The sequence below is a fragment of the Pseudomonas sp. YY-1 genome, from assembly GCF_002843095.1.
GTDB classification, from domain to species: Bacteria; Pseudomonadota; Gammaproteobacteria; order Pseudomonadales; family Pseudomonadaceae; genus Aquipseudomonas; species Aquipseudomonas sediminis_A.
On sequence record NZ_PJLX01000007.1, the window covers coordinates 1 to 110,818 of the forward strand.

The 110,818-nt window shown below is 63.1% G+C and carries 112 protein-coding genes, 9 tRNA genes and 2 pseudogenes (1 of these 123 cut by a window edge); 75 read left to right on the top strand and 48 right to left on the bottom strand.

Features of this window, described 5'->3' with window-relative positions; all coding sequences use genetic code 11:
• Positions 1-98 precede the first annotated feature (98 nt).
• Together CXP40_RS11450 and CXP40_RS11455 are read right to left on the bottom strand one after the other, a co-directional pair.
• Positions 99-911 (bottom strand): alpha/beta hydrolase, encoded by an 813-nt coding sequence (locus tag CXP40_RS11450; protein ID WP_106733810.1) that lies wholly within the window; start codon positions 909-911, stop codon positions 99-101.
• Positions 912-1,028: 117 nt separating this feature from the next.
• Positions 1,029-2,090: an AI-2E family transporter gene (locus tag CXP40_RS11455; RefSeq protein WP_106733811.1), complete on the bottom strand. Its 1,062-nt coding sequence runs from the start codon at positions 2,088-2,090 to the stop codon at positions 1,029-1,031.
• A gap of 156 nt (positions 2,091-2,246) precedes the next feature.
• On the opposite strand from CXP40_RS11455, the gene CXP40_RS11460 reads away from it, so the two are divergent.
• Entirely contained in the window at positions 2,247-2,951 is a 705-nt protein-coding gene (locus CXP40_RS11460) for a trans-aconitate 2-methyltransferase (RefSeq protein WP_106733812.1), read from the top strand.
• Between the two features lie 6 nt (positions 2,952-2,957).
• Here the strand turns inward: CXP40_RS11460 and CXP40_RS11465 are convergent, their stop codons facing one another.
• The gene (locus CXP40_RS11465; protein WP_106733813.1) at positions 2,958-3,347 is read right to left on the bottom strand and encodes a GFA family protein; all 390 of its coding nucleotides are present in this window, start codon (positions 3,345-3,347) and stop codon (positions 2,958-2,960) included.
• A 111-nt stretch (positions 3,348-3,458) separates the two neighbouring features.
• Positions 3,459-3,824: a hypothetical protein gene (locus CXP40_RS11470; RefSeq protein ID WP_106733814.1), complete on the bottom strand. Its 366-nt coding sequence runs from the start codon at positions 3,822-3,824 to the stop codon at positions 3,459-3,461.
• Between the two features lie 215 nt (positions 3,825-4,039).
• Here CXP40_RS11470 and CXP40_RS11475 point away from each other — a divergent pair, with 215 nt between their 5' ends.
• A complete protein-coding gene (locus CXP40_RS11475; RefSeq protein WP_106733815.1) occupies positions 4,040-5,740 on the top strand; it encodes an amidase in 1,701 nt (566 codons plus the stop codon).
• A 289-nt stretch (positions 5,741-6,029) separates the two neighbouring features.
• Here the strand turns inward: CXP40_RS11475 and gspD are convergent, their stop codons facing one another.
• Together gspD and CXP40_RS11485 are read right to left on the bottom strand one after the other, a co-directional pair.
• Positions 6,030-7,967, bottom strand: coding sequence for a type II secretion system secretin GspD (gene gspD, locus CXP40_RS11480; protein ID WP_106733816.1), 1,938 nt, complete (start codon positions 7,965-7,967; stop codon positions 6,030-6,032).
• 4 nt (positions 7,968-7,971) lie between these two features.
• Positions 7,972-8,607, bottom strand: a complete 636-nt coding sequence (locus CXP40_RS11485; RefSeq protein ID WP_256579281.1) for a type II secretion system protein N — start codon at positions 8,605-8,607, stop codon at positions 7,972-7,974.
• Between the two features lie 386 nt (positions 8,608-8,993).
• Between CXP40_RS11485 and gspE the strand changes: the two genes are divergently transcribed.
• The 29 genes from gspE (at position 8,994) to CXP40_RS11630 (ending at position 35,864) form a co-directional block, all read left to right on the top strand.
• A complete protein-coding gene (gspE, locus tag CXP40_RS11490) occupies positions 8,994-10,481 on the top strand; it encodes a type II secretion system ATPase GspE (protein ID WP_106733817.1) in 1,488 nt (495 codons plus the stop codon).
• Positions 10,482-11,699, top strand: a complete 1,218-nt coding sequence (gene xcpS / locus CXP40_RS11495) for a GspF family T2SS innner membrane protein variant XcpS (RefSeq protein WP_106733818.1) — start codon at positions 10,482-10,484, stop codon at positions 11,697-11,699.
• A 4-nt stretch (positions 11,700-11,703) separates the two neighbouring features.
• On the top strand, positions 11,704-12,129 hold the full coding sequence (gspG, locus tag CXP40_RS11500) for a type II secretion system major pseudopilin GspG (RefSeq protein WP_099525190.1): 426 nt from the start codon (positions 11,704-11,706) through the stop codon (positions 12,127-12,129).
• 49 nt (positions 12,130-12,178) lie between these two features.
• Positions 12,179-12,730, top strand: coding sequence for a type II secretion system minor pseudopilin GspH (gene gspH, locus CXP40_RS11505; RefSeq protein ID WP_106733819.1), 552 nt, complete (start codon positions 12,179-12,181; stop codon positions 12,728-12,730).
• Positions 12,727-13,113, top strand: coding sequence for a type II secretion system minor pseudopilin GspI (gene gspI, locus CXP40_RS11510; RefSeq protein ID WP_106733820.1), 387 nt, complete (start codon positions 12,727-12,729; stop codon positions 13,111-13,113). The genes gspH and gspI overlap by 4 nt, the downstream gene beginning before the upstream one ends.
• A complete protein-coding gene (gspJ, locus tag CXP40_RS11515; protein ID WP_256579332.1) occupies positions 13,113-13,778 on the top strand; it encodes a type II secretion system minor pseudopilin GspJ in 666 nt (221 codons plus the stop codon). Before gspI ends, gspJ begins: the two co-directional genes overlap by 1 nt.
• The gene (gene gspK, locus CXP40_RS11520) at positions 13,775-14,725 is read left to right on the top strand and encodes a type II secretion system minor pseudopilin GspK (RefSeq protein ID WP_106733822.1); all 951 of its coding nucleotides are present in this window, start codon (positions 13,775-13,777) and stop codon (positions 14,723-14,725) included. The genes gspJ and gspK overlap by 4 nt, the downstream gene beginning before the upstream one ends.
• A 163-nt stretch (positions 14,726-14,888) precedes the next feature.
• Positions 14,889-16,028: a type II secretion system protein GspL gene (gspL, locus tag CXP40_RS11525; RefSeq protein WP_106733823.1), complete on the top strand. Its 1,140-nt coding sequence runs from the start codon at positions 14,889-14,891 to the stop codon at positions 16,026-16,028.
• 5 nt (positions 16,029-16,033) lie between these two features.
• Positions 16,034-16,555, top strand: coding sequence for a type II secretion system protein M (locus tag CXP40_RS11530; RefSeq protein WP_106734017.1), 522 nt, complete (start codon positions 16,034-16,036; stop codon positions 16,553-16,555).
• A 546-nt stretch (positions 16,556-17,101) separates the two neighbouring features.
• Positions 17,102-17,875, top strand: a complete 774-nt coding sequence (locus CXP40_RS11535; RefSeq protein ID WP_106733824.1) for an ABC transporter substrate-binding protein — start codon at positions 17,102-17,104, stop codon at positions 17,873-17,875.
• Positions 17,876-18,051: 176 nt separating this feature from the next.
• Entirely contained in the window at positions 18,052-18,741 is a 690-nt protein-coding gene (locus tag CXP40_RS11540) for an ABC transporter permease (RefSeq protein WP_106733825.1), read from the top strand.
• Positions 18,738-19,436, top strand: coding sequence for an ABC transporter permease (locus tag CXP40_RS11545; RefSeq protein ID WP_106733826.1), 699 nt, complete (start codon positions 18,738-18,740; stop codon positions 19,434-19,436). Before CXP40_RS11540 ends, CXP40_RS11545 begins: the two co-directional genes overlap by 4 nt.
• A gap of 28 nt (positions 19,437-19,464) precedes the next feature.
• Complete coding sequence (locus CXP40_RS11550) at positions 19,465-20,229, top strand: ABC transporter ATP-binding protein (RefSeq protein WP_106733827.1); 765 nt, start codon at positions 19,465-19,467, stop codon at positions 20,227-20,229.
• A gap of 55 nt (positions 20,230-20,284) precedes the next feature.
• Positions 20,285-21,265: a transcriptional regulator ArgR gene (gene argR, locus CXP40_RS11555; RefSeq protein WP_106733828.1), complete on the top strand. Its 981-nt coding sequence runs from the start codon at positions 20,285-20,287 to the stop codon at positions 21,263-21,265.
• Between the two features lie 382 nt (positions 21,266-21,647).
• Positions 21,648-22,868 (top strand): aspartate aminotransferase family protein, encoded by a 1,221-nt coding sequence (locus CXP40_RS11560; protein WP_106733829.1) that lies wholly within the window; start codon positions 21,648-21,650, stop codon positions 22,866-22,868.
• A gap of 162 nt (positions 22,869-23,030) precedes the next feature.
• Positions 23,031-24,047: an arginine/ornithine succinyltransferase subunit alpha gene (gene aruF / locus CXP40_RS11565; RefSeq protein WP_106733830.1), complete on the top strand. Its 1,017-nt coding sequence runs from the start codon at positions 23,031-23,033 to the stop codon at positions 24,045-24,047.
• Positions 24,048-24,125: 78 nt separating this feature from the next.
• Positions 24,126-25,142 carry an arginine N-succinyltransferase gene (gene astA / locus CXP40_RS11570; RefSeq protein WP_106733831.1) on the top strand — a complete coding sequence of 339 codons (1,017 nt, stop codon included), beginning with the start codon at positions 24,126-24,128 and terminating at the stop codon, positions 25,140-25,142.
• Between the two features lie 63 nt (positions 25,143-25,205).
• Complete coding sequence (astD, locus tag CXP40_RS11575) at positions 25,206-26,669, top strand: succinylglutamate-semialdehyde dehydrogenase (RefSeq protein ID WP_106733832.1); 1,464 nt, start codon at positions 25,206-25,208, stop codon at positions 26,667-26,669.
• A complete protein-coding gene (astB, locus tag CXP40_RS11580) occupies positions 26,669-28,015 on the top strand; it encodes an N-succinylarginine dihydrolase (protein WP_106733833.1) in 1,347 nt (448 codons plus the stop codon). Before astD ends, astB begins: the two co-directional genes overlap by 1 nt.
• A 26-nt stretch (positions 28,016-28,041) precedes the next feature.
• Positions 28,042-28,320, top strand: coding sequence for a hypothetical protein (locus CXP40_RS11585; RefSeq protein ID WP_003461883.1), 279 nt, complete (start codon positions 28,042-28,044; stop codon positions 28,318-28,320).
• Positions 28,321-28,337: 17 nt separating this feature from the next.
• Complete coding sequence (gene astE, locus CXP40_RS11590; protein WP_106733834.1) at positions 28,338-29,351, top strand: succinylglutamate desuccinylase; 1,014 nt, start codon at positions 28,338-28,340, stop codon at positions 29,349-29,351.
• A gap of 159 nt (positions 29,352-29,510) precedes the next feature.
• Positions 29,511-30,515, top strand: a complete 1,005-nt coding sequence (ltaE, locus tag CXP40_RS11595; protein ID WP_106733835.1) for a low-specificity L-threonine aldolase — start codon at positions 29,511-29,513, stop codon at positions 30,513-30,515.
• 271 nt (positions 30,516-30,786) lie between these two features.
• Positions 30,787-33,411: an alanine--tRNA ligase gene (gene alaS / locus CXP40_RS11600; protein WP_106733836.1), complete on the top strand. Its 2,625-nt coding sequence runs from the start codon at positions 30,787-30,789 to the stop codon at positions 33,409-33,411.
• A gap of 102 nt (positions 33,412-33,513) precedes the next feature.
• The gene (locus CXP40_RS11605; protein ID WP_099525209.1) at positions 33,514-34,752 is read left to right on the top strand and encodes an aspartate kinase; all 1,239 of its coding nucleotides are present in this window, start codon (positions 33,514-33,516) and stop codon (positions 34,750-34,752) included.
• Positions 34,753-34,943: 191 nt separating this feature from the next.
• A complete protein-coding gene (csrA, locus tag CXP40_RS11610; protein ID WP_003244478.1) occupies positions 34,944-35,129 on the top strand; it encodes a carbon storage regulator CsrA in 186 nt (61 codons plus the stop codon).
• Between the two features lie 61 nt (positions 35,130-35,190).
• Positions 35,191-35,281 (top strand) — tRNA-Ser (locus CXP40_RS11615).
• Between the two features lie 211 nt (positions 35,282-35,492).
• A tRNA-Arg gene (locus CXP40_RS11620) sits at positions 35,493-35,569 on the top strand.
• A gap of 72 nt (positions 35,570-35,641) precedes the next feature.
• A tRNA-Arg gene (locus tag CXP40_RS11625) sits at positions 35,642-35,718 on the top strand.
• A gap of 69 nt (positions 35,719-35,787) precedes the next feature.
• A tRNA-Arg gene (locus CXP40_RS11630) sits at positions 35,788-35,864 on the top strand.
• Between the two features lie 44 nt (positions 35,865-35,908).
• Here CXP40_RS11630 and bamE read toward each other — a convergent pair.
• Positions 35,909-36,403: an outer membrane protein assembly factor BamE gene (bamE, locus tag CXP40_RS23980; RefSeq protein WP_106733837.1), complete on the bottom strand. Its 495-nt coding sequence runs from the start codon at positions 36,401-36,403 to the stop codon at positions 35,909-35,911.
• Between the two features lie 323 nt (positions 36,404-36,726).
• Here bamE and mgtE point away from each other — a divergent pair, with 323 nt between their 5' ends.
• Positions 36,727-38,169 carry a magnesium transporter gene (gene mgtE, locus CXP40_RS11640; RefSeq protein WP_106733838.1) on the top strand — a complete coding sequence of 481 codons (1,443 nt, stop codon included), beginning with the start codon at positions 36,727-36,729 and terminating at the stop codon, positions 38,167-38,169.
• On the opposite strand, the gene CXP40_RS11645 is transcribed toward mgtE, so the two are convergent.
• The 3 genes from CXP40_RS11645 to CXP40_RS11655 are packed head-to-tail and all read right to left on the bottom strand — an operon-like array spanning position 38,170 to position 39,721.
• The gene (locus tag CXP40_RS11645; protein WP_106733839.1) at positions 38,170-38,631 is read right to left on the bottom strand and encodes a nuclear transport factor 2 family protein; all 462 of its coding nucleotides are present in this window, start codon (positions 38,629-38,631) and stop codon (positions 38,170-38,172) included.
• A 26-nt stretch (positions 38,632-38,657) separates the two neighbouring features.
• Positions 38,658-38,987: an Atu4866 domain-containing protein gene (locus CXP40_RS11650; protein WP_106733840.1), complete on the bottom strand. Its 330-nt coding sequence runs from the start codon at positions 38,985-38,987 to the stop codon at positions 38,658-38,660.
• Between the two features lie 11 nt (positions 38,988-38,998).
• Positions 38,999-39,721 carry an SDR family oxidoreductase gene (locus tag CXP40_RS11655; RefSeq protein ID WP_106733841.1) on the bottom strand — a complete coding sequence of 241 codons (723 nt, stop codon included), beginning with the start codon at positions 39,719-39,721 and terminating at the stop codon, positions 38,999-39,001.
• Between the two features lie 175 nt (positions 39,722-39,896).
• Here CXP40_RS11655 and CXP40_RS11660 point away from each other — a divergent pair, with 175 nt between their 5' ends.
• The 4 genes from CXP40_RS11660 to CXP40_RS11675 all read left to right on the top strand — a co-directional run bounded on the left by CXP40_RS11660 (position 39,897) and on the right by CXP40_RS11675 (position 44,201).
• On the top strand, positions 39,897-40,793 hold the full coding sequence (locus CXP40_RS11660; RefSeq protein ID WP_106734018.1) for an AraC family transcriptional regulator: 897 nt from the start codon (positions 39,897-39,899) through the stop codon (positions 40,791-40,793).
• A 201-nt stretch (positions 40,794-40,994) separates the two neighbouring features.
• Positions 40,995-41,252 carry an OadG family protein gene (locus tag CXP40_RS11665; protein WP_166432408.1) on the top strand — a complete coding sequence of 86 codons (258 nt, stop codon included), beginning with the start codon at positions 40,995-40,997 and terminating at the stop codon, positions 41,250-41,252.
• Positions 41,253-41,275: 23 nt separating this feature from the next.
• Positions 41,276-43,054, top strand: coding sequence for a sodium-extruding oxaloacetate decarboxylase subunit alpha (gene oadA / locus CXP40_RS11670; RefSeq protein WP_106733842.1), 1,779 nt, complete (start codon positions 41,276-41,278; stop codon positions 43,052-43,054).
• A 10-nt stretch (positions 43,055-43,064) separates the two neighbouring features.
• Positions 43,065-44,201, top strand: a complete 1,137-nt coding sequence (locus CXP40_RS11675) for a sodium ion-translocating decarboxylase subunit beta (RefSeq protein WP_106733843.1) — start codon at positions 43,065-43,067, stop codon at positions 44,199-44,201.
• 79 nt (positions 44,202-44,280) lie between these two features.
• On the opposite strand, the gene CXP40_RS11680 is transcribed toward CXP40_RS11675, so the two are convergent.
• Positions 44,281-44,607: an Arc family DNA-binding protein gene (locus tag CXP40_RS11680; RefSeq protein WP_003461866.1), complete on the bottom strand. Its 327-nt coding sequence runs from the start codon at positions 44,605-44,607 to the stop codon at positions 44,281-44,283.
• Between the two features lie 382 nt (positions 44,608-44,989).
• Between CXP40_RS11680 and phnC the strand changes: the two genes are divergently transcribed.
• The 14 genes and pseudogenes from phnC to CXP40_RS11750 all read left to right on the top strand — a co-directional run bounded on the left by phnC (position 44,990) and on the right by CXP40_RS11750 (position 56,845).
• Positions 44,990-45,814 carry a phosphonate ABC transporter ATP-binding protein gene (phnC, locus tag CXP40_RS11685; RefSeq protein WP_106733844.1) on the top strand — a complete coding sequence of 275 codons (825 nt, stop codon included), beginning with the start codon at positions 44,990-44,992 and terminating at the stop codon, positions 45,812-45,814.
• A gap of 54 nt (positions 45,815-45,868) precedes the next feature.
• Positions 45,869-46,870 (top strand): phosphonate ABC transporter substrate-binding protein, encoded by a 1,002-nt coding sequence (gene phnD / locus CXP40_RS11690; protein WP_106733845.1) that lies wholly within the window; start codon positions 45,869-45,871, stop codon positions 46,868-46,870.
• A 63-nt stretch (positions 46,871-46,933) separates the two neighbouring features.
• Entirely contained in the window at positions 46,934-47,725 is a 792-nt protein-coding gene (phnE, locus tag CXP40_RS11695) for a phosphonate ABC transporter, permease protein PhnE (RefSeq protein ID WP_106733846.1), read from the top strand.
• Positions 47,726-47,745: 20 nt separating this feature from the next.
• Positions 47,746-48,468 (top strand): phosphonate metabolism transcriptional regulator PhnF, encoded by a 723-nt coding sequence (gene phnF / locus CXP40_RS11700; protein ID WP_106733847.1) that lies wholly within the window; start codon positions 47,746-47,748, stop codon positions 48,466-48,468.
• An 11-nt stretch (positions 48,469-48,479) separates the two neighbouring features.
• Complete coding sequence (gene phnG, locus CXP40_RS11705; protein WP_106733848.1) at positions 48,480-48,929, top strand: phosphonate C-P lyase system protein PhnG; 450 nt, start codon at positions 48,480-48,482, stop codon at positions 48,927-48,929.
• Complete coding sequence (phnH, locus tag CXP40_RS11710) at positions 48,929-49,540, top strand: phosphonate C-P lyase system protein PhnH (RefSeq protein WP_106733849.1); 612 nt, start codon at positions 48,929-48,931, stop codon at positions 49,538-49,540. Before phnG ends, phnH begins: the two co-directional genes overlap by 1 nt.
• Entirely contained in the window at positions 49,540-50,616 is a 1,077-nt protein-coding gene (locus CXP40_RS11715) for a carbon-phosphorus lyase complex subunit PhnI (RefSeq protein WP_106733850.1), read from the top strand. The genes phnH and CXP40_RS11715 overlap by 1 nt, the downstream gene beginning before the upstream one ends.
• Before the next feature lie 3 nt (positions 50,617-50,619).
• A pseudogene (locus CXP40_RS11720) lies at positions 50,620-51,485 on the top strand (alpha-D-ribose 1-methylphosphonate 5-phosphate C-P-lyase PhnJ); the annotation flags it as partial.
• On the top strand, positions 51,482-52,291 hold the full coding sequence (gene phnK / locus CXP40_RS11725; protein ID WP_106733852.1) for a phosphonate C-P lyase system protein PhnK: 810 nt from the start codon (positions 51,482-51,484) through the stop codon (positions 52,289-52,291). The pseudogene CXP40_RS11720 and the gene phnK, both read left to right, overlap by 4 nt.
• A gap of 83 nt (positions 52,292-52,374) precedes the next feature.
• Positions 52,375-53,091, top strand: a complete 717-nt coding sequence (gene phnL / locus CXP40_RS11730; protein WP_099525226.1) for a phosphonate C-P lyase system protein PhnL — start codon at positions 52,375-52,377, stop codon at positions 53,089-53,091.
• The gene (locus tag CXP40_RS11735; protein WP_106733853.1) at positions 53,081-54,226 is read left to right on the top strand and encodes an alpha-D-ribose 1-methylphosphonate 5-triphosphate diphosphatase; all 1,146 of its coding nucleotides are present in this window, start codon (positions 53,081-53,083) and stop codon (positions 54,224-54,226) included. The genes phnL and CXP40_RS11735 overlap by 11 nt, the downstream gene beginning before the upstream one ends.
• Complete coding sequence (gene phnN / locus CXP40_RS11740) at positions 54,226-54,807, top strand: phosphonate metabolism protein/1,5-bisphosphokinase (PRPP-forming) PhnN (protein ID WP_106733854.1); 582 nt, start codon at positions 54,226-54,228, stop codon at positions 54,805-54,807. Before CXP40_RS11735 ends, phnN begins: the two co-directional genes overlap by 1 nt.
• Positions 54,798-55,547 (top strand): phosphonate metabolism protein PhnP, encoded by a 750-nt coding sequence (phnP, locus tag CXP40_RS11745; protein ID WP_106733855.1) that lies wholly within the window; start codon positions 54,798-54,800, stop codon positions 55,545-55,547. The genes phnN and phnP overlap by 10 nt, the downstream gene beginning before the upstream one ends.
• Positions 55,548-55,645: 98 nt before the next feature.
• A complete protein-coding gene (locus CXP40_RS11750) occupies positions 55,646-56,845 on the top strand; it encodes a nitrate/nitrite transporter (protein ID WP_106733856.1) in 1,200 nt (399 codons plus the stop codon).
• 30 nt (positions 56,846-56,875) lie between these two features.
• Here CXP40_RS11750 and CXP40_RS11755 read toward each other — a convergent pair whose 3' ends face one another.
• From CXP40_RS11755 to CXP40_RS11765, 3 genes are all read right to left on the bottom strand, one after another.
• On the bottom strand, positions 56,876-57,493 hold the full coding sequence (locus tag CXP40_RS11755) for an NAD(P)H-dependent oxidoreductase (RefSeq protein WP_099525231.1): 618 nt from the start codon (positions 57,491-57,493) through the stop codon (positions 56,876-56,878).
• Positions 57,486-58,880, bottom strand: coding sequence for a class II fumarate hydratase (locus CXP40_RS11760; RefSeq protein ID WP_106733857.1), 1,395 nt, complete (start codon positions 58,878-58,880; stop codon positions 57,486-57,488). The genes CXP40_RS11755 and CXP40_RS11760 overlap by 8 nt, the downstream gene beginning before the upstream one ends.
• A gap of 106 nt (positions 58,881-58,986) precedes the next feature.
• A complete protein-coding gene (locus tag CXP40_RS11765) occupies positions 58,987-59,997 on the bottom strand; it encodes a DUF2804 domain-containing protein (RefSeq protein WP_106733858.1) in 1,011 nt (336 codons plus the stop codon).
• A 278-nt stretch (positions 59,998-60,275) separates the two neighbouring features.
• Between CXP40_RS11765 and CXP40_RS11770 the strand changes: the two genes are divergently transcribed.
• From CXP40_RS11770 to CXP40_RS11790, 5 genes are all read left to right on the top strand, one after another.
• The gene (locus CXP40_RS11770) at positions 60,276-60,773 is read left to right on the top strand and encodes a DUF2059 domain-containing protein (protein WP_106733859.1); all 498 of its coding nucleotides are present in this window, start codon (positions 60,276-60,278) and stop codon (positions 60,771-60,773) included.
• Between the two features lie 11 nt (positions 60,774-60,784).
• Complete coding sequence (locus CXP40_RS11775) at positions 60,785-61,078, top strand: BolA family transcriptional regulator (protein WP_106734019.1); 294 nt, start codon at positions 60,785-60,787, stop codon at positions 61,076-61,078.
• Between the two features lie 276 nt (positions 61,079-61,354).
• Entirely contained in the window at positions 61,355-62,293 is a 939-nt protein-coding gene (locus CXP40_RS11780; protein ID WP_106733860.1) for a rhodanese-related sulfurtransferase, read from the top strand.
• A 2-nt stretch (positions 62,294-62,295) separates the two neighbouring features.
• Positions 62,296-62,928, top strand: a complete 633-nt coding sequence (locus CXP40_RS11785) for a DsbA family protein (protein ID WP_106733861.1) — start codon at positions 62,296-62,298, stop codon at positions 62,926-62,928.
• Complete coding sequence (locus CXP40_RS11790; RefSeq protein ID WP_106733862.1) at positions 62,921-64,702, top strand: ABC transporter ATP-binding protein; 1,782 nt, start codon at positions 62,921-62,923, stop codon at positions 64,700-64,702. The genes CXP40_RS11785 and CXP40_RS11790 overlap by 8 nt, the downstream gene beginning before the upstream one ends.
• 144 nt (positions 64,703-64,846) lie before the next feature.
• On the opposite strand, the gene CXP40_RS11795 is transcribed toward CXP40_RS11790, so the two are convergent.
• Positions 64,847-65,710 (bottom strand): LysR family transcriptional regulator, encoded by an 864-nt coding sequence (locus CXP40_RS11795; RefSeq protein WP_106733863.1) that lies wholly within the window; start codon positions 65,708-65,710, stop codon positions 64,847-64,849.
• A 94-nt stretch (positions 65,711-65,804) separates the two neighbouring features.
• On the opposite strand from CXP40_RS11795, the gene CXP40_RS11800 reads away from it, so the two are divergent.
• The 9 genes and pseudogenes from CXP40_RS11800 to CXP40_RS24260 all read left to right on the top strand — a co-directional run bounded on the left by CXP40_RS11800 (position 65,805) and on the right by CXP40_RS24260 (position 74,951).
• Complete coding sequence (locus tag CXP40_RS11800; RefSeq protein ID WP_106733864.1) at positions 65,805-66,542, top strand: CTP synthase; 738 nt, start codon at positions 65,805-65,807, stop codon at positions 66,540-66,542.
• A complete protein-coding gene (locus CXP40_RS11805) occupies positions 66,539-66,865 on the top strand; it encodes an antibiotic biosynthesis monooxygenase (protein WP_106733865.1) in 327 nt (108 codons plus the stop codon). The genes CXP40_RS11800 and CXP40_RS11805 overlap by 4 nt, the downstream gene beginning before the upstream one ends.
• A 223-nt stretch (positions 66,866-67,088) precedes the next feature.
• Positions 67,089-68,171, top strand: a complete 1,083-nt coding sequence (gene hppD / locus CXP40_RS11810) for a 4-hydroxyphenylpyruvate dioxygenase (protein ID WP_106733866.1) — start codon at positions 67,089-67,091, stop codon at positions 68,169-68,171.
• A gap of 4 nt (positions 68,172-68,175) precedes the next feature.
• Positions 68,176-69,309: a homogentisate 1,2-dioxygenase gene (locus CXP40_RS11815; RefSeq protein WP_106733867.1), complete on the top strand. Its 1,134-nt coding sequence runs from the start codon at positions 68,176-68,178 to the stop codon at positions 69,307-69,309.
• Positions 69,310-69,412: 103 nt separating this feature from the next.
• On the top strand, positions 69,413-70,399 hold the full coding sequence (locus CXP40_RS11820) for a fumarylacetoacetate hydrolase family protein (RefSeq protein WP_106733868.1): 987 nt from the start codon (positions 69,413-69,415) through the stop codon (positions 70,397-70,399).
• A 96-nt stretch (positions 70,400-70,495) separates the two neighbouring features.
• Positions 70,496-71,146 carry a maleylacetoacetate isomerase gene (gene maiA, locus CXP40_RS11825; protein ID WP_106733869.1) on the top strand — a complete coding sequence of 217 codons (651 nt, stop codon included), beginning with the start codon at positions 70,496-70,498 and terminating at the stop codon, positions 71,144-71,146.
• Positions 71,147-71,236: 90 nt separating this feature from the next.
• Positions 71,237-72,697 carry a sodium-dependent transporter gene (locus CXP40_RS11830; RefSeq protein ID WP_106733870.1) on the top strand — a complete coding sequence of 487 codons (1,461 nt, stop codon included), beginning with the start codon at positions 71,237-71,239 and terminating at the stop codon, positions 72,695-72,697.
• A 1,210-nt stretch (positions 72,698-73,907) separates the two neighbouring features.
• Positions 73,908-74,093: pseudogene (locus tag CXP40_RS24255) on the top strand (HAMP domain-containing protein); the annotation flags it as partial.
• Entirely contained in the window at positions 74,088-74,951 is an 864-nt protein-coding gene (locus CXP40_RS24260; protein WP_371916955.1) for a methyl-accepting chemotaxis protein, read from the top strand. The pseudogene CXP40_RS24255 and the gene CXP40_RS24260, both read left to right, overlap by 6 nt.
• A gap of 185 nt (positions 74,952-75,136) precedes the next feature.
• On the opposite strand, the gene CXP40_RS11840 is transcribed toward CXP40_RS24260, so the two are convergent.
• Positions 75,137-75,553 (bottom strand): VOC family protein, encoded by a 417-nt coding sequence (locus CXP40_RS11840; protein ID WP_106733872.1) that lies wholly within the window; start codon positions 75,551-75,553, stop codon positions 75,137-75,139.
• Between the two features lie 61 nt (positions 75,554-75,614).
• Between CXP40_RS11840 and CXP40_RS11845 the strand changes: the two genes are divergently transcribed.
• Positions 75,615-75,917 (top strand): putative quinol monooxygenase, encoded by a 303-nt coding sequence (locus CXP40_RS11845; protein WP_106733873.1) that lies wholly within the window; start codon positions 75,615-75,617, stop codon positions 75,915-75,917.
• A gap of 49 nt (positions 75,918-75,966) precedes the next feature.
• Here the strand turns inward: CXP40_RS11845 and tsaA are convergent, their stop codons facing one another.
• The 10 genes from tsaA to CXP40_RS11895 form a co-directional block, all read right to left on the bottom strand.
• On the bottom strand, positions 75,967-76,671 hold the full coding sequence (gene tsaA / locus CXP40_RS11850; protein ID WP_106733874.1) for a tRNA (N6-threonylcarbamoyladenosine(37)-N6)-methyltransferase TrmO: 705 nt from the start codon (positions 76,669-76,671) through the stop codon (positions 75,967-75,969).
• A 9-nt stretch (positions 76,672-76,680) separates the two neighbouring features.
• Positions 76,681-76,887: a hypothetical protein gene (locus CXP40_RS11855; protein WP_099525251.1), complete on the bottom strand. Its 207-nt coding sequence runs from the start codon at positions 76,885-76,887 to the stop codon at positions 76,681-76,683.
• A gap of 43 nt (positions 76,888-76,930) precedes the next feature.
• The gene (locus CXP40_RS11860; protein ID WP_106733875.1) at positions 76,931-77,641 is read right to left on the bottom strand and encodes an RNA pseudouridine synthase; all 711 of its coding nucleotides are present in this window, start codon (positions 77,639-77,641) and stop codon (positions 76,931-76,933) included.
• 102 nt (positions 77,642-77,743) lie between these two features.
• A complete protein-coding gene (gene rimO / locus CXP40_RS11865) occupies positions 77,744-79,066 on the bottom strand; it encodes a 30S ribosomal protein S12 methylthiotransferase RimO (protein ID WP_106733876.1) in 1,323 nt (440 codons plus the stop codon).
• Between the two features lie 97 nt (positions 79,067-79,163).
• A complete protein-coding gene (locus CXP40_RS11870; RefSeq protein ID WP_106733877.1) occupies positions 79,164-79,712 on the bottom strand; it encodes a cytochrome b in 549 nt (182 codons plus the stop codon).
• 136 nt (positions 79,713-79,848) lie between these two features.
• Positions 79,849-79,925, bottom strand: a tRNA-Met gene (locus CXP40_RS11875).
• A 114-nt stretch (positions 79,926-80,039) separates the two neighbouring features.
• A tRNA-Met gene (locus tag CXP40_RS11880) sits at positions 80,040-80,116 on the bottom strand.
• A 114-nt stretch (positions 80,117-80,230) separates the two neighbouring features.
• Positions 80,231-80,307: transfer RNA gene (locus tag CXP40_RS11885), tRNA-Met, on the bottom strand.
• A 114-nt stretch (positions 80,308-80,421) separates the two neighbouring features.
• A tRNA-Met gene (locus CXP40_RS11890) sits at positions 80,422-80,498 on the bottom strand.
• A gap of 115 nt (positions 80,499-80,613) precedes the next feature.
• Positions 80,614-80,690 (bottom strand) — tRNA-Met (locus CXP40_RS11895).
• A 136-nt stretch (positions 80,691-80,826) separates the two neighbouring features.
• Between CXP40_RS11895 and dinB the strand changes: the two genes are divergently transcribed.
• Positions 80,827-81,879, top strand: a complete 1,053-nt coding sequence (gene dinB / locus CXP40_RS11900; RefSeq protein WP_106733878.1) for a DNA polymerase IV — start codon at positions 80,827-80,829, stop codon at positions 81,877-81,879.
• 94 nt (positions 81,880-81,973) lie between these two features.
• Here dinB and CXP40_RS11905 read toward each other — a convergent pair whose 3' ends face one another.
• The 4 genes from CXP40_RS11905 to CXP40_RS11920 are packed head-to-tail and all read right to left on the bottom strand — an operon-like array spanning position 81,974 to position 86,591.
• Entirely contained in the window at positions 81,974-82,372 is a 399-nt protein-coding gene (locus tag CXP40_RS11905) for an META domain-containing protein (RefSeq protein WP_099525255.1), read from the bottom strand.
• 4 nt (positions 82,373-82,376) lie between these two features.
• Positions 82,377-82,808: a hypothetical protein gene (locus tag CXP40_RS11910; protein WP_099525256.1), complete on the bottom strand. Its 432-nt coding sequence runs from the start codon at positions 82,806-82,808 to the stop codon at positions 82,377-82,379.
• Positions 82,809-82,835: 27 nt separating this feature from the next.
• Entirely contained in the window at positions 82,836-83,831 is a 996-nt protein-coding gene (locus CXP40_RS11915; protein ID WP_106733879.1) for a 2-hydroxyacid dehydrogenase, read from the bottom strand.
• Between the two features lie 9 nt (positions 83,832-83,840).
• A complete protein-coding gene (locus tag CXP40_RS11920; protein WP_106733880.1) occupies positions 83,841-86,591 on the bottom strand; it encodes a response regulator in 2,751 nt (916 codons plus the stop codon).
• Positions 86,592-86,711: 120 nt separating this feature from the next.
• On the opposite strand from CXP40_RS11920, the gene CXP40_RS11925 reads away from it, so the two are divergent.
• From CXP40_RS11925 to CXP40_RS11960, 7 genes are all read left to right on the top strand, one after another.
• On the top strand, positions 86,712-87,422 hold the full coding sequence (locus CXP40_RS11925) for a response regulator transcription factor (protein ID WP_106733881.1): 711 nt from the start codon (positions 86,712-86,714) through the stop codon (positions 87,420-87,422).
• Positions 87,419-88,756, top strand: coding sequence for a sensor histidine kinase (locus CXP40_RS11930; protein ID WP_106733882.1), 1,338 nt, complete (start codon positions 87,419-87,421; stop codon positions 88,754-88,756). Before CXP40_RS11925 ends, CXP40_RS11930 begins: the two co-directional genes overlap by 4 nt.
• Before the next feature lie 98 nt (positions 88,757-88,854).
• On the top strand, positions 88,855-89,760 hold the full coding sequence (gene cysM / locus CXP40_RS11935; RefSeq protein WP_106733883.1) for a cysteine synthase CysM: 906 nt from the start codon (positions 88,855-88,857) through the stop codon (positions 89,758-89,760).
• Positions 89,760-91,118 (top strand): 23S rRNA (uracil(1939)-C(5))-methyltransferase RlmD, encoded by a 1,359-nt coding sequence (rlmD, locus tag CXP40_RS11940; RefSeq protein ID WP_106733884.1) that lies wholly within the window; start codon positions 89,760-89,762, stop codon positions 91,116-91,118. The genes cysM and rlmD overlap by 1 nt, the downstream gene beginning before the upstream one ends.
• 134 nt (positions 91,119-91,252) lie before the next feature.
• Positions 91,253-93,496, top strand: a complete 2,244-nt coding sequence (gene relA / locus CXP40_RS11945; RefSeq protein ID WP_099525263.1) for a GTP diphosphokinase — start codon at positions 91,253-91,255, stop codon at positions 93,494-93,496.
• Positions 93,497-93,650: 154 nt separating this feature from the next.
• On the top strand, positions 93,651-94,481 hold the full coding sequence (gene mazG / locus CXP40_RS11955) for a nucleoside triphosphate pyrophosphohydrolase (protein ID WP_106733885.1): 831 nt from the start codon (positions 93,651-93,653) through the stop codon (positions 94,479-94,481).
• Between the two features lie 193 nt (positions 94,482-94,674).
• Positions 94,675-95,214, top strand: coding sequence for a DUF2058 domain-containing protein (locus CXP40_RS11960; RefSeq protein WP_106733886.1), 540 nt, complete (start codon positions 94,675-94,677; stop codon positions 95,212-95,214).
• 54 nt (positions 95,215-95,268) lie between these two features.
• On the opposite strand, the gene CXP40_RS11965 is transcribed toward CXP40_RS11960, so the two are convergent.
• Both CXP40_RS11965 and CXP40_RS11970 read right to left on the bottom strand, forming a co-directional pair.
• Positions 95,269-95,541 carry a Rho-binding antiterminator gene (locus tag CXP40_RS11965; protein ID WP_106733887.1) on the bottom strand — a complete coding sequence of 91 codons (273 nt, stop codon included), beginning with the start codon at positions 95,539-95,541 and terminating at the stop codon, positions 95,269-95,271.
• A 241-nt stretch (positions 95,542-95,782) separates the two neighbouring features.
• Complete coding sequence (locus CXP40_RS11970; protein ID WP_106733888.1) at positions 95,783-97,030, bottom strand: OprD family porin; 1,248 nt, start codon at positions 97,028-97,030, stop codon at positions 95,783-95,785.
• A gap of 318 nt (positions 97,031-97,348) precedes the next feature.
• Here CXP40_RS11970 and CXP40_RS11975 point away from each other — a divergent pair, with 318 nt between their 5' ends.
• Both CXP40_RS11975 and CXP40_RS11980 read left to right on the top strand, forming a co-directional pair.
• A complete protein-coding gene (locus CXP40_RS11975) occupies positions 97,349-98,488 on the top strand; it encodes a DUF5610 domain-containing protein (RefSeq protein WP_106733889.1) in 1,140 nt (379 codons plus the stop codon).
• A gap of 48 nt (positions 98,489-98,536) precedes the next feature.
• The gene (locus tag CXP40_RS11980) at positions 98,537-98,773 is read left to right on the top strand and encodes a glutaredoxin family protein (protein WP_106733890.1); all 237 of its coding nucleotides are present in this window, start codon (positions 98,537-98,539) and stop codon (positions 98,771-98,773) included.
• A 195-nt stretch (positions 98,774-98,968) separates the two neighbouring features.
• On the opposite strand, the gene CXP40_RS11985 is transcribed toward CXP40_RS11980, so the two are convergent.
• The 16 genes from CXP40_RS11985 to CXP40_RS12060 all read right to left on the bottom strand — a co-directional run.
• Positions 98,969-99,556: an ankyrin repeat domain-containing protein gene (locus tag CXP40_RS11985; RefSeq protein ID WP_106733891.1), complete on the bottom strand. Its 588-nt coding sequence runs from the start codon at positions 99,554-99,556 to the stop codon at positions 98,969-98,971.
• 262 nt (positions 99,557-99,818) lie between these two features.
• The gene (locus tag CXP40_RS11990; RefSeq protein ID WP_106733892.1) at positions 99,819-100,262 is read right to left on the bottom strand and encodes a replication/maintenance protein RepL; all 444 of its coding nucleotides are present in this window, start codon (positions 100,260-100,262) and stop codon (positions 99,819-99,821) included.
• Positions 100,263-100,573: 311 nt separating this feature from the next.
• Positions 100,574-100,768, bottom strand: a complete 195-nt coding sequence (locus CXP40_RS11995; RefSeq protein WP_106733893.1) for a toxin-antitoxin system protein — start codon at positions 100,766-100,768, stop codon at positions 100,574-100,576.
• Between the two features lie 14 nt (positions 100,769-100,782).
• Complete coding sequence (locus tag CXP40_RS12000) at positions 100,783-103,101, bottom strand: hypothetical protein (protein WP_106733894.1); 2,319 nt, start codon at positions 103,099-103,101, stop codon at positions 100,783-100,785.
• Positions 103,101-105,110 (bottom strand): hypothetical protein, encoded by a 2,010-nt coding sequence (locus CXP40_RS12005; protein WP_157831686.1) that lies wholly within the window; start codon positions 105,108-105,110, stop codon positions 103,101-103,103. The genes CXP40_RS12000 and CXP40_RS12005 overlap by 1 nt, the downstream gene beginning before the upstream one ends.
• Positions 105,111-105,384: 274 nt before the next feature.
• Positions 105,385-105,957, bottom strand: coding sequence for a hypothetical protein (locus CXP40_RS12010; protein ID WP_106733896.1), 573 nt, complete (start codon positions 105,955-105,957; stop codon positions 105,385-105,387).
• A 30-nt stretch (positions 105,958-105,987) separates the two neighbouring features.
• Positions 105,988-106,293: a hypothetical protein gene (locus tag CXP40_RS12015; protein ID WP_106733897.1), complete on the bottom strand. Its 306-nt coding sequence runs from the start codon at positions 106,291-106,293 to the stop codon at positions 105,988-105,990.
• A gap of 208 nt (positions 106,294-106,501) precedes the next feature.
• Positions 106,502-106,969 (bottom strand): hypothetical protein, encoded by a 468-nt coding sequence (locus CXP40_RS12020; protein ID WP_106733898.1) that lies wholly within the window; start codon positions 106,967-106,969, stop codon positions 106,502-106,504.
• A gap of 75 nt (positions 106,970-107,044) precedes the next feature.
• Positions 107,045-107,386 (bottom strand): hypothetical protein, encoded by a 342-nt coding sequence (locus CXP40_RS12025; protein WP_106733899.1) that lies wholly within the window; start codon positions 107,384-107,386, stop codon positions 107,045-107,047.
• Positions 107,386-107,700: a hypothetical protein gene (locus CXP40_RS12030; RefSeq protein WP_106733900.1), complete on the bottom strand. Its 315-nt coding sequence runs from the start codon at positions 107,698-107,700 to the stop codon at positions 107,386-107,388. Before CXP40_RS12030 ends, CXP40_RS12025 begins: the two co-directional genes overlap by 1 nt.
• Before the next feature lie 433 nt (positions 107,701-108,133).
• The gene (locus tag CXP40_RS12035; RefSeq protein ID WP_106733901.1) at positions 108,134-108,373 is read right to left on the bottom strand and encodes a hypothetical protein; all 240 of its coding nucleotides are present in this window, start codon (positions 108,371-108,373) and stop codon (positions 108,134-108,136) included.
• Complete coding sequence (locus CXP40_RS12040; RefSeq protein WP_106733902.1) at positions 108,370-109,113, bottom strand: KilA-N domain-containing protein; 744 nt, start codon at positions 109,111-109,113, stop codon at positions 108,370-108,372. Before CXP40_RS12040 ends, CXP40_RS12035 begins: the two co-directional genes overlap by 4 nt.
• Positions 109,110-109,409, bottom strand: a complete 300-nt coding sequence (locus CXP40_RS12045; protein WP_106733903.1) for a helix-turn-helix domain-containing protein — start codon at positions 109,407-109,409, stop codon at positions 109,110-109,112. The genes CXP40_RS12040 and CXP40_RS12045 overlap by 4 nt, the downstream gene beginning before the upstream one ends.
• A gap of 1 nt (position 109,410) precedes the next feature.
• Positions 109,411-109,656, bottom strand: coding sequence for an AlpA family transcriptional regulator (locus CXP40_RS12050; protein WP_232460479.1), 246 nt, complete (start codon positions 109,654-109,656; stop codon positions 109,411-109,413).
• A gap of 136 nt (positions 109,657-109,792) precedes the next feature.
• Positions 109,793-110,329, bottom strand: a complete 537-nt coding sequence (locus CXP40_RS12055) for a hypothetical protein (protein WP_106733904.1) — start codon at positions 110,327-110,329, stop codon at positions 109,793-109,795.
• A 102-nt stretch (positions 110,330-110,431) separates the two neighbouring features.
• Positions 110,432-110,818, bottom strand: the final stretch of a protein-coding gene (locus CXP40_RS12060; protein ID WP_106733905.1) for a tyrosine-type recombinase/integrase. Its footprint extends 843 nt past the window's final position; the window shows 387 of its 1,230 coding nt (coding positions 844-1,230); its start codon lies off the right edge, out of view — the gene reads right to left on this strand; the stop codon is at positions 110,432-110,434.

Here is a 110,818-nt window from a genome sequence, read left to right on the forward strand (position 1 = left end):
GTGGGGAAGCAGCTACTTTTTCAACAGAATCTGGCCGAAAGCAGCCCAGTCACTGAGCTAGTAAAGACCGTGTGTGGAAGTAGACGCCAGATTGGATGTCACTCATTGGCTATCTGCGCGCAAATCCTGGGAGCTGCCGCATACAGACAGGAGTAGTGAGAAAGCCCCACCATCCGCTCGACGCGCACGTTGTTTGGGAGGCGCTTAGCCAGATACGCCGACATAGCGAAGGGCGACCAGTTGTCCTCGGCGCCATGCCATAGGCATACATCTGCCTCGCAGGCGAAGACGCTGGCTGACCAGGGCTGGAGATATTGCTGTATGTCCCGCGTATAGCCGGTCGTACCTTGGGCAAAGCACTGTTGCAGTACCTGGCAGATAAGCGCTTTGAACTTCGGTGATTTCACCAGCTCCCGATCCTGCCCCTGAGCACTGGCGAACAACATGCGAAACAGCAGCTGCGGTGCGCGTTTGGCCAGTAGCGCCTGCCACTTCACCAGCCACTGGAACAAGCCTGGGCTGCGCTGGGCCAGCGAGAACACGGCCTTGCCCGCCATCTGATCGAGGAAGTCTCCACCATCGAGCGGGGCGGCGGCGGAAACCAGGTGCTGGCTGCGAACCTGGCCTGACATAAGGGCAGCGACTTCCAATGCGGCATGCGCGCCGAGGGAAAAGCCGATGAAGTCGACCCGAGCACCTTGCACGGTCTCGCTGATCGCCTGAGCGATCTGTCGGTAGTAGTCAGTGCCTGTACTGGAGTGGTCGATGGTGAAACGGTCGAAACAGAGAATACGCAGGCCTTGTTCTCGGGCTGGCGCGTCGAATACGGATGCCTCAGAAGGCGAGCCCGGCACCCCGTGGAAGTAAACGACAGGTTTGCCAGCCGGGTTTCCGTATTCGCTGAAGTCCATCGCTAGTTCCGAGCAAAGTGGCGTCTCGGTCTTTTATCACCACCTTGCTGAATACGCGCTAGGGCGAACTGCCGCATTGCCTTCTGGGTCCGAGCCCCGGAATGAACCGGGCTCGATTCACGCCGGCAACCTGATCTTTTTCTTCGCCCCGAACAGGTTCCAGCTGGCGACGAACAGCGCCGCCACCAGCGGGCCGATCACGAAGCCGTTGAGGCCCAGCAGCGAGAGACCACCAAGGGTGGAGATGAGGATCAGGTAGTCGGGCATGCGGGTGTCCTTGCCGACCAGGATGGGGCGCAAGATGTTGTCCACCAAACCGATCACCAGCACGCCGAAGGCGGTGAGGATGATGCCTTGCACCATGCTGCCGCTGAGCATCAGGTAGATGGCCACCGGCGCCCAGATGATGCCGGCGCCGGCTGCCGGCAGCAGTGACAGAAACGCCATCAGTACGCCCCATAGCAACGGGCTGTAGAGGCCCAGCGCCCAGAATATGAAACCACCGAGCGCGCCCTGTACGGCAGCGACCACCACGTTGCCTTTCACCGTGGCGCGCACCACGCGGGTGAATTTGATCTGCAGGCGGCGTTTGGTGGTGTCGGCCAGCGGGATGGCGGTACGGATTCTATGCACCAGATCCTTGCCGTCGCGCAGCAGGAAGAACAGCAGGTAGAGCATCACGAAGAAGCCGATGAAGAACTCGAAGGTACCCTGGCCGATGGCGAACACCTTGGTCGCCAGGTATTGGCTGCCGGCCATGGCGCCCTTGGAAATCTGTTCGCGCAGGCCTTCGAGGTTGCTTATGCCGACGCGGTCGAGCTGTTCCTGGATCGACGGTGGCAGCATCTGGATGAAGCTGGTGACGTAGGCGCCGGTATCCAGCTCGCCCGATTCGAGCTTCTGGTACAGGGCGGTGCCTTCGGCCACCACGGCGGAGGTGATGAAGATCACCGGCAGAATCGCCACCAGCAAGCAGATGATCAACGTCAGCAGGGCGGCCAGGTTGCCTCTGCCGCCAGTGCGCCGCAGCAGGCGCTCCTGCAGCGGTGCGAACACCACGGCCAGGACCATGGCCCAGAACACCGCGCCGTAGAACGGCAGCAGTATCCAGAAGAAGGCGATGGTCACCAGTACGAGCAGGAGGATGAAGGCTTTCTGTTCGAAGGTCGGGCTCTGCATATCGGGTTCGCTTGGAAGGGACATGCCACTTAGTCCCCTGATGTTCTGGCAAAGTGCCCACAAAGTTGGATTGGGCTTGTAGTCGCTCGCTGGGGGGATTGACAGCTCTGGGATACTGGAAGGCGTGAGGGGATCATTCGAGACGGAGGCATGGCCATGCGTGACGAGGAAATCAAGGCGCTGTTCGATCAGCAGGCGGCGGGCTACGACAAGCAATGGGCGGGGATGGCGCCGATTCGTGAGGCGCTGTATTTGCTGCTCGATGCGCTGTTCATCGACCTGCCGTCCGACGCGCGGATACTCTGCGTGGGCACCGGGACGGGGGCGGAAATCGCGCACATGGCCGAGCGTTTTCCGGGCTGGCGCTTCACTGCGCTCGATCCGTCCGGGGCGATGCTCGAGGTGTGTCGCCAGCGTGCGGAGCACGGCCGCTTTGCCGAGCGCTGCGACTTTCATGAGGGCTATCTGGATACGCTGGCGCCTGGGGCGGCCTACGATGGCGCGACCTGTTTTCTGGTGTCGCAGTTTCTGCTCGAACCGGCGGTGCGTACCGGGTTCTTCGGCCAGATCGCACAGCGCCTGAAACCCGGCGGGCTGCTGGCCAGTGTCGACCTGGCAGCGGATATCCAGTCGCCGGCCTATGAGGTATTGCTGCCAGGCTGGATGACGTTGATGTCAGCGGCCGGGGTCGATGCGCAGATGCTGGAGCGTGTGCGTGCAGCCTACGCTCGCGATGTGGCGGTGCTACCGGCGCAGCGGGTGGCGGGCATCATCCAGGCCGCTGGTTTCGAGGCACCGGTGCAGTTCTTCCAGGCCGGGCTGATGCTCGGGTGGGTAAGTCGGCGCGCAGCCGATGCTTGAGCGGTACTACTCGTGACGCGTGCTGCGGTCGCGGTCGCCTGGGTAGTGGCGATCGAAGGGCAAGGGCGGTAGCCAGGCTTCGCGGCGGATGGTCCAGAGTTCGTAGGTGGGGGTGAACTGGTTCGGCTCATCCAGCGAACCGACATTCACTTCGACTTCATCCCCCGAGCGCGCGAACACCGGCGAGCCGCAACGCGGGCAGAAGTGGCGGCCGGCGTACTGGCCGGTTTCGCCCTCTACCTTTACCGCGTCCTGCGGGAATATCGCCGAGGTATGGAAGAGGGCGCCGTGGTGCTTGCGGCAGTCCATGCAGTGGCAGACGCCGACCCGATAAGGCTGGCCGCTGGTTTCGAAACGCACCCGACCGCAGAGGCAGCCGCCGGTGAGGTTGGGCATGGCGATGTTCTCCTGTTTCGTGTGCAGAGACTGAGAACATAGCAGGACGCTGACTCTGTAGGATCCCGCTGGCGGGCGATCCTGAGAAGAGCATCGCCCGCCAGCGAGCTCCTACGGTTTTGTAAGGCTGCGATCCAGCTCCTGCTCGATCTTCGCCCATTCCGCTCTCAGTGCGCGGCGCAGGTAGGCGATGAAGAGGCGGTCGCGCAGGCGGCGCAGTGTGGAGCTCTGTCGCGCCGCTTGGGCTTGCTCGATGGTTTCGCTGAGCCAGGCGCTGTCGAAGCCTGTCCAGATCGGTGGGATGGGCGCGAGCATGTTGGAGTAGCACGCGGGAGCGACGTCCTGGTAGAAGGCGGCTTGTACTGTGGCACGGTCGAAACCTGCCACCTGACGGGCGATGTATCCGTAGTCGACTTCGGTGTCGACGAATACCTCCGACAGCGCCGACCACAGATGAATGCGTTCTTCGCGGGTCATAAGCCTGCTCTGCCCAATGCAGCGTAATCGGTGGCGAGACTGTAATGCGTGGCGCGCGTCCTGGCCATTGGCGCGGGCTGCTGCGAAGGCCTGGTGGGATGTATCATCGGGCACATGGTTGCATGACTGAATCTGCCCGTGAGCGTCGGCCGTGCACACGCTGTTTTCGTATCCGTGGCCGTAGACGCGGCCCGCCATTTGCGAGTGATGACACCATGATCGAGGTAACCGAAGTTTCCATTGCCGAGCTGCGCGCCGCGCTGGAGTCCGGCCGCACCACGGCGGTCGAACTGGTCAAGGCCTATCTGGCACGTATCGACGCCTACGACGGCGCGGACACGCCGACTAGGCTCAACGCGGTGGTGGTGCGCAACCCCGATGCGCTGAAAGAGGCCGAGGCCTCCGATGCACGCCGCGCTCGCGGCGAGACGCTGAGCCCGCTCGATGGCATTCCCTACACCGCCAAGGACAGCTACCTGGTCAAGGGCCTGACGGCGGCCTCCGGCAGCCCGGCGTTCAAGGACCTGGTGGCGCAGCGTGATGCCTTCACCGTCGAGCGCCTGCGCGCGGCCGGCGCCATCTGCCTGGGCAAGACCAACATGCCGCCGATGGCCAATGGCGGCATGCAGCGCGGCGTCTATGGCCGTGCCGAAAGCCCGTACAACGCCGATTACCTGACGGCGCCGTTCGCCTCGGGCTCGTCCAACGGCGCCGGCACGGCGACCGCTGCCAGCTTCTCCGCGTTCGGCCTGGCCGAGGAAACCTGGTCCAGCGGGCGTGGCCCGGCGTCGAACAACGGCCTGTGCGCCTACACACCGTCGCGTGGGGTGATCTCGGTGCGCGGCAACTGGCCGCTGACGCCGACCATGGACGTGGTCGTGCCCTACGCCCGGACCATGGCCGACCTGCTGGAAGTGCTCGACGTGGTGGTGGCCGACGATGCCGACAGCCGCGGCGACCTGTGGCGTTTGCAGCCCTGGGTGCCGATCCCGAAAGCCTCCGAAGTACGCCCCGCGTCCTACCTGGCGCTGGCGGCCAAGGCCGATACGCTCAAGGGCAAGCGCCTGGGTGTGCCGAAGATGTTCATCAACAAGGACGAAGCCGCCGGTACCAGCGAGAACCCGGGCATCGGTGGCCCGACCGGCCAGCGCATTCACACCCGGCCGACGGTGATCGCTCTGTGGGAAGCCGCGCGCCAGGCGCTGGAAGCGGCCGGCGCCGAGGTGGTGGAAGTGGACTTCCCCTTGGTGTCCAACTGCGAAGGTGATCGCCCCGGTGCGCCGACCGTGTTCAATCGCGGCATCGTCACGCCCGAGTTCCTGCATGACGAACTGTGGGAGCTCAGTGGTTGGGCCTTCGACGATTTCCTGCGTGCCAATGGCGATCCCAAGCTCAATCGTCTGGCCGATGTCGATGGCCCGCAGATATTCCCGCACGACCCCGGCACGCTGCCAAATCGCGAGGGCGATCTGGCGGCGGGCATGGACGAATACGTCAACATGGCCAAGCGTGGGATCAAGCCCTGGGACCAGATCGCCACGCTGCCTGACGGCCTGCGCGGCCTGGAGCACACTCGCAAGATCGATCTGGAAGACTGGATGGATCAACTGGGGCTGGACGCTGTGCTGTTCCCCACCGTGGCCGACGTTGGCCCGGCGGATGCCGATGTGAACCCGGCCTCCGCCGATATTGCCTGGAGCAACGGTGTGTGGGTGGCCAACGGCAACTTGGCGATCCGTCACCTGGGCGTGCCGACCGTCACCGTGCCGATGGGCGTGATGGCTGATATCGGTATGCCGGTGGGCCTGACCTTCGCCGGCCGTGCCTATGACGACTCGGTGTTGCTGCAACTGGCGGCAGCCTATGAGGCGACCGGCAGCAAACGCCTGGTGCCACCGCGTACGCCAGTGTTGTGAGGTAACCCTGCGGCCCTGGGGAGGGGCTCTAGCCGCGACGGCTGCAGAGATCTTCGCCGCTAAAGCGCCTCCCACGGTTTGTGGTGCTCCACGATTCAGCGTGTAGGGCGGGTGCAACCCGCCACTGCCATTTCGGCGGGTTTCACCCGCCCTACGACCCATAAATGGGAAAGGGGGCAGGTTGCATCGGTCTTGTGGGATGGGCTTTAGCCGCGACGGCTGCCGCTAAAGCGCCTCCCACGGTTTGTGGTACTCCACGATTCAGCGTGTTGCCCCCAGCGCCCTATCTTTACTCTCGCAAATCCACCGCTGGTGCGCCCTGACCGTCGAACAGCTGGTTCGGGGTGCTGGGCAGGATGCTCGGGCGGCCGTTGCTGCCGTCGCCGAGGATGCGGATATCGCTGTACTTCTTGCCCGACAGCGCAGCCAGGCCGGCGCCGTCACGTACCACGGTGGGCCGCAGGAAGACCATCAGGTTGCGCTTGATGTGCGAGTCGCGGTTCGAGCGGAACAGCCCGCCGAGCAGGGGAATGTCGCCTAGCAGCGGCACCTTGGAAATCGCCTGGGTGACGTCGTCCTGAATCAGGCCGCCGAGCACGATCACCTGGCCGTCGTCGGCGAGGATGGTGCTCTTGATCGAGCGCTTGTTGGTCACCAAGTCGACCGCCTGGGCGTTGAGCCCGGTGCTGGGAGCGAGGGAGGAGATTTCCTGCTCGATCTCCAGACGCAGGGTGGCGCCTTCATTGATGTGCGGCGTGACCTTGAGGGTGACGCCGATGTCCTGGCGCTCGATGGTGGTGAAGGGGTTGCCGGCACCGGATGCGTCGGTGGTGTAGGAGCCGGTCTGGAACGGCACGTTCTGGCCGACGAGGATTTCCGCCTTCTGGTTGTCCAGGGTCAGCAGGCTTGGCGTGGATAGCAGGTTGCTCTTGCTGTTGGCTGACAGCGCGGTGATCAGTGCGCCGAAATGGTCGCTGCCGATGCCGATGATGGCGCCGTCGGGCAGGGTGGTGCCGTCGGGAATTTCGCCATCCTGCAGAATCTGCAGCACGGTGCCGACCGACAGGCCGGTGCCGCCGAAATTCACTCCACCCAGGCCGCCGGTACTGCCGCGTGCGTCCACCGCCCACTGCACGCCGACGGCATCGGTGATGTCGCCGGAAATCTCGACGATGGCCGCCTCGACCATCACCTGCGCACGCGGTACATCGAGCTGACGCACGATGTCTTCGAGAGTGGCCACCAGGTCCGGTTCGGCCAGCAGTACTAGGGCGTTGAGGCTCTCGTCGGCGCGGATGAGGATGTTCGACTGCTTGCCGGTGGTTTCGCCGTTCTGCTGGTTCTTCAGGCCTTCGGAGATTTCTCCGAGGGTTTCGGCCAGGGATTTGGCGTCGTTGTGACGCAGGCGAATCACCCGGGTGTTGGCCGAGCGGCTGGTGGGCGTATCCAGTGACCGGGCGAGGTCGGCGAGCTTGGCGCGGGCGTCCGGCGGGCCAAGCAGGATCAGGCGATTGGTACGCGCATCGGCCACCACCTGAGTAGCGCTGGTGCCCTTGGCCTGGCCACGGGCGATGGCGGTGTTGAGCACCTCGGCTGCGTCCATCACCCAGGCGTTCTGCAGGGTGACCACACTGAAGTCCTGTGCGCCGCTCTGGTCGAGCTGGCGCATCAGGTCTTCGATGCGGGCGATGTTGGCGCTGCGGTCGCTGATGATCAGCGCGTTGGCCGAGGTGACGGCGGCCAGATGGCCGTATTGCGGCACCAGCGGGCGAATCAGCGGGATCAGCTCCGCCACCGGCGCATGTTGCACCTGGATCAGGCGGGTTTCCAGGCGATCAGGCGCTGGGCGGCCGGCATCCGCTTCAGCCTTGGCCTCGGCGTTGGGCACGATGCGCGCCTGGTCGCCCTGGGTCAGCACGCTGAAACCGTGGGTGGCCATGACCGAGAGGAACAGCTGGTAGACCTCGGACAGCCCCAGCGGCGTGCTCGACACCACGTTGACCTGGCCTTTCACGCGCGGGTCGACGACGAACGTCTGCCCGGTGATGCTGGCGATCTGGTCGACGAACTCGCGGATGTCCGCGCCCTTCAGGTTGATGGTCCAGCTTTCTTCCTGCTGGTTGGCGCTGGCCGGCACCTGCTGGATCTGCGCGAGCAGGGGCAGCGGTGCGGTGGCCAGGCCGGCGGCGAGGAGGGCGAGGGTCAGTCGGCTACGGAAAAAATGCATCGGTTCAGTCACTTTCCATGGGCTGATCAGGGGGCGTTTCCACAGGCTGGGTGCCGGAGGCTTCCATCTGCTCGCGCAGCGCCTGCATGCGCTGGCGCAGTTGTTCGAGGTTGTCCTGGTCGAGTTGATCGAGCTGTTGCAGCGAGTCTGGTGCTGCCGTTTCGACCGGCGGGGTGTAGCTGTATTGGCTGCTGCTCGGGCGCGGGAACGTGAGGCTTTCGCGGCGGCCGTTGCGCACCAGCTCGACGCGGTCGGCGTAGACGGCATCCAGGCGCACGCCGTTGTCCACGTCCGCGCCGACGGCAAAACGCTGGGCGCTTTGGCCCTGACGCTGGATCATCGCGCTGGAGCGTTGCGGGTCGCTGTGCACGAAGCTGCCAAGTAAGGTCAGTTGCAGGTTGGTGGCCGGCGGCGGGCCGCTGTCGGCCTGGCGTGGCGTGCCGAACAGCTGGTCGATGGGCGCCTGCGCGCGTTGTTCGGGGCTGGGCGTGCTCTGGCTGGGCGCTTGCTGCACAGGGCCGCGCACCAGGCGCAGCAGTTCGGCGCTCTGCCAGGCCAGGCTGACGCTCAGGGCGATCAGCACGAGCATGCCTATCAGGCTCGGGGCATTGTCCTTGAGCCGCTGGGAAAGGGCCGACATGGGCAAAAGCATCACTCCGGAAAACGACGTTCTAGTTCTTCTTATGTGCGGGGCGTCGCGCGCTGATCATAGCAGCCTGCTCGCGCTTGGCATCCCCCAAATAGGGTGGGTGTGCAGTTCCTGGCAATGTGTTAGAACCTGCTCACGATCTGCTGCGCGTCGGCCCTACTGCGTTAAAAACAGGCTCGGAATGCTCATTTACAGCTCGTAAATTCTGCTTCCTCGCCTGTTTTTGCCTTGTATGGCTCTAGCTCGCGAGATCCTGAACTGGTTCTTAAAGATAATCGCATAAACATACAAGAAGACCGTCCCAGAGGTGGCCCATTGGGTCAAAACGGCCAGGTTAGGCTGTAATACCGGGATAAGGTTCTGTTCTAAGGTCTCGCATGAACGCTTCGCTGCTCGAAACCCCATTGCGCCGCTTGCCCTTCAGTTTCGCCAAGCGTCATGGCCTGGTGTTCGTCATGCATGACGGGCGCGCCAGTTTGGCCCATCGCGCCGACTGCGATCTGGCAGCCCTGGCCGAGGCGCAGCGTTTCGCCGGGCGCAGCCTGCCGCTACAGGTGCTCGATACCCAGGCGTTCGCCCAGGCGCTGGGCGCTGCCTATCAGCACGACTCCGCTTCCATGCAACTGGCCGAGGATATTGGCGGCAGCTTCGACCTGGCCTCGCTGGCCGATCAGGTGCCGGAAACCGAAGACCTGCTGGAGCAGGAGGACGATGCGCCTATCATCCGCCTGATCAACGCCATTCTCGGCGAGGCAATCAAGGAAAACGCCTCCGATATCCACCTGGAAACCTTCGAGAAACGTCTTGTCGTGCGCTTTCGCGTCGACGGCATCCTGCGTGAGGTGCTCGAACCCAAGCGTGAGTTGGCTGCCCTGCTGGTGTCACGGGTCAAGGTCATGGCGCGGCTGGACATCGCCGAAAAGCGCGTGCCGCAGGATGGGCGCATCTCGCTCAAGGTCGGCGGGCGCGAGGTGGACATTCGTGTATCGACACTGCCCTCGGCCAACGGCGAGCGGGTGGTGCTGCGTTTGCTCGACAAACAGGCCGGGCGCCTGTCACTGCAGCACCTGGGTATGCGCGCCGAGGATCGTGCGCTGATGGAAGACACCGTGCGCAAGCCGCACGGCATTCTGCTGGTCACCGGCCCCACTGGTTCGGGCAAGACCACCACGCTGTACGCCAGCCTGGTCAGCCTCAATGACCACACGCGCAACATTCTTACCGTCGAGGACCCCATCGAGTACCACCTCGAAGGGATCGGCCAGACCCAGGTCAACACCAAGGTGGACATGACCTTCGCCCGGGGCCTGCGCGCCATCCTGCGCCAGGACCCGGACGTGGTGATGGTCGGTGAAATTCGTGACAAGGAAACCGCCGAGATCGCCGTGCAGGCCTCGCTGACCGGCCACCTGGTGCTGTCGACGCTGCACACCAACAGCGCCATAGGCGCCATCACCCGGCTGGTGGACATGGGCGTGGAGCCGTTCCTGCTGTCGTCATCGCTGCTCGGCGTGCTGGCCCAGCGCCTGGTGCGCGTGCTGTGCCCGTCGTGCAAGGAACCCTATGCCGCCGATGCGGCCGAATGCGCGTTGCTTGGCGTGTCGGCCAGCTCGCCACCGACGCTCTACCATGCGCGCGGCTGCGCCCATTGCCATCAGCAGGGCTATCGTGGGCGTACTGGCATCTACGAACTGGTGGTGTTTGACGAAACCATGCGCACCCTGGTGCATAGCCGCGCCTCAGAGCAAGACATGACCCGCCACGCCCGCACGCTGGGCCCGAGCATCCGCGACGATGGCCGACGCAAGGTGTTGGAAGGGGTGACCACGGTCGAGGAAGTGCTGCGCGTGACGCGAGAAGAATAGATGGCCGCTTTCGAATACATCGCCCTGGACGGGCGCGGCCGTCAGCAGAAGGGCGTGCTGGAGGCCGATAGCGCGCGCCAGGTACGCCAGTTGCTGCGTGAGCGCCAGCTGGCGCCGCTGGAGGTCAAGGCCACGCGCAGCCGAGAGCAGGGCAGCGGCGGGGCACGCCTGGGGTTTGCCCGTGGCCTGTCGGCACGTGATCTGGCGCTGGTCACCCGCCAGTTGGCGACGTTGATCCAGGCGGCATTGCCCATCGAAGAGGCGCTGCGCGCAGCAGCCGCGCAATCCACCAACTCGCGTATCCAGGGCATGTTGCTGGCGGTGCGCGCTCGCGTGCTGGAGGGCCATAGCCTGGCTGGCAGTCTCAAGGAATTTCCGGCCGCTTTTCCCGAGCTGTATCGCGCCACGGTGGCGGCGGGTGAGCACGCGGGGCACCTCGGCCCGGTGCTGGAACAGTTGGCCGATTACACCGAGCAGCGTCAGCAATCGCGGCAGAAGGTCCAGCTGGCGCTGCTTTATCCGGTGATTCTGATGTGCGCGTCGCTGCTGATCGTCGGCTTTCTGCTTGGCTATGTGGTGCCGGACGTGGTCAAGGTGTTCGTCGATTCCGGGCAGACATTGCCGGCGCTGACGCGTGGGCTGATCGCCCTGAGTGACTGGGTAAAGGCCTGGGGGCTGGTTGCACTGGTGGCGCTGGTACTGGCGGTGATCGCCCTGCGCGCCGCACTGCGTGACGAGGCCTTCCGCTTGCGCTGGCATCGCTTTCTGTTGCGTATCCCGCTGATAGGCCGGCTGGGTCGCGCCACCGATTGCGCGCGTTTCGCCTCGACCCTGGCCATCCTTACCCGCAGTGGCGTGCCGCTGGTGGAGGCGCTGGCGATTGCCGGCGAGGTGATCGGCAATCGGGTGATCCGTGGCGAGGTGCTGGTGGCGGCGCAGAAGGTGCGCGAGGGCGGCAGCCTGACCCGTTCGTTGGAGGCCACCGGGCAGTTCCCGCCGATGATGTTGCACATGATCGCCAGCGGCGAACGCTCAGGCGAGCTGGATCAGATGTTGGCACGCACGGCGAAGAACCAGGAGAACGACCTCAGCGCGCAGATCGCCCTGCTGGTCGGGCTGTTCGAGCCGTTCATGCTGGTCTTCATGGGGGCAGTGGTGCTGGTGATCGTGCTGGCCATCCTGTTGCCGATTCTTTCTTTGAACCAAATGGTGGGGTAATTAGGTGATACGCAGACAAGCAGGTTTCACGCTCATCGAAATCATGGTCGTGGTGGTGATTCTGGGCATTCTGGCAGCGCTGGTGGTGCCGCAGGTGATGAGCCGGCCGGATCAGGCCAAGGTCACCGCCGCGCAGAACGACATCCGTGCCATCGGTGCGGCGCTGGATATGTACAAGCTCGACAATCACAACTACCCCAGCACCCAGCAGGGCCTGGAAGCGCTGGTGAGCAAGCCGAGCGGCAATCCGCAGGCGAAGAACTGGAACAAGGACGGCTACCTCAAGCGCCTGCCCATCGATCCGTGGGGCAACCCCTACCAATACCTGGCACCTGGTACCAAGGGCGCATTCGACCTGTATTCTCTTGGTGCGGACGGCAAGCAGGGCGGCAGCGACCTGAACGCCGATATCGGCAACTGGGATCTCTGACTCGACCATGCCGCCGTTCGCCTGTAGGAGCGAGCTCTGCTCGCGAAGCATGCGTCATGAAAAACCTTCGCGAGCAGAGCTCGCTCCTACAAAGTCTGGTCAGCGTGGCTTCACCCTCATCGAACTGCTGGTGGTGCTGGTCATTCTCGGCAGCCTGATCGGCCTGGCGGTGTTCAGCGCCGGTATCGCCGGGCCGGGGCGCGAGCTGCGCAGCGAGGCCGAACGCCTCAGTGGCTTGATCGGCGTGCTGCTCGATGAGGCGGTGCTGGATAACCGCGAATACGGCTTGAGCTTCACCCGTGAAGGTTATCGAGTCCTGCGCTATGACCCGCAGCGCGCCGAGTGGCAGGCGCTGGATCGTCAGGTTCATCGCCTGCCGGAGTGGGCCGAGCTGGCCTTTGAAGTGGAGGGCGAGGCCCTGAGCCTGACGACCGAGGCTGGTGCTGATACGCCGCAGTTGCTGATTCTCTCAAGCGGCGAGCTGACGCCGTTTCGCTTGCGCCTGGCCGAGCGCCGCCGCGACGGCCTGCGCCTGCAATTGTCCAGTGATGGCTTCAGCCTGCCGCGTGTCGAGGAGTTGGGCGCGGGGCGTGCCGGATGAAAGGGGGGCGCGGTTTTACGCTGCTCGAGGTGATGGTGGCGCTGGCGATCTTTGCCCTGGTCGCCGCCAGTGTGCTGACCGCCAGTGCACGTAGCGTGCGTACCGCCAGCCAACTGGAAGACAAGACCCTGGCCATGTGGGTGGCCGATAACCGCATGACGGAATTGCAACTGGCCGAGACCCCGCCCGCCGATGGCCGCGATCAGGGCCAGGTGGAATTCGCTGGGCGCCGTTGGTCGTGGCAGAGCGAAATCCAGGCCACCAGCGAGCCTGCCATGCGCCGTGTGACGCTGTGGGTCGCCGCCGAAGAGCGCGGCGCCAGTGGCGATCTGCGTGAGCGCGCGCAGGTCACGCTCAGCGGTTTTCTGGGGGCGCCGCAGTGATTCGTCCGCAGCGCGGCTTCACCCTGCTGGAGCTGCTGATCGCCATCGCCATCTTCGCCCTGCTGGGGTTGGCCACCTACCGCATGCTCGACAGCGTGCTCAGCGCCGATGCCGTTACCCGCGAGCACGAACGCCAGTTGCGCGAGCTGACCCGCGCCCTGTCTGCTTTCGAGCGCGACCTGCGCCAGGTGACGGTGCGGCCGATTCGCGATGGTTTCGGCGATGCTCAGCCAGCGCTGCACAGCGACCTGACCGATGCCACGGCGCTGGAGCTGACCCGCGCTGGCTGGCGCAATCCGCTGGGCCAACCGCGAGCGGAGGTGCAGCGAGTGCGCTGGCAGCTCAGTGGCGAGCAATGGCAGCGCCGTTATTGGCGCGTGCTGGACCGCGCGCAGGACAGCGCACCGCAAATCCAGCAGGCACTCGATGGCGTCGAATCGCTGAGCCTGCGCTATCTGGACAAGGACGGGCAGTGGCAGCCCGACTGGCCGCCGGCCAATGCCTCTGGCGATGGCCTGCTCACCGACTTGCCGCGCGCCATCGAGCTGCGCCTGCAGCATCGCCGTTATGGCGAATTGCGTCGCCTGCTGCGCTTGCCGGATTTGCCGGCAGAGAACCGTGCTGGCGGGTCGGCGGACGAGCCGAATGAGGTGCCGCAGGCATGAGGCGGCAGAGTGGGGTGGCGCTTATTACCGTGCTGCTGGTGGTCGCCGTGGTGACGGTGGTCTGCGCTGGTTTGATCGCTCGTCAGCAGCTGTCGATCCGCAGCAGCGCCAACCAGTTGCACATGACCCAGGCCTGGCACTACGCACTGGGCGGCGAGACCCTGGCCAAGGCGATTCTCGAACGCGATCTGCGTCAGGGTGATCCGCGCCAGCCGGTGGACCATCCGCTGGAGCCCTGGGCCCGGCCGCTGGCGCCGTTCCCGCTGGATGAGGGCGGCGAGCTGCGTGTGCGTATCGTCGACCCCAGCGGTCGTTTCAATCTCAATAGCCTGGTGCGCCAGGGCCGACCCAACGAGCTGGCGGTGCTGCGTTTGCGTCGCCTGCTGCTGCGCCTGGGAATCGACAAACCTTATGCCGAGCGCCTGCTGGACTGGCTCGATAGCGACAGCGAGCTGCAGGGCGGCAATGGCGCGGAGGATGGCCAGTACCTGTTGGCGACACCACCTTACCGCACGGCCAATCGCGAGATCACTGATGTGTCCGAACTGCGCCTGCTGCTGGAAATGGAGGAGGCCGACTACCGGCGCTTACTGCCCTTCGTCAGCGCGCTGCCGAGCGAGGCGCTGCTCAACGTCAACACGGCCAGTGCGATGGTGCTCTCCAGTCTGTCCGACGGCTTGAGTCCGGATGCGGCCATGTCACTGATCGCCGGGCGCGGCGCCGAAGGCTATCCCAGCGCTGCAGCCTTCGCTGCCCAGCCTGCGCTTGCCGGCCTGGGCGAGCAGGTGGTGCAGGGACTGGCGGTCGGCAGCCAGTATTTCGAGGTGTTCAGCGAAGTGAGCCTGGGTGAACGCCGGGTGGTCTTGCGCAGCCTGTTGCAGCGCAGCAATGATGGCCAGGTCAGTGTCCTGGCGCGTGATTTGGGGCAGGGCGGTGTGCCGCCTTAGTCCATCGAGAGCCTGTTCAAAGCCTGCTGCGCGTCGGCCCTGCGGCGTTAAAAACAGGCTCGGACTGCTCATTTACAGCTCGTAAACTCCGCGTCTTCGCCTGTTTTTGCCTTGCATGGCTCTAGCTCGCGATGCTTTGAATAGGCTCTACGGAAGAACAAGAATGAACCCGACATGGATATTCCTGCCGCCCGAGGCGTGCCACGACCTGTCAGCGGACCTGCCCGTCATGCGCGTTACGGCAGATGACAGTCGCGCCTTGAGCCTGGCCGAGGCACTGGCCGATTTGCCAGCGCACTGGCAACTGGTGCTGCCGGTTGAGGCCGTCACCGCGTGCGCCGTGCAACTGCCGACGCAGAAGGCGCGCTGGATGCGCCAGGCGCTGCCGTTCGCGGTGGAGGAGCTGCTGGCCGAGGATGTCGAACTGATGCATCTGGCCCTGGGTGAGCAACTGGCCGATGGCCGTCACCGTGTCTACGCGCTGCGCGCCAGCTGGTTACGCGAGTGCCTGGCGCTGTTCGCGGCGCAGCCGCCGCAGGCGATCCGGGTCGATGCCGATCTGTTGCCGCCCCAGGGCAGTCAACTGCTCTGGCTGCACTCGCGGTGGCTGCTCGGTGGCGAGGCGCCTTGGCGTCTGGCCTTGCAGCGCGAGGATTGGCCGGTGCTGGCAGGGCGCTGCCCCACGCCGCATATCGCCAGTGCGCCGGCGGGGCAGGCGCTGCCCGAATCGGTCGATGAAGTGCACCTGTTGGAAGATGCGCATCAGTGGCTGGTGCGTCAGCACGCGAGTGTCGACCTCGCGCAAGGGGAGTTCGCCCTGCGCCAGAGCGGTGACGGCTGCCTGCGTTGGCGGCCGCTGGCCGGGGTGCTGGCGCTGTGTCTTGTACTGCAGTGGGGCTTCAATCTCGCGCAGGGCTGGTACTTGCAGCGTGAGGCCGATGCCTATGCTGCGTCCAGCGAGGCGCTGTACCGCGAGCTGTTTCCGCAGGACAGCAAGCTGATCAACCTGCGCGCGCAGTTCGATCAGCATCTGGCGCAGTCTTCGGGCAGCGCCAGCCCGGTGCTCGGCCTGCTGGCCGAGGTGGCAGCGGCGCTACATGCCGAGGGCGCGCCGCAGGTACAGGTCAATCAGCTCGACTACAGCGCGACCCGTACCGATATGTCGCTGCAGTTGCAGGCACCGGGCTTCGCCGAGCTGGAGCGTTTGCGTGAGCGCCTGGAGGCGGCAGGACTGTCGGTGCAAATGGGCTCGGCCAGCCGCGAGGCCGAAGGCGTCAGCGCGCGCGTGGTGATAGGAGGATGAGCAGCATGTCGAGAACGGGGTTGAGTGAGAGTCTGCAACTGCACTGGCAGCGTTCGCCGCTGGCGCAACGCTGGCAGGCGCTGCCGACGCGTGATCGCCTGGCGCTGGCGGCGCTGAGCGTCTTCCTGCTGCTGGTGGTGTTCTACCTGGCGTTGTGGCAACCGGCGCAGCGCCATGCCCAGGCCGCGCGCGCCGCGTTCGAGGAGCAGCGCGCGCTTTATACCTATCTGCAAAGTCGTGCGCCGCAGGTGCAGGGGCGTGACCTGCAGCCGCGCGCCAGCCTCGACCCGGCGCGCCTGCAGGGCGTGGTCACAGCGAGTGCGGCGCAGCAGGGGCTGGTGATCGAGCGCCTGGATACCGAGGGTTTTGGTGCGGTGCAGGTCAACCTGCAGCCGGTGGCGTTCGCTCAGTTGCTGCGCTGGATTCAGGCACTGGAAGAGCAGGGCGTGCGCGTCGAGGAAGCCGGCCTGGATCGCGCCGAGGAAAACCGCGTGATAGCGCGGCTTAGCTTGCGTGTGGGTGAGTGACTCGTGCGCTATTGATCGTCACTCCCGCGAAGGCGGGAGCCCAGGTATTGCGTAACGCCTGGTTTCCCGCCTTCGCGGGAATGACGGCTATTCCAGTGCGTGGTCGTGTACCTATGCGCCCCCTACGGTTTGCGTGGCGCCACGGTAACAGCCCGCGCCCGATTGGGCGGTTAGGGAACGTTGGTGCGCCGATACGGTGCCATTTACAGCGCTGGATGACATGCGAAAGCGGCGTTGAAGCCCATGAAACGGGCTTTTGCTGATTCATGGCCTGAGTATTGCTGTAGATATCCGTTTACCCTTTTCTGCTTGATCACTCCTTTTGCGGGCTGTCAATATCTGCGCCCGGCGCTTCTGGTGCTTCTGTAATTAGTTGTCGCATTGAGGAAATATCGCCTCATTGCCTGCCGCTAGAATGCCGCACACCCAGCCAAGGCCCCTTTGTCGCTTGTCCACCACGACAGCGCAGCACCGCCTTCTACAATCCATAAAAGGCCCGGGCCCCTCACTGCCATCGATGTCATACCCAATTCGAAGGAGCAAAGAATGAAGAAGATCGCACTGCTTGGCGCCCTGGCGCTGTCCCTGATGTCGCCCTTGGCCATGGCCGAGAAGCCGCTGCGCATTGGCATCGAGGCGGCCTACCCGCCCTTCGCATTCAAGACTCCCGATGGTCAGATTTCCGGCTTCGACTACGACATCGGCAACGCCCTGTGCGAAGAGATGAAGGTCGAGTGCAAGTGGATCGAGCAGGAGTTCGACGGTCTGATCCCGGCCCTGAAAGTGCGCAAGTTCGACGCCGTACTGTCGTCCATGTCGATCACCGAAGACCGCAAGAAGTCCGTGGACTTCACCGGCAAGTACTACGCCACCCCCGCCAAGCTGGCGATGAAAGCCGGTACCGAGATCAAGGACCCGCTGGTCGACCTGAAAGGCAAGAAGATCGGCGTGCAGCGTTCGTCCGTGTATGACCGTTACGCCACCGACATCTTCGCTCCGGCCGGCGCCGAGATCGTCCGTTACAGCTCGCAGAACGAAGTGTTCCTGGACATGCAGTCCGGCCGTCTGGACGCCACCCTGGCTGACTCGGTGAACATCGACGAGGGTTTCCTCAAGACCGACGCTGGCAAGGGCTTCGCATTCGCCGGCCCGGACTTCACCGAGGTGAAGTACTTCGGCGAAGGTCAAGGCATTGCCGTGCGCAAGGGTGATCAGGCGCTGGCCGACAAGATCAGTGCTGCCATCCTGGCCATCCGCGCCAACGGCAAGTACAAGGAAGTGCAGGACAAGTACTTCGACTTCGACGTTTACGGCGAGTAAGCGTCCCAGGCAAAAAAGTGGCACAACCTGAAAAGGTTGGTGCCACTTTTTTCTTGGTTCTACGAAGTCGGTTCTTGCTGGCTTTGGCTGAATGCCAACCGTACGACCCGTCGCGTGAGCGACATGAATTTTCTTTGTGCTAGGCGGCGCCTGGGGTGCCTGAGAGGTATTAGCGCATGCTTCAAGGCTACGGCTCGACCATTCTCGATGGTGCCTGGCTCACTCTGCTTCTGGCGCTGACGTCGATGGCAGTGGCGATCTTCCTCGGCCTGCTGGGTGCGGCCTTTCGCCTGTCACCGGTGCGTTGGCTGGCGGCGTTGGGTGATACCTATGCCACGGTGATTCGTGGCATCCCCGATCTGGTGCTGATTCTGCTGATCTTCTACGGCGGTCAGGACATGGTGAACCGCATCGCGCCCATGGTCGGCTATGACGATTACATCGACATCAACCCCTTCGTCGCCGGCGTGTTCACCATGGGTTTCATCTTTGGGGCCTACCTGTCGGAAACCTTCCGTGGCGCCTTCATGGCGATCCCCAAGGGGCAGGCGGAAGCTGGCGCGGCCTATGGCATGAGCGGGATGCAGGTGTTCTTTCGCATTCTCGTGCCGCAGATGATCCGTTTCGCCATTCCCGGCTTCACCAACAACTGGCTGGTGCTGACCAAGGCCACCGCGCTGATTTCCGTGGTCGGCCTGCAGGACATGATGTTCAAGGCCAAGAGCGCGGCCGACGCGACGCGTGAGCCGTTCACCTTCTACCTGGCGGTGGCGGGGCTGTACCTGGTGCTGACCAGTGTGTCTTTGCTGGCGCTGCGGTTCCTCGAGAAACGGTATTCGGTAGGTACCAAGGCGGCTGACCTATGATCTTCGACTATCAAATGATCTGGGAGAACCTGCCGCTGTACTGGGGCGGCGTGCTGGTCACCGTGAAAATCCTGCTGATCTCCCTGGCGGTCGGTCTCAGCCTGGCGCTGCCGTTGGCGCTGATGCGGGTGTCGAAATCGCCCTGGGTCAACTTCCCGGCCTGGCTCTACACCTACGTGATTCGCGGCACGCCGATGCTGGTACAGCTGTTTCTGATCTATTACGGCCTGGCTCAGTTCGAGTTCATCCGTGACAGCTTCATGTGGCCGTATTTCTCCAGCGCCACCTTCTGCGCCTGCCTGGCGTTTGCCATCAATACCAGCGCCTACACGGCGGAAATCCTCGCTGGCAGCCTCAAGGCCACGCCGCCGGGTGAGATCGAGGCGGCCAAGGCCATGGGCATGTCGCGAGCCAAGCTGTACCGGCGCATCCTGCTGCCGTCCGCGCTGCGCCGTGCGCTGCCGCAGTACAGCAACGAAGTGATCATGATGTTGCACACCACGTCGCTGGCGTCGATCGTGACCCTGATCGACATCACTGGCGCGGCGCGTACCGTCAGTTCGCAGTACTACATGCCGTTCGAAGCCTTCATCACCGCCGGCCTGTTCTACCTGGCGCTGACCTTCATCCTGGTGCGCCTGTTCAAGCTGGCCGAACGTCGCTGGTTGGCCTACATGGCCCCGCGCAAGGGCTGATGCCATGACGATTCAAGAGAACCCGAACATGTACAAACTCGAAGTTCAGGACCTGCACAAGCGCTACGGCAGCCATGAGGTGATCAAGGGCGTGTCGATGGCGGCCAAGGCGGGCGACGTGATCAGCATCATCGGCTCCAGCGGCTCGGGCAAGAGTACCTTCCTGCGCTGCCTGAACCTGCTCGAACAGCCGCATGCCGGCAAGATTCTGCTCAACAACGAAGAGCTGAAGCTGGTGCCGGCCAAGGATGGTTCGCTGCGTGCCGCCGACGCCAAGCAACTGCAGCGCATGCGCTCGCGCCTGGCCATGGTGTTCCAGCACTTCAACCTGTGGTCGCACATGAGCGCCCTGGAAAACGTCATGGAAGCGCCGGTGCATGTGCTCGGCGTGAGCAAGGCCGAGGCCCGCGACAAGGCCGAGCACTACCTGGCCAAGGTCGGTGTCGCGCACCGCAAGGATGCCTACCCGGTGCACATGAGCGGTGGTGAGCAGCAGCGCGTGGCCATCGCCCGTGCCCTGGCCATGGAGCCGGAGGTGATGCTGTTCGACGAGCCGACTTCGGCGCTCGACCCGGAACTGGTCGGCGAAGTGCTCAAGGTGATGCAGGACCTAGCCACCGAAGGTCGCACCATGGTGGTGGTTACCCACGAAATGGGTTTTGCCCGCGAGGTGTCGAACCAGCTGGTATTCCTGCACAAGGGGCTGGTTGAAGAGCGCGGTTGCCCGAAGGAAGTGCTGGCCAATCCGCAATCCGAACGACTGCAGCAGTTTCTTTCAGGCAGTCTCAAATAATAAGAAGCTAGACTGCGCACTTAACTGGTGCGTTGAACCCATTGAATAGACGCTAATGACCCCCCATCGAATCGGCTTTCTCTATTGGCCCGGCACCAAGGCTTTGACGTTGTCTCTGGCGGAGGAAGCCCTGCGTGTTGCCCAGCGCGTGCATCCAGAAGTGGTGTACGAGTTGGTGTTCCTCCAGGCCGAGCCGCTGGTTGCGGGTGACTGGCGTCTGCCGGGCGAGCCCTGGGCCGGGCATCTGGAAGGGTTGGACAAGCTGTTTCTGCTCGCCGATACGCCGCCGGCGCAGGTGTTGGCCGGTCTGGCGGCTGCGCTCAAGCAGCAGGTGCGCAGCGGTTGTGTGATCGGTGGGCTGTCTGCCGGGGTCTATCCGCTGGCTCAGCTCGGTTTGCTCGATGGTTATCGCGCGGCGGTGCACTGGCGCTGGCAGGACGACTTCGCCGAGCGCTTCCCCAAGGTCATCGCCACCAGCCACCTGTTCGACTGGGATCGCGATCGTCTGACCGCCTGTGGCGGAATGGCCGTGCTCGATCTGCTGCTGGCGGTGCTGGCGCGCGACCACGGCGCCGAGCTGGCCGGTGCGGTGAGCGAGGAGCTGGTGGTCGAGCGCATTCGCGAGGGCGGTGAACGTCAGCGTATCCCACTGCAGAACCGCCTGGGCTCCAGTCATCCGAAGCTGACCCAGGCCGTGCTGCTGATGGAAGCCAATATCGAGGAGCCGCTGACCACCGACGAGATCGCCCAGCATGTGTGCGTGTCGCGTCGTCAGCTCGAGCGCATCTTCAAGCAGTATCTCAATCGTGTGCCCAGCCAGTATTACCTGGAGCTGCGCTTGAACAAGGCGCGCCAGCTGCTAATGCAGACCAGCAAGTCGATCATCCAGATCGGCCTGTCCTGCGGTTTCTCCTCGGGGCCGCATTTCTCCAGTGCCTACCGCAACTTCTTTGGCGCCACGCCGCGCGATGACCGCAACCAGCGCCGCAGCAACAGCCCCTTCGAGCTGACGTCGACGCCGGTCGAGCGGGGCTGAGACGCCTTGTGGGAGCGAGCTCTGCTCGCGAAACTCTGGTGTTGCCCTCGGTTCGCGAGCAGAGCTCGCTCCTACGCCGCGGTGGCCGTAGCCCGGATTGCATCCTGGCTACGCAGGCGTGAATTTCGATACTGACCGGTCAGCCTGCGGAGAATTTTTCCTGTGGCGTGCTCCGGGCGGCGATCTGCGATTAAACTGCGCCTTTCCGACGCTTTCTGTCGCTTGGACGAAAACCCGCGGAAAACCTGGGGTGGCGCTGTAAGAAGTTGTCGCATGGCGACAATGCCGGCCCCGATTCAGTCCCTACAATCCTTGCATTCCCTGTCGTTTCGGGCGCTTTGCCGCCTGCCAGCGGCCGGTATTTCTCATCAGGAGAGCTTTGATGTCCGTTCAGCACGATGCGGTGCAACGCGCCGATTTCGACCAGTTCATGGTCCCCAACTACGCCCCTGCTGCCTTCGTACCCGTGCGCGGCCTGGGTTCGCGAGTCTGGGATCAGAGCGGTCGAGAGCTGATCGACTTCGCCGGCGGCATCGCCGTCAACGTGCTTGGCCACTGCCACCCGGCGCTGGTCGCGGCGCTGACCGAGCAGGCCAATACCCTGTGGCACATCTCCAACGTGTTCACCAACGAGCCGACCCTGCGCCTGGGCAAGAAGCTGGTCGAGGCGACCTTCGCCGAGCGCGTGTTCTTCTGCAACTCCGGCGCCGAGGCCAACGAGGCCGCGTTCAAGCTGGCGCGGCGTGTCGCTCATGACCGTTTCGGGCCGGAGAAGCACGAGATCATCGCGGCGACCAACAGTTTCCACGGTCGTACCCTGTTCACCGTCAGCGTCGGTGGCCAGCCGAAGTACTCCGACGGTTTCGGGCCGAAGATCCAGGGCATCACCCATGTGCCGTACAACGATCTGGAGGCGCTGAAAGCCGCCATCTCCGACAAGACCTGCGCGGTGGTGCTGGAGCCGATCCAGGGCGAGGGCGGCGTGCTGCCAGCCGACAAGGCTTATCTGGAAGGTGCCCGCGAGCTGTGCAACGCGCACAACGCGCTGCTGGTATTCGATGAAGTGCAGAGCGGTATGGGCCGTACCGGCGAGCTGTTCGCCTACATGAATTACGGCGTGGTGCCGGACATCCTCTCCAGCGCCAAGAGCCTGGGCGGTGGTTTCCCCATCGCGGCGATGCTCACCACCACTGACCTGGCCAAGCATTTCTCGCCTGGTACCCACGGCACCACCTACGGCGGCAACCCGCTGGCCTGTGCGGTGGGCGAGGCGGTACTGGATATCGTCAACACTGCCGAGACGCTGAACGGCGTCAAAGCCAAGAGCGAACAGTTCAAGACCCGCCTGCTGGCGCTGGGCAAGCAGTACGGCCTGTTCGAGCAGGTACGTGGCATGGGCTTGTTGCTCGGCTGCGTGCTCAATGACGCCTGGATGGGCAAGGCCAAGCAGGTACTCGATGCCGCCACCGCCGAGGGGCTGATGATTCTGCAGGCCGGCCCGGATGTGGTGCGTTTCGCCCCGAGCCTGGTGGTCGAAGAGGCCGATATCGACGAAGGCCTGGCTCGTTTCGAGCGTGCGCTGAGCAAACTGACGGCAGCCTGAGTCGTCGCTGACTTGCTGTGGGTGGAGCTTTAGCCGCGACAATCGCGGCTGCTCCTGCATGGATGCAGGAGCTAGAGCGAAGCAGGATGCCTGAGCCGAAGCACCTCCCACGGCTGTTTGCCCGACCCGGGCTACGAATTCCCTGTTTAGAAGGAGTGACCCATGCTGGTGATGCGCCCTGCGCAAATGGCGGACCTGGCGGATGTGCAGCGACTGGCTGCTGACAGCCCGGTGGGTGTCACTTCCTTGCCGGACGATGCAGGCCGGCTGGGCGACAAGATCGCCGCCTCGGATGCGTCGTTCGCCGCCGAAGTCAGTTTCAACGGCGAGGAGAGCTACTTCTTCGTGCTCGAGGACACCGAGAGCGGCCGCCTGGTCGGCTGTTCCGGCATCGTTGCCTCGGCGGGCTACTCCGAGCCCTTCTACAGTTTTCGCAACGAAACCTTCGTGCACAACTCGCGCGAGCTGAAGATCCACAACAAGATCCACGTGCTGTCGCTGTGTCATGACCTGACCGGCAACAGCCTGCTCACCAGCTTCTACGTCGAGCGCCCGCTGGTCAGCAGCGTGTTCGCCGAGCTCAATTCGCGCGGGCGCCTGCTGTTCATGGCCGGTCACCCGGAGCGCTTCGCCGATGCCGTGGTGGTGGAGATCGTCGGCCACAGTGACGAGAACGGTGATTCGCCGTTCTGGGACGCGCTGGGGCGCAATTTCTTCGATATGACCTACGCCGAGGCCGAGCGCCTGTGCGGCCTCAAAAGCCGCACCTTCCTCGCCGAGCTGATGCCGCATTATCCGATCTATGTGCCGCTGCTCTCGGACGAGGCGCAGGAGGCCATGGGCCAGGTGCATCCGCGTGCGCAGATCACCTTCGACATCCTCATGCGCGAAGGCTTCGAGACCGACCATTACATCGACATCTTCGATGGTGGCCCGACCCTGCATGCGCGCACCTCGGGCATTCGTAGCATCGCGCAGAGCCGCCTGGTGCCGGTGAAGATCGGTGAGGCCGAGGCCGGTGGCCGCCAGTATCTGGTCAGCAACGGTCAGTTGCAGGACTTCCGCGCCATCGTTGCCGACCTCGACTGGGTGCCGGGCAAACCCGTGGTACTCAGTGCGCAGGCGGCCGAAGCGCTGGGGGTCGGTGAGGGTGCCAGTGTCAGGTTGGTAGCGGTTTAACCCCTGCTCCGCAGGAGAGGGCGCCCTTCATGGGCAGAGGAGAGTGCCGGCGGTGCTCTTGAGGAATCTGGAGGTTTTATGATCGTTCGTCCCGTGCGCAGTGCCGACTTGCCGGCCCTGATCGACCTGGCTCGCAGTACCGGCGCTGGCCTGACCACGCTGCCGGCCAACGAGGAGCGCCTGGCGCATCGGGTCGGCTGGGCGGAGAAGGCATTTCGTGGCGAGGCCGAACGCGCCGACGCCGACTACCTGTTCGTGCTCGAAGACGATGCCGGCAAGGTGGTAGGCATCTCTGCGGTGGCCGGTGCCGTCGGCCTGCGCGAGCCCTGGTACAACTACCGGGTCGGCCTGACCGTCAGCGCCTCGCAGGAGCTGAACATCCACCGCCAGGTGCCGACGCTGTTCATGGCCAACGACATGACTGGCAACTCGGAATTGTGCTCGCTGTTCTTGCATGCCGATCACCGCACGGGCCTCAACGGCCGCCTGCTGTCCAAGGCGCGTTTTCTGTTCATCGCCGAATTTCGCGAGCTGTTCGGCGACAAGGTGATCGCCGAGATGCGTGGCATGTCCGATGACCGCGGGCGTTCACCGTTCTGGGAAAGCCTTGGTCGGCATTTCTTCAAGATGGAGTTCTCCCAGGCGGACTACCTCACCGGCGTTGGCAACAAGGCTTTCATCGCCGAGCTGATGCCCAAGTTTCCGCTCTATACCTGCTTCCTGTCCGAAGATGCGCGCGCCGTGATCGGTCGGGTACACCCGGACACCGAGCCGGCGCTGGCCATGCTCAAGGCCGAGGATTTCAGCTACCAGGGCTATGTCGACATCTTCGATGCCGGCCCGGCTATCGAGGCGGAAACCGCGAAGATCCGCGCCGTGCAGGGCAGCCAGAACCTGGTGCTGGCCATTGGCACGCCAGGCGATGACGCCGAGCCTTTCCTGATACACAACCGCAAGCGCCAGGATTGCCGCATCACCGCTGCGCCTGCACGCCTGGCTGCCGGCACCCTGGTGGTCGATCCGCTGACGGCCAAGCGTCTGCGCCTTTCCGCGGGTGATCAGGTGCGTGCTGTGACGCTGTCGGCGCACCGCTGAGTTATTGGTTTTGCGCGGCGGCCCAAGGCGGCCGCCGGAAAATGCTGGGAGTGGTAAAACAAGATGAACACTCATTACATCGCAGGTCAGTGGCAGCCCGGTCAGGGCGAGTCGCTGCAATCGCTCGACCCGGTCAGCCAGGCCGTGCTGTGGCAGGGCCAGGGCGCCACGGCGGCGCAGGTCGATGCCGCCGTTAGCGCTGCACGGGGTGCGTTTTCGCTGTGGGCCGCGCACTCGCTGGACGGCCGTATCGCCGTGCTGGAGCGTTTCGCCGCCTGTTTGAAGTCACGTGCTGACGAAGTCGCCCGAGCGATTGGTGAGGAGACCGGCAAGCCGCTATGGGAAGCCGCCACCGAAGTGAACAGCATGGTGGGCAAGGTCGCCATTTCCATTCAGAGCTACCGTGAACGCACTGGCGAGAAGAGCGGCCCGCTGGGCGACGCCACCGCCGTGTTGCGTCACAAGCCACATGGAGTGGTCGCGGTGTTCGGCCCCTACAACTTCCCGGGGCACCTGCCCAACGGCCATATCGTGCCGGCGCTGCTGGCCGGTAACTGCGTACTGTTCAAGCCCAGCGAGCTGACGCCGAAGGTGGCCGAGCTGACCGTGCAATGCTGGATCGAGGCCGGGCTGCCCGAGGGCGTGCTCAACCTGTTGCAGGGCGGTCGCGAAACCGGCGTCGCCCTGGCTGGCCACCCCGGCATCGACGGGCTGTTTTTCACCGGCTCCAGCCGCACCGGCAATCTGCTGCACGCCCAATTCGCCGGGCGCCCGGACAAGATCCTGGCGCTGGAGATGGGCGGCAACAACCCACTGATCGTCGATCAGGTCGCGGATGTCGACGCGGCGGTCTACACCATCGTCCAATCCGCATTCATCTCTGCCGGCCAGCGCTGCACCTGTGCGCGCCGTCTGCTGGTGCCGCAAGGAGAGTGGGGCGATGCGCTGCTGGCGCGCCTGGTGCAGGTCGTCGGGCAGATCAAGGTCGGTCGCTTCGACGAGCAGCCGGCGCCGTTCATGGGTTCGGTGATTTCCCTACAGGCCGCCGCGCAGCTGATGCAGGCCCAGCAGGACTTGCTGGCCTGCGGCGCCACGGCGTTGTTGGCGATGACGCAACCGCAGGTCGATGCTGCGCTGCTGACGCCCGGAATCCTCGATGTCACGGCCGTGAGCGACCGTCCTGACGAAGAGTTCTTCGGCCCGCTGTTGCAGGTGATCCGTTACGACAGCTTCGAATCGGCCATCGCCGAGGCCAATGCCACGGCTTATGGTCTGGCCGCTGGCCTACTGTCGGACTCGAAGGCGCGCTTCGAGCAGTTCTGGCTGCATAGCCGCGCCGGCATCGTCAACTGGAACAAGCAGCTCACCGGTGCTGCCAGCACCGCGCCGTTCGGTGGTATCGGGGCGTCGGGCAACCACCGCGCCAGTGCCTACTACGCGGCGGATTACTGCGCCTACCCGGTGGCCGGGCTGGAAAGCGACAGCCTGAGCCTGCCCGCGACCCTGACTCCGGGAGTGACCCTGTAATGGCTGCCTATGAGATGAACTTTGACGGCCTGGTCGGGCCGACTCACAACTACGGCGGGCTGTCCTACGGCAACGTGGCTTCGCAGAGCAACAGTCAGGCGGCATCCAATCCCAAGGAGGCTGCCAAGCAGGGCCTGGCGAAGATGAAGGCGCTGATGGACATGGGTTTCAAGCAGGGCGTACTGGCCCCGCAGGAGCGCCCGGATGTCGCGGCGTTGCGCCGTCTGGGCTTCACCGGCAGCGATGTCGAGGTGATCCAGCGCGCTGCACGTGAGGCCATGCCACTGCTGGTGGCGAGTTGCTCGGCCTCGAGCATGTGGACGGCCAATGCCTGCACCGTCAGCCCCAGTGCCGACACGGCGGACGGGCGCGTGCACTTCACCGCGGCCAACCTCAACTGCAAGTTCCACCGCAGCATCGAGCACCCGACCACCAGTCGCGTGCTGCAGGCGATGTTCGCCAACCCGGCGCACTTCGCTCACCACCCGGCGCTGCCGGCAGTGGCGCAGTTCGGTGACGAGGGCGCAGCCAACCACACGCGCTTCTGCAAGGGTTATGGCGACGCCGGGGTGGAGTTCTTCGTCTACGGGCGCAGCGCCTTCGACGCTCGCTATCCGGCGCCGGCGCGCTATCCGGCGCGACAGACCCTGGAGGCCAGCCAGGCGGTCGCCCGTCTGCATGGGCTAAGCGAGGCGGGTGTGGTCTACGCCCAGCAGAATCCGGCGGTGATCGATCAGGGCGTGTTCCACAACGACGTGATCGCCGTGGGTAACGGCGAGGTGCTGTTCTATCACCAGGATGCTTTCCTCGAAACCGACAAAGTGCTGGCCGAGCTGGGCGACAAGCTGGCTCGTCGTGGCGGCAACTTTCAGGCCGTATGCGTGCCAGGCTCTGCCGTCAGCGTGCAGGACGCGGTGCGCTCCTACCTGTTCAACAGCCAACTGCTGAGCCGTGCCGACGGCAGCATGCTGCTGGTGGTGCCGGAGGAGTGCCGGAACAATGCCAGCGTCTGGCGCTATCTGCAGCAGCTGACGGCCAGCGGCGGGCCGATCCGCGAGGTGCGCGTGTTCGACCTCAAGCAGAGCATGCAGAACGGCGGTGGCCCGGCATGCCTGCGCCTGCGCGTGGCGCTCAACGAGCAGGAGCTGGCAGCGGTCAATCCAGGTGTGGTGATGAGCGACGCACTGCACGATACCTTGGTGGTCTGGGTCGACAAGCATTACCGCGACCGCTTGAGCGAAGCCGATCTGGCCGACCCGCAATTGTTGACCGAGTGCCGCACGGCATTGGATGAACTGACGCAGATCCTTAAACTGGGCTCGGTCTATCCTTTCCAGATAGCCTGACCCTGACCTCGATTCCCGGAGATTGTATGAGCGACGCGCTGCAACTGATTCTTGAAGACAACGATGGCACTCAGCTGGAAACCTCCTGCAGCCGCTTTGCCGTGGTCTGGCAGGGCAAGGAACTGTGGGTCCAGGCGGTTGGCGATCAGTTGCTGATCGGCGTCGACGTGGAGGAGGGCGATACCGAGTACGTCAACCTGCTGCTGCGTCCGCAGGCCACCAACCTGGTCAGCCTGCAACTGGAGATGGAGCCGATGATCGCCGATGAGGACGATCATGTTCATGGCCCGGACTGCAATCACTAAGTCTTGAGGAGTGCTCGATGCTTGCCCTCGGCAAACTGCTTGAACTGACCCTGGCCGGCCACGAGCCGTCGGCGAAGATTCAACTGACGCCCGATGGCACGCGTCTGCGCTGGCTCGATGAGGGCGCGCTGGAGGTGACTCCGCCTGCTGCGCGCGACAATGGCCTCGACCTGCTGCTGTCGGCCGGCGTCCACGGCAACGAAACCGCGCCAATCGAGCTGCTTGATCGTCTGTTGCGCGGCATCGCGCGCAACGAGCTGCATCCGGCGGCGCGCATTCTCTTTCTGTTCGGCAACCCTGAGGCCATGCGCCGTGGCGAGCGTTACGTCGAGCAGGACCTCAACCGTCTGTTCAGCGGCCGTCACGAGCAGTCCAGTGGCTTCGAAGCCATCAGAGCCTGCGACCTCGAGCACCTGGCCGTCAATTTCTTCGGCAAGGACACCGGTCGAACGCGCCTGCACTACGACCTGCATACCGCCATCCGCGCTTCCAAAATCGAGCAGTTCGCCCTCTATCCGTGGCAGGAGGGGCGTGCGCATTCCCGTCGCGAGCTGGAGCGTCTGCGTGCTGCCGGCATCGAGGCGGTACTGCTGCAGAACAAATCGTCGATTACCTTCAGCGCCTATACCTACGCGCAACTCGGCGCTGAGGCCTTCACCCTGGAGCTGGGCAAGGCGCGTGCTTTCGGTCAGAACGAACTGGTCAACCTCGATCTGCTGGAGAACGCGCTGCACGCGCTGATCGAAGGGCGCGAGGTAATCAGTGGTGAGCCGACCATCGATGGCATGCAGCTGTTCGCCGTGTCGCGCGAGGTGATCAAGCACAGCGATAGTTTTCAGCTGCACCTGCCTGCGGATATCGAGAACTTCACCGAGCTGGAGCCCGGCTACCTGCTTGCCGAGGATATCGCCGATACCCGCTGGATCGTGGAAGAGCAGGGCGCGCGCATCATCTTCCCCAATCCCAAGGTCAAGAACGGCCACCGCGCTGCCATCCTGATCGTCCCCGACGATGGTGCCGGTTTGGCATAGCGGCGTATGTTGCAGGGCTTTAGCCGCGACGTTGCGTCGTATTGGTCGCCGCTAAAGCGCCTCCCACGGCAGCCCGCGATTTTGCCTTCAACTGTATCTTCCACCGTCCGAGCGACCTCTTTAGCATGGGCCTTTCGCCAATTGCCGGGAAAGCCTGTCATGCCCCTGATCGACCTGCGTAGCGACACCGTTACCCAACCCACTGCTGCCATGCGCGAAGCCATGATGGCTGCCGAGCTGGGCGATGACGTGTATGGCGAAGACCCCACGGTTAATCGCCTGGAGGTCTGGCTGGCCAATGAACTGGGCTTCGAGGCGGCGCTGTTCGTCCCCACCGGCACCATGAGCAACCTGCTCGGCCTGATGGCTCATTGCGAACGCGGTGACGAGTACATCGTCGGCCAGCAGGCGCACACCTATAAGTACGAGGGTGGCGGCGCCGCCGTGCTCGGCTCCATCCAGCCGCAACCGATCGAGGGTGAAGCCGACGGCTCGCTGGATCTGAGCAGGGTCGAGGCGGCGATCAAGCAAGACGACTTCCACTTCGCCCGCACTCGCCTGCTGGCCCTGGAAAACACCATGCAGGGCAAGGTGCTGCCGCTCGATTATTTGGCTGCCGCCCGCGAACTGACTCGCCGTCGTGGTTTGAGCCTGCACCTCGATGGCGCCCGCCTGTATAACGCGGCGGTCAAGCTCGGTGTGCCGGCGCGCGAGATCACTCAGCACTTCGATTCGGTCTCGGTGTGCCTGTCCAAGGGGCTCGGTGCGCCGGTCGGTTCGGTGCTCTGTGGCAGTACGGCGTTGATCGCCAAAGCACGCCGTTTGCGCAAGATGGTCGGGGGTGGCATGCGTCAGGCCGGCGTGCTGGCGGCAGCAGGCTTGTATGCGCTGCAGCATCAGGTTCAGCGCCTGGCCGAGGATCACGCCAAGGCCGCACACCTGGGCGAGGCGTTGACCGAGTTGGGTTATAGCGTCGAGCCGGTGCAGACCAATATGGTCTATGTGCAACTTGGCGAGCGTGCCGGGCAAGTTAAGGCCTTCATGGCCGAACACGGCATCGCCGTCAGTGCCGCGCCACGCCTGCGTCTGGTCACTCATCTGGACGTCAGCGCCGAACAAATCGAGCGGGTGATCAGGGCATTTGCTGCTTTCCGTTCGCATTAAGCGTCAGGCGTGCGCTGCCGATAGGCGCACGCTATCAACAAGGCACTAGCCGCGGGCGAAAGGGCCGATATAATGCGTCCCTTTGCAGACTGCAGCGATAACTGCTGCGCTCGGTCATGCAGTGTTAAAAGCCGGCTCAGGATGCTCATTTACAACCTGTAAACTGCGCACCTTCACCGGCTTTTGCCTTGCCTGACCTTCGCTCGCGACGTTCTCGCTTTGGTCTGCTTCGCCGGCTTTGCCGTGGCCGCCTGATTCCGTGGATATCCCTATGAAAAGCGCAGAAATCCGTGAAGCCTTCCTGAGCTTCTTCGAAGAAAAAGGGCACACCCGTGTCGCTTCCAGCTCGCTGATTCCGGCGAACGACCCAACCCTGCTGTTCACCAACGCGGGTATGAACCAGTTCAAGGACTGCTTCCTGGGCCTGGAAAAGCGCGCCTACACTCGCGCCACCACCAGCCAGAAGTGCGTGCGTGCCGGCGGTAAGCACAACGACCTGGAAAACGTCGGCTACACCGCGCGTCACCACACCTTCTTCGAAATGCTGGGCAACTTCAGCTTCGGCGACTATTTCAAACGCGATGCCATTCATTACGCCTGGGAATTCCTGACCTCCGACAAGTGGCTGAACCTGCCCAAGGAAAAGCTCTGGGTCACTGTCTACGCCACCGATGACGAAGCCTACGAGATCTGGACCAAGGAAGTTGGCATCCCCACCGAGCGCATGATCCGCATCGGCGACAACAAGGGTGCGCCGTACGCCTCCGACAACTTCTGGGCAATGGGTGATACCGGTCCGTGCGGCCCGTGCACCGAGATCTTCTTCGACCACGGCGAGCACATCTGGGGCGGCCCACCCGGCAGCCCGGAAGAAGATGGCGACCGCTACATCGAGATCTGGAACAACGTGTTCATGCAGTTCAACCGCACTGCAGATGGCGTGCTGCACCCGCTGCCGGCGCCGAGTGTGGACACCGGGATGGGCCTGGAGCGCATCAGCGCCGTGCTGCAGCACGTCAACTCGAACTACGAGATCGACCTGTTCCAGAACCTGTTGGCCGCCTCGGCCAAGGCCATCGGCTGCAGCAACGAAGGCCAGGCCTCGCTGAAAGTGGTGGCTGACCACATCCGTTCCTGCAGCTTCCTGATCGCCGACGGCGTGACTCCGTCCAACGAAGGCCGCGGCTACGTGCTGCGCCGCATCGTGCGTCGCGCCTGCCGTCACGGTAACAAGCTGGGCGCCAAGGGCAGCTTCTTCTACCAGATCGTCGCTGCGCTGGTGGCTGAGATGGGCGAAGCCTTCCCCGAGCTCAAACAGCAGCAGGCGCACATCGAGCGCGTGCTCAAGACCGAAGAAGAGCAGTTCGCCAAGACCCTGGAGCAGGGGCTGAAGATTCTCGAGCAGGATCTGGCCGGCCTGCAGGGCTCGGTAATCCCCGGCGACGTGGTGTTCAAGCTGTATGACACCTACGGTTTCCCCGTTGACCTGACTGCCGACATCGCCCGCGAGCGCGAGCTGTCAGTGGACGAAGAGGGCTTCGAGCGTGAAATGGAAGCGCAGCGCGAGCGCGCCCGTTCCGCCAGCGCCTTCGGCATGGACTACAACGCCCTGGTCAAGGTTGACAGCGACACCCGCTTCCTCGGTTACGAAGGCACCAGCGGCAGCGGCAAGATCATCGCTCTGTTCAAGGCCGGTGCTGCGGTCGACAGCCTCGCCGAAGGCGAAGAGGGCGTGGTGGTGCTGGATCAGACCCCGTTCTACGCCGAGTCCGGTGGCCAGATCGGCGACTGCGGCTACCTGGAAAGTGCTGGCGTGCGTTTCGACGTGCGCGACACCACCAAGGCCGGCGGTGCCTTCCTGCACCACGGCGTGGTGGCCAGGGGCGGTCTGAGCGTCGGCACCAGCGTCAAGGCCGAAGCCGAAGCCGGCGTGCGTCAGGCCACCGCGCTGAACCACTCCGCGACCCACCTGCTGCACGCCGCGCTGCGTCAGGTGTTGGGCGATCACGTCCAGCAGAAAGGTTCGCTGGTCGACAGTCAGCGTCTGCGTTTCGACTTCAGCCATTTTGAGGCGATCAAGCCCGAGCAGTTGAAGCAGCTGGAAGACATCGTCAACGCTGAGATTCGCAAGAACTCCGAGGTCGAGACCGAAGAAACCGACATCGAGACCGCCAAGTCCAAGGGCGCCATGGCGCTGTTCGGCGAGAAGTACGGTGATCAGGTACGTGTGCTGAGTATGGGCGGCGATTTCTCCGTCGAGCTGTGTGGCGGTACTCACGTATCGCGCACCGGCGACATCGGTCTGTTCAAGATCACCAGCGAAGGCGGCGTGGCCGCTGGCGTGCGTCGTATCGAAGCGGTCACTGGTGCCGCCGCGCTGGCCTGGCTCAACGGTGCCGAGGAACAGCTCAAGGAAGCCGCCTCCCTGGTCAAGGGCAGCCGCGACAACGTGCTGGACAAACTCTCGGCCCTGATCGAGCGCAACCGTCAGCTGGAAAAGGAGCTGGAGCAGCTCAAGGCCAAGGCCGCCAGCGCTGCTGGCAATGACCTGGCTGGTTCGGCCGTGGACGTGAAGGGCACCAAGGTGCTGGCTGCGCGTCTCGATGGTCTGGACGGCAAGGCGCTGCTGGCGCTGGTCGACCAACTGAAGAACAAGCTGGGCAGCGCTGTGATCCTGCTCGGCGGCGTGTTCGACGAGAAGGTGGTACTGGTCGCCGGTGTGACCCAGGACCTGACTGCCAAGCTCAAGGCCGGTGACCTGATGAAGCAGGCCGCCGCAGCAGTGGGCGGCAAGGGTGGTGGTCGCCCAGACATGGCCCAGGGTGGCGGCGTCGATGCCGGCAAGCTGGATGAAGCCCTGGCCCTGGCCGCAACCCTGGTCGAGCAGGCTTCGTAACGAGCGAGAAAGCGGGGCCCGCAGTGCGTCCGGCGGGCCTTGGCAGTATGACCCGATGCGGGTTTAATGGGCGCCCTTCGAGGAATCAGGCGGCTTTTTGAAATGGCTTTGATCGTACAGAAGTTTGGGGGCACCTCCGTCGGCACCATCGAGCGTATCGCGCAGGTGGCCGACAAGGTGAAGAAGTTCCGCGAGAACGGTGACGACATCGTCGTCGTGGTTTCCGCCATGAGCGGCGAAACCAACCGCCTGATCGATCTGGCCAAACAGATCACCGATGGCGAGCCGGTTGCGCGTGAGCTGGATGTGATGGTGTCCACCGGTGAGCAGGTGACCATTGCCCTGTTGGCCATGGCGCTGATCAAGCGCGGCGTGCCGGCGGTGTCCTACACCGGCAACCAGGTGCGCATCCTCACCGACAGCGCGCACAACAAGGCGCGCATTCTGCAGATCGATGACCAGAAGATTCGCGCCGACCTCAAGGCTGGTCGCGTCGTTGTGGTCGCAGGTTTCCAGGGCGTCGACGAACACGGCAACATCACCACCCTGGGTCGTGGCGGCTCCGACACCACCGGTGTGGCTCTGGCCGCAGCGCTGAAAGCCGAGGAGTGCCAGATCTACACCGACGTCGATGGTGTCTACACCACCGACCCGCGCGTGGTGCCCAAGGCCCAGCGCCTGGAAAAGATCACCTTCGAAGAAATGCTGGAAATGGCCAGCCTCGGTTCCAAGGTGCTGCAGATTCGTTCGGTGGAATTCGCCGGCAAGTACAACGTCCCGCTGCGCGTCCTGCACAGCTTCCAGGAGGGCCCGGGCACCCTCATTACCCTTGATGAAGAGGAATCCATGGAACAGCCGATCATTTCCGGCATCGCTTTCAACCGCGACGAAGCCAAGCTGACCATCCGTGGGGTGCCGGATATCCCTGGCATCGCCTTCAAGATTCTCGGCCCGATCAGCGCCGCCAACATCGAAGTGGACATGATCGTGCAGAACGTTTCGCACGATAACACCACCGATTTCACCTTCACCGTGCATCGCAACGACTACAACAACGCCCTGAGCGTGCTGCAGAAGACCGCAGACGAGCTGGGCGCTCGTGAAGTGGTCGGCGACACCAACATTGCCAAGGTGTCCATCGTCGGTGTCGGTATGCGTTCCCACGCCGGTGTTGCCAGTCGCATGTTCGAAGCCCTGGCCAAGGAGACCATCAATATCCAGATGATCTCCACCTCCGAGATCAAGGTGTCCGTGGTGATCGAAGAGAAGTATCTGGAGCTGGCGGTACGCGCACTGCATACCGCCTTCGAGCTGGATGCTCCGGCCCGGCAGGGCGAGTGATTCCACTGATTTGAAAGGCGCGGCTGGTTCCGCGCCTTTCGTCTTTTTGACTTGCATGCGGGAACTTTCTTTCTGCGCGGGCTGGTCAATACTTGGGTGGAGGCTTTCGGGCTTGATTTAGCGGGAAGCCGGCACCATTTTCTTTTTTGCAGACTGTTGTCCTGAAAAATGTAATCCGTGAGGAGAAAGGAATGCTGATTCTGACTCGCCGGGTCGGAGAGACCCTGATGGTCGGTGATGATGTGACTGTCACCGTGTTGGGTGTGAAAGGTAACCAGGTGCGCATTGGTGTCAATGCGCCGAAGGAGGTTGCCGTGCACCGTGAAGAAATCTACCAGCGCATCCAGAAAGAGAAGGGTGACGAACCAAGCCACTAATTTTTCTACAAATTTTTGTTTGCAAACGGGGAAAACATGTTTATCATGCGCCCCGTGTTGCGGAGAGGTGGCCGAGTGGCCGAAGGCGCTCCCCTGCTAAGGGAGTACACCTCAAAAGGGTGTCGGGGGTTCGAATCCCCCCTTCTCCGCCATTATTCAGCGAGTCGGGCGTAAGTCGGGCTGGCGAATCAACCAGAGGTGATCTGGTATAAAAGCACCAAAGATCTCGCGAAAGCGTAGCGAACGAAGGGTAGGCGAGGCGAAAGCGAGCGAAGAAGCGCAGTTTAGTTTTCTAAATGAGCATTCTGAGTTCGGTTTCAACGAAGCATACCCAAGCGCAGTAGCTTTCGAGTGATCTGTAACGGACTCATAGCTCAGCTGGATAGAGTACTCGGCTACGAACCGAGCGGTCGGAGGTTCGAATCCTCCTGAGTCCGCCATATTCAAATGGCTTGCATCGCTGCAAGCCATTTTGTTTCAACCAGCGGTGATCTGGTCTAAAAGCGCCAAACGGACTCATAGCTCAGCTGGATAGAGTACTCGGCTACGAACCGAGCGGTCGGAGGTTCGAATCCTCCTGAGTCCGCCATATTAAATGGCACTGCAGCGATGCAAGGTCATGTTCAGCCAGTGGTGATCTGGTCAAAAAGCGCCAAATGGACTCATAGCTCAGCTGGATAGAGTACTCGGCTACGAACCGAGCGGTCGGAGGTTCGAATCCTCCTGAGTCCGCCATACCGAAAGGGCCTGCAGCAATGCAGGCCCTTTTTCTTTGTGCGTTATTTCTTCACGCAGCCGGCTTCGTCGAAGCTGACCTGTCGGCTGTTCCCGCCTTTGCGTTTCTCTCGGTAATGGTAGCGCTGCTGCCCATTGCTGCTGGTGACTCTGTCTGGCTTGCCCAGGCTGCTTTCCACGTCGGCGCGGCTCATGCCGAGGCGGACTTCCTTGCGGATGATCGCCTGGCGTCTCTCGCTGCTGGTCAGCAGGTTGTCGCAACCATCGTCCTGTTGGCCAACGATGACCAGCTCGCCACTGCCGGCCGAGGTGGTTGCCGCACGCCGGCCTGGGTCCGCGAGAGGGATTGCCTTGCCGCTGCTGGGGGTGTGGTTGCGTGCATCCTGCAGGTGCTGCTCTTGATCGTCGGCGCAGCCGTGGCGGGTGAAGGTGACATGGCCATTTGCACTCACGCAGCGGAACACACTGGCCGCCGAGCTGTCTGCAATAGGGTAGAGAAATGCAGCGGCCAATAGCGCTGCGAAATGCAGTCCTCGCATGAGTCGTCCTCCCTGACGTTTGCCTGCTTCAGGTTAGACCGTTTTTTCGTACTCGCCAGGGTGTCCTGACGCGGGTAGCTGGCGTCGCATAGCCAGGTTTTCATGCGAGATCGAAGTTTGCGATGCAAGCAATTGTTCTTGCCGCGCTTTTGTCACGTACAAAGCTGTTTTGCGGTGTTATGATTCGCCGCGTCAGCCCCGCCGGGGCTTGTGGAATACCACCATGGACTTACCCAGTAGTTACTCAATACTCCCCTCGCACAATCGTGTAAGACCTGATTGATCCCCTTTGGCGTGCCCGCCAACTGGGGGTGGAGCGCGCTATGACAGAAGTAGAAGCCAAAAAGCCGCAAGAGAGCTTGCAGGATCGCCTGGCCCAGGTGATCGAACTGCTGCATCGGCAAAAACTGGTCGAAGACCTGACTCACCGTCAGGAAGGCCAGCATCACGACCGGGTCGAGAACCTGGTGCATCGTCAGAATCTCGTCGAGCTGCAGCGCAAGCTCGAAGATCTGCACCCTGCGGATATCGCCCACATCCTCGAAGCCCTGCCGCTAGATGAGCGTCTGACCGTCTGGCAACTGGTCAAGGCCGAGCGCGATGGCGACATCCTGCTGGAAGTCTCCGACGCGGTACGAGAAACCCTGATCGCCGACATGGACGATCACGAGATTCTCGCTGCAGCCAAGGACATGGACGCCGACGAACTCGCTGACCTGGCCCCGGAACTGCCGCGCGACGTCGTTCATGAGCTGATGGAGTCGCTCGACGCTCAGCAGCGTGAGCGTGTGCGTTCGGCCCTGTCCTACGAGGAAGATCAGGTCGGCGCGCTGATGGACTTCGAGATGGTCACCATCCGCGAAGACGTCAGCCTGGAAGTGGTTCTGCGTTACCTGCGCCGCCTGAAGGAGCTGCCGGGCCATACCGACAAGCTGTTCGTGGTCGATTACGACGGCGTGCTCAAGGGTGTGCTGCCGATCAAGCGCCTGCTGGTCAATGATCCGGAGAAGCAGGTCGGCGAGGTCATGGCCGACGATCCGGTGAGTTTCCACCCGGACGAGGACGGCTACGACGCCGCTCAGGCGTTCGAGCGTTACGACCTGATTTCCGCCCCGGTGGTGGACAAGAACGGCAAGCTGATCGGCCGTCTGACCATCGACGAGATGGTCGACCTGATCCGTGAGGAAAGTGAAAGCGAAGTGCTGAACATGGCCGGTCTGCGCGAGGAGGAAGACATCTTCGCCTCGGTGTGGAAGTCGGTGCGCAACCGCTGGGCTTGGCTGGCGATCAACCTGGTCACCGCGTTCCTGGCGTCGCGTGTGATAGGCCTGTTCGAAGGCTCGATCGAGAAACTGGTGGCGCTGGCGGCGCTGATGCCCATCGTTGCCGGTATCGGCGGCAACTCGGGCAACCAGACCATCACCATGATCGTACGCGCCATGGCGCTGGATCAGGTCAGCACCGGCAATACCAAGCGCCTGGTACGCAAGGAACTGGGTGTTTCCCTGATCAATGGCATCCTCTGGGGTGGTGTGATCGGCGCCGTTGCCTATGGGCTTTACGGTAGTTGGTCGCTTGGCGTGGTGATGACCGCGGCAATGACCCTCAACTTGTTGCTGGCGGCGTTGATGGGCGTGCTGATCCCCATGACCCTGGCACGCCTGGGGCGTGACCCGGCCATGGGGGCCAGTGTGATGATCACCGCCATGACCGACAGCGGTGGTTTCTTCATCTTCCTGGGGCTGGCGTCGATCTTCCTGCTGTAATCAGTTCATCAGCTCGACCAGCCGCCAGGTATCGAGAAAGGCCGTGACCCGAGTGATCCGGCCATTCTCCAGCTGCATGTGCCAGGAGTAGCTGTTCTCGTAGCGGCTGCCGTCCTTGGCAGTCGCCTCGCCATCCCAGTGCACGACCACGTAAGGCCCTTGCGCCACGATCTGGCGGACGGTGGGTACGATGGGCGTGGCCAGTTTGTCAGTGATGGGTTTGACGGCATCTTCCATGAACGCCTCACGCGTGCGGTAAGTCCCGGAGGACGGGCTGCTACCGGCCACGACCCAGACGGCGTCATCGGCGAGCAACTGGAAGATACCGCCCTGGCCGGCGCGCCAATCATCGAAGGCTTTCTGAATCACGGCCTGATTGGCCGCGGTGTTGTCGTTTGCCCAGGCCGGGAAGCAGAGTGAGGCGCTCAGTAGCAGTGCGATGATGATTTTTTGCGTGTTCATGGTTTTTTCCTTGGCTGATGGGGGCGTTACTCGTCAGTTGAGGTGTTCTTGCGGCGCAGCACCATGCCGCCGTGATAGAGCACGTCGTCGATGAATTCACCGTCGGCGGTAAAGCCGGTGTCGTCGACGTAGTCGATGTGGTTGCCGGTGACGTGGTAGTTGCCCTGGTAGGCGCTCTCGCGATTCCCGCGTGCCTCGTCATAACGGCCGTTGGCCAATAGCTCATGGCGGACATGGCCGTCGTCCGTTACCCACATGCCAACATAAGGATGTGAGAGCTTGGGCTCTGCCATTACCGCGTCGGGTAGCAGGGCACCGCTGATCAGCATTGCCGCGACGGTGTTCTTCGCTGACATGGTGGTCTCCATCAATAGGGGCTGGCGGTTGGGCGCACGATCAGCTCGCTGACGTCGACGTCATCGGGCTGTTCGACTGCATAGGCCACGGCGCGGGCGATGGCGTCTGGAGTGATGGCGACGCGACGGAAAGCTTTCATCGCCTCGCGCGCACTGGCATCGGAAATGCTGTCTGCCAGTTCGGACTCGACCACGCCGGGGCAGATGGTAGTGACACGTATACGCTCGCTTTCCTGGCGCAGGCCGTCGGAAATCGCCCAGACGGCATACTTGGTGGCGCAGTAGACCGCTGCTGTCGGCGATACGGCGTGGGCGCCGATGGAGGCGATATTGATGACCTGGCCGCGCCCGCGCTCTTCCATGCCTGGTAGTACGGCGGCAATACCATGCAGCACGCCCCTTATGTTGACGTCGATCATGCGGTCCCACTCGTCCACCTTCAGGGCGTTGAGCGGTGACAGCGGCATGACTCCGGCATTGTTGATGATCACGTCGACGGGGCCGTGCTGCGCTTCGGCATATTCGACGAAGGCTTGCATCTCATGCAGTTGGCTGACGTCGAGGGTGAGGCAGGAGGCGTGCTGACCTTGTGCTTGCAGTTCTTCCACCAGCACCTGCAGGCGCTCGATGCGCCTGGCGCCGAGTACCACGTGATGGCCCAGGCTTGCCAGGTGTCTGGCGATGGCTTCGCCGATACCGCTACTGGCACCGGTGACGAGGATGACTTTGCTCATGTCGATCTCCATTGCGTTCTGGAGAGTCCATGCTAGGCAGGGGGCGGCCGGCTGCTAAGTCTCGTTACTCTTTCGATATTGCCTGTTTCTATTGAATGCTTCCTACAATGTCCGGGTATTGATAACGAGTCGAAAGCGGCGCATGAGCATGAGTCCTGAGAGCATCAAGCAGCGTATGGTCGAGCTGATGCTGCGCTTGGCCCCCGAGGAGGGGTACACCGCGGCGCAGCTCGACGGCGTTACCTTCATGCGCTCCAATCGCTCGCTACCGGTTACCCCGGCACTGTATGAGCCGAGCATCGTGATCGTGATCCAGGGGCGCAAGAGCGGGCTGCACGACGGCAACCTGTACGTTTACGACGCGCAGCACTATCTGGTGCTGGCGCTGCCTCTGCCATTTTCCATCGAGACCGAGGCTAGCGCCGAAGAGCCGATGCTGGGTGTGGCGCTGCGTGTCGAGCCGCTGTTGGTGGCCGAGCTGGTCATGGATCGGGACGAGCCCCAGCCCACTCAACCGGCAACGCTTTATTCCAGCCCGATCGATGCACACTTGAGTGATGCCACGTTGCGCCTGCTGGAGGCGCTGGCTGACCCTGACGAGGTGCGCCTGCTCGGCCCATCGATTCTGCGTGAGATCGTCTTTCGCGTGTTGCAGGGTGAGCAGGGCAATGGCCTGCGCGCGACGCTGGCGCAGAACAGCCATTTCGGTCGTATCGCTCGCGTCCTGCAGCGGATTCACCGGGATTATCAGGAGTCGCTCGATGTGCCTGCGCTGGCTGAGATCGCCAGCATGAGCGTTCCGGCCTTCCATGTGCACTTCAAAGCGATGACCAGCTGCTCGCCGCTGCAGTACCTCAAGGCCATTCGTCTGCATCAGGCGCGCCTGCTGATGATCCGCAACGACATGAGTGCGCTCAGTGCTGCGCAGCGCGTCGGGTATGAAAGTCCGTCGCAGTTCAGTCGAGAGTTCAAGCGCCTGTTCGGGCGTACCCCTGGCGATGAGACGCGTCACTTCAAGACCCTGCTTAGGCTTGCTCCTGCCGTTGCTGGCGTGGCTCGCTCCGCATCCTGATACTTCCCTCGCAGGGCCTTTCTGCTTCTTTGGTAGTGGATGCCGATAAACCACTACATAAATAGCCCGTGCGGCCCTTTTGGCGTTTGCTTCAAACGCTCGTTTCACGCTAAGGTTCGCCAGCTTTGCCCAGGCGCTGACGCTGGGCGCTCCTAATCAATAATGAACGCAGCCCGCGAGCTGCTGGCCAAAGGAGCCAAGATGACCCCCAGTGAACTGCTGCTCGAGGGTGTCGAACTCATGCTGTTCGGCATGGGCTTCGTCTTTGTCTTTCTGGTGTTGCTGGTGGGTGTGGTCAGTCTGATGTCACGGCTGATCGCGACCTTCGCTCCGCCCGCGCCGAGCCCGGCCATTTCTTCTCCAGCACCGAGTGCCAGGTCGGCCAGCCATGAGCCGGACGCAGCAACACTGGCCGCTATCCAATCCGCCATTGCCCAGCACCGCGCACGCCGCGGTTGATCAGGTTCAGAGGGAGTACCTGCATGACTGCCGTGAAACAAGCACTCGGAATCACCGATGTGGTGCTGCGTGATGCGCATCAGTCGATCCTGGCGACGCGTGTTCGTCTTGAAGATATGCTGCCGATCGCGCCCAAGCTCGATCAGGTGGGCTTCTGGTCGGTGGAGTCCTGGGGTGGCGCGACCTTCGATGCCTGCATTCGTTATCTCGGCGAAGATCCCTGGGAGCGTATCCGCGAGCTGAAGAAGGCCATGCCCAATACCCGCCAGCAGATGCTGTTGCGCGGGCAGAACCTGTTGGGCTACCGCCACTATGCCGATGACGTGGTGGAAAAATTCGTCGAGCGTGCCGCCGTCAACGGCGTCGATGTGTTTCGCGTATTCGACGCGATGAACGATCCGCGCAACCTGGAGACGGCGCTCAAGGCCGTGAAGCAGCAGGGCAAGCATGCCCAGGGCACCATCTCCTATACCACCAGTCCGGTGCATACGCTGGACATGTGGGTCGATCTGGCCAAGCAGATCGAAGACATGGGCGCCGATTCGGTGGCGATCAAGGACATGGCCGGGATTCTTACGCCTTACACGGCGTTCGAGCTGGTCTCACGTCTGAAGGCTAGCCTGGCCATTCCGATTCATATGCAGTGCCACGCCACGGCTGGGCTGTCGTCGGTGGCCATCCTGAAGGCGGTGGAAGCGGGCATCGACAACGTCGACACCGCAATTTCTTCTCTGTCGATGACCTACGGTCATTCGCCGACCGAGTCGGTGGTGGCGATGTTCCAGAACACCGAGCGCGACACCGGGCTCAACCTGGAGCTGCTGGAAGAAATCGCCGCGTACTTCCGCGAGGTGCGCAAGAAGTACGCGAAGTTCGAGGGCAACCTCAAGGGCGTCGACTCGCGCATCCTGGTCGCCCAGGTGCCGGGCGGCATGCTCACCAACATGGAAAGCCAGCTGAAAGAGCAGGGCGCCCAGGATAAGTTCGACCAGGTGCTGGCTGAGATTCCGCGCGTGCGTGAAGACCTCGGTTTTATCCCGCTGGTGACTCCGACGTCGCAGATTGTCGGCACTCAGGCGGTGATCAACGTGCTCACTGGCGAGCGCTACAAGTCCATCACAAAGGAAACGGCGGGTGTGCTCAAGGGCGAGTACGGCGCAGCTCCTGCTCCCTTCCATGCCGAACTGCAGGCCCGTGTGCTCGATGGTGCCGAGGCTATCACCTGTCGTCCGGCCGACCTGCTCGAAGCCGAGATGGACAAGCTGACCGCCGAACTCAAGGGCATCGCTCAGGAGAAAGGCATCAAGTTGGCCGCCGACGAAATCGACGACGTCCTGACCTACGCGCTATTCCCGCAGATCGGTTTGAAATTCCTGGAGAATCGCGGCAATCCGGCGGCCTTCGAACCCGCTCCGACTGGTAAGGAAATGCCTGCTCGCGAGGCTGGCAAGCCTGAGGTCTACACCGTCGAGGTCAATGGCAAGTCGTTCGTCGTGCAGGTGAGCGACGGCGGTGATATCGAGGGAATCAAGCCCGTCGGTGGCGCGGCGAGCGCTGCACCGGCGGCTACTCCGGCTGCAGTGGATGGCGGCGAGCCGCAGGCGGCACCGCTGGCTGGCAATATCTTCAAGGTGCTGGTGCAGCCAGGCCAGGCCGTGGAGGAAGGCGAGTTGGTGATCATTCTTGAGGCGATGAAGATGGAAACCGAGATCCGCGCCTTCAAGGCCGGTACTGTCGGTGCCGTCAACGTCAAGGTCGGCGATACCGTGGTAGTGGGCGCTAGCCTGCTGACCATCGGCTGAGGGGCGCATAATGGAAAAGCTGCTCAAGCTCTGGCAGAGCACCGGCCTGTATCACCTGGAGCCCGGTCAGGCGTTCATGATCGCGGTGTGCATACTGCTGATCTACCTGGCGATCAAGAAAGGCTTCGAGCCTTTGCTGCTGATTCCTATCGGCTTCGGCGGGCTGATGTCGAACATTCCGGTGGCCAACATGGCAGAGGGTGCGGGTTTTCTGCACCTGATCTATGAAGTGGGGCTGCCGACCAGCATCTTCCCGTTGCTGATCTTCCTCGGCGTCGGCGCCATGACCGATTTCGGCCCGATGCTGGCCAACCCCAAGACCTTGCTGCTCGGCGCCGCTGCGCAGTTCGGCATCTTCGGCACCCTGCTCGGCGCCCTGGCGATCACCGCGCTGGGCATTCCCGGCATGGAATTCACCCTCAAGGAGGCGGCGTCCATCGCCATCATCGGCGGAGCGGACGGGCCGACCTCGATTTTCGTCACCTCCAAGCTCGCCCCGGATCTACTGGGGCCCATCGCAGTCGCGGCCTATGCCTATATGGCGCTGGTGCCGTTGCTGCAGCCGCCGATCATGCGCGCCCTGACCACCAAGGAAGAGCGCGCCATCGTCATGCAGCAGCTGCGTCCGGTGGGGCAGACCGAGAAAATCATTTTCCCCATCGTGCTATGCATTCTGATCGGGATGCTGCTGCCTGACGCCGCGCCGCTGATCGGTATGTTCGCCCTCGGCAACCTGCTGCGTGAGGCTGGGGTGGTCGAGCGTCTGGCTGATACCTCGCGCAATGCGCTGATCAATATCGTTACCATCTTCCTCGGTCTGACCGTGGGTTCGAAGCTGTCGGCCGAGGCTTTCCTGCAGCTCAAGACCCTGGGCATTCTGATGCTGGGCATGGTGGCGTTCTGCGCAGGTACGGCGGCCGGTGTATTGATGGCCAAGCTGATGAACCTGTTCAGCAGCAACAAGGTCAATCCGTTGATCGGTTCGGCGGGTGTGTCGGCCGTGCCGATGGCGGCTCGGGTATCGAACAAGGTCGGCCTGGAGGCCAACCCGCAGAACTTCCTGCTGATGCATGCCATGGGGCCGAACGTGGCTGGGGTGATCGGCTCGGCCGTGGCGGCGGGGGTACTGCTCAGCTTCGTTGGCTGAGCAAGGGATGTCATGACCGCTGCCAGGAATGGCAGGCAATAAAAAACCGGCTCAAGGCCGGTTTTTTTATTGGCTCGCTTCAGGCTTCTTCAGCGGCCATTTCCACGTCGTGGGCAATCAGAGCGACCAGTGCATTCTGCTGGCGGCGCGACAACTGACGAAAACGCTGCAGCAATTCACGCTCATGGAGGCTCAGTTCGGGGCTGTCGAGGCGCAGGCTGAGATCGTCATCCAGAGCACCTTCCTGAAGCATGCTTTGCTCCAGACGGGCGATGATTTCCGAGTTCATGCTGCGGTGATGGTTGCGTGCTACGTCAGCAATACGCTCACGCATGCCATCTGGCAAGCGAACGACAAACTTGTCAGCCGTGCGGCTGGAATAAATAGCCTGTTTCATAGGGCGCATACATTACCGGTTAGTTCAGGGAGCGATACTGGTAGTCAGTGTCGAGATTGTCACCGGTTTGACAGTGTTTCGCACTAGCCGTTCAACCGGTACCGCGTTCTGCGTCGTATGACCATAAGGTCAGATGAACAGTTCCTTGACGCCAAATACGTGTCACATTGTGATTCAGGTAGCGGCTTTATGCCAGCACCGATTGTCTGAAATGCGTGGTACTCGGCAGAACTCATCCTGTTGCTTCGCTCGAGCATAAAAGTTTCAAGTTTCATTCACTCAATCGTCATCCCCGGTTCACGGGTCTGACACAGCGTGCGCCTACCTTGGTCTACACCAGAAGGCGCCGGCTAGCGGCCTTCTTATCGAAATGATAGTAGAGGGCCAGCACATGAGCGTAGCTATTCGAGTCGATCGTCTGAATAAAAGTTTCGGCCGCAAGCAGGCGCTGTTCGATCTGGCGCTATCCGTGCAGCCGGGCGAGATGGTGGCGCTGATCGGCGCCTCGGGCTCGGGCAAGTCGACCCTGCTGCGGCATCTGGCCGGCCTGGCGCGAGGTGACGCCGGTAGCATCGAGGTGCTTGGGCGCCAGGTGCAGAGCGACGGGCGCCTGAATGGCGATGTGCGCCGCCAGCGCGCCGATATCGGCTACATCTTTCAGCAATTCAATCTGATCGGCCGTCTCAGCGTGCTGCAGAACGTGCTGCTCGGCGGCCTCGGGCGTATGCCGCGTTGGCGTGGCAGCCTCAGCCTGTTCAATCCCGAAGAGAAGCAGCGTGCGCTACAGGCGTTGGAGCGGGTAGGGCTGGCCGAGTTTGCCGCGCAGCGTGCCTCGACCCTGTCCGGTGGCCAGCAGCAGCGCGTGGCCATCGCCCGTGCTTTGTGCCAGCAGGCCGAGGTGATTCTCGCCGATGAGCCCATCGCCTCGCTCGACCCGGAGTCGGCGCGCAAGGTGATGGAGATCCTCGCCGACATCAACCGTCGAGACGGCAAAACGGTGGTGGTGACCCTGCATCAGGTCGATTACGCGGTGCGCTATTGCCAGCGCGCCGTGGCGCTCAAGGGCGGGCGAATTCATTTCGACGGCCCGACCGCGGGCTTCAACCCCGATTTCCTCAATGACCTCTACGGCGGCGATCTCGATATCAGCCTGCTGCTGCCGCAAGGGCAGCGCCCAAGGGCTGTGGAGCGTCCGCTGACACTGGCCAAGGCCTGATCTCAGTCCTCTCATTCGAAACAACAACGCCAACTAGCAACAGGAGTGTGCTCCATGTTCAAACGCATCGGCCAGGTGCTGGCTGCTTCCGCGCTCGTCACCGGTTCCCTGCTGGGCTCGGTCCAGGCCGCCGAGGAACTCAACTTCGGCATCATTTCCACCGAGTCTTCGCAGAACCTCAAGGCCATGTGGGATCCCTTCCTGGCCGACATGAGCAAGCAGACCGGGGTAAAGATCAACGCCTTCTTCGCGCCTGATTACGCCGGGATCATCCAGGGCATGCGCTTCGACAAGGTCGATGTGGCCTGGTATGGCAACAAGTCGGCGATGGAGGCGGTTGATCGCGCCGGTGGCGAGATCTTCGCCCAGACCGTGGCGGCCAACGGCGCGCAGGGTTACTACAGCCTGCTGGTGGCGCACAAGGACAGCTCGATCAACTCGGTCGAGGACATGCTCAAGAACGCCAAGAGCCTGACCTTCGCCAACGGCGACCCCAACTCCACTTCCGGTTACCTGGTGCCCGGCTACTACGTGTTCGCCCAGAACAACGCCGACGCCGGCAAGATCTTCAAGCGCTCGCTCAACGGCAGCCACGAGGTCAACGCCTTGTCGGTGGCCAACAAGCAGGTCGATGTCGGCACCTTCAACAGCGAGGGCATGGAGCGTCTGGAGGTGACCGCGCCGGACAAGGCCGCGCAGCTCAAGGTGATCTGGACCTCGCCGCTGATCCCGTCCGACCCCATCGTCTGGCGCAAGAACCTACCGCAGGAAACCCGCGACAAGCTGCGCGACTTCTTCATGACCTACGGTGCCAAGCCGGAGGAGAAGAAGGTGCTCGAAGGCCTGCAGTGGGGCCAGTTCAAGGCTTCCGACAACGATCAGCTGCTGCCGATTCGTCAGCTCGAGCTGTTCAAGAAACGCACCGAAGTGGCCAACAACGACAAGCTCAAGGACGCCGACAAGCAGGCTCAGCTCAAGGAGCTGGACGCCGAGCTGGCCAAGCTGGAGCAGCGTATGGCCGAGCGTGAGAAGCAGGACGGCGCCAGCGCCGGTTGATCCTGGCAGCCCCTCGGTATCCACCGAGGGGCTGACTGCAGTCGTTTTCCCCGAGATGCCTTGATGACCACTTTGACCACCCATACCCCGACCGTCGATAGCAAACGCAGCTGGCTGCAGTTGATCGGCTGGGGCCTGTTCTTCGCCGTACTTGCCTGGTCCTGGCAGGGCGCGGAAATGAACCCGCTGGCGCTGGTGCGCGATGCCGGCAACATGGCCACCTTCGCCGCCGACTTCTTCCCGCCGGACTTCAGCAACTGGCAGCACTACCTCAAGGAGATGGTGACCACCGTGCAGATCGCCCTCTGGGGCACGGTGTTGGCCATCGTCTGCGCCATTCCGCTGGGCATCCTCTGTTCCGAGAACATCGTGCCCTGGTGGGTGTACCAGCCGGTACGCCGGGTGATGGATGCCTGCCGTTCGATCAACGAAATGGTCTTCGCCATGCTTTTCGTCGTCGCGGTCGGGCTCGGCCCCTTCGCTGGCGTGCTGGCGCTGTTCATCAGCACCACCGGTGTGCTGGCCAAGCTGTTCGCCGAGGCGGTCGAGGCCATCGATCCAGGCCCGGTCGAAGGCGTGCGCGCCACCGGCGCCAGTGCCCTGCAGGAGGTGATCTTCGGCGTCATCCCGCAGGTGCTGCCGCTGTGGATTTCCTATTCGCTGTACCGCTTCGAGTCCAACGTGCGTTCGGCCACGGTGGTCGGCATGGTCGGCGCCGGAGGCATCGGCGTGATCCTCTGGGAGGCCATACGCGGCTTCCAGTTCGCCCAGACCTGCGCGCTGCTGATCGTGATCATCCTGGTGGTGAGCGCCATCGACATCCTGTCCCAACGCCTGCGCAAGCTCTTTATCTGAAGGAGAGGGAGGGCGCCTGTGTGCGCCCTTTTCAAACGATGAACTTGTCTAGACAAAGCGAACCGCTGTACCGCGAACTGGCCGCCGTGTTGCGTGAAGACGTGCAGCACATGAGTCCGGGCGACTATCTGCCGGGCGAGATGCAACTGGCCGCGCGCTTTTCCGTCAACCGTCACACCCTGCGCCGCGCTGTCGACGAGCTGGTGCTCGAAGGCCGCTTGCTGCGCCGCCAAGGCAAGGGCACACAGGTGCTGGCCAAGCCGCTGGTGTATCCGGTAGAGGCCGGCAGTGCGTTCAGCCAGTCGCTGTCTGCGCTTGGTCACCGCGTCGAGGCGCAGTTGATCGAGCGCCTGCGCCGCAGCGGCAGCAGCGAGGAGTGCCGCCACCTGCAACTGCCCGATGGCAGCGAACTGCTCGAGCTGGTCACCCTGCGCCTGCTCGACGGCCAGCCGCTGAGCCTGATCCGTCACCGTTTCTGCATCAGCCTGGCGCCGCTGCTGGCCGACTATCAGGGCGGCTCGCTGCGCCAGTACCTGGTCGAGCGCGATCTACCGCTGACACGCACCTTCAGCCTGATCGGCGCGCGCCTACCCAGTCGCGAGGAGGCTGCGCATCTGCTGATGCCGCGCCATGCGCCGCTGCTCAGCGTACTCACTTTGTCCCGCGATCCCGCTGGCCGGGCGGTGGAGCTGGCGCAGTCCAGCAGCCGCGCCGACCGCTTCCAGTACCAGGTAGCGACCTGATGGAGACCCGCATGAACGAAACCGATCCGAACATCGCCGCGCGTCAGCGCTGGCTGGGCGTCCTGGCCCGCGCCGGCAGCGCTCTCGATAGCCATGAGGCGGAGCTGAAAGACAGCGCCTACCAACTGATCCGCTCCCCCGAGGTTGGCATGACCTTGGTGCGCGGGCGCATGGGCGGCACCGGTAGCGCCTTCAACCTCGGCGAGATGACCGTGACCCGCTGTGTAGTGCGTCTTGCCGACGGCCGAACCGGTTACAGCTATCTGGCAGGCCGCGACAAGCGCCGCGCCGAACTGGCCGCCCTGGCCGACGCGCACCTGCAGGGCAGCGACCAGGCGCGCTGGCTGGATGACCTGATCGAACCCCTGGCCCGCGAGCAGCGCGAACAGCGCCTGAACCGGGCCGCCCGTACCGCCACCACTCAGGTGGAATTTTTCACCTTGGTCAGAGGAGAGGACTGATGACTACGCCGCACAGCTCGCACTGGCTGCAACCGGCTTTCGACGACCCGGTGCTCGACGCCCAGGTCAGCTTCCGCGCGGCCCTCGGAGCCCTGGCCGAACCGGGGCTGCCACGCGCCATGGATCGTGCCCATGCCCTGGGCGACCTGGCCCCAGCTACTTATGGCTTGTGTCTGGCCTTCCTCGACAGTGACACGCCTCTTTGGCTGGCGCCGCGTTTCGACACGCCGCTGATTCGCGCCAACCTGGCGTTCCACTGCGGCTGCCCGATTGTCGCCGAGCGTGAGATCGCTTTGTTCGCCCTGCTTGATGAGGGCGAGTTGAGCGATCTGTCGGACTTCGACAACGGCAGCGAACGCTACCCGGACCAGTCCTGCACGCTGCTGATCCAGCTCGACGATCTGCGCGCCGGCGTCCCCCTGCGCTGGCGCGGGCCGGGGATCAAGGACGTGCGTGGCGTCAACTTGCAGCTGCCAGCCTCGTTCTGGCAACAGCGCCAGGCGCGCAGCGCCTTTCCCCGTGGCCTGGATTGCTTCTTTGCCGCAGGCGGCGAAGTCATCGGCCTGCCGCGCAGCACCCGCGTGCTGATCGAAACCGAGGAGGCTGCCTGATGTATGTCGCCGTCAAGGGTGGCGAACGCGCCATCGACAATGCCCATCAACTGCTGGCCAGCCGTCGCCGTGGCAATACCGCTGTCGCTGAACTGGGCGTTGAACAGATCCGCCAGCAACTGCCGCTGGCCGTGGCCCGGGTGATGAGCGAAGGCTCGCTGTACGACGAGGAGCTGGCCGCACTGGCGATCAAGCAGGCGGCCGGTGACCTGATGGAGGCCATCTTCCTCTTGCGCGCCTACCGCACCACGCTGCCGCGCTTCGGTGCTAGCGAGCCGCTGGACACCATGAAGATGCAGCTGGAGCGGCGCATATCCGCCACCTTCAAGGATCTACCCGGTGGTCAGCTGCTCGGTCCTACGTTCGATTACACCCACCGTCTGCTGGATTTCACCTTGCTGGCCGAGGGCGAATATCCGGCGCCGGAAACCACGCTCGCCGACGAGCCCAAGCCCTGTCCACGGGTGTTGGATTTTCTCGCAGGCGAAGGGCTGATGGCCCGCGAGCAGGACGACGGCGCACCGGTGCCGGACATCACCCGCGAGCCGCTGGCCTTTCCCGCGAGCCGCGCCGAGCGCCTGCAGGCGCTTGCCCGTGGTGATGAAGGCTTCCTTCTGGCGCTCGGCTACTCGACTCAGCGCGGCTACGGGCGCAATCACCCCTTCGCCGGGGAGATCCGCATCGGTGATGTCGAGGTGTGGATGACGCCCGCCGAACTGGGCTTCGCCGTACCGCTGGGCGACATCGAGATCACCGAGTGCGAGATGGTCAACCAGTTCGTCGGTGACAGTGCCGAGCAGGCGCAGTTTACCCGCGGCTATGGCCTGGCCTTCGGCTACGCCGAGCGCAAGGCCATGGGCATGGCGCTGGTCGACCGCGCGCTGCGCGCCGCCGAGTACGGCGAAGAGGTGCAGGGCCCGGCGCAGGAAGAGGAGTTCGTGCTGATGCACTGCGACAACGTCGAAGCTGCCGGCTTCGTCTCGCACCTCAAGTTGCCGCACTACGTCGACTTCCAGGCCGAACTGGAACTGATCCGCAAGCTGCGCCGACAAGCGCCGGCAGAGGAGAACCGCTGATGAACGCTTTCACCGCAAGCGGCGCCCGCGAGGCGTCGGCCTACAACTTCGCCTATCTGGATGAGCAGACCAAACGCATGATCCGCCGTGGCTTGCTCAAGGCGGTAGCGATCCCTGGCTACCAGGTGCCTTTCGGCGGTCGCGAGATGCCGCTGCCCTATGGCTGGGGCACCGGCGGCATGCAGCTGACCGCTGCGATTCTTGGCGCGGATGACGTGCTCAAGGTGATCGACCAGGGTGCCGACGACACCACCAATGCGGTGTCCATCCGCCGCTTCTTCGCCCGTACCGCAGGCGTCGCCACCACCGAGCGCACGCTTGAGGCCAGCGTGATCCAGACCCGCCACCGTATTCCGGAAACACCGCTGTCGGCCGGGCAGATCATGGTCTATCAGGTGCCGATTCCCGAGCCGCTGCGTTTTATCGAGCCCAGCGAGCAGGAGACGCGGACCATGCATGCGCTGGAGGACTACGGCGTGATGCACGTGAAGCTGTACGAGGACATCGCTACCTTCGGCCATATCGCCACCGCCTACGCCTACCCGGTGACGGTGGACGAGCGCTACGTGATGGACCCGTCGCCGATTCCCAAATTCGACAACCCCAAACTGGACATGAGCCCGGCGCTGATGCTGTTCGGTGCCGGCCGCGAGAAGCGCCTGTATGCGGTGCCGCCCTTTACCCGGGTGGTCAGCCTGGACTTCGAGGATCACCCCTTCGCCGTGCAGCGCTGGGACGAGTGCTGCGCCTTCTGCGGCAGCACGGAATCCTTCCTCGACGAGCTGATCGTCGACGACGCCGGCAGCAAGCGCTACGTCTGCTCCGACACCGACTACTGCCGTCAGCGTACCGAGGAGAACCTGCAATGAGCGCCGCCGAACGTCTGCAACCTGCCGTGGCTGCAACCGAGCCGTTGTTCTCTGTGCGTGACCTGACCCGTCTGTACGGACCGGACAAGGGCTGCCAGGGCGTGAGTTTCGACCTCTATCCCGGTGAAGTGCTGGGCATCGTCGGCGAGTCCGGCTCGGGCAAGTCCACCTTGCTCAGCCTGCTCTCCGGGCGTTGCCCGCCGGATCGCGGCGCGGTCAGTTATCGCGGTCGCGATGGCCAGTGGCTTGATCTGTACAGCGCCAGCGAGGCCGAGCGGCGCACGCTGCTGCGCACCGAATGGGGCTTCGTCGAGCAGAACCCGCGTGACGGCCTGCGTATGGCGGTGTCGGCTGGCGCCAATATCGGCGAGCGGCTGATGGCCCAGGGTGTGCGCCACTACGGCGAGTTGCGCGCCGCCGGGCTTGACTGGCTGAGCCAGGTGGAGATCGACCCGGCGCGCATTGATGACCTGCCGCGCACGTTTTCAGGCGGCATGCAGCAGCGCCTGCAGATCGCCCGCAACCTGGTCTCGGCGCCGCGTCTGGTGTTCATGGACGAGCCGACTGGAGGGCTGGACGTGTCGGTGCAGGCGCGCCTGCTCGACCTGCTGCGCGGCCTGGTACGCGAGTTGGACCTGGCGGTGGTGATCGTCACCCACGACCTGGCGGTGGCGCGCCTGCTCGCCGACCGCCTGATGGTGATGCGCCGCTCGCGCGTGGTGGAGGCGGGGCTGACCGACCAGATTCTCGACGATCCGCAGCATCCGTATTCGCAGCTGTTGGTGTCGTCGGTGTTGCAGCCCTGATTTCGTCCTGTGGGAGGGGCTTTAGCCGCGACCCCTCTTTGTCGCGGCTAAAGCCCCTCCCACGCACGCAGAGAGTATTGACCATGAACAACCTGATCGAGGTCAGCGGCCTCAGCAAGACCTTCACCCTGCATCAGCAGAACGGCGTCGTCCTGCAGGTGCTGCGTGACCTGAATTTCGCCGTGCGCGGCGGCGAGTGCCTGGTGCTGCACGGCCAGTCCGGTGCCGGTAAATCGACCCTGCTGCGCACGCTGTACGGCAACTACCTGGCCGCCGGCGGCAGTATTCGCATCCGTCACCAGGGCTCGCCAGTGGAGCTGGTCGGCGCCGAGCCGCGCCAGGTGCTGGCGGTGCGTCGGCAGAGCCTGGGTTACGTCAGCCAGTTCCTGCGGGTGATCCCGCGCGTGTCGACCCTGGACGTGGTGATGGAACCGGCGCTGTCGCGTGGCTGGACGCGTAGCGACGCCGAGGCGCGGGCCAAGGCGCTGCTGGGCCGGCTGAATATTCCTGAGGCGCTCTGGCAACTGGCGCCGGGCACCTTTTCCGGCGGCGAGCAGCAGCGCGTCAATATCGCCCGCGGCTTCATGGTCGAGTGGCCGGTGCTGTTGCTCGACGAACCCACCGCCTCGCTGGATGACGCCAACCGCCAGGTGGTGTTGGCGCTGATCAACGAGGCCAAGGCCGCGGGTAGCGCGCTTATCGGCATTTTTCACGACCGCACCGCCCGCGAGGCGGTGGCCGACCGTTACCTCGACATGAGCGCCAAGGCGGCGCAAGCGGAGTACGTCTATGTCGTCTGAACAGATTCTTAGCAACGCCCGCGTCGTCACCGCCGAGCGCGAGTTCCTCGGCACGCTGTTGCTGCGTGACGGGCTGATCGCTGCAGTGGATGAGGGCGCCAGCCGCCTGCCGCAAGCCCAGAATCTGGGCGGCGATTACCTGCTACCGGGGCTGGTGGAGCTGCACACCGACAACCTGGAAAAACACATGAGCCCGCGCCCCGGGGTTGACTGGCCGTCGACCTCGGCGGTGCTGACCCACGATGCGCAGATCGTCGCCGCTGGCATCACCACGGTGTTCGATGCGCTGTCCATCGGCGACATCAACCCGCGTGGCCGGCGCATGCAGCAATTGCCGGCGATGATCGAAGCCATCGCCGCCAGCGAGGCAGCCGGGCAGACTCGCGCCGAGCACCGCCTGCACCTGCGCTGCGAGCTGTGCCATCCCGATGCCCTGACCATCTATCGCGACCTGGTGGAGCACCCGCTGGTGGCCCTGGTGTCGGTGATGGACCACTCGCCCGGTCAGCGCCAGTTCGCCAAGGTGGAGAAGTATCGCGAGTACTACATGGGCAAGTACCACCTGAGCCCGGCAGAGATGGAGGAATTCCTTCAGGAGCAGATTGCCAACTCGCGCCAATACAGCGACCGCCAGCGCCATGCCATCGTCGAGGACTGCCACAGCCGGGGCATCTCGGTGGCCAGCCATGACGACGCGACTCTGGCCCACGTGCAGGAGTCGGCCGATTTCGGCATGGCCATTGCCGAGTTTCCCACCACACTGGAGGCCGCCAGGGCCAGCCACGAACGGGGGCTGAAGGTGCTGATGGGCGCTCCGAACGTGGTGCGTGGCGGTTCGCATTCGGGCAATATCGCCGCCGCCGAACTGGCACGTCACGGCGTGCTGGATATCCTTTCCAGCGACTACTACCCGGCCAGCCTGTTGCATGCGGCCTGGCTGCTCGCAGGGCAAGACAACGACTATGATTTGCCTGCGGCCATCGCCACTGTGAGCCGCGCACCGGCCAGGGCGGCGGGGATGGATGACCGCGGCGAGATTCGCGTCGGCCTGCGCGCCGACCTGGTCCAGGCCAGGGCGCATGGCCAGCAGCCGGTGATCCAGCAGGTGTGGCGCCAAGCACGAAGGGTGTTCTGATGCAGGGCAGGTTGATCTATCTGATGGGGCCTTCGGGCTCGGGCAAGGACAGTCTGTTGCAAGCTGCACGTGCGCCGCTGGAGACGCACGGCTGCCGTTTCGCTCGGCGGGTGATCACCCGCAGTGCCGAATCGGTGGGGGAAGATGCGCTGGGAGTGACCCCGGCCGAGTTCCAGCGCCTGCAGGGCGAGGGCGCCTTCGCTCTGAGCTGGCGCGCCAATGGTCTGGCCTACGGCATCCCGCGAGAGATTGATGACTGGTTGAGCGCCGGGCAGGATGTGCTGATCAACGGTTCGCGCGGTCATCTCGACACGGCGCGGCAACGCTATCCGGATCTGCTGGCGATTCTTCTGCAGGTCGACGAAGCGGTGCTGCGTCAGCGCCTGCTGGCCCGTGGCCGGGAAACACCGGAGCAAATCGAGCAGCGCCTGGCCCGCAGCCGCAGCTTTACTGTGGTGGGAGGCGCTTCAGCGGCGACTGTCGCGCAGGAGCACATTTGCGTTCTAGACAACTCCGGCCCTCTGCCACACACCGTCACCCGCCTGCTGCACCTGCTCGACGAGACCCGCCGATGCGCCTGACCCTACTCGGCACCGGTGATGCCCGCCAGGTGCCGGTCTATAACTGCAGTTGCCCGGCCTGCGATGCGTCCCGTGTCTATCCCGCACGTCGCCGCGGCCCCTGTTGCGCGCTGATCGAATGCGGGGCGCAGCGTTGGCTGATCGACAGTGGCCTGACCGACCTTACCGAGCGCTTTGCGCCGCAGAGCCTGAGCGGCATCCTGCAGACCCACTACCATGCCGACCACGCTCAGGGATTGCTGCACCTACGCTGGGGGCAGGGGCTGATCATCCCCGTGCACGGCCCGGACGACCCGGAGGGGCTGGCCGATCTGTACAAGCATCCGGGCATTCTCGACTTCAGCCAGCCATTCGCCGCTTTCGAGTGTCGCCAACTGGGTGAGCTGAGCGTTACCGCGCTACCGCTGACCCACTCCAAGCCGACCTTCGGCTACCTACTAGAGGGGCAGGGCAGGCGCATCGCCTACCTCACCGATACCGTCGGCGTGCCGGAAGCAAGTTGTGCGGAACTGCAGCGCGCGCCACTGGATCTGCTGGTGCTCGACTGCTCCACCGCACCGCAACTCGTCGCACCACGCAACCACAACGACCTGACCCGTGCGCTGGAGGTCGTCGAGCGCCTGCAACCGACAAAGGCAGTGCTGACCCATATCGGCCACAGCTTCGATGCCTGGCTGCTGGAGCATCCCGACGCCTTACCGCCAGGCGTGACACTGGCAAGCGATGGCCTGGTGTTGTGAGTCCACGTCGCTATCTGTAACCAAAGATTTCAGATTGGCCGGGCTTGCCGTTACAGTGCTGGGCCTTCCAACGTGTTCGCCGCCAGCAGAGAGGTTGCATGAACGCCCGCCGCATTACCCTGTTGCTGTGTACGGCCGAAACCCTCGGCATGGCCGGTTTCGCCCTGTTCGCCGCGCTGCTACCGCAATTCCAGGCACTCTGGGGTTTGAGTAATACCGAGGCCGGCTGGATCGGCGGCGGCTTCTTTCTTGGTTACATGCTCGCCGTGCCTGTGCTCACCGGCCTGACCGATCGGCACGACGCCCGGATTATCTACCTGGCGGCCATGTTGCTGACGGCCGTGGCCAGCGCGGGTTTCGTTTTCGCCGATGGTTTCTGGTCCGCATTGCTCTGGCGCGTGCTCGCCGGTATCGGCCTGGCGGGCACCTACATGCCGGGGCTCAAGGCGCTGTCGGAACGTATCGACGGTGCCTCGCAGTCGCGTGCCATCGCCTTCTATACCGCCAGCTTCGGATTGGGCACGGCGCTGTCGTTCACCCTGTCTGGCGAGCTGGCCAAGCTCGGCGGCTGGCAACTGCCGGCGCTGCTCAGTGGTGCCTGTGCGTTGCTGGCCTGGGCGCTGGTGTACTGGGGGCTGGCGCCGAAAGCGGTAGAGGCACATGCGCCGCGCAATCTGCTGGATCTGGCGCCGCTGAGAAATCGCGCGGTGCTGGCTTACTGCCTGGCCTATGCGATGCACAACCTGGAGCTGTTCGCCCTGCGCGCCTGGCTGGTGGCCTTCGTGGTGTTCTCCGGACATCTGCAGGGCGTCGATCCCTGGCTGTCGGGCACCTGGGTGGCGATGCTGGCGACGCTCATCGGCATGCCGTCGAGCATCCTCGGCAACGAACTGGCGCTGCGTTTCGGGCGTCAGCGCTGGCTGATCGGTGTGATGCTCAGCTCCGCGCTGCTGGCCGCCGTGGTCGGCCTGGGCGCGGCGCTGCCGTTCTGGGCGATGCTGGGGCTGATTCTGATCTACGCAGTGACCGTCACCGCCGACTCGGCTTCGTTGACTGCCGGACTGGTCAGCGTCGCCCCGGCCAGCCACCGTGGCGCGGCGATGGCGCTGTATTCCTGTACCGGCTTTACCGGCGCGTTCCTCGGTCCGTTGCTGTTCGGCATGACTCTGGATGCTTTGGGCGATCAGCAGTTGCTCGGCTGGTGGGCGGCGTTCGCGCTGATGGGCCTGTTGCTGACGCTCGGGCCGCTGGCGTTGTGGTGGGCGGGTAGAGGGCGCGAGGAACGCTCGCGCCTCTGACTCAGGGCTACCGGGCCTGTGTGGTGGATTTTACGCTTTGCTGCCCAGCGTCTCGGCCTTGCGCAGCCAGCTCTGGCGTTGTTCTTCGCTGGACGGGCGCACCGGGGCGAACTCGCTCAGACGCCGCGTTTTGATCCCGCAGAAACCGAGGATGGTACGCACCATCTGCCGATGCGCCGGGGCTCCGTAGATCCAGCGGAAATACCAGCGTGGCGTGTCCATGGTCACCAGCAGGTCAGCGCTGCGCCCGCTGAGCAGCTTGTCCCAGAGTTGCGAGCGGTTGCGGTACTTGAAGGCGAAGCCGGGCAGGAACACCCGGTCGAAGAAACCCTTTAGCAGCGCAGGAATGCCGCCCCACCAGACGGGGTAGACGAACACCAGGTGCTCGGCCCAGTGAATCAGACGCTGAGCTTCGAGCAGGTCCGGCTCCAGATTCTGGCTCTGCTCGTAACCTTCACGCAGGATTGGGTCGAACTGCATTTCGCCCAGTCTGAGCTGGCGCACCACGTGCCCCTTGCTACGTGCTCCCAGGCTGTAGGCCTCGGCCAGTGCGTGGCAGAGGCTGTCCTTCTTGGGGTTGCCGAGAATCAGCAGGATGCGTTTGCCATCGCCTTCCAGCGGTGTGGCGCCACTCTTGCCTTCAGTCATGCCGCCCGGCTCCGAGCATGTCCTGCGGTCGTACCCATTGGTCGAACTCCTCTTCGTTCAGGTAGCCGAGCTGCAGTGCGGCCTGGCGTAGCGTGCTGCCTTCGGCGTAGGCCTTCTTGGCGATTTCGGCGGCTTTGTCGTAGCCGATGTGGGGGTTGAGCGCTGTCACCAGCATCAGGCCGTTTTCCAGGTGCGCAGCCATTTGCGCGGCATCCGGCTGCAGGTCGGCGACGCAATGCTGCTGGAAGTTGCGGCAGCCATCGGCGAGCAGGCGGATCGATTGCAGCAGGTTGTGGATGATCACCGGCTTGAACACGTTGAGCTGCAGGTGTCCCTGGCTGGCGGCGAAGCTGATGGTAGCGTCGTTGCCCAGCACCTGACAGGCCAGCATCGACAGCGCTTCGCACTGGGTCGGGTTGACCTTGCCAGGCATGATCGAACTGCCCGGCTCGTTGGCCGGCAGGCGTACTTCGGCCAAGCCGGCGCGCGGGCCGGAGCCGAGCAGGCGCAGGTCGTTGGCCAGCTTCATCAGGGCCACGGCCAGGGTTTTCAGCGCGCCGGAGAGCTGCACCAGCGGCTCGTGGCCGGACAGTGCGGCGAACTTGTTCGGGGCGCTGGTCAGCGGCAGGCCGGAGAGTGCGGCCAGTTCAGCCGCGATGGCTTCGGCGAAACCGGCTGGTGCGTTCAGCCCGGTGCCGACGGCAGTACCGCCCTGGGCCAGCTCGCAGACGGCGGGCAGGGCAGCGCGAATCGCGGCCTCGGCATGGCCGAGCTGGGCGACGAAGGCCGACAGCTCCTGGCCGAAGGTGATGGGGGTGGCGTCCATCATATGGGTGCGCCCGGTCTTGACCAGGTTGGCGTGGCGCTGCGCCTGTTCCTGCAGGCCGTCACGCAGTTCGGCCAGCGCCGGCAGCAGGGCGTGGCGAACGCCCTGCACAGCGGCGATGTGCATGGCAGTAGGGAAGCAGTCGTTGGAGCTTTGCGCGCGGTTGACGTGATCGTTGGGGTGCACCGGGGTCTTGCCGCCGCGTTGGCCGCCGGCCAGTTCGTTGGCTCGGCCGGCGATCACCTCGTTGACGTTCATGTTGCTCTGCGTGCCGCTGCCGGTTTGCCAGACCACCAGGGGGAATTGCGCGTCGTGCTGGCCTTCGAGCACTTCGTCGGCAGCCTGTTCGATCAGTCGGGCGATATCCGCCGGCAGCTCGCCGCTGCGGCTGTTGACCCGTGCCGCGGCTTTCTTGATCAGCGCCAAAGCATGCAACACGGCCAGCGGCATGCGCTCCTGGCCGATGGCGAAGTTGATCAGCGAGCGCTGGGTCTGCGCGCCCCAGTAGGCGTCGTTAGGGACTTCGATGGGGCCGATGCTGTCGGTTTCGGTGCGGCTCATGGCGTTCTCCGGGGCAAGTGCAAGGTTGCTGGCAGTTTAGGTCGCGCCACCGAAGACTGGTTCCACAACTTATCTATCAGGTTGATTGGAGCCTTTGAAAGAGCAACTACCAGCGGGCGTGGGTTTCACCCAGCCAGCCCAGTGCTCCGTCTACCGGTACGCGCTCGCCTTTAGGGCCGCGCAGTACGCCGTCGTAATGACCGAAGCGCTGCACTGTGTTGGCGTGGAACGGACCGAGTTTGGGGCAGGCCTTGTGCAGTTGGCGGGGCGTGAAGCGCAGGGCCACGCGATCATCTTCACTGTCCAGACGCCAAGGAGCCAGCGGCGCCTGCGAGCTGCGCTCGATATGCAGGGGGCTGTCGAGCAATTGCACTTCACCGCCGAACCACAGGGAATTTTCCGACAGGCCGCTGTGATCGAGCCAGCCAGCACCGAAGTTACCGGCGATGCCGCCCGCTGCAGCGAAGGCCGCGCGCTGCCAGTAAGTGTTTAGCGGCCAGACACCGCGACCGAAGTCCAGTGCGGCGAAGCTCTGGCCCGGCATGCAGCTGTAATGCTTGCCGCCCAACTGCAGACTGCCGGCGGTGGGCAGGCCAAGCTGGCGGCAGGTGGCGTGAAAGCCGCCATTCTGCAGGGGTGCGACCAGATTGACCGATTGCAGATGGGCAGGGCGCTGAATGTCCAGGGCAACCTGTAGGGGCTGGCCGCCGATATCCGGGGCGGCAGCGGTGAGGCGCAGGCGTCCGGGGTGCTCATCGATGCGCAGTTGCAGGCGAGAGTGGCTGAAGGAGTGACTCTCCAGTGGCAGGTCTGGCAGTTGGCAGCCCAGAGCGAAGGGGCGGAGCTGGGTATGGGCGACGGCCTGGCCGGTGTCCAGGTCGAGGAAGTAGGCGGCGCCGTAGCCGAGGTAGTCGAGGTCAGCCAGGGTCAGCGAGAGCATCCACTGCGGCGTGGTGATGCACCAGTGATTCCAGCGTTTGCGCCGCCCGGCGTGGCCATGCAGGGTACAGTCCACCTGCGGTCGATTGGACCAACCAATGGCCTCGTCCAGCAATCGGCCTTTGCTGTCGCAAAGCGGCTGGAGCGGAAGGGGCGCGTGTGAGGTGAGGCTGGTCATTGGGCACGTCCGTGTGTGTGCGCGGGCTGGCGATCAATTGCCGGCTCTTGAGGTGCGCACGCCTTGTTGAATAATAGTGGGGAGGTCGCAAAGAATGCCGAGCCCACCCGAGCATGAGCAAGTACTGGCATTTTGGCAACTGACCAGTGGGTGCGCCCGTCAACATGACGGGTGTGAGCCAGCGCACAACGCGCATCGCTTGAGGGATTTCCGCACAGGGCACAAAATGCCGCCTTCGTAGTCTACCCAGACTCATTCACAACCTCTGGACGCTCTCCATGCTCCGTTTTTCCAAACTCTGCACCGCCGTTTTGCTCAGCGCGAGCGCATCCCTGGCCATGGCCGATGCTGCCAGTCACGCCGCCGATGCCGAGCGCTTTCTCAAGCTGGCTCACGCCGACAAGCTGACCGTGCCGGTCTACGGCCAGGTGCAGCAGATGTTCGCCCAGCGTTTCGCCGAGGCGCCGAATGGCAAGAAAGCGGTGCTCGAGAGTTATCAGGCCAAGGCCAATACCGCGCTGGACAAGGCGGTCGGCTGGGACAAGCTCAAGCCGGACATGGTCAAGCTCTACACCAGCAACTTCAACGAACAGGAGCTCAAGGACCTGATCGCCTTCTACGAGTCGCCGCTGGGACAGAAGGTACTGCAGAAAATGCCGACTCTCACCGCACAGTCCGCGCAGATCACCCAGAGCAAGCTGGAGTCCGCCGTGCCTGAGGTGAACAAGTTGCTGGCCGACATGAGCAACGAGCTCGGCCTGCCTAAACAGCCCTGATGGAGCCCAAGATGTCCAAGCAAGACCTGATCGTCACCGCCCTGGCCGCGCTGCAACCCGAGCACCTCGAAGTGCTGGACGAGAGCCATATGCACAGCCGCGGTCTGGAAACCCACTACAAGGCGGTGATCGTCAGCCCGGCGTTTGCCGGCCTGAATGCGGTCAAGCGGCATCAGAAAGTGTATGCGACGGTCGGCGAGCTGATGGGACAGATCCATGCCTTGGCGCTGCATACCTACACCCTGGAGGAGTGGGCGGCGCAGGGCGAGGCGCCGGCTTCGCCGACCTGCCGCGGCGGTCATTGATTTAGCTCGGCTGTAATCCGAGGGAACCCGTTGGCAATTCCCGGGTTGCATCCGGGCTACGTGACAGGCTGTCGCGGCTTGTCGCCAAGCCACCCCGGCGAATCCCTGCTTTGCTACAATCCGTCCGCGCCGGCCCACGCCGGCGCTTTCGTTTAGATTCTCGATCCAGCGAGCGGGAGCCATGCAAGGCGCTACGTTAGTAACGCAGCACGGCCGACGCGCAGCTGATCGAGGGCCAGTCCGCCCTTTACGTGGGCGACTACTGAGAGAATATTCATGACCGACAAGATCGTCGTCGCGGCGCTGTATAAATTCGTCTCCCTGCCGGACTACCAGGCGCTGCGCGAACCCCTGCTGCAAACCCTCATCGATAACGACATCAAGGGCACCCTGTTGCTCGCCGAGGAGGGTATCAACGGCACCGTTTCCGGCACCCGTGCCGCTATCGATGCACTGCTCGCCTGGTTCCGCCTGGACGCCCGTCTGGCTGATGTCGACCACAAGGAATCCTATTGCGATGAGCAGCCGTTCTATCGCACCAAGGTCAAGCTGAAGAAAGAGATCGTCACTCTCGGCGTACCTGGCGTCGACCCCAACCAGCGCGTCGGTACCTACGTCGAGCCGCAGGACTGGAATGCCCTGATCAGCGACCCTGAAGTGCTGTTGATCGATACCCGCAACGACTACGAAGTGGCCATCGGCACCTTCGAGGGCGCCATCGACCCCAAGACCAAGTCGTTCCGCGAATTTCCCGAGTACATCCGCGAGCACTTCGACCCGAGCAAGCACAAGAAGGTGGCGATGTTCTGCACCGGCGGTATTCGCTGCGAGAAGGCCTCCAGCTACATGCTCGGCGAGGGTTTCGAAGAGGTCTATCACCTCAAGGGCGGCATTCTCAAATACCTCGAGGAGGTGCCGCAGGAAGAGACCAAGTGGCAGGGCGACTGCTTCGTCTTCGACAATCGCGTGACCGTACGCCATGACCTGTCTGAAGGCGATTACGATCAGTGTCACGCCTGCCGCACGCCGATCTCCGTGGAAGAGCGCCAGTCCGAGCTCTACAGCCCTGGCGTCAGTTGCCCGCATTGCTGGGATTCGCTGCCGGAGAAGACCCGTGAAGGCGCCCGCGAACGGCAGAAACAGATCGAACTGGCCCGTGCGCGCAATCAACCGCACCCCATCGGCCGCGACCCCCGCCAACTGAACGAGGCCTGACCATGGCTAGCCGCCTGCTCTACGTGATGGATCCGATGTGCTCCTGGTGCTGGGGTTTTGCACCGGTAATCGAAACCCTCGTCGAGCAGGCGGCCGCTGCCGATGTGCCGCTGCAAATCGTGGTAGGCGGCTTGCGCCGTGATCAGGTGGCTGTCGATGCCGCCGCACGGGTGCGTTACCTGGGCTACTGGCAGGCGGTCAATGCCAGCACCGGACAACTGTTCGACTTCGAGCGCGGCCTGCCGGAAGGGATGGTGTATGACACCGAACCTGCCTGCCGCGCGTTGGTCACTGCACGTAATCTCGATGCGCAGAGCGCCTGGACACTGCTCAAGCTGATTCAGCAAGCCTTCTACACCGAAGGGGCCGACGTCACCCAGGCCAGCGTGTTGGTGCAACTGGCCGAGCAGGCGGGCATCCCGCGCATCGAGTTTGCCGAGGCCTTCGACAGCCAGGCCATGGAGGACGCGACCGCCGCCGATTTCACCTGGGTGCAGGACCTGGGCATCGCCGGCTTCCCCACGCTGCTGGCCGAGCGCGATGGCCAACTGGCGCTGCTGACCAACGGCTATCAGCCGCTCGAGGTGTTATCGCCGCTGCTGGGGCGCTGGCTGGAGCGCGCCGCCAATGCCTGATCGGTTGAGCTGGGCAGAAATTCGTCGCCTGGCCCTGCGTCACAAAAAAGCGCTGATCCTGGCCAATCTAGTCGCCGTGCTGGCGACCCTGTGCAGTGTGCCGATCCCATTGCTGTTGCCGTTGCTGGTCGACGAAGTGCTGCTGAACGACGGCGATGCGGCGCTCAAGGTGATGGACAACTTCCTCCCGACCGAGTGGGAAACAGCAGCCGGCTATATCGGTCTGATGCTGGTGCTGACCCTGCTGCTGCGCGGCTCGGCGCTGATCTTCAACGTCTTGCAGGCGCGGCTGTTCGCCAGGTTGTCGAAGGACATCGTCTACCGCATCCGCATGCGTCTGATCGAGCGGCTCAAACGCATTTCCCTTGGCGAGTACGAGAGCCTGGGCGGCGGCACCGTGACCACCCACCTGGTCACCGATCTGGACACCCTGGACAAGTTCGTCGGCGAGACCCTGAGCCGCTTTCTGGTGGCGATCCTGACCCTGGTCGGCACCTCGGCCATCCTGATCTGGATGCACTGGCAGCTGGCCTTGCTGATTCTGCTGTTCAACCCGCTGGTGATCTACGCCACCGTGCTGCTGGGCAAGAAGGTCAAGCGCCTGAAGAAGTTGGAGAACGACAGTACCTCGCGCTTCACCCAGGCACTGACCGAGACCCTTGAGGCGATTCAGGAAGTGCGCGCCGGCAACCGCCAGGGCTACTTCCTCGGCCGCCTCGGCGGCCGGGCGCGCGAGGTGCGCGACTATGCCGTTGCCTCGCAATGGAAAAGCGACGCGTCGAACCGTGCCAGCGGCCTGCTGTTCCAGTTCGGTATCGACGTGTTCCGCGCGGCGGCGATGCTCACCGTGCTGTTCTCCGACCTGTCCATCGGCCAGATGCTCGCGGTATTCAGCTACCTGTGGTTCATGATCGGCCCGGTGGAACAACTGCTCAGCCTGCAGTACGCCTTCTACGCTGCAGGCGGGGCGCTGACGCGGATCAACGAGCTGCTGGCACGCAAGGACGAGCCGCAGTACGACGGGCGCGTCGATCCTTTCAAAGGTCGTGACACAGTGGGTATCGAGGTGCGCGGGCTGACCTTCGGCTATGGCGACGAGCCGGTGCTGGATCGGCTCGATCTGTCCATCGGCCCGGGCGAGAAGGTGGCCATCGTTGGCGCCTCCGGCGGAGGCAAGAGCACTCTGGTGCAGTTGCTGCTGGGTCTGTACACGCCGCAGGCCGGGAGCATTCGCTTCGGCGGCAGCGCGCTGGAGGAGATCGGCCTGGATGGCGTGCGTGACAACGTCGCGGTGGTGTTGCAGCACCCAGCGCTGTTCAACGACACGGTGCGCGCCAACCTGACCATGGGCCGCGAGCGCAGCGACGAGGCCTGCTGGCAGGCGCTGCGCATCGCCCAGCTGCACGACACCATTGCGCAACTGCCGCAAGGGCTGGACAGCGTGGTTGGGCGTAGCGGTGTGCGTTTGTCCGGCGGCCAGCGCCAGCGCCTGGCCATTGCCCGTATGGTGTTGGCCGAGCCCAAGGTGGTGATCCTCGACGAAGCCACTTCGGCACTGGATGCCGCCACCGAGTACGCCTTGCACGAGGCGCTGGCGCAGTTCCTTGAAGGCCGCACCACGCTGATCATCGCCCACCGCCTGAGCGCGGTGAAACAGGCCGATCGTGTGCTGGTGTTTGATGGCGGCAGCGTTGCCGAGGATGGTGACCACCAACAACTGATCGCAGAAGGTGGCTTGTACGCCAAGCTCTACGGGCATTTGCAGCAGGGCTGAGTCGTGGGATGCGCCGTGCGCATCGCAGCGATCAGGATTTTCGGGAAATTCTTCGCGGCTGAAGCCGCTCCCACAAGGTTTCGCTGCTGCACTGACAGGCTGCCCCCCGTTCTGTGGGAGGCGCTTCAGCGGCGACGCTCTAGCTCAGTCATGGCTCATCAGCGCTTCGCTTAACTCCTCGAACAGCGTCTGCACCGAGCGCAAGGCACGGCAGTCCGGGCGGGTCAGCAGCCAGAGTTCGGTGTCGCAGCCTGCCAGCGGCGGGCTGAGTGGCTTGAGTTCGGGGTGGGCGTGCAGCACGAAGTCGGGCAGGGCGGCAACCCCCAGGCCGGCACGTGCCAGTTGCGCCACGGCATACATGCTGCTGCAACGGTAGTTGGGCGTGACACTTGGCAATTCGCGCAGGCGCCAGAGCACCGTGGCGTGATCCGGCATCGCCTCGTCCGGGGCGATCCAGCTCTGCCGCACCAGGTCGCTGCGATCCTGATCATCATCACGGGCGCAAACGACGTAGGACACCTTGGCCAGACGCCGACCGACCAGGTGCTCCGGCGGCTCATTGGTCAGGCGCAGGGCCAGGTCGGCATCGCGCCGGCTGAGGTTGGCGAAGTCGTTGGAGGTCACCAACTCCAGCCCCAGGGCCGGGTAATTGGGCATGAAACGCGCCATTGCCGGTAGCAGTAGGCTGCTCAATACAGCATCGGTGCAAGTCAGGCGTACCGTGCCGCTGACCACCTGCTTGCCCAGTTCCAGTGCCACGCGGGCGGCATCCAGTGCCTGTTCGGCGCGCTCTGCCTGCTCGGCCAGGGCCCGAGCGGTTTCGCTGGGCTCATAGCCGCGTCGACTCTTCTCGAACAGCGCCACCCCCAGGGCGGCTTCCAGCCGGCGCACGGCACGGAACACCGTGGACACGTCGACCTGCATCAATTCTGCCGCCCGCGCCAGGGAGCGACCACGCACCAGGGCGAGCACCAGAGAGAGGTCGGTATGGTCGATCTGATATTGCATGGCTGCAATCTCTGCTTGTCTATTCGCCAATTATTATTGCGCGAGCGCCATCTTATAGTGGCAGGGAGACGGTCATGCAAGAGGGGATAGGCGTATGTACAGCAAGTGTCGAGTCAAGGTCGCCCTGGTAGGTGATTACAGTGCGGCAGTTACCGCGCACCGTGCCATTCCAGAGGCGCTACGCCTGGCTGGTGAAGGGCTGGGGGTGGCGGTCGAATATGACTGGCTGGCCACTGAGCGCATTCTCGATGACGCGACCTTGCAGGCCTATGACGGCATCTGGTGCGTGCCGGGCAGCCCGTATGTTGCTACCGAGGGTGCGCTGCGCGCGATCCGTTTCGCCCGCGAGCAGGGCGTGCCGTTTCTGGGCACTTGTGGTGGCTTCCAGCACACGCTGCTGGAGTACGCGCGCAACCGCCTGGGATGGGCCGATGCCGAACATGCCGAATTGTCGCCGCAAGCACAGAATCCTTTGATCGCGCCGCTGGCTTGTGCGCTGCTGGACGTCAGTGAGCACGTGCACCTGGTCTCCGGTTCGCGTATCGCCGAGCTCTACGGTGTACGCGAGATCAGCGAGCAGTACCTGTGTCGCTACGGCCTGTCCGATGCCTTCGTCGAGCCGCTGATGGCGCAGGCTATGAAGGCTTCCGGGCATGACGAGGCAGGTGCCGTGCGCGCCATCGAGCTGGAAGATCATCCGTTCTTCATCGCCACCCTGTTTCAGCCCGAGCGTGCGGCGCTGGAAGGGCGCCTGCCGCCGCTGGTCGCCGGCCTGGTCGGCGCCTGTGCGGTGCAATCGGTACATGAGGCGCCGCAGGAAGCAGTGGCTTGATCGCGGCCACGCCGGAGCCACCCTATTACGTGGTGACGTTCACCTCGGTACGCACGGAGGTGGACGCCGGTTATGCCGAGGCGGCGCAGCGCATGCTGGAGCTGGCCGCACAGCAGCCCGGCTTTCTCGGCGTGGAGTCGGCGCGCAGCGACGGCCTGGGCATCACCCTGTCCTATTGGCAGAGCGAAGAGGCCATTCGCGGCTGGCGCGAGCATGCCGAGCACAGCGCCGTTCGCGAGCAGGGACGCACCGACTGGTACGCCGCCTTCACCACTCGCGTGGCCAAGGTCGAACGCGCCTACACATTCTCGCGCCCAAGCTGAGTGATAGTGGCAAGCCGGCTGACCGTCGCGTAAGGATTATTTTACGATTGCCAGGGCGTTGCCTGCCTTGCCTGAAAGGCGTAAGGAAAATTTGCCACTGCTGAGCGCGGCTAACGTGTCTAAGTGTCGCAAGCCATCTTGAGAGCGCGTCTGCGCTCGGTTGTCATGGGGTTGTCCGCAACGCATTCGTGCGCTGCCATAACAATGACAATCAGGAGGCGAGATGAACGCCGTGGCCAAGATCGAGCAGCACAACCCCATCGGAACCGACGGTTTCGAGTTCGTCGAATTCACCGCACCGAATGCCGAAGGTATCGAGCAACTGCGCCAGTTGTTCACCGCCATGGGCTTCACCGAAACCGCCAAGCACCGCTCCAAAGAGGTGTGGTTGTTTCAGCAGAACGACATCAACATCGTGCTCAACGGCAGCCCTACCGGCCACGTGCGCGCCTTCGGCGAAAAGCATGGCCCCAGTGCCTGCGCCATGGCCTTCCGGGTCAAGAATGCGGCCCAGGCTGCGGCTTATGTCGAACAGCAGGGCGCCACGCTGGTGGGCAGCCATGCCAATTTCGGCGAGCTGAACATCCCCTGCGTCGAAGGTATCGGTGGCTCGCTGCTGTATCTGGTCGACCGCTATGGTGACAAGAGCATCTACGACGTCGACTTCGAGTACATCGAAGGCCGCAGCGCCAATGACAACGCCGTCGGCCTGCAATGCATCGATCACCTGACCCACAACGTGCGCCGCGGGCAGATGGACGTCTGGTCCGGTTTCTACGAGCGCATCGCCAACTTCCGCGAGATTCGCTACTTCGATATCGAAGGCAAGCTTACCGGCCTGTTCTCCCGCGCGATGACCGCGCCATGCGGCAAGATCCGCATCCCGATCAACGAGTCGGCCGATGACAAGTCGCAGATCGAGGAATTCATCCGCGAATACCACGGCGAAGGCATCCAGCACATCGCGCTGTCCACCGACGACATCTACGCCACCGTGCGCCAACTGCGCGCCAACGGCGTGGACTTCATGACCACCCCGGATACCTACTACGAGAAGGTCGACAGCCGCGTCGCCGGCCACAGTGAGCCGACCGACGTATTGCGTGAGCTGAACATCCTGATCGATGGCGCGCCAGGCGATGACGGCATCCTGCTGCAGATCTTCACCAATACGGTGATCGGCCCGATCTTCTTCGAGATCATTCAGCGCAAGGGCAATCAGGGCTTCGGTGAAGGCAATTTCAAGGCGCTGTTCGAGTCGATCGAGGAAGACCAACTGCGTCGCGGTGTGATCTCCGAGGAGTGATGCCATGAGCCGTCAATGGATCCGCTTTCCCCTGCGTGAAGGCGAGTGCTCGCGCCAGGCGCATTGCGATCTGCCGCAGGGCACCTACGAGCGCGAAATGGGCCGCGAAGGCTTCTTCGGCCCCACCGCGCATCTGCACCACAAGCATCCGCCGACTGGCTGGATCGACTGGGAAGGTCCGCTGCGCCCGCACGCGTTCAACTTCAACGACATTCCCAGCGAGCGCGACTGCCCGCTGGCAGCGCCGCTGACGCTGCACAACGCCGACGTCAAGCTGCGTGTGTGGCGCACTCATGGCGCCATGCGCCATCTGGTGCGCAATGCCGATGGCGACGAGCTGCTGTTCGTCCATGAAGGCAGTGGGCATTTCTATTGCGACTTCGGCCATCTGGAGTACCGCGACGGCGACTACCTGCTGATCCCCCGTGGCACCGCTTGGCGTATCGAGGCCAGCACGCCGAGTTATTTCCTGCTGATCGAGAACACCGACGGCGCTTACCAGTTGCCGGACAAGGGCCTGCTCGGCCCGCAGGCAATCTTCGACCTGGCGGTGCTGGAACACCCGCACATAGACGACGCCTTCAAGGCGCAGCAGGACGAGAGCACCTGGCAGATTCGCATCAAGCGGCGCGGCCAGATCAGCACCGTGACCTACCCCTACAACCCGCTGGATGTGGTCGGCTGGCATGGCGACAACACCGTGGTGCGCCTGAACTGGCGCGACATCCGTCCGCTGGTCAGCCACCGCTACCACCTGCCGCCGTCGGTGCATACCACCTTCGTCGCCAATGGCTTCGTGATCTGCACCTTCACCCCGCGCCCGGTGGAGTCCGACCCCGGCGCGCTCAAGGTGCCGTTCTTCCACAACAACGATGACTACGACGAAGTGCTGTTCTACCACCGTGGCAACTTCTTCAGCCGCGACAACATCGAGCAGGGCATGGTCACCCTGCACCCGTGCGGCTTCCCCCATGGGCCGCACCCCAAGGCGCTGAAGAAGAGCCAGGAGGATCCGGCCACCTTCATCGACGAGGTGGCGGTGATGATCGACACCCGCCGCGCTTTGGAAGTGAGCGATGCCGCTGCTGCGGTGGACGTGGCCGAGTACGTCAATTCCTGGCGTGCACCGGGTCTGTAGGGTTAAACGACGCTGTGGGAGCGAGCTCTGCTCGCGAAGCTTTTTGTTCGGTCAGGGTTCGCGAGCAGAGCTCGCTCCTACCTCAGAATTCGAAGGATTATCGATGAAACTCGCATCACTGAACCAAGGCCGCGATGGCGTGCTGATCGTCGTTTCCCGCGATCTGACCCGTGCCGTAGTTGTGCCGCAGATCGCTTTCACCCTGCAGGCTGCGCTGGACGACTGGGCCGTGGCCCGGCCCAAGCTCGAAGCGGTCTATCAGCGCCTCAACGACGGCCTGGAGGAGGGCGCCTTTGCCTTTGATCAGAGGTCCTGCCACAGCCCGCTGCCGCGTGCGTACCACTGGGCCGACGGCAGCGCCTACGTCAATCATGTCGAACTGGTGCGCAAGGCGCGTGGCGCCGAGATGCCGGAGTCGTTCTGGCACGACCCGCTGATGTATCAGGGCGGCGCCGATGCATTCATTGCGCCACACAGCCCGATCCGCCTGGCCGACGAAGCCTGGGGCATCGACCTGGAAGCCGAGCTGGCAGTGATCACCGACGACGTGCCGATGGGCGCCACGCCGGCCGAAGCGGCAGGCCATATCCGTCTGCTGATGCTGGTCAACGACGTCTCGCTGCGTAATCTGATCCCTGGCGAGCTGGCCAAGGGCTTTGGTTTCTACCAGAGCAAACCGTCGTCGAGCTTCTCCCCGGTGGCCATCACCCCGGACGAGCTGGGCGAGAGCTGGAAGGACGGCAAGGTGCATCGGCCGCTGGTGTCGCATATCAACGGCGCGCTGTTCGGCCAGCCGAACGCCGGCGTGGACATGACCTTCAACTTCCCGACTCTGGTGGCTCACGCCGCCAAGACCCGACCGCTGGGCGCGGGCACCATCATCGGCTCGGGCACCGTGTCCAACTACGACCGCAGCGCCGGTTCGAGCTGCCTGGCAGAGAAACGCATGCTGGAGATCGTCGAGTCGGGCGAGGCGAAGACGCCGTTCCTCAAGTTCGGCGACCGGGTGCGCATCGAGATGTTCGACGTAGCCGGGCAGAGCATCTTCGGTGCCATTGATCAGGTCGTGGAAAAGTACGCCGCTCGCTGATCTGTAGGAGCGGCTTTAGCCGCGATTCGCCAGCAGTCGCTTAAAGCATCGCGGCTGAAGCCGCTCCTACGGTTTGCGTTTCGAAAGGAATCCGCAATGCTGAAACTCTACGGCTACTGGCGCTCGAGCGCCGCCTACCGTGTGCGTATCGCCCTGAATCTCAAGGGGCTGGCCTGCGAGCAAGTGCCGGTGCACCTGGTCAAGGACGGCGGCCAGCAGCACGGCGCCGACTACCGCGCGCTGAACCCGCAGGGCCTGTTGCCGCTGCTGGTGGACGAAGAAAACGGCGGCGTGCGCATCGCCCAGTCACTTGCGATCATCGAGTACCTCGAAGAAATCTTCCCGGTGCCGGCGCTGTTGCCAGCCGATCCGGCCGAGCGTGCGCAGGTGCGTGCGCTGGCGCTGCATCTTGCCTGCGACGTGCATCCGCTGAACAACCTGCGCGTACTGCAGTACCTGTCCAGCGAGCTGGGCGTCGCCGATGAGGCGAAGAACGCCTGGTACCGGCACTGGGTCGCGCTCGGTCTGACCGCCGTGGAGGAGGGCCTGGCTGCATTCGACGGTCGCCTGTCGCTCGGCGACCGGCCTGGATATCTGGAAGCCTGCCTGATTCCGCAGCTGTATAATGCGCGGCGTTTTAACTGTGACCTTGCCGCGTACCCACGCATTGTCGCCATGGCGGCGCGCTGTGAACCCCTGGAGGCCTTCCAACTGGCCTTGCCGGAGGCACAAGCCGACGCTCAGTGACACCTTCGGCTTCACCCAAGCCTTGCATTCCGCTGCGCCACAAGCGCGGCGGGTCCGATTCCGTCACAGATAAAAACAAACAGGTGACGCATGACCCGTGAAAAACCGAAGAACCTCTGGCTCTCTCGCTGGGGTTTCATCCTCGCTGCAACCGGCTCGGCCGTCGGCCTGGGCAATATCTGGAAATTCCCTTACATCACTGGCGAGTACGGCGGCGGCGCCTTCGTGCTGATGTACCTGGCGTGCATCCTGGCCATCGGCATTCCGGTGATGATGACCGAGATCGCCATCGGCCGCCGTGGTCGTGGCAGCCCCATCGACGCCATCGGCCGCGTGGTCCGTGAGAACGGTGGCAACCCGCTGTGGAAGGCGGTTGGCGGTATGGCCATGCTCGCCGGCTTCATGATTCTGTGCTTCTACGTGGTCGTTGCTGGCTGGGCCTTCGCCTATACGTGGAAGATGCTCGACGGCTCCCTGGCCGCCACCAGCGTCGAAGCGCTGGGTGGGGTGTTCGAGGCGCACAACGCCAACCCCTGGCAACTCGGTGGCTGGAGTGTGCTGGTGGCGCTGCTGACCTTGTGGATCGTCGCCAAGGGCGTGCAGAAAGGCATCGAGAATGCCGTACGCTGGATGATGCCGGGTCTGGCGCTGATGCTGGTGGCGCTGGTTGGCTATGCGTTCACCAGTGGCAGTTTCAGTGCAGGCTTCGGCTTCCTCTTCCACTTCGATGCCTCGAAGATCACCGGCGAGGCACTGTTGGCGGCACTGGGTCACGCCTTCTTCACCCTGAGCTTGGCCTCGGGCGCCATTCTCACCTACGGCTCCTACATCCCGGATGGTCAATCCATCGCGCGGACCACCTTCATCGTCGCACTCTGCGATACCTGCGTGGCGCTGCTGGCCGGTCTGGCGATCTTCCCGATCATCTTCGCCAACGGCATGAGCCCCAGTGCCGGACCGGGGCTGATCTTCATGAGTCTGCCGCTGGCCTTCCAGCAGATGCCATTCGGCACCGCGTTCGGCGTCTTGTTCTTCGCCATGGTATCGATCGCCGCGCTGACCTCGGCGATCTCGATGATCGAGGCCAGCGTGGCCTACCTGAACGAAAAGCACGGCATCAGCCGCCTGCGCGCTGCCATCGGGGCCGGCGTGGTGCTGCTGGTGATCAGCCTGCTGGCGATGCTGTCGTTCAACCTGCTGGCGGGCTGGACGCCGCTGGGCAAGAACTTCTTCGACTGGCTGGATTACCTCACCTCGCGCTGGATGATGCCGCTGGGCGGCATCTTCATGGTCGTACTCGCAGGCTACGCACTGCGCGGCGAGATCATGCGTGACGAGCTGGATCTGCCGCCTGCGGGGTACGCACTGTGGCTGTTCATGGTGCGCTACGTCAGCCCGGTGCTGATCATGGTGGTGTTCCTGCATGCGCTGGGCTGGCTGATGTTCGATCCCGTACTGCAGTGGTACTGGATTGCCGGTGCCATCGGCCTGCTGGCTGTGGCTGGGGAGGTTCTGCGGCCGAGAGTGGTGCCGGCGCTCGCCGGGCGCTGATCGCGGCTCGAATCCAGAGGCGCAGCTTCGGAAGAGGCTGCGCCTTTTTTATTGCGATAAGCCAGAAACGGCGCCTCAGTAGGCGGTATTTCGCCATTTATTCGGCGTCAATAAGCGGATAGTTGCCTGTCTTGGCCATTTCATTGGCTATGCTGAGAGCCATGGGTTGGCTAATTGCCAGCACTCAAGCGGGGGCACTCTTTGCCGATAAACCGGACTCGACATGGCACAGCAGTTGCGTAGTCAGTCGACCAGGTCGCGCCCACGATGCGCGGCTGTATAAGAAGAATCTGGAGTCGCCGTTATGTTCAAGCCTGCCGCACGCTTTTTCGCCAATCTTGCCGTCGGCAAGAAACTCTTTATCGGTTTCGGCCTCGTGCTGTTGCTTACCGCCGCCATGACGGTCAGTGGCTATCTGGCGGTTCAAGCGGTACTACATGGGCATGAGCAGGTTGGGCAGTTGGCGCAGGTGAACCAGGAGATTCTCCAGGCGCGTCGTCTGGAACGCAGTTTCGCTATCGAACAGACCCAGGAGAGCGCAGAGCGTGTGCGCGAAAGCTTGCTCAAGGTACAGGGCATGCTGGAGCACCTCGGCAAGGATGCAACCGAAAGCACGCGTGTGCAGACCATGCAGCAGGCCACTGCCGAGTACCTGAAGCAGTTCGACAACTATGTCGAGCAGCAGGGTAAGGCCCGTGAGGCTCGCCAGGACATGCGCACTGCTGCTGGAGAAACCCGTGACCAGTTCGAGGTGATCGAGCTGGACATGTATGACGCCGTGCGTGAGCTGCGCCTGCAGGGTGATCGTCTGCGGGGTAGCGACCCCCTGACCCTGGCGGAAACCGCATCCGGCCTGAGCAAACGCATGCTCGACCTGCGCGGCCAGGAAAGCCTGTACATCATCGATGGCTCGCCCGAAGCGCTGGAAGAGTGGGAGTACGTCAGCGAAGACCTGCAGACCGTTGCCCGCAGCTTGACCGTCTGGCTCAACGATGATCAGAAAGCCTCCATCGAAACCGCCCTGCAGGCGTTGACTCTCTACCAGCGCTCCTTCCTCTACTACCAACAGCTGCGTGAGCAGAACCAGGCCACCGAGAAGGCCATGATCGAGCGCGCCCGGTCGGTCGTCGACCTGGCCGAGTCGGCCCAGGCCGGAGCCGAAACCCGGATGCTCGCCGATACTCAGCGCGCACTGGTGATGCTTGGCATCATGGGCTTGGCTGCCGTGGTGCTGGGCCTGTGTGCCTCGCTGCTGATCACTCGTCTGATCGTCGCGCCGCTGCGCCAGACCGTGACCTTCGCCCAGCGTATCGCCGCCGGTGACCTCAGCCAGGACATCCCTCAGGACCGCGGCGACGAAGTGGGCCAGTTGCTTGCCGCCATGCAGGACATGACCGTCAGCCTGCGCAATCTGGTTGGCCGTATTGGCGGTGGGGTTGGGCAGATCGCTGCGGCTGCCGAGCAACTGTCTGCGATCACCGCGCAAACCAGCGCCGGGGTGCAGACGCAAAAACTGGAAACCGAACAGACCGCTACCGCCATGCACCAGATGGCCGCCACCGTGCAGGAAGTGGCGCAGAACGCCGAGCAGGCTTCACTGGCCGCACGCGATGCCGACCTGGAGGCACAGCAGGGCAATCGCGTGGTGCAGCAGGCGGTGGACCAGATCGACAGCCTGGCCAGCGAAGTGGAGCAGTCGGCCAAGGCCATCGCCGACCTGAATCAGGAAAGCGCGCGTATCGGCAGTGTGCTGGAGGTGATTCGCAACGTCGCCGAGCAGACCAACCTGCTGGCGCTCAACGCGGCCATCGAGGCGGCGCGCGCCGGCGAGCAAGGCCGTGGTTTCGCCGTGGTCGCCGATGAGGTGCGGGCGCTGGCCAAGCGTGCTCAGGAGAGCACCGAGGAGATCGAAAGCCTGATCGCCGGCCTGCAACGCATGGCCAAAGGCGCGGTGCAGCAGATGGACAGCAGCCGCGATCTGACCCGGCGTACCGTCGAACTGGCCGGTGAAGCCGGCGATGCTCTTGGTCGTATCACCCAGGCGGTGAGCACCATCGAGCAGATGAACCAGCAGATCGCTGCCGCCGCCGAGGAGCAGAGTGCGGTAGCCGAGGCGATCAACGAAAGCGTCACCCGCGTGCGCGATATCGGTGAGCAGAGCGCCACTGCCAGCGAGCAGACCGCCGCGTCCAGCGCCGAGCTGGCTCGCCTGGGAGTGGAACTGCAGGGGATGGTGCGACAGTTCCGCACCTGAACCTGGTTAATACCGGACGCAGGATACGCTGTGCGCACCGGCACCTAATTGAGCATTCCCGTGCGAGCGCTCTGCGCAGCATGCAACGGCGTACCCTGCGACTGTAGGAGCGAGCTCTGCTCGCGAACCGAGGCGAGCACCAAGCTTCGCGAGCAGAGCTCGCTCCTACAGATTTAGGTTCAGGTTCAGGTTCGGGCTGGGCTGAAGCGCTGACCCGAGATCGCCGGATGGTAGAGCGGCTGGATCTTGTTGCCGGCGGGGTCCAGCAGGTGGAAGCTGCGTGCGCCGTCGCCATGGTCGAAGGGGCGATCCAGCAGTGTCACCCCACGCGCCTTGAGGTACTGGTACCAGGCATCCAGCTCCTCGACGCTGTCGACGATGAAACCGTAGTGATCGACCAGCGGTACGCCATGGCTCTCTGCAAAAGCGCGGCCGAGCGAGAGGTTGTCATTGCCACAGGTCAGGTAGACCAGGTCCTCGTTGGCGCGGTGCAGCAACTGCATGCCCAGCACGTCCACGTAGAAACGCTCGCACGCCTCCAGGTTGGGTACCAGCAGGGCCAGGTGGCGCAGGCCATTGAGGCGCGACGGGCGTTCGAGCATCTTTTTGCACTCCATTATGTATACAATTATTTTTCAAATATAAAACATAATGGAGTTTGCTGTGTACGTGCTATTGCTCAAGACCCAACTCAAACCCGGCAGTTTCGAGGCGTTTATGGACGCCATGCGGATCAACGCCACTGCTTCGGTGCGCGATGAAACGGGCTGCCTGACCTTCGACGTGATGCGCGACCGCAGTGATGCCGATCTGGTGTGGCTGTACGAGGTATACGTCGACGAGGCGGCTTTCGAGGCGCATACGCGAACTGCGCATTTCCTCGCGAGTCGGCCGCTGGTGGAGCCGCTGATCGAGCGTCAGGACGCCATCGAAGCCGATATGCTGGCGCTCAATCCATCGCGTTGAGAAGAGGCTGCCCCTGTGCACAGCTAGCCGCTGCGAAGGCTTGGCCCGGTTAGGCTGTGCTGTGCGCCATCTGCACATCCAGCACCCGGATGCGCCCCGGCTCGGGGTAGTGCCAGTGCACGTCAATATCCCAGAAGCGCGCGCCATAACGGCGCTCCGGCTCTGGTTGTTGGTAGGCCGGACGTGGGTCCTGCGCCAGGCATTGCTCGATCAGCTCCACCAGCGGCTCGTTCAGACGCAGCGCATGCTGGCGCGCCAACGGCAATGCATCGGCATGCCATTCCACCGGGATCAGCCGTGGCGCGCCATCGGCCATGGCGTTGTGCGCATCGCTCACGGAGTCGGCGTAGGGCACGTAGGGCTTGATGTCCAGCACGGGCGTGCCGTCGAGCAGATCGATGCCGGACAGGTACAGCCGGCCCGGCTCGACCTTGTCCAGGCGTACCACCGATTGGCCGATGCCATTGGGGCGATGGGTTGCACGGGTACTGAACACGCCCACCGACTGATTACCGCCCAGGCGTGGTGGGCGCACCTTCAGCCGTGGCTTGTCCTCCAGCGCCTGGTGAAACAGAAACAGCAGCCAGACATGGCTGACCTGTTCCAGTCCCTGCACGGCTTCACCTTGATCGAAGGGCGGCAGCAACTCCAGTACCCCGCGCGCAGCAGGCGCCAGTTGCGGCTGACGAGGGATGGCGAATTTTTCCTTGAAGCAGGAACGCACGATACCGACAGGCGAAACCAGATGCTGCATGGCGTCCTCTTAGCGGCTGCGCACAGGCGCGTCGTGCGCTACCCGGCAGCCGGCATCGCGGAAGGGGCCGGTGAAACGAATCCAGCCGTCACCAGGGCTGACCTGGGCGCAGGTCAGGTGGCCGTCGACCTTGCTCTGCCAGAGGAAGAAGGGGGCTGGCGCGGCCAGGGCGGGCAGGCTCAGGGCAAGTAGGGCGGTGAGTAACAGGGTACGCATGAGGGTGGTCTCCAGAGCGTGACGGACACAGCCTAACACGGCCTCAGAAACGTTCCTTCTCACCCAGATAGCGCCACTGCCCGGAAGGCAGCTTGGCCATGAGTACGCCGCCGATACGGATGCGCTTCATGCTCAGCACTTTCAGGCCCAGCGCCGTGCAGATCTGACGCAGCAGGTCAGGAGCCGGATTCTTCAAGGCGAAGCGCAGACGCTGTTCGCTCTGCCAACTGGCCTTGCACGGTGGGAACTGCGTGCCCTTGTGCAACCAGCCTTTCTTCAGGCGTTCCAGCGCGCTGGCGGGCGCCTCGCCGGCGACCTCGACCAGGTATTCCTGCTCCAGTTTGGCGGCATCCTCGCGCAGCTTGCGCTGTGTGCGCCAATCCTGGCTGAGCACCATCAGGCCGCTGGCGCCGGTCTGCAATGGCAGGCTCTGCTCCTGGCGCAGGAAGTGGCCATGCAGGATGCGCTGGGCGTGTGGGTCTTGTTCCCAGTGTCGTTCGCGTACCAGTAGGTGTTGCAACTGCGCGGCGTTACAGCCAGTCGCACCATGCACCAACAAGGTGACGGGCTCTACCGGCTCAAGCGTGGCATCCGGATGCAGCTCGACGCGCTGATCTTCGATCTTGAATTGCGGCGCCTCGACCACCTGGCCGTCCACCGTCACCCAGCCGCCAGTGATGTACAGATCGGCCTCGCGGCGCGAGCAGCCGAACAGTTCGATGACGCGTTTGGACAGGCGGGTGGGTTCGCTCATGACTGGGCTCGACAAAAAGAAGGTCATTGTACCGGCAAGAAGTAGTGGTACCGGGAAAGAAAAAGCCCCGCATGCTGCGGGGCTTTTCAGGAGATAGGTCGGTCAGACCAACTCGCCCCACATGTCGTATTCGTCGGCATCGACGATGCGCACACGCACCTTGTCGCCCGGCTTGACGTTGGGGGAGTCGATGAACACGCTGCCATCGATCTCCGGGGCGTCGGCCCAGGAGCGAGCCACGGCACCTTCGCCGTCCACTTCGTCGACCAGCACGTCCATCTCCAGGCCAATCTTGGCCTGCAGGCGTGCGCTGCTGATCGCCTGCTGGTGCGCCATGAAGCGCTCCCAACGCTCCTGCTTGACGTCGTCAGGTACTACTTCCAGGCTCAGATCGTTGGCCGGTGCACCTTCTACCGGCGAGTACTGGAAGCAGCCGACGCGGTCGAGCTGGGCTTCGGTCAGCCAGTCCAGCAGGTACTGGAAATCTTCCTCGGTCTCGCCAGGGAAGCCGACGATGAAGGTGGAGCGGATGGTCAGTTCCGGGCAGATCTCGCGCCACTTCTTGATACGCGCCAGGGTCTTGTCTTCGAACGCGGGGCGCTTCATCGACTTGAGCACTTTCGGGCTGGCGTGCTGGAAGGGGATGTCCAGGTACGGCAGCAGCTTGCCGGCGGCCATCAGCGGGATCACGTCATCGACGTTGGGGTATGGGTATACGTAGTGCAGGCGCACCCACACGCCCATGGACGACAGCGCTTCGCACAGCTCGAGCATGCGCGTCTTCACCGGCTGGCCGTTCCAGAAGTCCAGCTTGTACTTCATATCCACGCCGTAGGCGCTGGTGTCCTGGCTGATCACCAGCAGCTCTTTCACGCCAGCCTTGACCAGGCGCTCGGCTTCGCTGAGCACATCGCCCACCGGACGGCTGACCAGTTTGCCGCGCATGGACGGGATGATGCAGAAGCTGCAGGTGTGGTTGCAGCCTTCGGAAATCTTCAGGTAGGCGTAGTGGCGCGGGGTCAGCTTGATGCCCTGCGGCGGCACCAGGTCGATCAGCGGGTTGTGCTCGGTCTTCGGCGGGATGACTTCGTGTACGGCGTTGACCACCTGCTCGTACTGCTGCGGGCCGGTGACGGCCAGCACGCTCGGGTGTACGTCGCGAATGCTGTCTTCGGCCACGCCCATGCAACCGGTGACGATCACCTTGCCGTTCTCGGCCAGGGCCTCGCCGATGGCGTCTAGCGACTCGGCCTTGGCGCTGTCGATGAAGCCACAGGTGTTGACCACCACCACGTCGGCATCCTGGTAGGTCGGCACGATCTCGTAACCTTCCATGCGCAGTTGGGTCAGGATGCGTTCGGAGTCGACAGTCGCTTTCGGGCATCCGAGCGAGACGAAGCCGACTTTCGGGGTGGCGGTGGACATGCGGGCTAACCTCTAACGGGCGCCTTGTGGGCGCCTCTGATCAAAAAGTGCGCAATTCTAGCGGCGGATCGGGCACTTGACCAGAGGCGTCTTCACCTCAATTGCGCCCCGGCAGCATGCGCGTCAGGGTGTTATCGCGCACCACGTAATGGTGATACAGACCAGCGACCGCGTGCAGGCCAATCAGCCAGTAGCCGGCGCTGCCCGCCAGTTCGTGCAGTTCCTTGATCTGTCCGGCCAGTGCCTTGTCTGGGCCGATCAGTGCTGGCAGCTCCAGGCCGAAGAAGGGAATGGGCTTGCCGGCGGCGCTGAGAATCAACCAGCCAGCCAGCGGCGCGCCGATCATCAGGGCGTACAGCGCCAGGTGCATCAGCTTGGCGATCAGGTGCTGCCAGCTCGGTGGTGCGGGCTCGATGGCCGGAGTGGGGCTGAGGGCGCGTGCCAGCAAACGCAGCCAGACCAGAGCGAATACGCTCAGGCCAAGCATGAAGTGCCATTGCTTGAGCAACTCACGGGTGTCGCTGCCCTTGGGAAAATTGCCCTTGAGTTCGATGCAGGCGTAAACGGCGGCGATCAGGATCAGCATCAGCCAGTGCAGGCCAATGGACAGGCTTCCATAGCGTGGTGGGGTGTTCTTCCAGTTCATACAGGCTTCCTCGGTCAATGTCCTGCATCTGCGGCAGGTACTCCAAGGATAGGCCGGTCTGGCTTAAGCGAAGCTGAAAAAGATCAATAGCCGGAAACGAAAAAGGCCACTCGATTGAGTGGCCTTTTTCTGAAGGTGGTTGCGGGAGCAGGATTTGAACCTACGACCTTCGGGTTATGAGCCCGACGAGCTACCAGACTGCTCCATCCCGCGGCGGCCATTCTACTCAGGGAGGAAGTGTTGTCAATCGGTTTATTGCTTTTGATCGAAAATACTAATCGACAGGCAAACAAAAAGGCCACTCATTAGAGTGGCCTTTTCGGAAGGTGGTTGCGGGAGCAGGATTTGAACCTACGACCTTCGGGTTATGAGCCCGACGAGCTACCAGACTGCTCCATCCCGCGGCGGCCATTCTACTCAGGGAGGAAGTGTTGTCAATCGGTTTATTGCTTTTGATCGAAAATACTAATCGACAGGCAAACAAAAAGGCCACTCATTAGAGTGGCCTTTTCGGAAGGTGGTTGCGGGAGCAGGATTTGAACCTACGACCTTCGGGTTATGAGCCCGACGAGCTACCAGACTGCTCCATCCCGCGGCGGCCATTCTACTCAGGGAGGAAGTGTTGTCAATCGGTTTATTGCTTTTGATCGAAAATACTAATCGACAGGCAAACAAAAAGGCCACTCATTAGAGTGGCCTTTTCGGAAGGTGGTTGCGGGAGCAGGATTTGAACCTACGACCTTCGGGTTATGAGCCCGACGAGCTACCAGACTGCTCCATCCCGCGGCGGCCATTCTACTCAGGGAGGGAGTGTTGTCAATCGGTTTCTTGCTTTTGATCGAAAATACTAATCGACAGGCAAACAAAAAAGGCCGCTCGTTAGAGTGGCCTTTTTGGAAGGTGGTTGCGGGAGCAGGATTTGAACCTACGACCTTCGGGTTATGAGCCCGACGAGCTACCAGACTGCTCCATCCCGCGGCCGCCATTCTACCGGTAGAGAGCTTTGCGTCAACTATTATCTTCAAAAAACTGTTTTCAACTCAGACGGTTAGCCTCAAACAACTGTTAGACTCCAGCGAGTTAGACCAGACCTGGCAAGGCTTTCGAGGGTGTTGTGCGCAAGATAATCCACGTTGACTGCGACTGCTTTTACGCCGCCATCGAGATGCGTGACGACCCGAGCCTGGCCAATCGTCCGCTAGCCGTTGGCGGCTCGGCTGATCGTCGTGGAGTGATCGCCACCTGCAACTACGAGGCACGTGCCTATGGCGTGCGGTCGGCGATGTCCTCGCGGCATGCGCTGAAGCTGTGCCCGGACCTGCTGATCGTCAAGCCACGCTTCGAGGTATACCGCTCGGTTTCCCGCGAGATTCACGGCATTTTTCGCCAGTTCACCGACTTGATCGAGCCGTTGTCGCTCGACGAAGCCTATCTGGATGTCAGCGAGTCGGCGCATTTTGCTGGCAGCGCCACGCGCATTGCCCAGGAAATTCGCCGTCGCGTGGTGCAGGAGCTGCACATCACCGTGTCGGCCGGGGTGGCGCCGAACAAGTTCCTGGCCAAGATCGCCAGCGACTGGCGCAAGCCCAACGGGTTGTTCGTGATCACCCCGGATCAGGTCGACGATTTTGTTGCCGAGTTGCCGGTGAACAAGCTGCATGGTGTCGGCAAGGTCACGGCCGACAAGCTGACGCGCTTAGGGATTCGCACCTGTCTAGATCTGCGGGAGTGGAACAAGCTGGCGTTGGTGCGTGAGTTCGGCAGTTTTGGTGAGCGCTTGTGGCGTTTGGCCCACGGCATAGACGAGCGCGCCGTGCAGGTGGATAGCCGTCGCCAATCACTGAGCGTCGAGAATACCTACGATCAGGACCTGCCCGACCTGGAGGCCTGCCTGGAGAAGCTGCCGGCGCTGCTCGAGGAGATGAACGGCCGTTTGCAGCGGCTGGACGCCAGCTATCGACCGGACAAACCCTTCGTCAAAGTCAAATTTCACGACTTTACCCAGACCACCCTGGAGCAGGCGGGGGCCAGTCGGGATCTGGAAAGCTATCGGCTATTGCTGAGCAACGCCTTTGCCCGGGGTGGCAAGCCGGTGCGACTGCTCGGGGTGGGCGTCAGGCTGCATGATCTGCGCGGGCGGCAGGAGCAGTTGGAGCTGTTCGCGTAGTTGCCGTCGTGGGAGGGGCTTTAGCCGCGAGGTTTTATCGCGGCTGAAGCCGCTCCTACAGGAACAGAGTGCGTCCTGTAGGGCGAGCGTCGTGTCACTCCGCCCACAGGCGAATCGGTTTGCCGTTGGCCGGCCACAGTTGCAGTTGGCCGATGTCGTTGAAGTCCCAGCGCTGCACTTCAGTCAGTGCCGCGAGGAAGCGCTGCTCCTGCTCCATCAATGAGGGCGCGCACATCTTGCGGGTGCTGCCCGGGGTTTCGAAACGGACAGAGTCATCCTTCAGCGTGTAGCCAGCGAACCAGTGGTTGCAGCCGGCGTGACCGTGAGCGCGACCGTCAGCGGCAAAGGTCACGGTCAGGTGGCTGCGGTCTATCAGCGGGCGTTCGCCGATCCATTCCACTTGGTAGCTGCGTTCGGTTTCCAGCTGCGGTGCGTCGCTGGCGCAGCCTACCAAGGTGGCGGCGAGCAGGGCGAGGGGCAGGGCGCGGTTCATGCTGTCAGGCCTCCTGGCAGGTGCGGCATAGGTGACGACCGGCATCGTTGCGCCAGCCCAGCTCGGTGATGCGGGCTTCGGCGGCTGGCGCTTGCGCGGCTTTGCCAAGGGCCGCATCGACGGCGAATTCGAAATCCAGCTGCTTGCCGCAGCTGTCGCAGTTCACCTGCCAGTTATGGATGGCCAGTTCCTTGAACTGCGGACCCTTGCACACGGCCAGCCATTGGCCGGGCGGGTTGATCAGGTGACGTACTTTTTCCACGTCCAGACGCATGTGCAGGTCACGACTGCCCTTGAGGGTGACCAGCAGCACGTCATTGGCCTGGATCGAACCGCCGTTGCCGGTGACCTGGTAGCGGCCCGGCGCCAGTGCGCGGCATTCGGTGAGGGTGTGTTGCGGGTTGAGCAGGGAATAACGGAAATCGTGTTCGGCCATGGGTCCTCCGGATCAGCCGGCATGCTATCACGCGCCGGCCTTGACCTCATTGCTTGGCCGGCCGGCGAGCCAGGCGGCGATGTTGTCCAGGGTGGTGCGGGCGATGGCGTCGAGCGCTTCGTGGGTGAGAAAGGCCTGGTGCGCGGTGACGATGACGTTGGGGAAGCTCAGCAGGCGGGCCAGGGTGTCGTCCTGCAGCGGCAGGTCGGAGTGATCCTCGAAGAACAGCTCCGACTCTTCCTCGTAGACGTCCAGGCCCAGGTAGCCGAGCTGGCCGCTCTTCAGCGCTTCGATCAGTGCGGGAGCATCGACCAGGGCGCCGCGACCGGTGTTGATCAGCATGGCGCCGCGTTTCATCTGGGTCAGGCGTTCACGGTCGATCAGGTGGTAGCTGGCATCGGTCAGCGGGCAGTGCAGGCTGAGGATGTCGCTGCTGGCGATCACCTCGTCCAGCGGCGCCTGACGCGCGCCCAGGGTCTCGAGCCCGCTCAGCGGGAACGGGTCGTGAATCAGCACCTGGCAGCCGAAGCCATGCATGATGCGGGCGAAGACCTGGCCGATCTTGCCGCCGCCGACCACGCCGACGCGCTTGCCATGCAGGTCGAAGCCGGTCAGACCGTGCAGGGAAAAGTCCCCTTCGCGGGTGCGATTGAAGGCCCGGTGGGTACGTCGATTGAGGGCCATGACCAGGGCCACCGCGTGTTCGGCCACGGCGTGGGGCGAATAGGCCGGCACCCGCACGACCGGCAGGCCGAGACGCTGCGCCGCTGCCAGGTCGACATGGTTGTAGCCGGCCGAGCGCAGGGCGATCAGGCGCGTGCCATCAGCGGCCAATTGCTCCAGAACCGGGGCGGACAGGTCGTCATTGATGAAGGCGCAGACCACCTCGCTGCCTTTGGCCAATGCCACGCTGTCGGCGGTCAGGCGTGTTTCGTGGAACTGCAGATGCCAGTCGGGCGGGCAGTTTGCCGCGAGAAACGAGTCACGGTCATAGGGTTTGCTGCTGAACAGGCAGATGCGCATATGGGTTCCTCAAGCGCTTTGCGCGGCGGCTTCGCTCAGGCGCTCGATCGCTGCGTCCAGCTCGTCCAGGGCACGTTGTGCTTCGGGATCGTCCTGTTTGAGCAGGGTCTCGCTGCGCTGGCAGGCAGCGCGCAGCTGGGGCACGCCGCAGTAGCGGGTAGCGCCGTGCAGGCGGTGAACTCGCTCGATCAGCGTCGTGCGTTCACCACTAGCGCGCGCCTGGCGGATGGCCTGGCGGTCGCCGGGCAGGCCCGCCAGCAGCATGCTCAGCATATCGGCGGCGAGGTCGGGCTTGCCGGCTGCCAGACGCAGGCCTTCCTCGTTGTCGAGCACCTTGGGTTGCGACTGCGCAGGGGCGGGCGGGGCGGCCTTGTGCGTTGGCGGGTTGCGCAGGTTGAGGCCGGTCCACTTGAGCACCACCTGGGCCAACTGGCGGTCGTTGATCGGCTTGGTCAGGTAGTCGTCCATGCCGCTCTGCAGCAGGGCGCGCTTCTCATTGGCCAGGGCATGGGCGGTGAGGGCGATGATCGGCGTGGTGCTGCGGCCCTGTTCGCTTTCCCATTGGCGAATCACTTCGGTGGCTTCGCGTCCATCCATACCGGGCATCTGCACGTCCATGAACACCAGGTCGAAGCTGTCCTGCTGCACCGCTTCTATCGCCGCGTAGCCGCTGTCGACGGCAGTCACCTGGGCGCCAAGGTCATCGAGCAGGGTCTGCACCAGCAGCAGGTTCGCCGGGTTGTCGTCGACGCAGAGAATCTGTGGTCGGCGAGTATCGCTGATCACCACGGGCTCGCTGATCGGCCGTTGCGGGCTGACCAGTTCTATCAGCGCCTTGTGCAGCTTGCGAGTGCAAGGGGGCTTGGCCTGCAACTGGTTATAGGCGTCTGGCAGCGAGTCGTGGAACAGGCCCAGCTCGGTGGTCGGGCAGAGTACCAGCGCTTTGCAGCCGAGGCGGTCGAGGTCCCATATCCGTTGGCCGAGACTCTCGGGCGCGAGCTGGCTGGCGGTAATGCCCAGCACTGCCAGGCTCAGTGGGCGTTCGCGAGTGTGCTGGTTGTTCACCGCTTCGAAGAGCTGAGCGGGATCGGAGAAACTCTCCACCTCCAGGCCGCAGTCCTCAAGCTGGTGGGTCAGGGCCTGGCGCGCCAGTTCGTGACTTTCCAGCACGGCCACACGGCGCCCTTGAAAGGCTGCGCGCGGCAGATCTTCGGCATCGTCGCGTGCCTTGGGCAGGGTCAGGGTGATCCAGAATTCCGAGCCTTCGCCTGGCGTGCTGTCGACGCCGATCTCGCCGCCCATCTGCTCGATCAGGCGCTTGGAAATCACCAGACCAAGGCCGGTGCCGCCGGCCTGGCGGCTGAGCGAATTGTCGGCCTGGCTGAAAGCCTGGAACAGCGCGCGCAGGTCCTCATCCGACAGGCCAATGCCGGTGTCCATCACGCTGATGCGCAGCTGCGCGCTGTCGGCGCTCTCGTCCTCGACCATGGCGCGCATGACGATAGTGCCTTCGCGGGTGAACTTGATCGCGTTGCTGACCAGGTTGGTCAGTACCTGCTTCAGGCGCAGCGGGTCGCCGCGCAGGGCCAGCGGCGTGTCGCGGTAGATCAGGCTGACCAGCTCCAGCTGCTTTTCATGGGCTGCGGGGGCGAGGATGGTCAGGGTGTCCTGTAGCAGGTCACGCAGGTTGAAGGGGATGGATTCGAGCATCAGCTTGCCGGCTTCGATCTTGGAGAAGTCGAGCACCTCGTTGATGATGCCGAGCAGGCTGTCGGCGGACTTCTCGATGGTCGACAGATAGTCCTGCTGGCGCGGGCTGAGCTCGCTCTTCTGCAGTAGGTTGGTGAAGCCGAGAATGCCATTGAGCGGTGTGCGGATCTCGTGGCTCATGTTGGCCAGGAATTCGGACTTGATACGGCTGGCTTCCAGGGCCTCCTTGCGCGCGAAGTCCAGTTCGATGTTCTGGATCTCGATGGTCTCCAGGTTCTGGCGCACGTCTTCTGTGGCCTGCTCGATGCTGTGTTGCAATTCTTCCTGGGCGTTCTGCAGCGCCTCGGCCATGCGGTTGATGCCAGAGGCCAGCTCGTCCATTTCATGGCTGCCCAGCGGTGGCAGGCGGGTTTCCAGATGGCCGTCCTTGAGCTGTGCGACCCCGGCCTTGATCGCGCGCAGTGGGCCGTTGATGCTGCGGCTCATGCGCAGGGCGAGCAGGGCGGTGACGGCAAGGCCGCCGGCGATCAGCAGCAGGCTGGCGAACAAGCTGCGGTAGCCGCTGAGCAGTGTGCCCTGGTGTGAGAGCTCCAGTTCGACCCAGCCGAGCAACTCCAGTTGACCGTCTTCGGCGAGGGTGTCGTTGAGCACCAGATGCTGGTCGTAGACCGGCAGCAGAAAGCGCGTGGCATCCTGGCCACTGAGCAGGCTGACGCCCGGCTGGCCGCTGGGCGTGGGGTTGAGCATGCTGGGGCCGGCGTGCGCTAGGGAGGCGCGCTCAGGGGCAAGAAAACCGACCGCACGAACGTCCGGGTGCTCCAGCGCCTGCTGGGCGATACGCTCGAGCTTTTTCACGTCCTTCTGTTCCAGCGCCGGCGCCGCCAGGGGTGCCAGGTGTTCGACCAGCATCTCGCCGCGCTGCAGCAATTGAGTCTGCAAGCCCGATAGCTGCACCCAGGTGAAATAACCGCCCAGCACCAATGCCAGCAGGCTGGTGGGCAGCAGGGTGAGCAGCAGTACGCGCCCTTTGATGCTGAGATCCTTGAACACGACCTTCCTCCTTCGGAACATCTGGGCAGTGTAGCGATTCGGCGCGGCGGAATCTGTAGGTGAGAGATTAGCGTTTAGTAGATAGAATTGTTCGCATTCAATGTCTCCCGGTTGACCACCATGATGACCCGTACACCTACCTCGGCTCGCATCCTTGCCGTCGAGGATGACCCCTTGCTCGCCAGCCACGTGCAGTCGCACCTGATGAGCTGTGGGTTTGATGTGACCTTGAGTCACGATGGCAGCGAAGGTTTGCAGTTGGCCGAAAGCGAAGGCTTCGATCTGGTGCTGATGGACATCCTTCTGCCCGGGACCAATGGCCTGGAGGTGCTACAGCGTCTGCGCCAGCGCCGCAGCGTGCCGGTGCTGCTGATGTCGGCCCTGGGGGATGAGCAGAATCGCATCGCCGGGTTCAGCCAGGGTGCCGACGATTATCTGCCCAAGCCTTTCAGCCTCGGTGAACTCAGCGTGCGGGTCGAGGCGATTCTGCGTCGGGTCGCCTATGAGCGTCGCGAGCAGCACCTCGGCAGCGTCGACGGTGGCTTGCAGTTCGATGAAGGGCGAAGCGATGTCGCCTTCTCAGATACCTGGGTGGGCCTGACGCCCAGTGAGTACCGCGTGCTGGAGTTGCTCTGGCGGCATCGCGACGAGGCCCTGAGCAAGCCTTTCCTTTATCAGCAGGCATTGCGCCGTGCCTATTCCCAGCACGACCGTAGCCTGGATATGCACGTCAGCCACATCCGGCGCAAATTGCAGGCGGTCGGCTATGAGGCCACGCGGGTGAATACCGTCTGGGGCAAGGGCTACATCCTGACGCAGGCCGGGCCATGAGTCTGCCAGGACGCCATTCGCTGTTGTGGCGGCTGGCTGGTGCCCTGGCACTGTTCTGTCTGCTGCTGGTCAGCTTGCATGTGGATGTAGGGCGGATGTTGCTCGAGGCGACCTCCTATCTGCCAGAGTCGACCCGGCAGATCCTCAGAAATGAGGCGCGGCAGGCCGAAAAGTCATGGCGAGAGGGTGGGGCGCCTGGCGTCGATGCTTATCTACAGCACCTGCACGAGCGTGAGCGTGTCTGGGCCGCGGTGGTCGATGAGCACAAGCATTCGCTGGCCTCGCGACCACTGAGCGATGAAGAAGAGCAGCGCCTGGATTTCGTGCGCAAGCTGGATTTTCCCGTGGGCCGACCGGGCGGTACGCCGACCTTCTACGTGCCCTTCAGCGATGGAAAGACCCGCCTGGTCATGGCGTTGCCGCAGCACTTGAATCCGCGCAAGTACAACGAGCTGTGGGAGCTGCTCCTGCAACGGGTACTGCCGGCGGTCTTGGCCGTGGTCGTGGCACTGCTGCTTTATCGGCTGTTGATCGCCCCCTTGGCGATCCTTCGACGCCAGGCTGCCGCGCTGAGTGCTGGTGATCTGTCTGCCAGGCTTGGCCTACCGGTCACCGGGCGCAAGGACGAGTTGGGTGAGCTGGCGCGAAGCTTCGACCATATGGCGGAGCGCCTGCAGGGTACGGTCGCTTTTCAGCGTCAGTTGTTGCGCGACCTGTCTCATGAACTGCGCACGCCGCTGAGCCGCTTGCGTGTGGCCGGGGAGAACGAGGGTGACAACGTTGCACTGCGCCAGCGCCTGGCACGTGAAGTGGATGCCATGGAAAAACTGGTCGGCGATGCTCTGGAACTGGTCTGGCTGGACACGGAGCGACCGCAACTGCCCTGCGAAGAGGTGGATGTAATCCGGCTGTGGGATGTGCTGCGCGAGAACGCCGGCTTCGAAACCGGCTGGCCACTTGCGCGCATGCCCTGCGATCTGCCGGTAGGTTGCCGAGTGCGCGGCAATCTCAATGGCCTGGCGCAGGCGCTGGAAAACATCCTGCGCAATGCCATCCGGCATTCGCCGCACGACGGGTTGGTTCGCCTCGCTGGCCGGCAGGAAGGCGATCATTGGTTGCTGTGGATCGAGGATCAGGGGGCGGGTGTGGCAGAAAACGAGCTGGAGACCATCTTCCGTCCGTTTACCCGTCTCAGCACCGCCAGGCCGGGCGGCGACGGTTTCGGCCTGGGGCTGGCCATCGCCCGTAGCATGATCGAGACACAAGGCGGTCGCGTCTGGGCCGAGAACGGCAGGCATGGCTTGCGCGTATCGCTGCGCATGCCGGCGGCCTGATCACGCCGAACAGCCGCTGGTTACGTTCGCTGGGTGATGCCGCGGCGGGTTCGGCGTATCATGACGCCCCTTCGCGTCAGTCTGGATTCGAGCGACCCATGACCCTGCAATTTCCCACCATTGCCGACTGCATCGGTAATACCCCTCTGGTACGTCTGCAACGCCTGGGCGGTGACACCAGCAATACCTTGCTGGTCAAGCTGGAAGGCAACAACCCGGCCGGTTCGGTCAAGGATCGTCCGGCCTTGTCGATGATCAACCGCGCCGAGCTGCGCGGCGCCATCCAGCCCGGCGATACCCTGATCGAAGCCACCAGTGGCAACACCGGCATCGCCCTGGCCATGGCCGCGGCGATCAAGGGTTACAAGATGATCCTGATCATGCCGGACAACTCCACCGCCGAGCGCAAGTGGGCGATGACCGCTTATGGCGCCGAGCTGATCCTGGTCAGCAAGGAAGAGGGCATGGAAGGCGCGCGTGACCTGGCCGAGAAGCTGCAGGCCGAGGGCCGCGGCAAGGTGCTCGACCAGTTCGCCAACGGCGACAATCCCGAGGCGCACTACAGCGGTACCGGCCCCGAGATCTGGCGCCAGACCGGCGGGACCATCACCCACTTCATCAGCTCCATGGGGACCACCGGCACCATCATGGGCACCTCGCGCTACCTCAAGGAGCAGAACCCGGCGATCCAGATCGTCGGTCTGCAACCGCAGGAAGGCTCGGCCATTCCCGGCATTCGCCGCTGGCCCGAGGAATACCTGCCGAAGATCTATCAGGCCGAACGGGTCGATCAGGTGATGGACATGGGCCAGGCCGAGGCCGAGCACGTCATGCGGCGCCTGGCGCGGGAAGAGGGCATCTTCTGCGGCGTGTCTTCAGGTGGCTCGGTGGCCGGCATGCTGCGCCTCTCGCAGCAGCTGGAGAACGCGGTGCTGGTGGCGATCATCTGCGACCGTGGCGACCGTTACCTGTCCACCGGCGTTTACGAAGAACCGGCGCGCTGATGGCCAGACGCAGCTCCAACCTGCGCTTTCAGCCCAGCGGCGGCAGCCGTGCGGCGCAGGTGCCGGTCGGCAAGAAGCAGAAGCTGTCCATCGAGCGTCTGGCCGGTGACGGTCGCGGCATCGCCTTCGAAGGCGGACGTACCTGGTTCGTCAGTGGCGCACTGGCCGGCGAAGAAGTTGAGGCGCGGGTACTCGCTGCCCGCAGCCAGACCGTCGAGGCACGCGCCGAAAGGATCATCGCCGCCAGCAGCGAGCGCCGCGCGGCGCCCTGCGTGCACGCTGACCGTTGCGGCGGCTGCAACCTGCAGCACATGCCTCATGCCGATCAGTTGGCCCTGAAACAGCGCACGCTGGCCGAGCAGTTGTCACGCCTGGGCGGCGTGCAGCCAGACGAATGGGCGGCGCCGCTTGCCGGTCCTGAATTCGGCTACCGCCGTCGCGCGCGCATTGCCGTACGCTGGGATGCCAAGGCGCGTCAACTGCAGGTCGGCTTTCGTGCCGAGGCCAGTCAGGACATCGTCGCCATCGACGAATGCCCGGTGCTGGTACAGCCCTTGCAGCCTATTCTCACTGCGTTGCCGGCGCTGTTGCGCAGTCTGGAGAAGCCACAGGCAGTCGGACACGTGGAGCTGTTCAGCGGTACGGCCGAAGCGCTGCTGCTGCGCCACACTGCCGCTCTGGCGGAGGCTGATCTGAGTCGCCTGCGCGTGTTCTGCAGCGAGCATCGCGCGCAGCTGTGGCTGCAGGGCGAGGGGCAACCCCAGCCTGACGACCAGGCCGCTGAGCTGGGCTTCATGCTTGAGCGCTGGCAACTGCACTTGGCCTATCGGCCGGGTGACTTTGTGCAGGTCAATGGTCTGGTCAACGAGGCGATGGTCGCTCAGGCGCTAGACTGGTTGGCAGTGCAACCTGGCGAGCGGGTGCTGGATCTGTTCTGCGGCTTGGGTAATTTCGCCCTGCCGCTGGCGCGGCAGGCCGCTGAAGTGGTGGCTGTGGAGGGTGTCGAGGCGATGGTGCAGCGTGCCGCAGGCAACGCGCAAAACAATGGTTTGGACAACGCGCACTTTTTCCGTGCCGACCTGTCCAACCCGCTGGCTTGCGAGGCCTGGGCGCAGGGCGGTTTTACCGCGGTGCTGCTTGACCCGCCACGCGATGGTGCGTTGCAGGCGGTACGCGGGATGACGGAGTTGGGCGCACGGCGCCTGGTTTACGTCTCCTGCAACCCGACCACCCTGGCGCGCGATGCCGCCGAACTGGTGCAACAGGGGTATCGTTTGCGCCGTGCCGGGATTCTCGACATGTTCGCGCAGACCGCGCACGTCGAGGTGATGGCTTTATTCGAGAAACCCGAGGTCTAGGCCTCGGGCCAAAGCGGTACGTTCGGTACCGCAGGGATGCGCAGGACGCGCATTCTTTCAGTTAATCCGACCGGCTCAGAGAAGGCCGGCGACTGCTCGGTGCGACCTAAGCGCACCGTAGGGAAGGTAAGACGATGGTTCAGGTGAGAGCGCATCAGCCGGTCAACGATGACGGCAGCATCAATCTCGAGGCCTGGTTGGAGCATGTCACCCGCGTCGATCCGGCGCTGGATCGTCAGGCGCTGCAAGAAGCCTGCGAATTCGCCCGTGATCTGGAGCAACAGGCCAACACCAACCAGCACCACTGGAGCGAGGGCGCTTCGACATTCCGCGCCGGTCTCGACATCGCGGAAATCCTCGCCGATCTCAAGCTCGATCAGGATTCGCTGGTCGCCGCGGTCATCTATCGCGGCGTGCGCGAGGGCAAGATTACCCTGGCCGCGGTGCATCAGCGCTTCGGTCCGGTGGTGGCCAAGCTGATCGAAGGCGTGCTGCGCATGGCGGCGATCAGCGCCAGTATCAACCCGCGTGAATCGGTCGTGCTCGGCTCGCAGACGCAGGTGGAGAATCTGCGCAAGATGCTGGTGGCCATGGTCGACGACGTGCGCGTGGCGCTGATCAAGCTGGCCGAGCGCACCTGCGCCATCCGTGCGGTCAAGGAGGCTGACGAGGAAAAACGCCAGCGCGTGGCGCGCGAGGTGTTCGACATCTACGCGCCGCTAGCCCACCGCCTGGGTATCGGCCATATCAAGTGGGAGCTGGAGGATCTGTCCTTCCGCTACCTGGAGCCGGAGCAGTACAAGCAGATCGCCAAGCTGCTGCACGAGCGTCGCCTCGATCGCGAGCAGTACATCAACGACGCTATGGCGAATTTGCGTCAGGAGCTGGAAGCCACCGGCATCAAGCCCGACATCAGCGGTCGGGCGAAACACATCTATTCGATCTGGCGCAAGATGCAGCGCAAGGGCCTGCAGTTCAGCCAGATCTACGACGTGCGTGCGGTGCGCGTGCTAGTGCCGGAGGTGCGCGACTGCTACACCACCCTGGGTATCGTGCATACCCTGTGGCGGCATATTCCCAAGGAGTTCGACGACTACATCGCCAACCCCAAGGAAAACGGCTACCGCTCGCTGCACACCGCCGTGCTCGGCCCGGAAGGCAAGGTGCTGGAGGTGCAGATACGCACCCACGCCATGCACGAAGAGGCCGAGCTGGGCGTGTGCGCGCACTGGCGCTACAAGGGTACCGACGTCAAGTCCGGCTCCAACCACTATGAAGAGAAGATTTCCTGGCTGCGTCAGGTCATCGAGTGGCACGAAGAACTGGGCGATATCGGCGGCCTGGCCGAGCAGTTGCGTGTGGATATCGAGCCGGACCGGGTCTACGTCTTCACCCCTGACGGCCACGCCATCGACCTGCCCAAGGGCGCGACGCCGCTGGACTTCGCCTACCGCGTGCATACCGAGATCGGCCACAACTGCCGAGGCGCCAAGATCAACGGTCGTATCGTGCCGCTGACCTACAGCCTGCAGACCGGCGAGCAGGTGGAGATCATCACCAGCAAGCAGGGGTCGCCGAGCCGCGACTGGCTCAACCCCAACCTGGGTTATGTCACCACCAGTCGCGCGCGGGCGAAGATCGTCCACTGGTTCAAATTGCAGGATCGCGACCAGAACGTTGCCGCCGGCAAGCAGCTGCTCGAGCGCGAGCTGGCACGCATGGCCCTGGTTGGTGCGGACTTCGACAAGCTGGCCGAGAAGGCCAACCTGAAAACCGCCGAGGACCTGTTCGCTGCCCTGGGTGCTGGCGACGTGCGCCTGGCCCATGCGGTCAACCTGGCGCAGCAACTGGTCGAGCCGGAGCGCGGCAACGAGCAGTTGGAGCTGATCCCGCGCAAGGCGCAGGGCTTCAAGCCGGGCAAACGCGGCGACATCCAGATCCAGGGCGTCGGCAACCTGCTGACGCAGATGGCCGGCTGTTGCCAACCGTTGCCGGGCGATCCCATCGTCGGCTACATCACCCTCGGCCGTGGCGTCACCATTCACCGTCAGGATTGCCCAACGGCGCTGCAGCAGACGGCGCGCGAGCCGGAGCGGATGATTCAGGTGAGCTGGGGCCCGGTACCGGTGCAGACCTACCCGGTGGAAATCGTCATCAAGGCCTACGACCGCTCCGGTCTGCTGCGGGATGTCACCCAGGTGCTGCTCAACGAGAAGCTCAACGTACTGGCGGTCAACACGCGTTCGAACAAGGAGGACAACACTGCCTCCATGTCGATCACCGTGGAGATTCCAGGGCTCGATGCCCTGGGTCGTCTGCTGGCGCGTATCGGTCAGTTGCCCAATATCATTGAGGCGCGTCGCCACCGCGTATCTTAGGCTTCGTACGGAAAGTGCCTGCGCTCGGTGATGCTGCGTTGAAATCGCTCTCAGAATGCTCATTTACAACACGTAAACTGCGCTTCTTCGAGCGATTTCGCCTTGCCTGACCTTCGCTCGACGACTTTTCGTACAAACCCTAGCGAGAGCTTTCATGTATCGACTCGACGACCTGCTGCACCTGATGGCCCGTCTACGCGATCCGCAGCACGGCTGTCCGTGGGATCTGAAGCAGAGCTACGCGAGCATCGTGCCCTACACCCTGGAGGAGGCCTACGAGGTCGCTGATGCAATCGAGCGCAGCGACTTCGAACATCTGCCGGGCGAGCTCGGCGACCTGCTGTTTCAGGTGGTCTACTACAGCCAGCTGGCGCAGGAGGAGGGGCGTTTCGACTTCGCTCGGGTGGTCGATGGCATCACCAGCAAGCTGATTCGTCGCCACCCGCACGTGTTTCCCGACGGTGATCTGTACGGGGCGCCGGACGCCGCCAAGCTGGAGGAAGCTGCGGTCAAGCAGCGCTGGGAAGAGCTAAAGGCCGAGGAGCGCGCCGAAAAGGCCGCTGCACCCGAGCAGCTATCCCTGCTCGATGATGTACCGACGGCGCTGCCGGCGCTGTCGCGTGCGGCCAAGCTGCAGAAGCGTGCGGCCCAGGTCGGTTTCGATTGGCCCGACGCCTTGCCGGTGGTGGACAAGGTGCGTGAAGAGCTGGATGAAGTGCTCGAAGCCATGAGCGAGAACGATGCCGAGGCGGTTGCCGAGGAGATTGGTGATCTGCTGTTCGTCGTCACCAACCTGGCGCGACACTTGAAGGTGGACCCGGAAGCGGCATTGCGCGCGGCCAATGGCAAGTTCGAGCGGCGTTTTCGCTTTATCGAACAGAGCGTACGTGAAGCCGGGCGCAGCATGGACGGTTGCTCGCTTGAGGAGCTGGACGCCCTGTGGGGCGAGGCGAAGAAGCTGGAGAAGCAGTCGCCTGGCTGTTGAACCCTATAGACGGCGGCGTTCCGATTTATCCGCGAAGCCTTTGCTGTCCGCCTTTCGCGGCTGAAGCGGTTCGCCGTCCGGTCGCTCCTAAAGGCTGGAGCCGCCGCTGCTTAGCCCTTATGCTGGGCGCCTTGGACTGGCAGCGCGAATCTGCGTCGCTGCCGCAACTGAATCATGTTCGGGATCTTTAGTCATGGGTCTTTCCCTGCGCGACCAGCTGCTCAAAGCCGGCCTGGTCAATGAAAAACAGGCCAAGCAGGCTGGCAAGCAACAGCAAAAGCAGAAGCGTCTGGTGCAAAAAGGCCAGGCCGAACTGGATGACAGCACACGCCAGGCCGCGCTGCAGGCGCAAGCCGAAAAGGCCGCACGTGATCAGGAGCTGAATCGTCAGCAGCAGGAAAAAGCCGAGCAGAAAGCCCGCACAGCGCAGGTCAAGCAACTGATCGAGCTTTCACGCCTGCCCAAACTCGATGGCGATGATTACTACAACTTCGTCGATGACAAGAAGGTCAAGCGCCTGCCGGTCAACACCATGGTGCGCAACAAGCTGTCCAACGGCTGGCTGGCCATCGTCCGACATGGCGGTGGTTACGAGATCATCCCGCGCGAGGCCGCGCTGAAGATTCAGGAACGTGATGCTTCGCGTATCGTCCTGCTCAACACCCATGTCGAAGAGCCGGATGCCGATGATCCTTACGCGGCCTATCAGATTCCCGATGATCTGATGTGGTAATACCGCATCACAGGACGCCGTAGGGTGCGCCGTGCGCACCGCGATGCCATGCGATCAGCAGCGATTGCCGCTCAACAGCACCCGACCAAAGCTGGCGCCAGCATCCTGTGGGGTGATCGCCAGCAGGCGGTCCATGCGCAGGCGTTGCTCGCCGTCGGCTGTATGCACCAGCAGAAACTCTTCCTTGCTCGCCGTGGTTTCGGTGGACAGGGCCTGGCCCAGTAGGTGAGAGCCGTCGACCAGTTCGATATCCAGTTTATAGCGGTGCATGCAGGCGATCTCCAGATAGTCGTAGAGATCACAGGCCAAGGGCTGGTAGTTGTCCATCGAGGACGTCCTCCGTGGTCAGGCCAACCTGGAATGAAATAGTCGTCATTCCCGCGCAGGCGGGAAACCAGAATCCCGCAGTACCTGGACTCCCGCCTTCGCGGGAGTGACGGTGTAGAGCTTTGAGCGTTTCCCTGGTCGAGAAAGGTTCAGGCAGCTTGCACTTCTCCAGTTTCGATAAAAACAAAAAACGCCGCAACCCGATACCGGTGTTGCGGCGTTTTCGTTTCGCGGATGCGCCTTACATCAACGGAATGGTATAGCTGACGATCAGACGGTTCTCGTCCAGGTCGCCGATGCTCGCGTTGGAACGCACCATCGCGTTACGCCAGCGCACGCCGAGGTTCTTCAGCGGGCCCTGCTGAATGATGTAGCTGATATCGACGTCGCGTTCCCATTCCTTGCCGCTCGCCCCACCCACACCGTCGAAGCCGTCACCGGTGACGTAGCGGACGAAGGCGGTCAGACCCGGAATGCCGTAGCTGGCGAAGTTGACGTCATAACGTGCTTGCCAGGATTTCTCGTCCTTACGGGTGAAGTCGAGAATCTGGATGTAGTTGACGATGTACGGATCGGTTTCGGTCAGGAAGGGGAAGGCGTTGTCGCCGCCGACCTTCTGGTAACCCACGCGGAAAGTGTGTGCGCCAATGCCGGCCCAGAGATTGACCGAGGTCAGGTCGTTGTCCAGCTTGCCGCCGAGTTTGCGACCGTTATCCTGGGAGTCGAAGTAGGCCAGGTTGGCGCCCAGTTTCCAGTCGCCGATCGGCTGCACATGGATCAGGTTGTACAGCTTCTGGTCGTAGATATCCTCCAGCTCGCCATACCACACGCCAACGGTGGTGTTGCCGCCGTTGAACTTGTAGTCGCCGCCGGCGAAGTTGTAGCGGTCGCTCTCACCGGCCACGTTGGTGGCGGTGATGTCGACCCGGTCGGTGGAGGCGCGCTGGTTCACTTCACGCAGTTGGCCGCCGTTGAGGGTCAGGCCGTCGATTTCCTGCGAGGTGATCATGCCGCCGGTGAACACCTGTGGCAGCAGGCGCGAGTCACCGGAGGAGACGATGGGCAGCTTGGGCATCAGTCCGCCGACCCTGCCGACGGTCTTGGAGATGCGTGCCTTGACCGCGCCGCTGAACTCGGAATATTCGTCCGGTCCCTCGTTGCCGAAGCCGTTGGGCAGCAGGCCGGTTCCGGCGCGCTCGTCAGATGAGTCGAGTTTCAGGCCCAGGCCCGCATAGGCGTCCAGGCCAAAGCCGACGGTGCCCTCGGTAAAGCCGGACTCGGCCTTGAGGATAAAGCCCTGTGCCCATTCCTCGCGCTTGGACTGCTGCGCGGCAGTGGTGTCGCGCAGGTCCCGATTCATATAGAAGTTGCGCAGCTCCAGAGAGGCTTTGCTGTCACCGATGAAGTCAGCCTGTGCCAGGCTTGGCAGGCTCAGGCTGGCGCCCAGCGTGGCGAGGGCCACGGCACGGGCGAGGGGAGTTTTACTCATTATTGTTGTCTCCTCGTTGTTATAAGCAGGTTGGCCACGAAGTGACCAGCCAGTTACGGCGCGACGAAATAAAGCATTTCGCCTGCGAGTCGACTGTAAGACTTTAGTCTGTCGAGCCTTGAGTGGAGCCGGAGCGTAAACAGCCGTGGGCTCTAGGTCGTGCTTGTCAGGGATTTTCGGCGGCTGGCCATCGATCGGGAAAATTTCGCTGGAGCACAATCGAGCTGAGAAAAATCGACAACCGTTGGTCGATAAAGGTTAAAGCTTGCCTTTTAACGGCCGTTAAGTTCGGCAGATAACTTGTTCGGGTGCCCAGTCATGAATCCTTTGAGCTCACTGAATTCCGCCGCTTCCCGCGCTGCGCAAGCCAGCCAGTCCATGGCGGCGCGCAGCAATAGCGCCGATGCCCAAGCCACCTTGGCCAATCGCCTCGCCGAGAAGCTCGGTGTGCCGGCCGGCTCGTTGTCCGGAACGCGTGATGACTACACCCCGGAGAAAGTGGCTGGGCGGATTCTGGGTTTTATCGAGCAACGCCTGCAAAGCGAGGCCGCTGCAGGCGCTGATCCGGCCAAGCTGGACAAGCTGTTGTCCCAGGCGCGTGATGGCGTCGAGAAGGGTTTTGCTGAGGCACGCAAGATTCTCGATGGCATGGGCGTGCTCAAGGGGCAGGTGGCTAGCGATATCGACGATACCTACAAGCGTATTCAGGATGGCTTCGGCGATCTCGACAAGCGTTTCGGCAGCGCCGCCCCTGGCGCCTCGGGCCAGGTGGCGATGGCGGGTTACAGTGAGCGCTTCAGCGCGCTGGCGGAGACCTTCGATTTGTCCGTCACTACTCGCGATGGTGACCGCCTGCGCATTTCCGTGGCGCAGGCTTCCGCCAGCTGGTCGCAGAGCAGTTTTGCCGCCTCCAGCGATGGTAAGTCCACCAGTGTGGTGGGCAGCAGCCAGTCTGGCAGCATGCGTATCGGCGGCTGGCAGGTGGATGTCGAAGGTGAGTTGGACGACGACGAGATCAAGGCGTTGGAGAAGCTCTTCAGCCAGGTTCAGGATCTCTCCGACAAGTTCTACGCCGGTGACCTGGCAGGCGCCTTCGATCGCGCTATGGCGCTGGATATGGATGGTGAGCAATTGGCTTCGATGTCGCTACGCCTGACGCAGACCACCGTGCGTCAGGCCACCGATGCTTATGGCGCCGTGGCCGGGCAGGGCGCCAGTGCGGTCAATGCGGGGCTGCAGGAATATGCCCAGGGCCTGCTCGATGCGCTGCGCAGTGCCGGTGATCTGGCGCAGGACGCTGGCGGTATGCTCAAGGAACTGCTCAAGGGTGGCTTCTCGCTCGACGAGCGCTTCGACCTGCCTCGCCTGGAAAAGGCCGACAGCCTCAACCGCAGTCTGCTCGACGGTTTGCAGTCGCTGCTCGCCGGTCAGGCGGGCAAGGTCGGCGACGCGAGCTGATCCAGCCCAGTGCTAAACTGCGCACCTTGCTGATAGTGAGGTGCGCTCATGACGCCTGAATGCCAACTTTTCGGAACCCTGGGCTGCCATCTTTGCGAGGTGGCCGAGGCGTTGCTCATGCCATTCGTCGAGAATGGCTTGTTGGTCGAGTTGATCGACATTGCCGAGCATGAGGGGATGGTCGAGCAATACGGATTGCGTATTCCGGTATTGCGCCGTTGCGATAATGGCCGCGAGTTGAACTGGCCATTCGATGCCGAGCAGGTGGTGGCCTTTCTGAGTTGAGAGAGTCAGTTCGACAAAACGCAGCCAATAAAAAACCCGCCGATTAAGGCGGGTTTTTGATTTGGTCGAGAGACAGGGATCGAACCTGTATCCTATCGGCTTGTTTTTAAAGGCTTCTCGTTAGTTCTATTTTTTCAGGGATACAGGAGGGGATACATTGTGTCCGTTCCTAGCCCACTTCAGGGGGGGAATCGGCTATCGGTTTCGCCCTAATTCCGTGGCGGTGCGGGCACCGAACTCCCGCAACAGGAACAGGTAGTCTGGGCGCCGCGCACCATGCTTGACCGCGCAGCGATCGAGGTAGAGAAGCCAGGCATCTTCGCTGGCTTTGTCGGCGGCGGTTGGCGTGTCCGGTGGCATCAGCGATCCCTGGAGCCCGAAGGGCTCATCCCAGGTGCTGTAGCGGTAATCGAACTCGGCCCAGTCATACAGGGTTTCGCCAGGGCCCGAGCCGGGCATGCTGTTTGGTTCTGCCCCGCCTTCTAGCAGGACGCGCATCAACTCGATGTTCTTGGCGAGCATGGCGGTGTGCAAGGCGGTCATGCCTTCATCACCCGGACGGTTGGGATCACCACCAAGCTGCAGGAGAAGGTGCAGTATGTCGGCGGCGAACGCTGGTACCGAGTCGGGGAGGGTGAGTGCGGAAACGACACGACCAAGCAGGGGTTCCCCGTCATCCAGCGCATTCAAATCCGCGCCGGCCTGGGCCAGCTGTCGCACCTGCTCGAAGTCGCCGGCGGTCGCCGCGTCCAGTAGTTCCCGAGTGGTGGTGTCATTCGCCATGCTGCCCTCCTGGGTTCCTGAGCACGGTAGCTGCGGGAGGTGATCGGCTCAAGGCGGCTGGCGGAATTGACGGCCGCTGGTGTCGGGCGTACAACGCAGGGGAGGCTGGTGATTGGGGGCTCACCTAGAGGGCGTTTCGGCGCACCAGGCGTCCCACAGGAACGCCGGCCTTGGAGCCCCGGTATTGGCCGATGTCGATCTCTGACCATCTTCCCGATGGTCATCTCGCGCGGAGAGACTGCCGGGGATTCTTTTTGCCTACCTACTTACCTTCGCCCATCCGCACCAGCAGACGCTCCAGCCGATTCATTCGAGCGTTCAATTCTCCATTCGCCTGCGCAGCCTGATGCCCCAGTTCGATTGAGGCTGCCTGCATCATGGCGCTGGCCTGCAAAGACGCAAGCATCCGATCCTCTTTCGGTGTCAGGATCAACACGTGATCGCCTATTTCGATGTTCACAGTCCCGTCTGGGAGTAGCGACTTGGTCATGGGGCGCGCTGGCGGATGCTGGTCGGCCGGAATAAAGACGCCCTTGTTGACCCGGATGACCATCAGGTCCTCGATAAGCGCCTTCAGCCGATCATCGACGATGGCGAGTTTCAGCCCCGTGAACTCGGCCAGCGTTTCGCGCGTGACGATTTGCTCTTGAGCATGCAGATCCTGAACAGCCTGCAGCACTACCCGTGTGGATGATCGACTAGGCATGCTCTACCTCCCGTGCGGTGATCTGATTAGGTGTCCAGCTGACCTTCTGAAATGGCCAGGACGTTAGGTTTTGTTAGGTTCGCCATGTCATCGGACATGGCGCTTTCTGTGCGTACCTTGCTGCGTACCCAGGTTCGCGTACCGTCCAATACTTCAGGTTTTATCAGGTTCGTTCCCGTGGATACCGGAGTGGATACGCCCGCTTTTAGGGGCTGGCAAAATTCACAACGTCCCACTGCTTCTGCTTGAAACGGAAGAAGTCCGGACGCACTCCCTCGCGCGCACGCGCGTACTGTGCGCAAAACTCGGCATCAGGCGCATTCACGTTGCATCTTCTCCTCGATCGCCTGGCGCACGAACTCCGAGCGATTACCTTGGCCAGGGCGACGCTCTCTGATGGCTTCGACGAACTGATCCAGCTTCTCGATGGTGTGCTTTTCGATGCACACGATCATGCGGATCTTGGGGGCTCCGCCGAAGTTGCGGTTTACACGGGATGCGCTCATATCGATACCCTCGCTCAGTTCTTGGCGTTAATTTCCCAGCCGCCGGACGTGCCTCGGGCGATCAGGTAGTCGCCCTGAGCCAGCCCGGCTTTGTTCAGTGCGTTCCGAGCCTGCAGCTGGTTCTGGTAGTTGGCGGCCGTAACCTCCTGCTCTTTCTTCGCCAGGTAAAGCGCACGCCGCACGGCTACCTGCGTGGCGCCCGTTTCCTTGGCGATAGCGCCGATATCTGGCTCGACGCCGGCGGCGAGCTGCTGGCGTACTGCCGGTAGCAGCGAGTTGATGGTTGGTCTGGCGCTGCGTTCGGTATTGGCTTGTACGGTACCGGCGCCAGCGCCGCCAGTGATCAGCAACGGCGGCGGTAGTGCCTGACCAGCACGCGCTGCCGCTTCTTGTGCGGTGGCCAGTCCGCCTGGTTGCGTGAGCACATCCGCCACCGCTCGATCTGAACCAGAGCGAAGCGAGTCGCGCACGCTGCGACCGGCTTTGTTGATGAACTGAGAGAACAGGCTGCCGACAGGAGTACCGGCCAAGGCGCTGAGCACCAAGTCACCGCCAAGGCCATCGGCATCCGCCATTTCGGCTGCACGGCGCGCTGTAGCGCTGTTGCCCAGGCTGCGCCCGGCCGTAGTGGACGCGCTCACCTCGAAATCCAGCAGATCGCTCCAGCGCTGGCGGGCAGCGTCGTCCGGCAGCATGGCCGCCACCTTGGCGCGCATTTCCTTGCTGCGCAGGTATTTGGTTACGTCGGCCATCTTCGCTGGGTCGTTGCCCATCTTGTTGACGATCGCCGACACAGCGCCGATGCGGAAACCCTCAAGCTCTGAAGCACTCAGCCGCCCCAGGTTGGCAGCAAGCTCCTCGGCACTGATGTTCCGGCTCAGGATGGTACGGCCACTGTCCACCGCATCAATGTACTGACTCGGCCCCGCCCAGGCTGCCCGGGCCTGGCGATAGGTCGGGCTGGCGGCATCCATCATGTCGATCAGCTTGGTGCGGATGCCCTTGATGACACGGGCCTCGCTGTAGTCACCGGCGCGCTCGAGCGTGCCGACCTTGGAATCGAGGGTCTTCTTGATGAAGTCCAGATCGCCGGTACTCGGCACGCTTTGCCGGGTGAAGGTGCCATCTTCCTTCAGGTCGATGAATCTGCCGTAGAACTCCCGACCTTCATTGCCGGCGCGGCGTTCGGCAGCCCGATAGGCCTCCTGCATGACCGGCCGCTTGAACAAGTCTTCGAGCTCATGCGTCCACGGTACCGGTTCCTGATAGGCCTTGGCATACAGCGGCTGAGCGTCTCGGGCCCGCTGCGCCATCGCCTCTTCCACTGCCTGAAAGGCGCTGCGCTGGCTGCCAGTGGCGCGGCCAAGATCTTCGGCTGCACGGCTGAAGCTGTCACGCTCGCTTTTGGTCAGATCCTGTAGCGCCTCGGTGATTCGCTGCGGCTGGGCTTGCTGCCGCTCGGTCAGCGCCGGGATGACCTGCGAGCGGCCAGCGCCTGGCGTCTGTGCCACGCGCTCCAGCAGACCCTGAATGTTCTCCCCACCGGCGTCAGCGGGCATGGCGGCGCCAGGGTAGCGCTGCTGCAGCTCATCCGCCTGGCGGCGGAACTGGTCAATGGTCATGCCGTCACGCTCAAGGGCGCGCTCTACCTGATGCACAGCAGAGCGCTCAGGAGAGCGCAGGGCGCCGACTGCAGCACGGCCGGCACCGAGCACCGCGGGCACTCCAGCACCGACCGCGGCACCCAGTGCAGCACCCTCAGCCGCCGCCGGAGCTCGCTCCAGCAGGTCGCCTTCTGCCGATCCCAGCCCGTACAGGCCGCCATATCCGGCGCCAATGGCGGCGCCTTCTCCGACAGCCTGCTTCAGGCTGGGCGCAATTGGTGCTGCAGCAGCTTGCGATGCAGCGCGCGACAAAGGGCCAGCAGCAGCCTTGCCAGCAGACGGCAGCAGAGAGGCGCCGCCAGTGGCCACCATGGGCAGCAGACCGCCAGTAACGCCGCCCAGCGCACTGACCGCCGGGTTCTGTTCTCGAGCCTGACGATCAAGCGCGCGCTCGCCTTCGACATTCAGATCGTAGCGTTCCCGCCAGGTGTCGCCATCGTTGCCGGTACCCAGGATCGGATTGAGTGCGGCCGAGGCGGCACTGCTGATCTCATCGGCAAAGCCGAAGGTCAACCCGTCGTTGATCCCTCGAAGCAACGACCGACCGGCACCGATACCGCCCCCAGCGTCCTGCTGGGCTGCAGGTTGTTCGATGGGCGCGTGCTCCCACGCGGACTGGCCTTGCCCGCCTCCGCCACCGACCACAGGGGCATCCTTCCAGCTCGCCATTACGGTTTCCTCCGGGTGGTGCCATCGGGGGCGACGAACAGCGAACCAGAAGGGAGCGCTTCATAGTCGCTGTCTGTCTCGATCGCTACTGGCCGCCCGGCGGGCGTGTTGCGCGACTGAGTAACCGCGGCATCCTCGGTACCAAGCACCGCATTCACATCCAGCGGGTCAGCCCCTTGCGCCGCCCGGCGATTGTTGATGATGCCCTGGCGAATACCCATCGCCCGATCATTCAGCGCCCGGATCTCTGCCAGTCGCTGCCTGACCAGTTCGGGGCTCTTCAAATTGGTCACCAGCTCATTCCAGGCGCGCTGGGCGTCGCCTTCGGTCTGGACGCCCGTATTCAGGCGAAGGCTTTCGTTGCGCAGCTTTTCCAGAGTGCTGTTGAGGCTGGCATAGTTCCGAGCGTTCTGATCGCCAGCGCCAATGGCATTCAGGGCTGCGCTCTTGGCGTTCGTGATCAGGCCCAGATCCAGCTCGCCATTGGCGATCTGGTTGTCGATCCTGGCCAGCTCGCTGTTCATGGTGCGAGCACTGCCGATGGCGGAAATATCATCGTCCTCGAGCCGCTGAACGCTGGCAGACATCTGGGCGGGCTTGTTCGACGCGGTACCTTGTAATGCCGAGTACGCCTGGCGCGCCATCAGCCGATCACTTTCGCTGACATTCGGATCAGCGATCATTGCACGTAGACGGTTCACCCGCTGCGCATCTTCGGCGGACAGTCGGCCTTCCTCGATCTGCTGCTGCAGGCGCTGCTGGTTGAGCTGCTCGGTACCCATGCGCTGCGTGTCGACGTTGCGGCGCAGATCTGCATCGGCGTTTTCCCTTCTGGCCTGCTGTCGCATCAGCTCCGTATTGGCCTGTCGTTCCTCCATACGGGCTCTCTGCCGATCGGCCAAGGTCGGCGTGCGAGAGCTATCGGGAATGATCGTTACCCGCGGGCCGGTACCCGACTGCCGCAGCGCAGCAGCGCGGATATCGTTTGCCCTGCCGAACCGCTCCAGCGCCATCTGTGCGTCACCTGGCTCACCTACTGAGAGCCCACCACCAACGCCGTCGCCGATACGGCTCATGCCGCCGGCAGGCATTGCTCCAGCACCAGCAAGGGCGGAAGGATCATTGCTGAACTCAGGAGCACCATTTGCACCCAGCCTCATGGCGATGCCGTTGCCTGCGTTGACCCAGCTGTTCCCCGGCTGTTGGCCAGCCTGGCGTGGCGCAGTCGAACCGTTTTCGTCTTGAGTGCGGGCGGCTCCCTCTACTGCGCCGGCTGGGCTGTCAGGTGGTGCCTCCTGCGCAGGGGATGGCCGGTTCGCGCTCATTGCCGCCCCCTTGTAGCCGGGCAGACCAAAGCGCCCGCCAGATGCTGGAGATCCGGCGCTATCGCGAGGGCCGATAACCGGTTGCTCAAACTGGGCCTGCATGCGTTCGGCTCGCGCCGGATCACCTGCGATACCCGCAGCCCGCTGCGCCGCCGGCGTATTGGTGATATCGAAGCTGGTTTGTTTCGGCTTCTGCTCGTCGTCGACCAGGCCGCCATCTGCGAAGAAGTGCCGCGGCTCCTCTCGTGCACCACCCTTTGCGGCTGCCAGCATCGCCTTGTTCAGACCGAAGCCGGCGGGCTTGTGGGTGGTCTCCTTCACCTGATCGAGCAGGGCTGCGCCAATGGCGTGCACCTGCTCTGGCGGTAGCTCGTACTCGCCATTGCTGACCGCCACCGGCACCTGTTTGCGTGGGATGCCGAGGCGCGGCTGCTCGCGTGGCGGCTCCTTGGGGTTGCCACCATAGCCCGGGATGCCGAAGCCGAGTTTCTTCGTGGTGTCGGCCGGCAGAATGTAGGTTCCAGCCGATACCTCCTTCTCGATGGAGTCAGAGGTGCCGGTACCAGGGCCGACGATCAGGCCACCACTGGCCGCGTGCTTGCGTTTGGGAAGTCCGTACATGAGAGCCCCTCCTTGCGGGATAGGCTCATTCTTCCTGTACTGAAAATGATGACAAAACCCCACAGGGGGTTAGGCATACAAATCGTGGCGGACGCTAGTTTTTATTGGCAGGGCAATGACAGGTTTTGACAGGTCTTCCTACGGGGCGATGAGGTGCGCCAGCGCTGTCGAATGTAAACTTTTGACTACCCCGCCAGGGCAGCATTCAGCCAGAGAATGTGAGGTTTTGTGAGGTCCTGGCTATGAGAAAGGACGGAGTTTCGAGAGCAATACGCGCACACGCGAGCGTGCGCGTATTGGTTGCAAAATTCGGCGGTACACGCGCACCGCCGTAGGATCATGATGACGCAGGCTGGTGCTCCTGCAGTAATTCGGGGTGAGCCTGCAGGTGTTCTCGCTTCAGGCGCAGCACCAGCTCGTTACGCGCAGCTTCTGACTTCTGCGCTTGCTCCCAGTATTCGCCCAGGCTCATGGGGGCCTTGCTCAGTACCTCACTGGCCATACGGGCAGCTTGCAGGCGCTGCAGGGCTTTGCTGTGATGCTCCATGGCCGCCAGTGCCAGGGGAAACGCCGAATCGCCAGCGATTGCATCGTCGATGGCCGCAAGCTGGACGGCATCTGCAGCGCTCTTGGCTTCCGCCTCCAGTTCCGTCACCAGGGTGGCGATGGCCTGCTTCGAGGTCTTGGTCATGCGCTCGACCCGATTCCTGGCGGTTGTCGCCTGGTGCGTCGCCTGCACGACTTCCGGATGCGAGGCGAATAGCGAGTCGGGCAGCGCTCGAGCCGTTGCCTCTACTTGGCGCTGCGGCGCCCCCTCAGCATATCGGCGCGCTCGCTCGGCATGGGCATCATGAATCACTTCGGGCTTGTGCTGTTGCTGCAGTTTGATGAGTGCGGGTGGAAGATCCATGGTTGTTCTCCTGTGGTGTGGTGTTGCCGTTCAGTGCGCTGGCTTATCAGATAGGGAGTGGTAGTGCAGGCTGCACAGCTGGTTCAGGTGCTCAATCAGTCCTTCTGCGTCCTCGGCGGTGATGCGCCAGGTCAGGTACAGCGCCCAGATGACGCCGCTGGCCTGATCTGCATTCTTCCGGAGAGTCGGTGTATCGCTGGCGATCGCCAGCAGCGAGCGCATCCATTCGGTCAACTCGTCGACCGTCAGAGGGCGCTGATGGAATGTCGCGAGCAGTTCGGCGCCCAGGAAGAGAGGATCTTCGCCAGCGACTCCGAGTCGCTTCTGGTCAGCCATGGGCGCCTCCCTGGCGACGAACAAACTCGCCGGCCAGATGCAGACCGAATAGGGGCGCCCGCACTTCGTGAGCCTGTTTCACAGGCTGTAGACGGGTAGATGACCAGGCTGCGCCTGGTATATCTAGAAAGGACTTCGAAAATCGAAGTAAGTGAACCCCTCTGGTCGGTTCGATTTTCGAATCGATGGGCGTGTTTTTCATGGTCGTTTAACCCTCTATCGCTTCGATTTTCGAATCGACTCGGTTCGATTTTCGAAGCGGGTTTTCTGTTCTTTCGAGGCTGAATTTCCGTGGTGCTGTTGCGGTTGGTGAAACCTCCAACTTGCCATCGCATTCGTCGATGGGCTGCCAGGTCAGCGCATAGAGCGCACAGCACCCACCTGGCTTGATGAAGCGGCCCTCCCGAGTTCGAATAATCAATTCACGATCCAGCAGCTCCTTGAGCGCTATGGTCAGTGTCGACGTGCTGTTGACGCCCCAGGCCTTGGCCTGGGAAAGCGTGGCCGATAGGTCGCCGTTATTGCTGCCACGGTACTGTCGGAGCAAGCACATCAGCACCTTGAGGGCGCTTCCGGAGAGCGTCCGAAAATCCTCGCTATCCATCACGTTGCTCGGGAGGCGTGCGAAGGTACCGGCCGGATTGCGCCCCTTGGATTTCCTAAGGCTTCGCGCCACGGTTGTTCCTCGAGCTTTTCCATAGGCAAGCCGATCCACCCGGCGCATGGGCGCCGTTGTTTCGAGTCATGGCAGTTACTCCGCTGGGCTTTCTGCGCGTGGGCAGTGCTGCAGCCTGTACTCCGCCTCGCCGTGAAGGTCGCTCAGGTGCTGAGATAGCTTCCCCAGCGCCTGCATCAGCCATCCCAGGTTGCGAACCTCGTTGGCATCAATACCGAAGTCCTCATTGTCGGCGGATGCAGCGATACTCCAGCCGATGGCTGAGATACCGCTGTTCAGGATGCCGCTATAGCTGCTCGAGGCGTTGGCGATGCTCTTGAGTCGTTCCACCTGTTCTGCCGACAGTGGCTGCTTGCCGAGAGCGGAAGGGAAATCGTCTATCGAGAGCAGCAGCTCTGCCCAAGTCGGACTGGCCATTACCGTACCCCCTTCCGGCTGCGATCTGCAGCGGTGTCCTGGCCACTTGCACGAAGGCTCAGCGTGCTTTTCAGCTTGGCCCTTGCAACGGCCCTGGCTTCAATCAGCAAACCGCTCGGAACGCGATCGGCGAACCACCCGGCATGCACGCCCAGGTTATGGCTTGGAAAGCATGCCCGTAGTTTGGCTGCTGCTTTCTTGGCCTCGCGCCGTTTGGCGAAGGGGCCGCAGACTCCGAAGGGAAACGCCGGCCGGCGTTCATCCAGCACGAAGTAGTACGTAACACCCACCGCACGCTCGACAAAGTACTTCATGGCCGAACCTCCTGAGCTTCCAGGGAGCGAGCACGGGCCATCGCGGCGTTGTAGCGTGCCAGACGGACAGAGAGGCTTGAGTTGGAATGAAGCGCAGCAAGTGCGCGTGCTTTCCACGCTGCTGCGTGAGATGTGGACGGATTTAGGGCGTGCGGGTGATTCATGGGTGGTGCTCCTAACGTTGAGGAGTCGCCACCGTCCTTCTCACGGGATTGGGTGGCGACTGTACGCGGGGTGAGAAACCGGGACGTTAGGCACCCGGCCACGCCGAAGCGTGCCCGCGCACAGCCGCCATAAAACACGGGCAACAAAAAAGCGCCGTGTCTGGGCTTGGCGCTTGTGCGCCTAACGATGATCGGGTTCTCACGCCCGGCCACGGGATTGACCGTGACGGGTGAACGATAGCGCCGGAATAGGGGAAGTGCAAGCTGGCTCATTGCAGCACCTCAGGGGCGCTGTCGGCGGGAAAACGCATTTCGTCGATCGCGCGGATGATCTCGTCGCGTCCTACACCATCAATCGCCATGATTCCCGCCATGGTCAGGAATACCGCGAAAGCGGCTACCCCAGTCGGTACGCCTTGACTGTCGGCGTAGCCGACAACTGCAGGAAGCACGTCGTCGAACAGGAAAGAGGCGTGATCTTCAACTCGGTGGCCGTCGTAGAGGTTCATGCGGCGTCACTCCCTATCCGTTTGCCGAGCAACTGCTGCACGTACTGCAGGAGGTTGGTTTTCCGATCGCCATAGGCCAGGCCCTGGCCAATCAGCACCGAGTCGCGCAGCTCGACCAGAGTGACGATTTCCAACTCATGCGCAGTGAGTCGGTCGCGATCACGGCCGGCGAATGTGCCGGTGATCACCTCATTGATGAGCCTGGCTTCGTTGATGAAGTGGTGCCGCTGGGGCGTCTTGCCTTGGGCCTCGCAGTTCAGCGCCAGCGCATCACACAGCCCGCGATAGCCGAGAGAGGCTTCACGGCGGGCGCTGTTCCAATTTTGGCCACCACCGTGCAGCAGATCCTCGATGCGCAAGTCACACCAGACGGCGAAGTCGACATTCAGCCAGCGGGCAAATGCTACGGCCAGCTTTGGATGCAGCCACGTGCCGCCACCTGTTGCAGGTGCGCCGCGCTTGACTGCCACCAAGCCCGCGCAACTGCTCAATTCGGGGCGGGAATCGGATTTGCCCCCTGTCACTTTCTGACTGGCTTTCCTGGCTGAGAAGTTGGGCTCGAAAGGAATGCCCAGGTGACTTGCCAGGGCGCGCATATAGCCCTCGGTTTCATGTAGGCGTAGCCAGTCGCGTGGCTCACGACCGAACCGCGCAGCAATTTCTGTCGCATGCAGCCAGCCATCGCCGTTGAACCTTACCGGCTGGCTTTCATAGTCGAAGGGAACAATGCGAGCGCTCATGCTGGCACCTCCGGCACGCTGGCTCCCAGGTAATACAGCGCGACACCATGGTGAGTGCGTCCGCGCTCGTCTGTGCTGGTGATCCGGTGGGTTTTTATCGGGTGACCTGCTTCGCGCAGTTCCTTGACCCTTGCGGCCGGCATCATGATATTCATCTCACCGCGAGCAACGATGGTACTCACGGGCTCTCGTTGCAGGCGCTCCAGCAGCCGGGCGCGCTGAGCTTCCGCGGTGGTATCATTCAGGGGCGTTTTCTTGGGGCTGGCCTGTTGGTCGGCCTTTTTCTTGGCTGCCATTTCAGGCCACCTCCCCGCGGAGCGCAATGCGCTTGCGAACCCAGGCCTGAACCTCAGCCAGTACCCAGCCCACAGGCGCGCCGCGCGATGTGCTATCGCTCAGTGGCACTGGCTTGGGGAATGAAGGGTCGTCTTTGAGGCGCTTGTAGATGGTTGGGCGTTTATAGCCAGTTAACGCTTCCAGTTCCGGCATGCGGATAATGACGGCACTGGGGTCGAATTGTGGCGGTGTGGCACTGGCTGCCATGAGTGGTTTGGTATTGTTCACGCCTGTCTCCCAATGTTGCTATAGAAAGCTGGAGACAGATTGAAAAATTGCAGGCCTCAGAAAAAACTCTATCGTTACAAGTATTTGATATTCGTTACGAATACCAAATTATCCACTATCGTCCACGCTTGCTCGCATAGCCTGGAGTGACCGGGGTAATCCAGTCCCTAACACTACCCAGCGTTGCCTGTTTTCCATAGATCGTCGCTTGTAGGGCACCGTAAACCAATCTGGCCATTTCTCCCTTGCGGATCTTCTTCTCGGTGTCTTCTTGCCATTTTTCCTTGGCTATTTGTCGGGCCATTGCGATCACGTGCTCCTTGTTTTCTTTAACTCTATCCGCCCTTTTCTCTGAAATCTGCTTTCGGTAATTATCGACTGCAGAACTAGCTTTCCTCTGGAACACATCTGCACCGATCATGTGTCGGGCCGCAATCTGTGCGATTTGCTCCGCTGAATATGTACTCATCAGCTCTTGCGCTAGCTCTTGAGCAAACCTTTCAGCCATTTCGAGTTCTGCGTCGTCGAGCTTATCTATTTGGATTGTCGACTTGCGTGCTTTTTTAGCTGCCAAGTAACGAGCAGCAGGGCTCCTACCTATTAAGCCAAGTAGCCCAAAGCCTTTAGCTGATTGCTCCTTCTCTTCGCTCATCGCACGCCCTCCCAGGCGCTCCCACTATCTGAATAGATCGGCCAGCCAGGCGGGTGGGAAGTCCGCTTTTCGCCCCGTCGGGCTAGGCCGGCCGAGTAACCATTATGCTTTTCGCTTGATGCTCACCACATTGCCGGCCGCCAGTGTGTCGAGGTGGTCGGCATACCACTGCATCATCTCGCGGCGCTGCTCCAGGTAGATGGCCTTGTTGTAGACGCCGGCAACGCCATCCTCGGCATGCGCGAGCTGCGCTTCGACGTGATCCTTGAGGAAGCCTTTCTCACGCAGGATGGTCGATGCAATGTGGCGGAAGCCGTGTCCGGTCTGCTGGCCCTGGTAGCCCAGTCGGCGTAGTGCCATGTTGAATGCCATATTGCTGCGTGGTTTGGTGCGATCGTTGCGGCCAGGGAAGAGCAGGGAGTAAGCGCCGGTCAGCCTCTTCAGTTCTTTCAGTGCGTCCAGTGCCTGACGTGAGAGCGGTACAACATG

Coding starts and splice junctions, on each gene's coding strand:
- CXP40_RS12055 (WP_106733904.1), bottom strand. CDS start 110,329: ATGAGCGAAGAGAAGGAGCAATCAGCTAAAGGCTTTGGGCTACTTGGC.
- CXP40_RS12015 (WP_106733897.1), bottom strand. CDS start 106,293: ATGGCTGACCAGAAGCGACTCGGAGTCGCTGGCGAAGATCCTCTCTTC.
- CXP40_RS11735 (WP_106733853.1), top strand. CDS start 53,081: ATGTCGTCTGAACAGATTCTTAGCAACGCCCGCGTCGTCACCGCCGAG.
- phnG (WP_106733848.1), top strand. CDS start 48,480: ATGAACGAAACCGATCCGAACATCGCCGCGCGTCAGCGCTGGCTGGGC.
- CXP40_RS11550 (WP_106733827.1), top strand. CDS start 19,465: ATGTACAAACTCGAAGTTCAGGACCTGCACAAGCGCTACGGCAGCCAT.
- CXP40_RS11460 (WP_106733812.1), top strand. CDS start 2,247: ATGCGTGACGAGGAAATCAAGGCGCTGTTCGATCAGCAGGCGGCGGGC.
- CXP40_RS11820 (WP_106733868.1), top strand. CDS start 69,413: ATGAAACTCGCATCACTGAACCAAGGCCGCGATGGCGTGCTGATCGTC.
- phnH (WP_106733849.1), top strand. CDS start 48,929: ATGACTACGCCGCACAGCTCGCACTGGCTGCAACCGGCTTTCGACGAC.
- CXP40_RS11485 (WP_256579281.1), bottom strand. CDS start 8,607: ATGTCGGCCCTTTCCCAGCGGCTCAAGGACAATGCCCCGAGCCTGATA.
- CXP40_RS11800 (WP_106733864.1), top strand. CDS start 65,805: ATGTACAGCAAGTGTCGAGTCAAGGTCGCCCTGGTAGGTGATTACAGT.
- bamE (WP_106733837.1), bottom strand. CDS start 36,403: ATGCGAGGACTGCATTTCGCAGCGCTATTGGCCGCTGCATTTCTCTAC.
- CXP40_RS11605 (WP_099525209.1), top strand. CDS start 33,514: ATGGCTTTGATCGTACAGAAGTTTGGGGGCACCTCCGTCGGCACCATC.
- rlmD (WP_106733884.1), top strand. CDS start 89,760: ATGGCCAGACGCAGCTCCAACCTGCGCTTTCAGCCCAGCGGCGGCAGC.
- tsaA (WP_106733874.1), bottom strand. CDS start 76,671: ATGCAGCATCTGGTTTCGCCTGTCGGTATCGTGCGTTCCTGCTTCAAG.
- CXP40_RS11785 (WP_106733861.1), top strand. CDS start 62,296: ATGGCTAGCCGCCTGCTCTACGTGATGGATCCGATGTGCTCCTGGTGC.
- CXP40_RS11675 (WP_106733843.1), top strand. CDS start 43,065: ATGGAAAAGCTGCTCAAGCTCTGGCAGAGCACCGGCCTGTATCACCTG.
- CXP40_RS12050 (WP_232460479.1), bottom strand. CDS start 109,656: ATGGCAGCCAGTGCCACACCGCCACAATTCGACCCCAGTGCCGTCATT.
- CXP40_RS12030 (WP_106733900.1), bottom strand. CDS start 107,700: ATGAAGTACTTTGTCGAGCGTGCGGTGGGTGTTACGTACTACTTCGTG.
- CXP40_RS11815 (WP_106733867.1), top strand. CDS start 68,176: ATGAGCCGTCAATGGATCCGCTTTCCCCTGCGTGAAGGCGAGTGCTCG.
- CXP40_RS11645 (WP_106733839.1), bottom strand. CDS start 38,631: ATGAACACGCAAAAAATCATCATCGCACTGCTACTGAGCGCCTCACTC.
- CXP40_RS11660 (WP_106734018.1), top strand. CDS start 39,897: ATGGTCGAGCTGATGCTGCGCTTGGCCCCCGAGGAGGGGTACACCGCG.
- cysM (WP_106733883.1), top strand. CDS start 88,855: ATGACCCTGCAATTTCCCACCATTGCCGACTGCATCGGTAATACCCCT.
- ltaE (WP_106733835.1), top strand. CDS start 29,511: ATGCCCCTGATCGACCTGCGTAGCGACACCGTTACCCAACCCACTGCT.
- xcpS (WP_106733818.1), top strand. CDS start 10,482: ATGGCCGCTTTCGAATACATCGCCCTGGACGGGCGCGGCCGTCAGCAG.
- CXP40_RS11540 (WP_106733825.1), top strand. CDS start 18,052: ATGCTTCAAGGCTACGGCTCGACCATTCTCGATGGTGCCTGGCTCACT.
- CXP40_RS11770 (WP_106733859.1), top strand. CDS start 60,276: ATGCTCCGTTTTTCCAAACTCTGCACCGCCGTTTTGCTCAGCGCGAGC.
- phnE (WP_106733846.1), top strand. CDS start 46,934: ATGACCACTTTGACCACCCATACCCCGACCGTCGATAGCAAACGCAGC.
- phnD (WP_106733845.1), top strand. CDS start 45,869: ATGTTCAAACGCATCGGCCAGGTGCTGGCTGCTTCCGCGCTCGTCACC.
- CXP40_RS11715 (WP_106733850.1), top strand. CDS start 49,540: ATGTATGTCGCCGTCAAGGGTGGCGAACGCGCCATCGACAATGCCCAT.
- CXP40_RS11750 (WP_106733856.1), top strand. CDS start 55,646: ATGAACGCCCGCCGCATTACCCTGTTGCTGTGTACGGCCGAAACCCTC.
- gspD (WP_106733816.1), bottom strand. CDS start 7,967: ATGCATTTTTTCCGTAGCCGACTGACCCTCGCCCTCCTCGCCGCCGGC.
- CXP40_RS11585 (WP_003461883.1), top strand. CDS start 28,042: ATGAGCGACGCGCTGCAACTGATTCTTGAAGACAACGATGGCACTCAG.
- CXP40_RS11465 (WP_106733813.1), bottom strand. CDS start 3,347: ATGCCCAACCTCACCGGCGGCTGCCTCTGCGGTCGGGTGCGTTTCGAA.
- astE (WP_106733834.1), top strand. CDS start 28,338: ATGCTTGCCCTCGGCAAACTGCTTGAACTGACCCTGGCCGGCCACGAG.
- rimO (WP_106733876.1), bottom strand. CDS start 79,066: ATGTCCACCGCCACCCCGAAAGTCGGCTTCGTCTCGCTCGGATGCCCG.
- CXP40_RS11665 (WP_166432408.1), top strand. CDS start 40,995: ATGACCCCCAGTGAACTGCTGCTCGAGGGTGTCGAACTCATGCTGTTC.
- CXP40_RS11530 (WP_106734017.1), top strand. CDS start 16,034: ATGTCGAGAACGGGGTTGAGTGAGAGTCTGCAACTGCACTGGCAGCGT.
- CXP40_RS11760 (WP_106733857.1), bottom strand. CDS start 58,880: ATGAGCCGCACCGAAACCGACAGCATCGGCCCCATCGAAGTCCCTAAC.
- CXP40_RS11775 (WP_106734019.1), top strand. CDS start 60,785: ATGTCCAAGCAAGACCTGATCGTCACCGCCCTGGCCGCGCTGCAACCC.
- CXP40_RS11915 (WP_106733879.1), bottom strand. CDS start 83,831: ATGCGCATCTGCCTGTTCAGCAGCAAACCCTATGACCGTGACTCGTTT.
- CXP40_RS11830 (WP_106733870.1), top strand. CDS start 71,237: ATGACCCGTGAAAAACCGAAGAACCTCTGGCTCTCTCGCTGGGGTTTC.
- mazG (WP_106733885.1), top strand. CDS start 93,651: ATGTATCGACTCGACGACCTGCTGCACCTGATGGCCCGTCTACGCGAT.
- astA (WP_106733831.1), top strand. CDS start 24,126: ATGATCGTTCGTCCCGTGCGCAGTGCCGACTTGCCGGCCCTGATCGAC.
- CXP40_RS12045 (WP_106733903.1), bottom strand. CDS start 109,409: ATGGCAGCCAAGAAAAAGGCCGACCAACAGGCCAGCCCCAAGAAAACG.
- CXP40_RS11470 (WP_106733814.1), bottom strand. CDS start 3,824: ATGACCCGCGAAGAACGCATTCATCTGTGGTCGGCGCTGTCGGAGGTA.
- CXP40_RS11655 (WP_106733841.1), bottom strand. CDS start 39,721: ATGAGCAAAGTCATCCTCGTCACCGGTGCCAGTAGCGGTATCGGCGAA.
- maiA (WP_106733869.1), top strand. CDS start 70,496: ATGCTGAAACTCTACGGCTACTGGCGCTCGAGCGCCGCCTACCGTGTG.
- CXP40_RS11795 (WP_106733863.1), bottom strand. CDS start 65,710: ATGCAATATCAGATCGACCATACCGACCTCTCTCTGGTGCTCGCCCTG.
- CXP40_RS11905 (WP_099525255.1), bottom strand. CDS start 82,372: ATGAACCGCGCCCTGCCCCTCGCCCTGCTCGCCGCCACCTTGGTAGGC.
- CXP40_RS11985 (WP_106733891.1), bottom strand. CDS start 99,556: ATGGCGAATGACACCACCACTCGGGAACTACTGGACGCGGCGACCGCC.
- CXP40_RS11780 (WP_106733860.1), top strand. CDS start 61,355: ATGACCGACAAGATCGTCGTCGCGGCGCTGTATAAATTCGTCTCCCTG.
- hppD (WP_106733866.1), top strand. CDS start 67,089: ATGAACGCCGTGGCCAAGATCGAGCAGCACAACCCCATCGGAACCGAC.
- gspK (WP_106733822.1), top strand. CDS start 13,775: ATGAGGCGGCAGAGTGGGGTGGCGCTTATTACCGTGCTGCTGGTGGTC.
- oadA (WP_106733842.1), top strand. CDS start 41,276: ATGACTGCCGTGAAACAAGCACTCGGAATCACCGATGTGGTGCTGCGT.
- CXP40_RS11475 (WP_106733815.1), top strand. CDS start 4,040: ATGATCGAGGTAACCGAAGTTTCCATTGCCGAGCTGCGCGCCGCGCTG.
- mgtE (WP_106733838.1), top strand. CDS start 36,727: ATGACAGAAGTAGAAGCCAAAAAGCCGCAAGAGAGCTTGCAGGATCGC.
- CXP40_RS11755 (WP_099525231.1), bottom strand. CDS start 57,493: ATGACTGAAGGCAAGAGTGGCGCCACACCGCTGGAAGGCGATGGCAAA.
- CXP40_RS12010 (WP_106733896.1), bottom strand. CDS start 105,957: ATGGATCTTCCACCCGCACTCATCAAACTGCAGCAACAGCACAAGCCC.
- CXP40_RS11560 (WP_106733829.1), top strand. CDS start 21,648: ATGTCCGTTCAGCACGATGCGGTGCAACGCGCCGATTTCGACCAGTTC.
- CXP40_RS11790 (WP_106733862.1), top strand. CDS start 62,921: ATGCCTGATCGGTTGAGCTGGGCAGAAATTCGTCGCCTGGCCCTGCGT.
- CXP40_RS11960 (WP_106733886.1), top strand. CDS start 94,675: ATGGGTCTTTCCCTGCGCGACCAGCTGCTCAAAGCCGGCCTGGTCAAT.
- gspH (WP_106733819.1), top strand. CDS start 12,179: ATGCGTCATGAAAAACCTTCGCGAGCAGAGCTCGCTCCTACAAAGTCT.
- CXP40_RS11860 (WP_106733875.1), bottom strand. CDS start 77,641: ATGAGCGAACCCACCCGCCTGTCCAAACGCGTCATCGAACTGTTCGGC.
- CXP40_RS11870 (WP_106733877.1), bottom strand. CDS start 79,712: ATGAACTGGAAGAACACCCCACCACGCTATGGAAGCCTGTCCATTGGC.
- phnP (WP_106733855.1), top strand. CDS start 54,798: ATGCGCCTGACCCTACTCGGCACCGGTGATGCCCGCCAGGTGCCGGTC.
- CXP40_RS11970 (WP_106733888.1), bottom strand. CDS start 97,030: ATGAGTAAAACTCCCCTCGCCCGTGCCGTGGCCCTCGCCACGCTGGGC.
- astB (WP_106733833.1), top strand. CDS start 26,669: ATGGCTGCCTATGAGATGAACTTTGACGGCCTGGTCGGGCCGACTCAC.
- CXP40_RS11840 (WP_106733872.1), bottom strand. CDS start 75,553: ATGCTCGAACGCCCGTCGCGCCTCAATGGCCTGCGCCACCTGGCCCTG.
- phnN (WP_106733854.1), top strand. CDS start 54,226: ATGCAGGGCAGGTTGATCTATCTGATGGGGCCTTCGGGCTCGGGCAAG.
- CXP40_RS11545 (WP_106733826.1), top strand. CDS start 18,738: ATGATCTTCGACTATCAAATGATCTGGGAGAACCTGCCGCTGTACTGG.
- phnK (WP_106733852.1), top strand. CDS start 51,482: ATGAGCGCCGCCGAACGTCTGCAACCTGCCGTGGCTGCAACCGAGCCG.
- alaS (WP_106733836.1), top strand. CDS start 30,787: ATGAAAAGCGCAGAAATCCGTGAAGCCTTCCTGAGCTTCTTCGAAGAA.
- CXP40_RS12025 (WP_106733899.1), bottom strand. CDS start 107,386: ATGGCCAGTCCGACTTGGGCAGAGCTGCTGCTCTCGATAGACGATTTC.
- csrA (WP_003244478.1), top strand. CDS start 34,944: ATGCTGATTCTGACTCGCCGGGTCGGAGAGACCCTGATGGTCGGTGAT.
- CXP40_RS12035 (WP_106733901.1), bottom strand. CDS start 108,373: ATGAACCTCTACGACGGCCACCGAGTTGAAGATCACGCCTCTTTCCTG.
- CXP40_RS11930 (WP_106733882.1), top strand. CDS start 87,419: ATGAGTCTGCCAGGACGCCATTCGCTGTTGTGGCGGCTGGCTGGTGCC.
- phnC (WP_106733844.1), top strand. CDS start 44,990: ATGAGCGTAGCTATTCGAGTCGATCGTCTGAATAAAAGTTTCGGCCGC.
- CXP40_RS11680 (WP_003461866.1), bottom strand. CDS start 44,607: ATGCGCCCTATGAAACAGGCTATTTATTCCAGCCGCACGGCTGACAAG.
- CXP40_RS24260 (WP_371916955.1), top strand. CDS start 74,088: ATGACCGTCAGCCTGCGCAATCTGGTTGGCCGTATTGGCGGTGGGGTT.
- CXP40_RS11925 (WP_106733881.1), top strand. CDS start 86,712: ATGATGACCCGTACACCTACCTCGGCTCGCATCCTTGCCGTCGAGGAT.
- CXP40_RS11910 (WP_099525256.1), bottom strand. CDS start 82,808: ATGGCCGAACACGATTTCCGTTATTCCCTGCTCAACCCGCAACACACC.
- gspE (WP_106733817.1), top strand. CDS start 8,994: ATGAACGCTTCGCTGCTCGAAACCCCATTGCGCCGCTTGCCCTTCAGT.
- CXP40_RS11765 (WP_106733858.1), bottom strand. CDS start 59,997: ATGACCAGCCTCACCTCACACGCGCCCCTTCCGCTCCAGCCGCTTTGC.
- CXP40_RS11650 (WP_106733840.1), bottom strand. CDS start 38,987: ATGTCAGCGAAGAACACCGTCGCGGCAATGCTGATCAGCGGTGCCCTG.
- CXP40_RS11995 (WP_106733893.1), bottom strand. CDS start 100,768: ATGAGCGCATCCCGTGTAAACCGCAACTTCGGCGGAGCCCCCAAGATC.
- CXP40_RS11450 (WP_106733810.1), bottom strand. CDS start 911: ATGGACTTCAGCGAATACGGAAACCCGGCTGGCAAACCTGTCGTTTAC.
- phnL (WP_099525226.1), top strand. CDS start 52,375: ATGAACAACCTGATCGAGGTCAGCGGCCTCAGCAAGACCTTCACCCTG.
- aruF (WP_106733830.1), top strand. CDS start 23,031: ATGCTGGTGATGCGCCCTGCGCAAATGGCGGACCTGGCGGATGTGCAG.
- gspL (WP_106733823.1), top strand. CDS start 14,889: ATGAACCCGACATGGATATTCCTGCCGCCCGAGGCGTGCCACGACCTG.
- CXP40_RS11965 (WP_106733887.1), bottom strand. CDS start 95,541: ATGGACAACTACCAGCCCTTGGCCTGTGATCTCTACGACTATCTGGAG.
- astD (WP_106733832.1), top strand. CDS start 25,206: ATGAACACTCATTACATCGCAGGTCAGTGGCAGCCCGGTCAGGGCGAG.
- CXP40_RS11855 (WP_099525251.1), bottom strand. CDS start 76,887: ATGCGTACCCTGTTACTCACCGCCCTACTTGCCCTGAGCCTGCCCGCC.
- CXP40_RS11455 (WP_106733811.1), bottom strand. CDS start 2,090: ATGCAGAGCCCGACCTTCGAACAGAAAGCCTTCATCCTCCTGCTCGTA.
- argR (WP_106733828.1), top strand. CDS start 20,285: ATGACCCCCCATCGAATCGGCTTTCTCTATTGGCCCGGCACCAAGGCT.
- CXP40_RS11980 (WP_106733890.1), top strand. CDS start 98,537: ATGACGCCTGAATGCCAACTTTTCGGAACCCTGGGCTGCCATCTTTGC.
- CXP40_RS12040 (WP_106733902.1), bottom strand. CDS start 109,113: ATGAGCGCTCGCATTGTTCCCTTCGACTATGAAAGCCAGCCGGTAAGG.
- CXP40_RS11535 (WP_106733824.1), top strand. CDS start 17,102: ATGAAGAAGATCGCACTGCTTGGCGCCCTGGCGCTGTCCCTGATGTCG.
- relA (WP_099525263.1), top strand. CDS start 91,253: ATGGTTCAGGTGAGAGCGCATCAGCCGGTCAACGATGACGGCAGCATC.
- CXP40_RS11990 (WP_106733892.1), bottom strand. CDS start 100,262: ATGCCTAGTCGATCATCCACACGGGTAGTGCTGCAGGCTGTTCAGGAT.
- gspI (WP_106733820.1), top strand. CDS start 12,727: ATGAAAGGGGGGCGCGGTTTTACGCTGCTCGAGGTGATGGTGGCGCTG.
- CXP40_RS12000 (WP_106733894.1), bottom strand. CDS start 103,101: ATGGCGAGCTGGAAGGATGCCCCTGTGGTCGGTGGCGGAGGCGGGCAA.
- CXP40_RS11975 (WP_106733889.1), top strand. CDS start 97,349: ATGAATCCTTTGAGCTCACTGAATTCCGCCGCTTCCCGCGCTGCGCAA.